Origin of the sequence: Bradyrhizobium oligotrophicum, from assembly GCF_051168495.1 — a bacterium.
GTDB lineage: Bacteria > Pseudomonadota > Alphaproteobacteria > Rhizobiales > Xanthobacteraceae > Bradyrhizobium > Bradyrhizobium oligotrophicum_A.
On sequence record NZ_JBNPVB010000001.1, the window covers coordinates 569,463 to 684,805 of the forward strand.

Below are 115,343 nucleotides of genomic sequence, written 5' to 3' on the forward strand. Positions count from 1 at the left end.
ATGCCGAAGATCATCAGGCCCATGCGGACCATCTTGATCAGCAGCACCTGGATCGACGGCGTCAGGTCGGTCGAGCGCGTGATCCGGCTCTCGACGAAATTGCTGGCGATGTTGGTCAGCCAGAGCACGCCGAGCAGCAGCACGCCGAGCTTGATGACCAGAAGCGGCGTCAGCCTGAGTCCGCCGAGCACGACCGAGACGGAGTCGAGCGCATCGACGACGTTGTCGAGCTGGCCGATGATGCTGAGCGCCGCGACCAGCCAGGCCGAGATCGAGACGATCTTGACGATGAAGGTGTTGCGGATCACCGAGGTGATCAGGCGGATGACGAGCCAGGCCAGCGCGAGCTTGAGCGCGACCGCGAGCAGATAGCTGCGGCTGGGCCAGGTCCACAGCACCATGCCGGTGCGAGCGATCCGCATCAGGATCACGAACACGACAGTGGTGACGCTCTCCAGCAGCACCCGCAACAATTGCCGCAGCGGACCGGGCCAGCCCATCGCCAGCGAGGTCGTGTCGATGCGCGCGCGCACGGTCGCGCTGGCCGCGAAGGCGATGCCGGCGCCGCTCAGCACCAGTCCGAGCTGAAGATAGAACCAGGGCGAGGTGACCTCGGCGCCGATCGAGCGGGCCACGGTCTGCAGGAATTCCAAAATGTCTTTTAAGTCGAGGTCCATCAGCACGGTCTCGGAGGGGAATGGAAGCGCGGGGGAGCCAGGCGCGTAGGATTTAGCTCGTTTTCGTCATGGGCGATTGCTACGAAATATACCTCGAACGCGGGCAATGATGGAAAAATGGGCATATCGACGCGATATGAGCAAATCCGGTTGGCGTGCAAGTGTGGCGACGATAAGGATGTAAAACCCGGATCCATCGACGTTTTTTCATGACATCCCTCGACGCTGTCAGCATTGCCATCCTCCTTGGTGCGGTCCTGGTCATGGCTGGGATCCTGTCCAGCCTGCTGGCGCTGCGTTTCGGTGCGCCGTTGCTGCTGGTGTTCCTTTTGATCGGCATGCTGGCCGGCGATTCCGGCCCCGGTCATATCGAATTCCAGGACGTCCGCACCACCTATCTCGTCGGTTCGGTCGCGCTCGCTTTGATCCTGTTCGACGGCGGGCTGCGGACGCGCTTCCAGAGCATCCGCACCGTGCTGGCGCCCTCGATGCTGCTCGCCACCGCGGGCGTGCTGTTGACCGCATTCATCACCGCGCCGGTCGCGAAATATGCCCTCGACCTCGGCTGGACCGAGGCCATGCTGGTGGGCGCGGTCATCGCCTCGACCGACGCGGCGGCGGTGTTCCTGCTGGTGCATGCCCAGGGCCTGCGGCTGCGTCCGCGCGTCGGCGCCACGCTGGAAGCTGAGTCCGGCAGCAACGATCCGTTCGCTGTGTTCCTGACCTTGATGCTGGTCGAGTTGATCTCGGTCGGCCACGGCACCATCGGCCATTTCGTGTTCGAACTGGTCCGCGAGGCGGTTCTCGGCGCGCTGTTCGGCGTCGTCGGTGGCCGCTTGGTGGTGGTCGGCCTCAACCGGGTGGCGCTGCCGCAGGGCCTGCACGCACCGTTCGTGACCACGGCGGCGCTGGTCATTTTCGGCATGGCCCAGATCGCCCATGGCTCCGGGTTTCTCGCCGTCTATCTCGCCGGCATCATCATCGGCAACCGGCCGACGCGGGCCCACAACTCGGTGGTCGCCTTCCTCGACGCCGCGACCTGGCTGGCCCAGATCGTGATGTTCGTGCTGCTCGGGCTGCTGGTGTCGCCGCAGCGGCTGCTCGACAGCCTGCTGCCGGCGATCGCGGTCGCGCTCATGCTGATGCTGGTCGCACGTCCGGCCGCGGTGTTTCTCTGTCTCTATCCGTTCCGCTTCAACTGGCGTGAAAAGGCGTTCATCGCCTGGACCGGCCTGCGCGGCGCCGTCGCGATCTTCCTCGCCTCGATCCCGTTGCTGGTCGGCCTCTCCAAGGCCTATCTCTATTTCGACGTCGCCTTCGTCGTTGTGTTCATCTCGCTGCTGGCGCAGGGCTGGACGCTCGGGATCGCGGCGCGCACGCTGCATGTGGCGCTGCCGCGCACCGATCGCGGCCCGCGCCGCATCGAGCTCGACCTGCCAGGACAGCTCGAGCAGCAACTGGTCGGCTATGCGATCCGCTCCAAGAGCCTCTATTTCCGCCGCGGGCTGATTCCGTCCTGGTCGAAGCCGACGCTGGTGATCCGCAACCAGCAGATCCTGTCGCCGGCCGAGGCGGAACCGGTCGCGCCGGGCGACTATCTCTATCTGCTGGCGCCCCCGGAAAAGGCCGAGTCGCTCGACCGCTTCTTCGTCGACATGCCGCCGTCGGCGGCGCCCGACCCGCATCTGCTCGGCGATTTCATGGTGTCAGCGGAGCACACGCTCGACGAAGTCGCCGGCGTCTACGGCGTCAAGCTCGGCGAAGGCGAGGACAAGCTGACGCTCGCCGATTATTTCGACATCCATCTCGACAACGCGCCCAAGGAAGGCGCGACCGTCGCGCTCGACACCATCGTGCTGGTCGCCCGCTCGATCTCCGGCGGCCGCGTCAACGTCGTCGGCCTGCGCCTGCCCGAGGACGAGGAGGACGAGCCGGTGCTGACGCGCAAGCAGCAGATGAAGCGAAGGTTCGCGGATGTCTGGTCGTCGGTGGTGGGGGCTTGAGACGGCCGGTCACTCGGCGCGCAGGATCGCAATCGAGATCGAAGCATCCGGCGTGCCGCTGATCTGCAGCACGAAGGGCCGCGCGCCGAGCTCGTATTTCACGGTCTTGCGGATGCCGTCGCAATCGGTGGCGCCGCTGAAGGCGATCGGCTTGAGGATCCTGCCGTCCTGCAGGACGTCGATCCAGGCCGCTTCCGACAGGCTCACGGTGTAGACGCCGGCCTCGGGCGCTGAGGCGATGCGCGTGACCCCGGCGAAAGTGCCGTCCTTCGGCGCGCGTTCCGGCGCGGTGGGCAGCCTGGCGTCGACGAGCGGGCGGAGCGCGAGCACCAGTCCCGACGCGGGAAGCGACGCGATCTCGGCGCCCGAATCGAGCCTCTGGCGGTCGGCCGCCGTCAGCGCGGCGCGCTCGCGCGCGATGTCCCATTTGAACTTGTCGCAGCCGCTCGGTTCGGCGGCGAGCACAACCGGGCTGGCGGCGAGCGTGAGCAGGAGGGCAGCGGCGGACGGACGGATCAGGATCATGACGGACTCGCACCAATTGGGTTGCGTTGGGCCGCGCAACGGGAACACCGCGCGCGACATCGATTCGTTGTCTGGAAGGTGGGACCGTCATCCCGCTCGACCGCTCGCGCTTACGGCGCAGGCAATGCATCCTAGCGGATTTTCGCGCCGCAGCGAATCGCGATCGCGTCGCGAGCGCCGGCGCCTGCACGTCAGTTCTTGGCGTCCGGCGCATGCAGCACGGCGCGGCAGCTCGGCGGCAGCTGTGCCATGGTGATCGGCTGCGGCGGCTTGGGCGGCTCTTTCGGCGGCGGCGGATGCAGCACCGCGTCCGAGAACCAATAGGCGAGGTCGTCGCAGCCGTCGCCACCCTCCTGGTCGGTCTGGCCATGGCAGTCCGGATTGCCGGGCGGGCACAGCATGCGGATGTGGAAGTGGTAGTCGTGGCCCCACCAGGGGCGCACCTTGGTCAGCCAGCTGCGGTTGCCGCGGGCGTCGCGGCACAGCGCCTTCTTGATCGCGGCGTTGACGAAGATCCGCTGCACCGACGGCTCCAGTGCGGCGGCGCGGATCACCGCGACGTGGCCCTTGGTAAAGACGCGCGGATCGACGTCGAGGCGATCGGGCCGCACCATCATCACCGCCGACATCTCCTCGCGCTCGTTGCGGGACAGCCGGTGCTCGGGCATCGGTGTCAGCCAGATGTCGGCGTCGAGTCCGATCTGATGGCTGGCATGGCCGCTCAGCGCCGGGCCGCCGCGCGGCTGGCCGATGTCGCCGACGAGAATGCCGGGCCAGCCGGCATCCTTGTGCGCGCGGACGGCCAGGCGCTTGAGCAGTGCGATCAAATTGGGATGGCCAAAATTGCGGTTGCGCGACAGCCGCATCACCTGCCAGTCCTCGCCATTGATCGGCATCCGTTCGGCGCCGGCGATGCAGCCGCGATTGTAGGTTCCGATCACCTTGGTCGGCTGTGCCGAGGGCGGGACCCGGCGCGCGAACAGCTCCTTCGCCGGCGTATCGGGATCGTCCGGGTGGGCGAGCGGCGGCAAGGCCTTCGGCTCGACGCTGCCCTTGTCCTGGGCGTGGACCGGGGCCGCGGCAATGATGGCCGAACTCATGACTGCGATCAGAATCAGGCGGGCACGCATGGCGGCAGTGTAGCGGCTGTCGACCGGCATGGAAGGCCGCGGCTGAATCAGCCGAGGCCCGCCGTACCAAGAGGCGCCCGCTTAAGCCTCTGGTAACCCTGCAGCGGAATTGGTGGAACCGTCCGAACATGGCTCAATTGCCTGACTTTGTTCGGTAGATGCACCGGGCCGCAGCGGCCGTTGCACGGTATGCGCGTCCTTTCTGTTCCTCCGCCGCCGGCGCTACCTATCGCTGGTTGTGCCGAAACGCTTGATTAATCATTTGCAGAATCCGTTGCTCGCGCGATGCGAGAACGGATCATTTTTCTCGCGCAACCATTGGCTGTCTTCTGCTGCATCGAGATACCATTTTTTCAGACACTTGCCCGAACACTGCCCGTCGAGAAGGAGAAATGAGGCACCTGATGCGGCCCGTTCGGCCAAACAAGCCAAAAAAGCTCGATCCCGTGCTCCGCGCCCGTGGTGCGATGCGTCCGGTGAAGCCAAGCCCGAAACTGGGACAGCACAACCCGAGCAAGCTCGCCGCGCCGGACGAGATCGCGGGCCCACGGGCCGAGGCGGAAGCCGCCATCGCGGAAGCGAAGAAGGCCCATGATCGCCTCGTCCAGGCGATCGACCTCCTTCCCGAGGGCATCGTGTTTCTTGATGCCGACGGCCGCTACATCCTCTGGAACAAGACATACGCCGAGATCTACAATCGGACCTCCGACCTGTTCCAGCCCGGCGCCCGGCTGCAGGACACGATCCGCATCGGCGTCGCGCGCGGCGATTATCCGGACGCGGCGGGGCGCGAGGACGAATGGATCGCCGAGCGGCTCGAGAAGCTGTTTCATCCGAGCGGACGCCACGAGCAGAAGCTGTCCGACGGCCGCACCATCCTGATCGAAGAACGCCTCACCGACGATGGCGGCGTCATCGGCCTGCGCATCGACATCACCGACCTGAAGCAGCGCGAGGAATCGTTTCGGCTGCTGTTCGACGGCAATCCCGTTCCGATGATCGTGTGCGCCAGAGACGATGGACGCGTGCTCGGCGTCAATGAGGCGGCAGCCAAGCATTACGGTTATAACCGTGCCGCCTTCGAGCAGCTCGGCATCCGCAACCTGCAGGCCTATGAGAGCGAAGCGCCCTGGGGCGACGAGCAGTCCGGCGACGAGCAGGCGGCGCGCACCTGGAAGCATGTCCGGGCCGACGGCACCCTGATCGATCTGGCGATCTATTCGCGTCACCTCGTCCACAACGACCAGCCCGCCGTGCTGCTGGCGCTGATGGACATCACCGAGCGCAAGCGCGCCGAGGCGCGGCTGGCCTTCCTGGCTCAGCACGACGCGCTGACCGGGCTGCCGAGCCGCAGCCTGCTGCGCCAGCAGACAGACGACAAGCTCACCAAGATGCGGCGCGGCTCGGAGAAGATCGCCGTGCTGGTGCTCGGTCTCGACCATTTCAAGTCGATCAACGACACGCTGGGCCATGGCGTCGGCGACCAGCTGCTACGCGGCGTCGGCAAGCGGCTGCGCTCGATCCTGCGCCAGGAGGATATCGTGGCGCGGCTGAACTCGGACGAGTTCGCGATCGTTCAGGGCGGGCTGGCGCGGCCCGAGGAAGCGGCGCAGCTCTGTCGCCGTCTGCTGCAGGCAATCGCCGATCCCTATCTGATCGACGGCAGCACGGTGACGATCGGCGCGACGATCGGCATTGCCCTGGCGCCGACCGACGGCGACGATGCCGAGAAGCTGCTCAAGAACGCAGACATGGCACTGGCGCGAGCCAAGAAGGAGACGCGCGGCACCTTCAGCTATTTCGAGTCCGGGATGGATGCGCGGGCGCAGAGCCGGCGCAGACTGGAAATCGAGCTGCGCGAGGCCATCCAGCGCGACGTGCTGCGCCCGCACTACCAGCCACTGATCGACCTGGCGACCGGGCGCATCACCGGTTTCGAGGCGCTGGTGCGCTGGCCGCATCCGGAGCGCGGCATGATCCCGCCATCCGAGTTCATTCCGATCGCCGAGGACACCGGGCTGATCTCGGCGCTCGGCCGCACGATGCTGCGCCAAGCCTGCAGCGACGCTGCGAAATGGCCCGACGAGGTTTCCGTTGCCGTCAACATGTCGCCGCTGCAGTTCCGGGCCGGCAACGTGCTGTCGCTGGTGATGGATGCGCTGAAGCAGTCGGGGCTGCCACCGAGCCGGCTCGAGCTCGAGATCACCGAGACCCTGGTGCTGGAGAAGAGCGGGCAGGTGCTGGCAACCCTCCATGCATTGCGCGCGCTCGGCGTGCGCATCTCGATGGATGATTTCGGCACCGGCTATTCCAGCCTGAGCTATCTGCGCAGCTTTCCGTTCGACAAGATCAAGGTCGATCAGTCGTTCATCCGCGATCTCGCCGCCAATCGCGAGGCCCAGGCGATCGTCCGCTCGATCGTCAGTCTGGGCAAGGGCCTCGGCGTCACCATCACGGCGGAGGGCGTCGAGACCGAGGCGGAGCTACGCTGCCTGCGCGCCGAAGGCTGCCACGAGGGGCAGGGCTACCTGTTCAGCCGTCCGCGGCCCAATGTCGAGATCGTCGGCCTGCTGCAGGCGCAGCGCGACGCCGCCGGGCTGCCGTCATCCGGCAAGGCGCTGGTCGCCTGAGCGACGGCTGATGCCTACCGCGGCCGCGCCGCGAAGCGCGCGCGATAGGCTGCGGGCGAGGTGCCGACACTGCGCCGGAACGCGACGCGGAAGGTTTCGAGCGACCGGTAGCCGCACTGGACCGAGATGTCCGCGAGCGACAGCGTCCCATTCTCCAGCAGCTCCCGCGCCCGCGCCATGCGCTCCTGCTGCAGCCATGATGCGGGGCTCGATCCCGTCGCCTCGTCGAAGCGCCGCAGGAAGGTCCGTTCGCTCATTCCGGCGCGCTTGGCCATGGTGCCGATCGCGATCGGCTGCGCCAGCCGCGCCCGCGCCCAGTCCATGACCTCGCCGATCGTTCGCCCTGGCCGGACCTGGAGCGGTGCGACGACATATTGCGCCTGTCCGCCGTCGCGATGCGGCGGCATCACCAGCCGCCGCGCGACCGCGTTCGCAACCTTGCTGCCGAAGTCGCGGCGGACGAGATGCAGGCAGGCATCGATGCCCGCGGCGCTGCCGGCCGAGGTGATGACGTTGCCCTCGTCGACATAGAGCGTGTCCTCCTCGACCCGAATGCCGGGATAGAGCCGCTTCAGGTCCGGCATGTGCCGCCAATGCGTGGTGGCACGCTTGCCGTCGAGCAGGCCGGCCGCGGCGAGCACGAACACGCCGGAGCAGATCGACAGGCAGCGCGCCCCGCGCGCCGCCGCCTGCGCGATGGCGCGCAGCAGCCGCTCCGGCGGACGCTCGTTGCGATCGCGCCATCCCGGCACGATGATCGTGCTGGCGTCGCGCAGATGCGCCAGCGGCGCGTCGGCCTCGACGACGATGCCGCCGATCGCGCGCGACCGCCGGCCCTCGGCCGAGACGACCGTGAACCCGTACCAGGAAAAATCGAACTCCGGCCGCGGCAGTCCGAACACTTCGACGGCGATGCCGAATTCGAACGTGCACAGCCCGTCATAGGTGATGACGGCGACCAGTCCCGGATCCGGGCGATGCGTGTTGGCTGTGGCGCGTGGCATTTGGCGGAAACTTACCGGACTTTGTCCGATCCGTCACTTGGGCCGCGGGCCGTCCCGCGCAAGATTGAGCCCGCTTACGCAACGTCGCAGGGAGAAACCATGACCACCCATGTCACCGAAGTGCCCGCAGCACCCTCAGCGCGGGCTCTCCAGCATTTCGAGGAGATGCTCGCCTTCGAGACCGATTGCTGGGACGTTCACGAGGGCCTCGGCGCAGCCGACCCTGAGTTCATCCTGGTCGATGTCCGCGGCCCGGCCGCGTTCGCGAGGGGTCACATTGCCGGCGCGATCAACATTCCGCACCGGATGATGACGGCCGAGCGCATGGCCGAATGTCCGGCCGGCAAGGTGTTCGTGGTCTATTGCGCGGGTCCGCATTGCAACGGCGCCAACCGGGCGGCGATCCGGCTGGCGCGGCTCGCCCTGCCGGTCAAGATGATGATCGGCGGCATCACCGGTTGGCTCGATGAGGGCTTTGCACTCGAGCCGGGCCCGGCGTGAGCCGGCGCAATCGTCAGCCTCGGCAGGGGGCTTGCGCGCCACGGCGCGGCGGAGGCGCCGGGATCGAGGCCTCGCTGCCTGCGCGCCGAAGGTTGTCACGAAGGCCGAGCCATCCATTCGGCGGCGGGTGGCCCGATGTCGATACCGGCGCGCTTCGAAGTGCTTGGCGTCGTGCGGCCACGATCCGCGTACGCGCGTTTCAGCTGACGAGCTATCTCGTCCCAACCCGGTGCTTGCTGCGGTGATAGGTCAGGGCCAGCGCGATGCAGTGCCGCAGCGCCTCTTCTGGCGGGGCGGTGGATTCGTCGAGCAGGATGCAACGATTGCCGCCATAGGTCAGCTCCGGATAGAGCTCGCGAAAGGTGGCGATGAGATCGGTCTGGCAATGCACATAAAGCGCGTAACGGCCAGGCTCCGACTTGACGCGATCGATCCGGATCGTACTGCCGCTGCCGGTTTCCGCGGTCAAATAGCTCGGCTGGCCCCATTTGAGGGTCTCTTCCAGGGCACCGACGCCTGTCGTCGTGCTCGCGGTGTCCAGGATCAGTCGCCGTAGCGCCTCCAGTCGCGCGCGCAGCCGCGTTGGATAGGTCGCGAAGATGGCGGCGACGGTAGCCGGTGCGGCCGGCTGCGCGCCAAGCCGACGTCGCCTGGCGCGAGAAGCCGTCGCCGGCATCGATGCCCCCGAATTTCGGATGGCGGCAGGCTACCACGGGCGCGTGACGGTGGCCACGAGCCCGATAACCAAGGCGAGCGGATTGCTGCAGGTTTCGCGTCCGCCCCCTTGCGCTATGCCGCCTTGCGCAGGCCTGCCAGAAACGTGTCGACGCTCTTGAACAGATCGTTCGCATGCTTGCCGAGATCGCGGGTGGCGGCCATGACGTGGTCTGTGAGCTGGCGCGACTGCTCGGCGGCATCGCTGGCGCCGGCGACGTTCTGCGAGACTTCATTAGTGCCGGAGGCGGCCTGCTGGACGCTGCGCGCGATCTCGCGCGTCGCCGAACCCTGCTGCTCGACCGCGGCGGCAATGGTCGCGGCAATGCCGCTGATCTCCTGAATCGTGCCGCTGATGCCGCCGATCGCGGTCACGCAGTCGGACGTGGCGGCCTGGATCGAGGTGACCTGGCCGGCGATCTCTTCCGTCGCCTTCGCGGTCTGGCCGGCCAGCTCCTTGACCTCGGCGGCCACGACGGCGAAGCCGCGGCCGGCCTCGCCGGCGCGCGCCGCCTCGATCGTGGCGTTGAGGGCGAGCAGATTGGTCTGGCTCGCGATCGCGTCGATCAGGCGCAGCACGTCGCCGATCTTCTCGGCGGCGGCGGCGAGGCTGCCGACCATCTCGGTGGTCTGGCGCGCCTTGACCACCGCGGAGTCGGCCACCTTGCTCGAATGCGCGACCTGGCGGCCGATCTCGGTCACCGAGGATGCGAGCTCCTCGGACGCCGCAGCGACGGTCGACACGCCGTTCGAGGCTTCCTCGGAGGCCGCCGCCGCAGCGGCGGCGCGCTGCGAGGTGCCGTTGACGCTCGCCGTGATCTCGCGGACCACGCGCTCCATGTCTTCAGTGGCGTTGGCCACCGAGGCGACGACGCCCTTGACGTCGGCCTCGAAGCGGTCGGCCATCTGCCGCTGCAGCGCCTGCTTGTCGCGCTCGGCCTGCTGCTGCGTCGCTTCCTGCGCGTCGCGCAGGCTGCCCGTCTCGATCATGTTGCGGCGGAAGACGTCGACCGCCTGTGCCATCGTGCCGAGTTCGTCCTTGCGCTCGCCGCCGGGAATCGCAACCTCGGTGTCGCCGATCGACAGCCGGTGCATGACGGCGGTGATCGCGACCAGCGGGCGGGAGATGCCGCGGGCCACGAACAGCGCGACGATGACCGCGAGCAGCAGGATCACGAGCGTGCCGATGATCAGCTGCTGCTGCGCGCCGGAGGCGGCCGCCTCATAGGCCGTGGTATCCTTGATCAGCTCGAGGACCGCGATCGGATCGCCGGCAAAGTTCTTGATCTGGCCGACGAAGACGGCCGCAGGCCGCCCGCCCAAGGTGGCGTTGCGCTGCAGCTGGGTGCCCTTGAACACGGCGAGCACCTCGTCGGACGTGCTGATGGTCTCGTCGCCAAACGTCGAGGACAGCCGTTTCGGCTGGCCGTTGTCGATCCAGTAGACGGCGAGATCGATGCCATAGCGCTGCTTGGCGCGGTCGACGAATTCCTTGCCGAAGGCGGCGCCGACGTCGACGGTCGCGATCACCTTGCCGTCGCGCATGATCGGCGTCATGCCGAAGATGCCGAGCGACAGCCGGCTCTGCTCGACGCCTGAGATCTGGCGGCCGGTCTGGTTGGCCTGCACCACCGTCAGCCGCCGCTTGGAGGTGTCGTCGCCGAACACTTTCGGCTCGTGCACGCGATAGAAATTGGTGGCGGGCGGAGCCCACACGTTCACCAGGGGAATGCCCTGCGCCTTCAGCGAGGTCATGGCGCCGCCCAGCAGGGCGCCCAGCGCATCGCGGTCCCCCTTGAGATAGGCGTCCGCGATCGGTGGTAGCGCGGCCAGCGTCGAGCTCACCGCCAGCGCGGCGCGGCCCTCGTAGTCGATGCCGGCCGCCACGCTGTCGAATAGCAGCCTGAGCTGCTGCTCGAGCGCAAGACGGGTCAGGGAGCGCTGTTCGAGGACGGAGAAGGTGCCGAGCACGGCACAGGCAATGGCGACGGTGAGGGAAAGCGCAATGATCAGGCGGGCGGATATCGACCGTAAATGAGACATGGGACATTCCTTGCTGCCACGCCAAGGTCCCAAAATTTGATTAATGAACGGATACCGTAATTCTACGGGAGGCGGATTTTGCTGAGGGCGGCGCTCGCTGAAAGCGAGCTCCTCGGCGGCTGAATGCAATCGAGCTGGAAGCTTTCCAGCGGCGTTGATCTTGGTGGCCGAAAGCCTCGAAGCTCAGCCTGCGCGAATTTCAGTCCATTTCTTGAAAAGCTCGCCCGAGCCAAAATCATTCCATGAGTTCATCGTGGCAGAAAATTTATGGACGTCCAAAGCTGCCCTTGCCCACACGGCGTCAAATGCGATCCTCGTATCGGCAATGTCCACGGCTTTGAATGATACTTCCAAGTGCGGCAGCGGCTGAATCTCGTGAGAATCGACCGCCGTCACGAATGACTGGGATATCGCAAGGTTGCCGTAAACGTTGAACGGGCGCTCCAGGGCTGGCTGTTCCTTCGGGGTGATGTGCGTCGAGTTCACGAGTCTGAACTCGTAGATCGCATTTTCGTTGTATGAGGCGCGCTTGTACGCTTCGCTTGGCGGAAGCTCGCGTTCCATTTTGTTGAGAGCTGCGATTCGTTCAAGAATCCTCTTCACCACCCCTTCAAGCTCACGCGAGATTGCTGCCTTGCGATCGGCCGCTCCGGGTAGGCTGTCATCATGGTCACACAGGATCAGAATTTTGACTTTGCTCTGGCTCGATCGAAACGCACCGCGCCGAACGAACAGATTGGAATAGTAGTTCGAGAACTGATAAGCCTGAAAGCGAAGAAGTGCATTCGATCCGATGGTAAAGTCACGCAGCGGTTCTCCATTCTCGAACGTGTTGTTGATAAGGTGATCCCAAACCTTTCCAAATTCGTCTATTTCGAGAACCTTCTCCCGGTCGAGTTGATTAAGTCTCCGCTTGTGCAGGTCCTTTGCGCAGTCGATCAGCTGCTCTTTGATGACATTCTGCCGGTCCGACAGAGTATGAGTCTCGCTGGGTAAATCGGCTCTGCCATACAACGCGGATCTAACGGAATCGGTTATGAGCTGTCTCAGCCCGATCTGATCGTCCGCCTTCATGATGATCTCATAGAGCAGGCCCGTCAGACATACGGTAAAGAAGCTCAAGAACGTCGGTCTTATCAGACGCTCGGTGAGATCAAGAACATACTGCTGCAAGACCTGATCCGGCTGGGAGATCCGACTGGTGCCATGGGTCAAAAGTACGAAAATGATGACAACGACGAAACTGCTCGTAGCACCGATCAGCCATATGGCCCGTCGCCACGCGGTATTCTTCATGGCGCAACCTAAAGGTAAAAATAAAATATGCTCTATCTTCGATCAAAAAGGAGAGCTTGTAAAGCGCTGCCCGGCGATATGAGTATTTCTAACTGATGTTTGTTAGTCGCCCGGTCTCCTTACTCGGGTAAGGAGATCTTGATTTTGAGTTGTCGGGCCCTGACATCCACGTGTCACAGACCAATGCGTCAGCGCAATGAAGTCGCCTCGTCGCTAGCGTGCTCAGCTATCGACCTTCAGCGCGGCGATGAAGGCTTCCTGCGGGATGTCGACCTTGCCGAACTGCCGCATCTTCTTCTTGCCTTCCTTCTGCTTCTCCAGAAGCTTCCGCTTGCGGGTGATGTCGCCGCCATAGCATTTCGCGGTGACGTCCTTGCGCAGCGCCCGCACGGTCTCGCGCGCGATCACCTTGCCGCCGATCGCCGCCTGGATCGGGATCTGGAACATGTGCGGCGGGATCAGGTCCTTCATCTTCTCGACCATCGCGCGGCCGCGGCCTTCGGCGCGGGTCCGGTGCACCAGCATCGACAGCGCATCGACCGGCTCGTTGTTGACCAGGATCTGCATCTTGACGAGGTCGGCCGGCTTGTAGTCGGTCAGGTGATAGTCGAACGAGGCGTAGCCCTTGGAGACCGACTTCAGCCGGTCGTAGAAGTCGAACACCACCTCGTTGAGCGGCAGATCGTATTTGACCATCGCGCGGGCGCCCACATAGGTGAGCTCCTTCTGATTGCCGCGGCGGTCCTGGCAGAGCTTGAGCACGCTGCCGAGATATTCGTCCGGCGTCAGGATCGTCGCCTCGATCCAGGGCTCCTGGATCTCGGCGATCTTGACCACGTCGGGCATATCGACGGGATTGTGGATCTCGATCTCCTCGCCGTCGGTCAGCTTCATCTTGTAGATGACGGACGGCGCGGTCGCGATCAGGTTGAGATCGAACTCGCGGGACAGCCGCTCCTGGATGATCTCCAGGTGCAGCAGGCCGAGGAAGCCGCAGCGGAAGCCGAAGCCGAGCGCGGCTGACGTTTCCATCTCGAACGAGAAGCTGGCGTCGTTGAGCCTGAGCTTGCCCATCGCCGCGCGCAGCGTCTCGAAATCGTCGGCGTCGACCGGGAACAGGCCGCAGAACACCACAGGGATGGCCGGCTTGAAGCCCGGCAGCATCTCCGACACCGGCTTGCGGTCGTCGGTGATGGTGTCGCCGACGCGGGTGTCGGCGACTTCCTTGATCGCGGCGGTGATGAAGCCGACCTCGCCGGGGCCGAGCTCGTCGACCTGGGTCATCTTCGGGGTGAAGAAGCCGACGCGCTCGACGTCATAGGCCGCGCCGGTGCCCATCATTCGGATGCGGCTGTTTTTCTTCATGACGCCGTCGACGATGCGGACGAGAACGACCACGCCGAGATAGACGTCGTACCAGCTGTCGACCAGCAGCGCCTTCAGGGTCGCGTCGCGGTCGCCCTTCGGCGGCGGCAGGCGGGTGACGATCGCCTCGAGCACGTCGGGAATGCCGAGGCCCGTCTTGGCCGAGATCATCACCGCGTCGGAGGCGTCGATGCCGATGACGTCCTCGATCTGCTGCTTGATCTTCTCCGGCTCGGCGGCCGGCAGGTCGATCTTGTTCAGGACCGGGACGATCTCGTGGTTGTTGTCGAGCGCCTGGTAGACGTTGGCGAGCGTCTGCGCCTCGACGCCCTGGCTGGCGTCGACCACCAGCAGCGAGCCTTCGCAGGCCGCCAGCGACCGCGACACCTCATAGGCGAAGTCGACGTGGCCGGGCGTGTCCATCAGGTTGAAGATGTAATCCTTGCCGTCCTTGGCGCGGTACTGCAGGCGCACGGTCTGCGCCTTGATGGTGATGCCGCGCTCGCGCTCGATATCCATCGAATCGAGCACCTGCTCCTTGCCCGCCATCTCGCGGTCCGACAATCCGCCGGTCATCTGGATCAGCCGGTCGGCGAGCGTGGACTTTCCATGGTCGATATGGGCGACGATGGAGAAGTTGCGGATGTTGGGAATGGGGACGGTCGTCATGGGTCGCGCAGATAGCATCCCGAGCCCCCAACCAGCAACCATATTGCTGAATTTCCAGGGCCTTTCTTCACGCCAAGCTGATTCCCCGGCCGCGCAAAACAGGCTACCGAGGGCAAATGTCGAGCACCTCTCTCCCGCCTCTCGCGGCGCGCATGCGCGGCCGTTCCGGACCGCAGCGGCTGGCCGCCTGGCTGGTGGCACGCGCCACGGCCCCTGCGACATCGGTCTGGGTCGTGATCGCCTTCGCGGTCGTCCACGCCGTGCTATGGACGGCGATCCTGACCAATCTGAAGGCGGCGCAGGACGTCCATATGGACGTCGCCGAGGCCTATGCCTGGGGCAGCCGCTTCCTGTTCGGCTATGGCAAGCATCCGCCGCTGTCGGGCTGGATCGCGGGTCTGTGGTTCAAGGTGTTTCCGGTCAAGGACTGGGCGACCTATGCGCTGGCGATGGCGGTGGCCAGCGCCGGGCTCGTCATCGTCTTGTTCGCGAGCCTCAAGGTGGTCGACCGTCGCCGCGCCTTCTTCGTCGTGGTGATGGTCGCGCTGTACCCGATCTTCAACTTCAAGGGATTCAAATATAACGCCGATCTGCTCCAGCTGCTGACCTTGCCGCTGCTGGTGCTGGCCTATCTCCATGCCTTCGAGAAGCGCAGCGTCGTGTCCGGCCTCTGGCTCGGTCTCGCCGGCGCGGCGGCGCTGCTGACCAAATATTGGGTGCTGACCATGATCGGCGCCATTGGTCTCGCGGCGTTGTTGCACCCGGAACGGCTGCGCTTCCTGGCCTCACCCGCACCATGGGTCGCCATCGTCGCGATGCTGGTGGCGATGATTCCGCACCTGGTCTGGCTGTGGGGCGTCGATTTCGTCACCGTCACCTATGCCGGGGACGTCTATACGCTGTCGGACCGCGGCCGGGCCGCCGCGCTGGTGGCCGGCTATGTCGGCCATAATCTGGCGCTGCTGGCCCTTCCGGTCGTGCTGGCGGCGCTCGTCTTGGCCTGGCCGCCGCGCTTTGCGTTCGACAATTGGCGGCGCGGTCCCAATCCCGGTGTGAACACCAGCCAGGCGCTCAATGTCTGGCTGGTGCAGGCGATCGTTGCCGCAGGGCCTCCGCTCGGCGGCCTTGCTTTCACGATCTACATGAAGACCGATTGGGGCATCTCGCTGTTCTTCCTGGTGCCGCTCGCGCTGGTGGCGATTCCGACGCTTCGGCTGCGGAGCGTCATGCTGCCGCGACTCGCCGCCGTGTGGCTGGTGCTGTCGCTGCTCACGCTGGTGGCCTCGCCCTGGATCGCGCGGCGCGAAATGGCCGCCAATCCGAACGGCGCCACCGGCTATGGCGGGCGGTCGGAGCTGGCGCGCGAGCTGACGCAGGCCTGGCACGCCCGGTTCGGCACGCGCTGGCCGCTGGTGGCCGGTTACTCCGAAATGAACACGCCGATGACCTTCTACAGCCCGGATCACCCGCGGCCGTTCACGGTGCCCTATACCGCCGAAGAAACCTGGAGCTCCGGCCTGAGCACGCTCGACGACCTCAAGCGCGAGGGCTTCATCGGCATCTGCGACACCACCGACAACCGGATCGCCGCCTGCGAGGCCTGGATGGCCAAGGAGGCGCCGAAAGCCGAGCCGCTGGTCATGACCACCCAGCGTTTCTTCCACGGCCAGGCGGGCCCTGCAATCGTTTGGAAAGTGTATGTCCAGGGGCCGGGAACGCAGTAGGCGTCACCCGGACATCAGCCTGTCGAAAACCGGTCCCGGATCGTCGGTCTCGACCAGGTGCCTGCCCTCGATGACCCAGATCCGGGTGGCCACGGCCCGCACGAAGGCGCGGTCATGGCTGACCAGCAGGCATGCCGCACCCTGCTGGATCAGCTCGTCTGCCAGCATCTCCTGTCCCTCGATATCGAGATGGTTGGTGGGCTCGTCCAGCAGATAGAAATTCGGCTCCGACAGGCGCAGCAGCAGCATCGCCAGCCGCGCGCGCTGACCGCCCGACAGCCGTACCGTGGGTGCCGTCTGGGCATCGATCGCGATCCCTGCGCCGGCGAGCTGGGTGCGCGCCTCGCGATCGGTCAGGCGGCTCGCCCGTTTGATCGCATCCCAGGGCGTGGGAAAGTCGTCGAGCTGGCAGAGGGCCTGGTCGGAATGGCCGAGCTTGAGGCTCGCTGCGCCACGGATATCGGGCGCTTGCCCCGCAGATTGCCCCACGAGGACCGCGCGCAGCCTGTCCACCAGCCGCGTCTTGCCCGTGCCGTTGGCCCCGAGCAGGGCCACGCGATCGCCGTTCTCGATCCAGAGTCGTCCGGTGCGGAATAGCTTCCGCCCGTCCGGCGCCGCGATCGTCGCGTCGTCGATCGTCACCAGCGCCTTGGCATGGGTGCCGCTGTTCGTCAGGCGGATGGCCCCCGCCGAGCGCTCCCGATGCGCGGGGCGCGCCTGTTCCTCAAGCCTGTCAGCGCGATCGGACAATTGCCTGGTCTTCACCACCAGCAGATCCGAGCCGGAATTGATGCCGATGTTCTTGAGCTTCGTCGCCTGCTGCCGCAGTCCCCGGACCTTGCGCATGTCGTTGTCGAATTGCCGCTCTCGGGCCATGTCACGCTCTCTCAAGGCCTGTAGCGCACGGGAATAGGGCAGCGAGAAATCCGCGCTGTCCTCCGGGCGCAGGAACAGGGTGCGGTTGGTGACGTCGTCGAGAAACGCCCTGTCATGGCTCGCCGCGACCACGGCGCAATCGCGCGGCAAGGCGGCGAGGAACCTCTCCAGGAGACCGATCCGGCCGATGTCGAGATGGTTGGTCGGCTCGTCGAGCAGCAGCAGGTCGGGCGCGACGATGGCCGCCCTTGCCAGCAGCATCACCCGCTGCCAGCCGCCGGACAGGCCGTGAACGGCGCGGCTGCGCAAGGCGTCATCGACAGCGAGCTCGTCGAGCAGGACATCGACCCGCCAGTGCTCGGTCTCCGCGATCTCAGAGGTGAGGGCGTCGCACACGGCCTCCCGCAAACTCAGCGACAGCAGCCGTTCGGGCGGATCCTGCGGGGCGAAGCCGACGACCAGTCCGCGGGCGCGGGTGATCGTCCCCGTCGTCGAGTCATCCTCGCCTGCCATGATGCGCAGAAGCGAGGATTTGCCGCGCCCGTTGGCGGCAACGAGACCGAGGCGGTCGCCTTTGGCGATCGAGAAACCGAGTCCGGCAAAAACGGAGCTGGTGCGCGTGAGCGCGAGGTCTTTGACAGCGATCAGGGACATTGCAGTCTCATCAGTCAGGAAAGCGCAAATGGCGCCGGAGAGGCTGACGATGAGACGGCGTTGTGTCTCCTGGTCAGCCCCGCGAGATCAAGCGCGGGGCGGAGACAGGTCCACGGGTGCGGTTATGGAAGTAACGGTGCAGCACCGACTTCCCCTCTGCAGGATTGAAGACCAGAGAAGCCTATCAACCCGACCTCACGCGGGCAAGGTCGCAGCCAGTGGCCCAGTGTCGACCGCGACCAGGGCTGGCCGCGGACGCTCTTGCCGGCCGTCGTGGAGCCCGGCTCCATCGCCTACGGGCTACACGCCTTCTTCGTGGAACTTGTCGTTGACGAGGTCGGTGATCGCCTGCAGCGCGGGCTCGGCTTCGGGGCCCTTCGCGGACACCAGGATCTTGGTCCCTGGCGCGGCTGCCAGCATCATCAGGCCCATGATCGAGCGGCCGCCGACGGTCTCGCCGCCGCGGGTGACCCAGACCTCGGCCTGGAACTTCTCGACCATCTGGACGAACTTCGCGGAAGCCCGCGCATGCAGGCCGCGCTTGTTGGTGATCAGGAGCTCCCGCGACAACGCGTCGGCGGGCACGGACGGCCCGGCGATATTGTCCTGCGGCGCGTCCTCGTCGCTCATTTGCCGGCAAGCACTCGGCTGGCGATGGTGACGTATTTGCGTCCCGCCTCCTGCGCCATCGCGATCGCGTCGGGCAGCGAGCGTTCCTCGCGGACCTTGGCGAGCTTGACCAGCATGGGCAGGTTGATGCCCGCGAGCACCTCGACCTTCGGCCGGCTCATGCAGGAGATCGCCAGGTTCGACGGCGTGCCGCCGAACATGTCGGTCAGAATGGCGACGCCGTCGCCGGTGTCCACACGGTTCACGGCTTCGATGATGTCGCTGCGACAGAGATCGGAATCATCGTCGGCGCCAATCGTGACCGCTTCGATTTGTTTTTGAGGACCCATGACGTGTTCGAGCGCCGCTCGGAACTCGTCGGCGAGGCGCCCATGGGTCACCAGTACCAGGCCAATCATCGGATACTCCTCGCGGGCGCCTTGGGTGCACCGCACGAACGCGCCACTTTGACCATCCGGAGCCCCCGCGCAAGAGGGCATGTTCGCGATCCTCCCGGATTAAAGACGGAAAGGGGAGTTGGCGACGGTCTATCGGGCGTCAATAGTGGGGCTGATATGGTTACCAATTCGCTTCACACAATTGGCCGAAAGATTACCGGCTCATGAACTCTTGGTCGTGGTTAGCGCAGCTACAACCAGGAGAAGGGGGTCGTGTCCCCGGCCGACCGGTATTCGCGGCAATTCGATACCGTTTTCATTCCATTGCAGCGAGTGCGGGGGTGGAAGCCGTTCCGCGTCCTCTGCCATCAAATCGACGACGAGGCCGATCCGTGCCTCGGACACGTAGTCGCAGGAGCGGATGCCGAGCCCGCGAATCTCGATCAGGCCGGCCAGGGCGGGGGCGGGGCTGACCCACATTTCTCCGCCACGTGTGGCGAGATGAACACGGTCGTCGCCGACCAGAACGGCCGGCGGGATCTGTCCCGCGCGCCCGGCCAGAATCAAACCGAACGCCAGGCGTGATTTGCCGGAGCCCGAGGGACCGCGAACCAGCACGGCCAGATCTCCCACCTTGACGGCCGACGCATGGACGCTCGCCGATACGGTGGTCACGACGCCGGCAGCCGGACGATGAAACGTGCGCCCGCCGCGGTCGGATTGCCATCGGCATCGACCGGGCCGGGCCGGTTCTCGGCCCAGATCCGCCCGCCATGGGCATCGATGATCTGCTTGGAAATCGACAGCCCGAGGCCCGAATTCTGGCCGAAGCCCTGGTGTGGGCGGTCGGTGTAGAAGCGCTCGAAGATCCGCAGCAGCGCGTCTTCGCGGATGCCCGGGCCGTCATCATCGACCGTGATCTCGATCTCGGAACGCACGCGCCGGCAGGTGATGCGCACCTTGCCGCCGGCGGCCGAGAACGATTGCGCGTTCGACAGCAGGTTGGAAATGACCTGGCCGAGCCGCGAATCATGGCCCGGCACCGAGAAGGTGTCGTTGACGCCGCGGCCCTCGAACCGGACCTCGACGGCGACGTCGGTTCCGAGCTTGGTCTCGTTGGCGACCGAGGTCAGCGTGTTCAGCAGCCGGCGCAGATCGACCAGCGTCATGTCCTGGCGCTGCAGCTCGGCGTCGAGCCGGCTGGCGTCGGAGATATCCGAGATCAGCCGGTCGAGCCGTTTCACGTCGTGCTCGATTACCGCAAGCAGCCGCGCGCGGCTGTTGTCGTTGCGCGCCAGCGGCAGCGTCTCGACCGCCGAGCGCAGCGAGGTCAGCGGGTTCTTGAGCTCGTGGGCGACGTCGGCGGCGAACATCTCGATCGCCTCGATGCGGTTGTAGAGGGCGTCGGTCATGTCGCGCAGCGCGCGCGAGAGATGCCCGATCTCGTCGCGGCGGCGGGTGAAGTCGGGAATCTCGACGCGGGTCTTGATGCGGCGGCGGACGCGCTCGGCACTGTCGGCGAGCCGGCGCACCGGACCTGCGATGGTGCTGGCGAGCAGCAGCGACAGCACGATCATCACGGCGGAGGCGACGCCGCCGACCTTGAGGATGGCGAGCCGCTCGGCGGTGACCATCTGGTCGATGTCGTCGCCCTGGGTCGACAGCATCAGCGCGCCGTGGATGGTGCGCGAGCGCTGCACCGACACCGCGACCGAGACGATGACCTCGCCGCGCGAATTGACCCGGACCATGCTACGCTTCTGGCCCTTCAGCGCGTCGGACACTTCCTCGTAGCCGTTGCCGTTCTCGGGGCCGTATTCGCGGTAGAGCGGCAGATCGCCGCGATTGAGCCAGGTGCGCACCGAGATCAGCGCGCGCTCGACGAAGCCCGGCTTCTCGTTCGACGGCGGCGGCAGGTCGAACTTCAGCACATTCTCAAGATTGCGGCTGTCGAGCAGCAGGCCGCCATTGGGATCGTAGATTCGCGCCCGCGTCTTGGTCGGCGAGATCAGCGTGCGCAGCACCGGCGCGACGCGTTCCGGATTGATCGGGAAATCGAGCGGCGAATATTCGTCCGGCGCGCCGTAGCTCTCGCCGGGCTTGAGGTCGAGCAGGCGCTCCGGATCGATGGTGATGGTGTTGGTCTGCACCGTCGCCGAGGCGGCGATGGCGCCGGCGATGATCTCGGCCTGGACCAGCAGGCTCTGCGCCCGCGCATCGATCAGGCCGGCGCGAAATTGCGAAAGATAGAGGATGCTCGCAACCAGAGCGAGCAGGCCGGCGATGTTCAGCGAGACGATGCGGCGGGTGAGGCTCGAGAACGACAGCGCGAACAGGAACTGCCCGGCGCGGCGCAGCCAGCCCAGCGGCCGCTGCCAGCCGGAGACCTGCGGGGTCTCGTCCGCCACCTCGGAGGCGATCGACGCCGTGGGGGTCTCGGCGCTCAATCCCGGGTCAGGATGGGTGCGATCGAGCAATGTGAGTGCTCCGCTTCCGAACTTCGCAGGGCATGTGCGGCGGGCCCCTGTGAGAACTTCAAATTCGCCGCACCCGAATTCGCCGCAACAATCGCCCCGTTCCGGCATCTGCGCTCGAACACACGCGCAGGCGTCGCAGTCTACCCAATCCCCGACGCGACGTCAGTGCGCAATTTCGCATGACGTCGCCAGAGTAACGCTTCAGGTTTCCTTGAAGCGGTAGCCGACGCCGTAGAGCGTCTCGATCATCTCGAATTCCTCGTCGACCATCTTGAACTTCTTGCGCAGCCGCTTGATGTGGCTGTCGATGGTGCGGTCGTCGACATAGACCTGGTCGTCATAGGCCGCGTCCATCAGCGCGTTGCGGCTCTTGACCACGCCCGGACGCTGCGCCAGAGCCTGCAGGATCAGGAATTCTGTCACGGTCAGCGTGACCGGCTCGTTCTTCCAGGTGCAGGTGTGGCGCTCCGGATCCATGCGCAGCAGGCCGCGATCGAGCGCCTTGGCGTCGTTCTCCTTCGGCAGCGCCGTCGGATCCTTGGGCTGCGAACGGCGCAGCACGGCCTTGACGCGCTCGACCAGCAGCCGCTGCGAGAATGGTTTGCGGATGAAGTCGTCCGCGCCCATCTTGAGGCCGAACAGCTCGTCGATCTCCTCGTCCTTGGACGTCAGGAAGATCACGGGCAGGTCGGACTTCTGCCGCAGCCGCCGCAACGTCTCCATGCCGTCCATGCGCGGCATCTTGATGTCGAGGATGGCGAGGTCAGGCTGGCTGGTCCGGAAACCGTCGAGCGCCGATGCACCATCGGTATAGGTCATGATGCGATAGCCTTCAGCCTCGAGCGCGATCGAGACGGATGTCAGAATGTTACGGTCGTCATCGACCAAGGCGATTGTGGGCATGAGCCTGCTTTCAGAGTCTGGTTAGCCGAGACTGCGAGAATTCAGATAAGGGCCGCATATTTGGGCTTCGAACATGGTCAACGAGCAATGCAAGCTGGGCTGAAGTGTGACCGAGTTCCACAAATACCATGGCAAAGTCTTGTGCCCCGCCCAAGTTTGTGGCCCGTTTAGCCGAAAAAAGGCCTTCATTGCAACAGGATGGACGAAGGAAAGACGATGCCTGCGAGCTTTAACCCTAACCGCGTCGCGCATTCTCTGCTGCGAAGAAGCCGGCAGGGCGCACTTGCAACGTTGATGAACGGTACAGGTGATCCCTACTGCTCTCTGGTCAACGTTGCGTCCGCGCCCGATGGTGCTCCGATCATGCTGATCTCACGACTCGCCGTGCATACGAAGAACGCGCTCGCGGATCCACGCGTGTCGCTGATGCTCGATGAGCGCGCGCCCGGAGATCCGTTGGAAGGTGCGCGGATCATGCTGTCGGGACAGGCCGAGCAGGCAACTGATGAGAATCGCGACACGCTGCGCCGTCGGTATCTCAATGCGCATCCGTCGGCGAGCGACTACGCGGATTTCGCCGACTTCTCGTTCTTCCTCATTCGTCCGTCGGGCACGCATCTCGTCGCGGGATTCGGCCGCATCGTCGATCTCGCCCCGGAGCAGTTTCTGACCGACGTGTCGGATGCGGCCGAACTGCTCGCAGCCGAGCAGGGCGCCGTCGATCACATGAATGAAGATCATCGCGACGCGCTCGGGCTCTATGCGACCCGGCTGCTCGGCGCCGAGCCGGCAGAGTGGCGCTGCAGCGGCTGCGATCCGGACGGGCTCGATCTGATGGCCGACCGCAGAACGTTGCGGCTCGATTTTCCCGAGCGGGTCACCACGCCCGGCCGCCTGCGCAAGATGCTGGTCCGGCTCGCCGACGAGGCAAGGGCGAAGGATGATTAGTTCGCTCGATCGATGATCTCCCGATCTTGCGCGCACCATGATGAAAGTGCGCTCTCTTCCCGTTCGTCACGCGGGCGGGACGAGCTTCGCTCGTCGAGCGATGGCGGACGAGGTGAGCCCTGCGCTGCTGGGTCGTACAACGAATCTGAACCTAGAGGGCCGCTAGCGTTTGCGATTCGCTCCGTGGCCCGGCAGAGATTCTGACCACCCCGCCTGCAAGCGCGTGGCAATCGCGATCGGGGGGGCACCCGGGTGACGACCGCGCCGCTCCAGGCTGTCCTCGAGGTCGCGTCCAGCGCGCTCCACCCGGATCACATATTTCGCAAAGCGGGATCTCGCGGTCGGCAACGTCAGGGCGATCACCGTCGCGGCCGAATCGAGGAACGCCGCAACCCGGGTGACGGTGGATACGTTTCGCGGACTCGCGGACGGCTCGGCGATCGGTCGCAGCGGTGCGCCGCGGCAGACATGCTGGCATGTTCGACGATCGACCTTCACCTGACAGCGCGTATCCTTCGCTTGGGGCCACATTCACGCCGACCCGTGAAGTGTAAAGCGCTGATATATCTATTGCGATGCAGCATGCATAATGGGCGCATGCAATTGCCATCGGAATGTGCACTGCGCGGCAAGGATGAGCTACGCGCATCAGCGTCGGCCAATAACCAATTCGGCCGGATCGTCTTGGCAAGACCTGCGTTGATCAGTATTAGGTCCATCGACCGCGCTTCGGAGAGGCGATGTAAACGGTAACGGTCACCGCGCGACGCGCCACGAAATTCGCGCGCAATTGATGCGGGTTCTCAGGAGGGACTTTCGTGCAAGAGACGGGTATTCGCAACGGTGCCTTCGGTGCCGACAAGTTCGGCTTAACGAATCTCAAGCAGCTGCATTGGAATCTCGGCGCTCCCCAGCTCTATCAATATTCGTTGGCGGCGGGCGAGGCGGTGCTGTCTGCCGACGGGGCGCTGTGCGCGGATACTGGCGAGTTCACCGGTCGCAGCCCGAAGGACAAGTTCACGGTCCGCGACGCCTCCACCGAGAAGATGTGGTGGGCCGGCAACCAGGCGATCACGCCTGAGCAGTTCGAGGCGCTGTATCAGGACTTCATCACGCACGCCGAAGGCAAGACCCTGTTTGCGCAGGATCTTTATGGCGGCGCCGATCCGACTTTCCGGATCAAGACGCGCGTCTTCACCGAGCTGGCCTGGCATTCGCTGTTCATCCGGACGCTGCTGATCCGCCCGCAAACCATCGAGCTCGACACCTTCGTGCCGGAGCTGACCATCATCGACATGCCGAGCTTCCGCGCCGACCCGAAACGCCACGGCGTGCGCTCGCAGAACGTCGTCGCCATCGATTTTGCCCGCAAGATCGTCCTGATCGGCGGGTCTTACTATGCCGGCGAGATGAAGAAGAGCGTGTTCACGACGCTCAACTACTATCTGCCCGGGCGCGGCGTGATGCCGATGCACTGCTCGGCCAATGTCGGCCCGAAGGGCGATACCGCGATCTTCTTCGGCCTGTCCGGCACCGGCAAGACCACGCTGTCGGCTGATCCAAACCGCACCTTGATCGGTGACGACGAGCACGGCTGGGGTCCGTCCGGCGTGTTCAATTTCGAGGGCGGCTGCTACGCCAAGTGCATCAAGCTGTCGCAGGACGCCGAGCCGCAGATCTTCGCGGCGTCGAGCCGGTTCGGCGCGGTGCTCGAGAACGTCGTCCTCGACGAGGACAGCCGCGTTCCCGATTTCGACGACGGCTCCAAGACCGAGAACACCCGCTCGGCCTATCCGCTCGACTACATCCCGAACGCCTCGCGCACCGGCCGTGCGCCGCATCCGAAGAACGTCGTGATGCTCGCCGCCGACGCCTTCGGCGTGCTGCCGCCGATCGCAAAGCTGACGCCGGCGCAGGCGATGTATCACTTCCTGTCCGGCTATACCGCGAAGGTCGCGGGCACCGAGCGCGGCCTCGGCAACGAGCCGCAGCCGGAATTCTCGACCTGCTTCGGCTCGCCGTTCCTGCCGCTCGACCCCTCGGTCTACGGCAACATGCTGCGGCAGCTGATCGCCGACCACAATGTCGATTGCTGGCTGGTCAACACCGGCTGGACCGGCGGCAAGTACGGTACCGGCTCGCGCATGCCGATCAAGGTGACGCGCGCGCTGTTGACCGCGGCGCTCGACGGCTCGCTTCGCAATGTCGAATTCCGCACCGACAAATATTTCGGCTTCGCGGTGCCGACAGCGCTGCCGGGCGTGCCGAGCGAGATCCTCGATCCGGTCAACACCTGGAAGGACAAGGCCGAGTTCGACAAGACCGCGCGTGCGCTGGTCGGCATGTTCCAGAAGAACTTTGCCAAGTTCGAAGCCCAGGTCGATGCCGACGTCCGCGCCGCCGCGCCGGACCTGAAGCTGGCCGCCGAGTAAGGGTTGTTAACGCCTAAGGGTCATTCGCTGTGCGGCTGTCCCTCTCGGCTACGCGTCAAGCGCCTGGCCGCGGTCGCGCAACATCCACCGCTGTCGTCCCGGCGAACGCCGGGACCCATAACCACAGGACGGCGTGGTGAGGCATGCAGGTAGCTCCAGCCTTCGCCAAATTCGATACGGTGGCTATGGGTCCCGGCTCAGGCCGGGACGACACCGACGTTGTTGAAGCGCCCTGGGCCTTCACGCCTTGAAATAAGCGATCTGCGTCGTCGTCGCGAGCAGCCGGCCGGAGGGCGACCACAGCTCGCCATGCTGGTCCTGGTAGCTGCGGTTGAAAACCTTGGCGTCCGCCGTTGCCAGCACATGCGTGATGTCCTCGGCCGCGAGCTCCCCGCGGCTGACGTGGAAATAGGTCGTCAGCGACACCGTGCCGAACGGGATCAGCTCGCCACGGACGTGGAACGCACGGCCGAAAAAGGCGTCGGACATCGACAGCAGCGACAGGCAATCGAGCTTGCGCGGCTTGCGGTCGGAGATCCAGAGCCGTGAATAGGCGCTGCGCGGTTGGTCCGACGCGCTACCGAGCTCGGGACGCCCTTCCACGAAGCGGAAATCGTACTGTTTGGTCCAGGACATTCCGGCATCGGGATAGCGTTTGACCTGATCGAACGGCGGCGCGTCGGGCTTGACGGCCGGCTGGTGCGACCATGAAGGCCGCCGCTCGGCGAAGACGGCGGTGGCGAGCGTCGCGGCCTCCGCGTTGCCCTGGCTCAGCTCCACGCACCAATGCTGGGAGGAGCGATTCGCCTTCACCAGCCGCACGTCGAGATCGAACGGTCCCTCCGCGACCGGCGCGCAGTAGTTCACGGTCACCGCCAGCGGATCGCCTTGAATCTGCGGATGCTCGATCAGCGCCCGCAGCACGGTCGCCGCGGTGGCGCCGCCGAACGGGCCGACAAAGGCCCAGTAGTCCGGGCTGGTCCGGCCCTGCCAGCGGCTGTCGCCAGCGGTGACGCGGGTGGCCACGTCGAACAAATGGGTTGGCGGCGGCTCGCTCATGCATTCCTCCCGGCGACCATCGTATGATGGTGGTCAGGAGAAAAGCAATTCAAGGCGGTCGCAATGACGTCACGGGTCATTGATGACCGCGAAAAGACAGGCGTCGTTCATGCCCGCTGGGCATGCACCGGCGCTGCAGCGACCGGGCCGGTCGGCACATTCCAGATATCGTCGGCATATTCGCGGATGGTGCGGTCCGAGGAGAACCACGCCATGCGCGCGACGTTGAGGATCGAGGCGCGGGTCCAGGCCGGCTCGGACTGCCAGCGGGCATCGACGCCGCGCTGGGCCGCGTAGTAGGAATCGAAATCGGCCGAGACCATGTAGTGGTCGAGATGGCGCAGCGCATGCGCGATCGGCTCGAATCGCCCGGGCTCGCCGGGAGAGAACGCGCCGGTCGCGATCGCATCGATGGCGCGCGCCAGCCGCGGCGAGCGGTGGATGATATCGGTGGCGTCGAGGCCCTGCTTGCGGCGGAGCATGACGTCGCCGGCCTCCATGCCGAAGATGGCGATGTTGTCGGCGCCGACATTGTCGCGGATCTCGATGTTGGCGCCGTCGAGCGTGCCGATGGTGATGGCGCCGTTGAGCGCCAGCTTCATGTTGCCGGTGCCGGACGCCTCCATGCCGGCGGTCGAGATCTGCTCGGACAGGTCGGCGGCGGGAATGATCGTCTCCGCCAGGCTGACATTGTAGTCGGCCATGAACACGACCTTGAGCCGTCCGTCGATGGCGGGATCGTTGTTGACGACCTCGGCGACGTCGTTGATCAGCTTGATGATCAGCTTGGCGTAGCGGTAGCTCGCGGCCGCCTTGCCGGCGAAGATCTTCACCCGCGGTACCCAGTTGGCCTGCGGGTCGTCCTTGATGTCCTGGTACAGCGCTACAGCCTCGATGATGTTGAGCAGCTGCCGCTTGTATTCATGGATGCGCTTGATCTGCACGTCGAACAGCGCGCTAGGGTCGAGGCGGATGTTCATGCGCTCGCCGATCAGGCGTGCGAGCTGCACCTTGTTGTGATGCTTCGCGGCGCGGAACTTCTGGTGGAAGGCACCGTCGGCGACGTAGCTCTCGAGGCTGGAGAGCAGGGTCGGATCGTCGACGATGGCGTCGCCGCAAGCCTCGCGCAGCAGGCTGGTCAGCTTCGGATTGGCCAAGGTCAGCCAGCGGCGGAAGGTGATGCCGTTGGTCTTGTTGGTGATGCGGCCGGGATAGAGATGGTTGAGATCGTGGAACACGGTCTCCTTCATCAGATCCGAATGCATCGCCGAGACGCCGTTGATGCGGTGCGAGCCGACGAAGGCGAGCTGGCCCATGCGCACGCGGCGGCCGCTCTTCTCGTCGATCAGGGACACCGAGGCGCGATAGTCGATGTCGCCCGGCGCGCGCTGCTCGGCGAGCGCGAGATGCTGCGCATTGATGCGGTAGATGATCTCGAGATGCCGCGGCAGCAGCCGCTCGAACAGTTCGACCGGCCAGGTCTCCAGCGCTTCCGGCAGCAGCGTGTGGTTGGTGTAGGACAATGTTGCGACGGTGATCTTCCAGGCTTCGTCCCAGCGAAAATTGTGCAGGTCGATCAGGATGCGCATCAGCTCGGCGACCGCGAGCGAGGGATGGGTGTCGTTGAGCTGCACGGCGGCCTTCTGCGACAGGCTGCGCAGCTGGCCGTCGGAGCCGAGATGGCGCTTGACGAGATCCTGCAGCGAGGCCGAGACGAAGAAGTACTCCTGGCGCAGCCGCAGCTCGCGTCCGGCCGGGCTCTCGTCATTGGGATAGAGGAATTTGCAGATCGCCTCGGCACGCGCTTCCTCGGCCGAAGCGCCGAGATAGTCGCCGGAGTTGAACACGTCGAGCTTGAGTGGATCGGGCGAGCGCGCCGACCACAGCCGCAGCGCGTTGACGTGCTGGCCGCGCCAGCCGACGATCGGCGTGTCATAGGCCACCGCCTGCACGGTCTCGCCGGGATGCCAGACGGCGCGGGCGCGGCCCTTGTCGTCGACATGCTCGACGCCGCCGCCGAAATGGACGTGATAGACCACTTCGGGGCGCTGGAATTCCCACGGGTTGCCGAACGACAGCCAGACGTCCGGATATTCGTGCTGCCAGCCGTCGACGATCACCTGCCGGAACAGGCCGAAATCATAGCGGATGCCGTAGCCGATCGCCGGGATCTGCACGGTCGACATGCTCTCCATGAAGCAGGCCGCGAGCCGCCCGAGGCCGCCATTGCCGAGCGCGGCGTCCGGTTCGCATTTGCGCAAATCCATCAGGCCGACGCCGAGATCGCCGAGGGCGGTCTCGAACACCTTCATCAGGCCCATGTTGTTGAGCGCGTCGGTGAACAGCCGGCCGATCAGGAATTCGAGGCTGAGGTAATAGACGCGCTTGCGCCCGGCGTCGTAGCTCTCCTTGTCCGCCGTCAGCCAGCGATGCACGATGCGGTCGCGCAAGGTCAGCGCGGCGGCGTGGTACCAGTCCTGCTGCGTCGCCTGGCTCGCTTCCTTGCCGATCGCAAGCCTGAGCTTGGCCAGGACGTCGCTCTTGATCTCCGCCACCGCCAATTCGTCGACGGGCTGGCCGGTGCTTACGAAGCTGCGCTGGGACGGCTGATCTGTCACCTTGGAAAACCTGTGATGCTACGAGGAACCGGTAAAAAGCATACGATGGTTGGACGCGGATCGAAACCCGGGGAAGGACCGATCCGCGCAGGTGATGTAAAATTATGCAAGGTTCGGGCCGGGTTCCGACAACGTGGAGCCGCATGGTGCACATGCTTGTGGCCGAACTGCAGTCGTTCACCCCAGCGAATTTCGCGATCGAGTCTGACCGGCCGAATGGCAACAGGGGCGGCTCCACATCCGCTGAAGGGGGATGGACAATCGGCGCGGAACAAATTAAGAACAATTTAGCAGGCGATCGTTATCTCTGTTGCGATTCGATCCGCTCACACCGGCATCAGTGCATCCCGCGAGGACACCATGTCCACCATCGCCTTCGATCCCTTGGCCCTGACGCGTATTGCCGATTTCGCGCGTACCCTCACGCGGCTGCACAAGATGGCGCGGCGGCGGGCCGTCGACGATGACCAGATCGACCGCGAGTTCAACGCGGTCTGCATGTCGGTCTGGGGCTACACCACCGACGACATCTCGGACGATCTGTTCTCGGCCACCGACCATACTTTCCTCGATGGCCTGGACGAGGCGCGAGCGCGCATCTTCGCCGCCGAGCAGGGTTACGATCTGGTCGACGACGAGGGCATGCTAAGCGACTGGTGGGGCTTCTGCTGGATGATCCTGGCCGAAAAGCGCGGCCTGCTGACGCCCGACAACCGCGCCGCCGCGCGCGCGGCGATCGAGGACAAATATCTGACCGCGCCCAACGTCATCGGCGTCATCGTCGGGCGCTGACCCATCATCGACGCGGGAAGCGGAGCGATTCGGCGTGTCTCAGGGCTCCGGGGCCGGCGCGCTTCGCCGAGCCCTTCACGTGACCGCGCGGCTCGCAGCGGCGCGCGGCGAACTCAATCGACGTCCGCGCGCTTGCCGCGGCTCGTGACCGGTTTCGGTGCGATCGTCATCGGCGGCGCGACGCCGGCATTGATCTCGTGCGGCGGCAGGGCGGCCTGCGCATCGGCTGCCAGCATCTCGGCGCGGACCGGCGCCACCTTCATCTCGCTCAGCCGTGCCCGCGTATCGGAGTTCAGCCCGGGATAGGACGCGACCGGCTTGAAGTCGGCCGGCTGGCCGCCGCTGCCGCGCACACCGGAATAGGCGACGAGCCCGTCGCTGGTGGCGACCACGTCGCCGGACCGCAGCGAGGTGTCGAGCGACAGGTCGACCGGCGCGAGGCCAGCCGGATCGCGGCCGTTGCAGGTGCAGTCGGCGCGCAGCGCCTGGCGGTAGGCGAACGCGTTCTCGCTATCGGCATAGCGCTCGCCGTTGGCCGCGGTGGCGTAGTCGATGTTGGCGCCGAAATAGATCCTGGTCGGGCTGGCCGGGCAGAACGCCTGGCACATCTGCGCCGGCGAGGCGAGGCCGCGCGTCAGCGGGAAATAGTGGCCGTCGCAGGTGCGCACGCAGAACGCCGCGCCCGATCCGCTGGCGGCCGCGCGCGGCTGCGGCGCGGCCTGCGGATTGGTGCCGAACGGATCGGCGAAGAAGCCGCCCTGCGGTGCTGCTCGCTGCGAGGCCGGCTTGGCAAAGCCGCCGAACAGGAAGTCGAAAAGGCCCTGCGCCGATGCCATGTGCGGCGTCAGCGCGATCGATGCGGCCATGCCGATCATGGTCGCGACGGCGACGCGGCGGGGCACCCGCCGAAACGACAACACGTGACGCAACGCTCACTCCATCGCCATCGCCAAGATATTCACCGCAAACGCCCGGCCCGGACGCGACCGATCCGCGCGATCATGCGCGAACGAGCCGGCCATGCCCACGGCACGGCGGCATCAGCTTTGCGGTAACCTTAACGAGCGTTGGTAAATGAGCGGTATGCACGGACCGAGAAATGCGCGCGACGGGCGCCTTCAGAGAAATTCGCGCGCCTTGTAGAGGGCGCGGAACGGCAGGCCGGCGGCGGCGAAGGTCTCCGCAGCGCCTTCCTCGCGATCGACCATCGTGAACACCAGCGCCACCTCGGCGCCGGCCTCGCGCAGCGTCTCCACCGCCTTCATCGCCGAGCCGCCGGTGGTGGTGACGTCCTCGACCACGACGATGCGCTTGCCGGCCAGGGTCTCGTCCCGGGTCAGGCCCTCGATCGCCAGCCTGGCGCCATGCTCCTTCGGCTTCTTGCGCACGAAGAAGGCCGCGATCGGATGACCCTTGATCCAGGAGATCTGCGCGATCGCGCCGGCCAACGGCACAGCGCCCATCTCCAGCCCACCGATATAGTCGAAACCCTCGTCCTTCAGCGCCTCATAGGTGAGCTCGGCGAGCAGGGTGGCGCCCTCCGGGTCCATCATGGTCGGCTTCAGGTTGAAGTAGAAATCGCTTTTTCGGCCGGAAGCCAGCGTGACGTCGCCACGGCCGAACGAACGCCTGCGGATGATCTCGAGAAGGCGGGCGCGGGAGGCGGATTTGGACACGGCGGTTTCCCCCGGGGGTCGATACTTGGGTGGCTCTTTGGAGTGGCGCAATCTATCGGGGCCGGCCGGCGGAGACCAGCGGCCAGGATGTCCCATCAACAACGGTACGCTTGGAGCCGGGCGCGGTTTCGAGCTAAGGGGAAGCGAGAGGCCAGGCAAGGAATTTTGAAGGGAAGCGCCGCCATGACGATCGAGCTGCACACCTGGAACACGCCCAATGGCCGCAAAATCTCGGTCGCGCTGGAGGAGATGGGGCTGCCCTATCGCGTGATCCCGGTCGACATCACCAAGGGCGCGCAGATGGCGCCCGAGTTCCTGGCGATCAGCCCAAACAACAAGATTCCGGCGATCGTCGATCCCGATGGTCCCGAGGGCAAGCCAGTCAGCGTGTTCGAATCCGGCGCCATCCTGCTCTATCTGGCTGAGAAGACCGAGCAATTCCTGCCGGCCTCGCTGGCCGGACGGATTCCGGTCTATGAATGGCTGATGTGGCAGATGGGCGGCTTCGGCCCGATGCCGGGCCAGGTCCACCATTTCATCGCGCTCGCCAACGAGCAGGACCGCGCCTACGGTCTGAAGCGCTACATGGCCGAGACGGTGCGGCTGTATGGCGTGCTGGACCGCCGGCTGGCGTCGCACGACTTCGTCGCCGGCGCGCTCTCGATCGCCGACTTCGCCATTCTCGGCTGGGCCTGGCGCCATCCCCGCCACAAGGTTGACCTCGCCGACTTCCCCCACGTCAAGCGCTGGTACGACACGCTGATGGCCCGCCCCGCCGTGAAACGCGGGATGGAGGCGAAGCTGGATTGAGGCGCGAAGCCCGGCGCAGCGTTCGGTGCCAGACCCTCTCCATGAACACGCCTCTTGGCGCGTTCATGGTCGGTGTGCAGGACCGCCTTGGGTGCCAGAACCTCATGGTGAGGAGCGCCGCGCTTGCGGCGCGTCTCGAACCATGAGGCCACGATGGGGCCTCGCCCTTCGAGACGCCCGCCTGGGGCGGGCTCCTCAGGGTGAGGGTCGAGAGAAGTGCAACGAGCTGGCGGCAGCGAGCCGGAGCGGCTCAGCCCCGCCGCGCCTCCAGCGCCATGCGCAGCGCGAGACCGGCGAGCACCGTGCCCATCAGGTAGCGCTGCAGCAGCGCCCAGGTCGGCCGTGTCGCCAGGAACAGCGCGATCGATCCCGCCGCCATCGCGATCATCGCGTTGACGCTGACGCTGATCGCGATCTGGATCGCGCCCAGCACGACGGACTGCGTCAGGACGCTGCCATCAGCGGGGTCGATGAACTGCGGCAGCAGCGCCAGATAAAGCATCGCGATCTTCGGATTCAGCAAATTGGTGACGAGCCCCATCAGGAACAGCTTGCGCGGGCCGTCGACCGCAAGCGACCTGACCTGGAACGGTGAGCGGCCACCCGGCCTCACCGCCTGCCACGCGAGATACAGCAGGTAGGCCGCGCCCGCGAGGCGCAGCGCGTCATAGGCGAAGGGCACGGCGAACAGCAGCGCCGTGATGCCGAACGCCGCCGCCAGCATGTAGGCCAGGAAGCCGACGGCGACGCCGCCGAGCGAGACCAGGCCGGCGGCGCGGCCCTGCGTGATCGAGCGCGAGATCAAATAGATCATGTTCGGCCCGGGCGTCAGCACCATGCCGAGCGAGACCAGCGCGAAGGCGAGCAGGGACGAGGTGTGCGGCATGACCGGTGCAATGACGAGGGTCTCAGCGATCTGCTTAGCGCAGACCAATGCTCAGCGTCATCCGCTCGATTGTACCGAGAGCAATCAGCCCGCCGCCGGCGGCGCGACGTTCAGGGCCGGCGTCGGTCGGCCGACGCGGCTGAAGACACCCGCCACGCTGAGGAACAACAGCAGCAGCAGCATGGTCGCCACGAACGGCACGGACTGACCGATCATGGCGAGCAGGCAGGCGGACAGCGCGATCACCACGCCGATTTCCAGCGCCACGATCGGCTCGCCGGCTTCGATCCGCGCCTTCCAATGGATTGCGATTCCGGCGGCCACCATCGGCATGTCGTAGATCATCGCATAGGGCGTGGCGATGATGCTGCCGATTGCGACCAGCGCGATCGCCTGAGTCGTCGGACCGCGCCGCCAGGCGCGCCAGGTCAGCACCGCCACGGAGCCGGACAACAGCAGCTGGAGCGCATGGCCGATCGCGGGCGGTGCGCCGATAGCATGAACGCCGGCCATCACCGTCGGCATCATGTGGTCGAGGCTGGCCTGGTTGGCCTGCAGCAGTGCCTGATAACTCGGAAAGCCTTCGATCCAGCGCAGCCAGATCGACCAGTCCAGCACGGCGCTGGTGGTCACGGCGACGAGCAGCGTCGTGGTGGTCGCAGCCAGGATGGCGCGCCAATTGTGGGAGGCCAGCAGAACGACCGGCATCAGCAGCACGAATTGCGGCTTGTAGGTCAACAGGCCGAGCAGGACTCCGGCTGCCGCCGGGTGGCTTGCCAGAAGGCGCAGCCCGCCGAGCATGAGCGCGGCCGAGAGAAAGCCGTTCTGGCCGGCAATCGCATTGATCAGCGTCGTGGGGGAGGCAAGCAGCGCGAGGCCCGACAGCGAGCGCCATTCGCGTCCCAGGGCAGCCACGACGTGGAGCCCGAAGGTCGTCGCGATCCAGCACGCATAGGCCGCCGGCGGTGCCATCAGCCCCAAGGGGATGAGCGCCAGCAGGAACGTCGGCGGATAGGGATAGGGGAAGCCGCCGCCGTCGAGCGCGGGATCGAGCGCCTGCTGATAGGCGGCCAGGGCATAGGGATCGTAGATGGCGGAGCCCGCGGTTGCCGCGAACCTGCCGAACGACCACAGGCCGAAGAAGTCGCCGAACGCCGGTAGCGGCGACGACAGCCACCAGTCGGCGAGATACAGGCCGTCATAGAGCGACAGCGCGATCAGCAGCATCACCAACGCGCGGCGATCGCGCGTCCGGCCGGAGGCTGCAGAGGATGCTGCCGTCATGAGATCGTTCGCCGCAACGTGTTCGGCGCCAAGGGCGCGATGGATGGATGATCGATGATCGGGCACGTCGCGCATTGCTCGCGCGGCGTGCCGTCGGGAATCTTGCCCCCGCACCGCTCCACGTCGTGTTACCGGCTCACCCGCCGGGGCAGCCCGATCCGATCATGCCTAACGAGCGGTAAAGTTCGGACGCTGTGACGCCCGTCCTCACGCTGTCTGTCATCTGAGAAGATGTCATCCCATCGGCATTGCGAGTACAGCGAAGCAATCCAGACTGCCTCTGCGGAAAGATTCTGGATTGCTTCGCTCGCAATGACGGAGGAAGAGCCGCGCGCCGCTTAGTGCGCCTCGTCCCAATTGCTGGCGGCGCGGGCGTCGACGTGCAGCGGGACCGACAGCAGGACGGCGGGGAACGGCGCGTCCTGCATCACGTGCTGCACCACCGGCAAGGTCGCGGCGACCTCGTCGTCGGGCACTTCGAAGATCAGTTCGTCATGCACCTGCAGCAGCATCTGCGCCGAGAGCTTCTTCTCGGTCAGCGCGTCCTCGACCCGCGTCATGGCGCGGCGGATGATGTCGGCGGCGGTGCCCTGCAGCCGCGCGTTGATCGCGGCGCGCTCGTTGAAGGCGCGGACCGAGGCGTTCGACGCCTTGATCTCCGGATAGTGGCACTTGCGGCCGAACAGCGTGACGACATAGCCGTTCTTGCGGCAGAACTCGCGGGTCTCGTCCATATAGGCCCGGATGCCGGGAAAGCGCTCGAAATAGCGCTTGATATACGCTCCGGCCTCCTCGCGGGCGATGCCGAGCTGGTTGGCGAGGCCGAATGCGGAGATGCCGTAGATGATGCCGAAATTGATCGCCTTCGCCCGGCGGCGGATCTCGCTCGGCATGTCCTTGATCGGCACGCCGAACATCTCGGAGGCCGTCATGGCGTGAATGTCGAGCCCGTCCTGGAACGCCTGCTTCAGCACCGGAATGTCGGCGATCTCGGCCAGCAGCCGCAGCTCGATCTGCGAGTAGTCCGCCGACACCAGCTTGTGGCCGGGGGTGGCGATGAAGGCGCGGCGGATCTTGCGGCCGTCCTCGGTGCGCACCGGAATGTTCTGCAGGTTCGGCTCGTTCGACGACAGCCGGCCCGTCGTGGTCGCCGCCAGCGCGTAGGTGGTGTGCACGCGATGGGTCTGCGGATGGACGTAGGTCGGCAGCGCATCGGTGTAGGTCGATTTCAGCTTCGAGACCTGGCGCCATTCCAGGATCTTCTTGGCGAAATCGTTGCCCTGCTCGGCGAGGTCGTCGAGAACAGAGGCGGAGGTCGACCACGCGCCGGTCTTGGTCTTGGTGCCGCCGGAAAGGCCCATCTTGCCGAACAGGATGTCGCCGATCTGCTTCGGGCTGCCGACATTGATCGGCTCGCCGGCCAGCTCCTGCAGTTCGGCCTCGACCCGCGCTGCGGTCTGAGCGAAGTCGCCGGAGAGACGCGACAGCACTTGGCGGTCGATCGAGATGCCCCTGCGCTCCATGCGCGCGAGCACGGAGACCAGCGGCCGCTCCAGCGTCTCGTAGACCGCCGTCATGCGCTCGGCCACCAGGCGCGGCTTCAGCACGCGCCACAGGCGATGAATGACGTCGGCGGCCTCGGCCGCATGCGCTGTCGCGCGGTCGATCGCGACCTGCGCGAAGGTCAGCTTGTTGCGGCCGCTGCCGATCAACTCGCCTTCGCCGATCATGGCGTGGCCGAGCACGTGCTCGGCCAGCGAATCGAGCTTCTGCGAGCCGCGCCCGGCATCCAGTGCGTAGCTCATCAGCTGGACGTCGTCGGTGTTGGCCAGGGTGATGCCGGCCTGCGCCAGCATCACGGCCGTGAACTTGATGTTGAAGCCGATCTTGAGAATCCCTGCGGATTCGAGGATCGGTTTCAGCGCTCCGAGCGCGTCGCTGTCCCCGATCTGGCCGGGCGCGAGGCCGGCGTCGAACAGGCCGCCGCCATCGCCGGCCTGTCGATGCGCCAGCGGGATGTAGCAGGAATCGTTGGGCGCCAGCGCCAGCGCGATGCCGCAAAGGCTCGCCTGCATCGGATCGATCGAGCTGGCCTTGATGTCGATGGTGACGCGGCCGAAATCATGGACGCGGGCGAGCCAGGCGTTCAACTCGGGCAGGCTGCCCAGCGTCTGATACTTGTCGCGATCGATGCGCGCGCTCTTCGCAGCCTCGGCCCGTGCCTCGGCGAGGCTGAGCGGTGTGCCCTTGCTCATCGCCGATTTGTCGGTCCTGGCATCGCCGCCTCGTCGCCCTCCCCCGCTTGCGGGAGTGGGCAGGGTGGGGGCGCCTGCCGCGGGCGAGCCCCCACCCGGATCGCTGCGCGATCCGACCTCCCCCGCAGGCGGGGGAGGCGCACCGGCGCCACTCTTCAAGCTCTCATCAGCCGACACGTCGGCCGGATCGATCTGCGAATAGTCCGCCACGCGGCGCGTCAGCGTGGTGAATTCCATCGCCTTGAGGAAGGCGATCAGCTTGCGCGGATCCGGCTCGTGCACCGCGAGGTCGTCGAGCGGAACCTCGAGGTCGACCTTGTCGTCGAGCAGCACCAACTGGCGCGAGATCCGCGCCTTCTCGGCGTTTTCGATCAGCGCCTCGCGCCGCTTCGGCTGCTTGATCTCGGCCGCGCGGCTCAGCAGGCTTTCGAGGTCGCCATAGTCGGTGATCAATTGCGCCGCGGTCTTGATGCCGATGCCGGGCACGCCCGGCACGTTGTCCGTGGAATCGCCGGCCAGCGCCTGGACCTCGACCACCTTCTCCGGTGGCACGCCGAACTTCTCGATCACCTCGGCGATGCCGATGCGACGGTCCTTCATCGTGTCGTACATCGTGACGCAGTCGTTGACGAGCTGCATCAAATCCTTGTCGGAGGACACGATCGTGGTGGTGGCGCCGCGCTCGCAGGCGAGCCTTGCATAGGTCGCGATCAGGTCGTCGGCCTCGAAGCCGCCCTGTTCCAGGCAGGGCAGGTCGAAGGCATGCACGGCCTGCCGGATCAGCGCGAATTGCGGGATCAGGTCGTCCGGCGCGGGCGGCCGGTGCGCCTTGTAGTCGCCGTAGATCTTGTTGCGGAACGTGACCTCGGACTTGTCGAACACGATCGCCAGATGCGTCGGCCGGTCGGTCTCGGGCATGTCGCGCAACAGCTTCCACAGCATGTTGCAGAATCCGAGCACGGCGTTGACCTGCAAGCCATCGGACTTGCGGTTCAGCGGCGGCAGCGCGTGATAGGCGCGGAAGATGTAGGACGAGCCATCGACCAGGAACACATGATCGCCCTTGGCCGCGCTCTTGACCGCTCCTTTGGCGGCGGCGGGCACAGGGGCGGCGGGCGTGACGGCGGCTTTCTGGGGAGCTTTGGGCATGGCCGCAATGTAGGGAATTTGGGCCGGATTGACACCCTCGGAACGGCAGAATCGGGAGCGTTCCCCACGCAAATCGGCGGCCGTCGTTCGTTGAGCCGGTGCCACAATTCTTGCTGTCGTCCCGGGCAAGCCCCGACGGCGCGAAGCGGCGGCGGGGCGCCGACCCGGGATCCATACTCCGCAGCGGTGATGAGGCGGCAGGCTGGAGCCACAGCGTGCCTTAAGCGGAAGACGGTGGTTATGGGTCCCGGGTCTTCGCCCGGGACGACACCGTGGGTGTGGCTACTCCGCCGGCTGCAACACGGCCTTCGGCTTCGGCGGGGCGATCCAGAATGCGATCGGGCGTTCGAACAGGAAGCGGGCGCCGACGCGGAGCGCGAGGCGCCAGATGACGAGCGCGCCGAGCACGCCGGCGATCGTGACCAGCAGGGAGATCGTGCCGATGTCCGCGATTACGCCGGTCTTGAGCAGCACCGTGCGGGTCGCCGCCATCGGCAGGAAGAAGGCGAGATAGATCACGATCGAATGTTCGCCGCAGAAGCGCAGCGCATTGAGAAGCTGCGCGCGCGCCAGCAGGGTGCCGGCGATGATGATCGCGACTGCACCGGCATAGCCCAGCAGGAGCGAGATCACCGGCCATTCGCTGAGGCCGAGAGTCACGAGCCCTTGGTTCATGACGGCCCAGGCAAGCAGGCCCACGATGGCGAGCATGGGCTGTGCCCGCGCGCGATCCGACAGCGCGAAGATCGAGGTTGCGAACAGATAGCCCGAGTAGATGTAGACGAAGCGGGCGCAGAACTCGTCGATCACGGTCCAGCCGGTGACGATGTGCGACCATTCGAGGCCCGCGGCGATGCCCCAGATCACGGGGGCCGGCGCCTTGCGTGTCAGCTTGATGACGACGAAGAAGATCGGCAGCAGGTAGATGAACCAGAGCGTGCCGAACGGCTCGATGAAGGATTCGAGATAGAGATAGCCCGCGTGCGGCCAGCCGCCGGCCGCGGCAAAGCCCGGCGCCTTGAAGCCGAACTGGATCGTCACCCACAGCACGTAGAAATAGGCGAAATGCACGACCTTGCGGTCGAGATAGGTGCGCCAGTCGCGGTCGATCACGAGCGGCAGGAACAGGCCCGAGATCAGGAAGAAGTCCGGCATCCGGAACGGCTTGGCGAAGGCGACGACGGCATGCATGAAGCCGGTCTCGCCGGCCGCCTGTTCGACTCCGAGCACCGAGTGCATCATCACCACCATGATGATGCAGATACCTTTGGCGTAGTCGACCCAGTCGATCCGCGCCTCGGCTCCGACGGCCCGCGGCGTGCCATTTGCGGTCATGCTGTCCCCCTTTGGCGCGAAGCTGCCGCATTGTCGTGCACAGCCCTTAATACTCCTTGTTTGTCATTCAAACGTCATGCCGTTTTCTAAATTCCCCTTGACCCGCAAATGCTTTAAGAGGCGGGAGCATTAACCATGAAGGATGGGTTTTCATGCGCATTGCGATGATCGGCACGGGCTATGTGGGCCTCGTGTCCGGTGCCTGCTTCGCCGATTTCGGCCACCAGGTGACCTGCGTGGACAAGGACCACAGCAAGATCGCCGCGCTGCATCGTGGAGAAATCCCGATTTTCGAGCCCGGGCTGGATGCGCTGGTCGCGGCCAATGTGAAGGCCAGGCGGCTCGATTTCACCACCGATCTGAAGCAGCCGGTGGCCGAAGCGGACGCCGTCTTCATCGCGGTCGGCACGCCGTCACGGCGCGGCGACGGCCATGCCGACCTGACTTACGTCTATGCCGCCGCGCGCGAGATCGCGGCGTCGCTGACGGGCTTCACTGTTGTCGTGACCAAGTCGACGGTGCCGGTCGGCACCGGTGACGAGGTCGAGCGCATCATCCGCGAGACCAACCCGCAGGTCGATGTCGTGGTCGCCTCCAATCCGGAATTCCTCCGCGAAGGTGCGGCGATCCGCGACTTCAAATGGCCGGACCGGATCGTCGTCGGCACTTCGGACGAGCGTGGCCGAAAGCTGCTCGGCGACGTCTATCGCCCGCTGTCGTTGAACCAGGCGCCGATGATGTACACCGAGCGCCGCACCGCCGAACTGATCAAATACGCCGCGAACGCGTTTCTCGCGACCAAGATCACCTTCATCAACGAAGTGGCCGATCTCGCCGAGAAGGTCGGCGCCGACGTGCAGGAGGTGGCGCGCGGCATCGGCCTGGACAATCGCATCGGCTCGAAGTTCCTGCATGCCGGTCCGGGCTTCGGCGGCTCGTGCTTTCCCAAGGACACGCGCGCGCTGATCAAGATCGCGCAGGACTACGACACGCAGCTGCGCATCGTCGAATCGGTGCTGGCCGTCAACGACAACCGCAAGCGCGCGATGGCGCGCAAGGTGGCGCACGCCGTCGGCGGCAGCCTGCGGGGCAAGACGGTGGCGGTGCTCGGCCTGACCTTCAAGCCGGAGACCGACGACATGCGCGAGGCGCCGTCGATTCCGCTGGTGACCGGGCTGCTCGACATGGGGGCCAAGGTGCGCGCGCATGATCCGGTCGGCATCGAGCAGGCCAAGAAGGAGCTGCCTGAGATCGCCTATTTCGATGATCCGTATGAGTGCGCGACCGGGGCCGACGCCATCGTGCTGGTGACGGAATGGGTGCAGTACCGCGCCATGGATCTTGACCGGCTCAAGGAAGTGATGGCCCATCCGGTCGTGGTCGACCTGCGCAATGTCTACCGGCCCGAGGAGATGGCCGCGCACGGCTTCGTCTATGAGAGCGTGGGCCGGCCGGGCGTGAAGGGAAGCTGACACCTTGTTGTCATCCCCCGCGCAGGCGGGGTATCCAGGGCGCCCGAACTTCGTGATCCGCGAGATCTGCGTCTATTGGGTCACCCGCTTTCGCGGTTGACGACGGGTTAGGATATTGCCCCTTCGCTTCGATACGCCGCTCCCCATCGATGCCGTGCTGGACGAACTGTCCGGCACGCTCGAACGCAGCAACACCGCCGTGCTGGTGGCCCCGCCCGGCGCCGGCAAGACGACGCGGGTGCCTTTGGCGCTGCGCGATGCGTCCTGGGTCGGGACTAGGAAGATCATCGTGCTTGAGCCGCGGCGCATCGCCGCCCGCGCCAGCGCCGAACGGATGGCGAAGTCGCTCGGCGAGCGCGCCGGCGACACCGTCGGCTATCGCGTCCGCTTCGGCTCGAAGATCTCGCGCGCGACCCGCATCGAGGTCGTCACCGAAGGCATCTTCACGCGGCAGATCCTCGATGACCCCGAGTTGACCGGCGTCGCCGCCGTGCTGTTCGACGAATTCCACGAGCGCTCGCTCGATGCCGATCTCGGCCTGGCGTTGGCGCGCGATGCACAGCAGGGGCTGCGCGAGGATCTGCGCATCCTCGTGATGTCGGCGACGCTCGACGGCGCCAGGGTCGCAAAGCTGCTCGGCGATGCGCCGGTGGTCGAGAGCGAAGGCCGGGCCTATCCGGTCGAGACGCGCTATGTTGGCCGCAAGCCGGATGCGCCGGTCGAGCGCCAGATGGCCGAGACGATCGCGAGCGCGCTGCGCACCGATGCAGGATCCGTTCTGGCGTTCCTGCCGGGCGCGGCCGAAATCAGGCGCACCCAGACCATGCTGGCCGAACGCGTCCATGACGCGGCCATCGAGATCGTGCCGCTGTTCGGCGCGCTCGATGCCGCGGTCCAGGACCGCGCCATCTCGCCGGCGCCGAAGGGCAGCCGCAAGGTGGTGCTGGCGACCTCGATCGCCGAGACCTCGCTGACCATTGAAGGTGTGCGGATCGTGGTCGATTCCGGCCTCGCCCGCGTGCCGCGCTACGAGCCGGACATCGGGCTGACCCGGCTGGAGACGGTGCGGGCCTCGCGCGCCGCCGTCGATCAGCGCCGTGGCCGCGCCGGCCGCACCGAGCCCGGCGTCTGCTACCGGCTGTGGGACGAGCCGCAGACGGCGTCGCTCGCGGCCTATACGCAGCCCGAAATCCTCAGCGCCGACCTGTCCTCGCTGGTGCTCGACCTCGCGCAATGGGGCGTCAGCGATCCCGCAGGCCTGAGCTTCCTCGACCCGCCGCCGCTGCCGGCCTGGAAGGAGGCGCGTGATCTCCTGCACGAACTCGGCGCGCTCGACTCCGACGGCCGCCTGACCGACGAGGGCCGGCGGCTGCGGGCGCTGGCGCTGCCGCCGCGCCTCGCGCGGATGATCGTCGATGCCGCTGACCATGGCGCGGCCGCGCAGGCTGCCGACATTGCGGCCATCCTGACCGAGCGCGGCCTCGGCGGCGACAGCGTCGATCTCGAGGTGCGACTCGATCAGTTCCGGCGCGATCGCTCGCAACGGGCGCAGAGTGCGCGTGACATGGCGCGGCGCTGGGCGCAGCAGGTCGGCGCCTCGTCCTCGCCGCAAGGGGGAGCGGAACTGACCACCGGCCTGATGCTGGCGTTCGCCTTCCCCGATAGGGTGGCGCGCAACCGCGGCAATGGCAGTTTCGTGCTCGCCAATGGCCGCGGCGCTGCGGTCGAGCAGACCTCGTCGCTGGCACGCGTGCCCTATATCGCGGTCGGCGAACTGACCGGGACGGCCGCGAGCGGCCGCATCCTGCTGGCGGCGCCGCTCGCGATCGACGACATCGAGCGCCATTTCGCCGCTCATATCGAAGCCAGGGACGAGGTCAGCTTCGATCCCAACGCGATGGCGCTGCGGGCGCGCCGCCGGCGCAAGCTGCACGCGATCACCATGGCCGATGCGCCGGTCGCGCTGACGCCGACGGAGGAGACGGCGCGCATCTTCGCCGATGGCATCTGTGCCGCCGGGCTTGACCGGTTGCCCTGGTCGAAGGCCGCCAAGCAGTGGCGCGACCGGGTCACGTTCCTGCGCAAGGCGGAAGGTGACGGCTGGCCGGACCTGTCGGATGCGGGCCTAGCCGAGCGGCGCGAGGATTGGCTGGTGCCGCTGCTGGCCGACAAGACCTCGCTCAAGGAGGTCTCGCCCGGCGACGTCTCGGACGCCGTGATGGCGCTGCTGCCCTGGGACCTGCGCGCCCGGCTCGATCGCGAAGCTCCCACCCATTTCGAGGCACCTACTGGCACCATGCTCGCGATCGACTACGAGGCGGAGCAGGGCCCGACCATCGCGGTGCGGCTGCAGGAGCTGTTCGGGCTCAACGTCCATCCCTCGATCGCGCGGGGCGCGGTGCCGCTGGTGCTGGAACTGCTGTCGCCGGCGCAGCGGCCGGTGCAGGTGACGCGCGATCTTCCCGGCTTCTGGCGCGGCTCCTACGCCGCCGTCCGCACCGACCTGCGTGGCCGCTACCCGCGCCATCCTTGGCCGGAGGACCCTGCCCATGCGGCGCCGACCCGGCGGGCGAAGCCGCGCGGGACCTGACCGACGCGAATTATACCGCTTGAATCGCCATCGTTAACGCTTCGCTCATCGTTTTCGCCAAAATGGCGGCGGCAGCCGCACCGCTTCAGTCGCCCGTCAGCGGCTTTCATGCTCAAGTCGGTTGCGGGGTAAAGTCGGGCGTTGCGTCATGCGTAATATAATGATCTTCGCGGCCGTTCTCGTCGGCCTCGGCACCTTCATGGCGCAACTGGCCGATCGCCTGACGCCGGCGCCGGCGTCTGCCACGACGTCCGTTCGCAGTGCGACCGTGGATAGCGCGGCCGCCGGCCAGCGCAGCCTCAGCATTCCGACCGACCGCCGCGGTCATTTTCGGGCCGACGGCCGCATCGACGGCCAGCGCATCGGCTTCATGATCGATACCGGCGCCTCGATGGTCGCGCTGAACGAAACCTCCGCCGCCCGCTTCGGCCTGCGCCCGGCGCGTGGCGATTACACCGCGACCGTGACGACGGCGAACGGGACCGTGAAGGCGGCGCGGGCCAAGCTCGCGATGGTCGAGCTCGGCGAGCTCACGGTGCGCGACGTCGATGCGCTGGTGCTGCCCGACTCGGCGCTGTCGGAGAACCTGCTCGGCCTGTCGTTCCTGTCCAAGCTGAAGCGGTTCGCCTACGCCAACGGCCAGATGGTGCTGGAGCAGTAGGCCGCGGCCGCAGCTGCATCTTGGTCCGTGTCCCGACGGCCCCCCTATACCGGCAAGTGCGGTGGTCCAGAGGACGGGGCGGTCCTGCCTGATTGTTGCCTGCATTGATCTGCTTTCTGCCATGGTCGCCAGACGTCGTGCGACCGCACGACCGCATTCTTCCATTGATGTGATATTCCCGAGGCCCTCCTGATGTTTCCCAAGCCGAAGCCGGTCCTGGTCCCCAACACCTACGCCTTCGAATCCGAGCCGATGGTGAAGCCGACGGGCTTTCGCGAATACGACGCGCGCTGGCTGTTCAACCAGGAAATCAACCTGATGGGGGTGCAGGCGCTCGGCATGGGGCTGGGCGCGCTGATCGCCGAGCGCGGCGTGAAGCAGGAGATCGTGACGGGCCACGATTTCCGCGGCTACTCCGCCTCCATCAAATACGCGCTGATCTCGGGCCTGATGGCCGCCGGCTGCAAGGTGCACGACATCGGCCTCGCCGTGACGCCCATGGCCTATTTCGCGCAGTTCGATCTCGACGTGCCCTGCGTCGCCATGGTCACCGCCTCGCACAACGACAATGGCTGGACCGGCGTCAAGATGGGCGCCAACCGGCCGTTGACCTTCGGCCCCGAAGAGATGACCCGGCTGAAGGAGATCGTGCTCAACGCCGAGTTCAAGAACGCCGGCGGCGGCTCCTATCAGTTCCACGAGAATTTTCCGGCGCGCTACATCGCCGATCTCACCAGCCGTCCCAAGCTGAAGCGCAGGCTGAAGGTCGTCGCCGCCTGCGGCAATGGCACGGCCGGCGCGTTCGCGCCTGACGTGCTGGAGGCGATCGGCTGCGAGGTGATTCCGCTCGATACCGAGCTCGATCACACCTTCCCGAAATACAATCCCAATCCCGAAGACATGGAGATGCTGCACGCTATCCGCGATGCCGTGCTCGCGCACAAGGCCGATGTCGGCCTCGGCTTCGATGGCGACGGCGACCGCTGCGGCGTGGTCGACAACACCGGCGAGGAGATCTTCGCCGACAAGGTCGGCGTGATGCTGGCGCGCGACATGTCGGCCATCCACAAGGATGCGCAGTTCGTCGTCGACGTGAAATCGACCGGCCTGTTCATGACCGATCCGGTGCTGCAGGCGCAAGGCGCGCGGACCGTCTATTGGAAGACCGGTCATTCCTACATGAAGCGCCGTACCAACGAGCTCGGCGCGCTCGCCGGCTTCGAGAAATCGGGCCACTTCTTCTTCAACAAGCCGTTCGGCCGCGGCTACGACGATGGGCTGGTGTCGGCGATCGCGATCTGCGAGATGCTCGATCGCGCGCCTGAGAAGTCGATGGCCGACCTGAAGAACGCGCTGCCGAAGACCTGGTCGTCGCCGACGATGTCGCCGCATTGTGCCGACGAGGTCAAATACGGCGTCGCCGATGCCGTGGTGAAGCACTTTCAGGCCCTGCAGCAGCAGGGCGGCAAGGTGGCGGGCCAGCCGATCCGCGATCTCGTCACGGTGAATGGCGTGCGCGTCACGGTCGAGGACGGCAGCTGGGGTCTGGTGCGGGCGTCATCGAACAAGCCCGAGCTCGTGGTCGTGGTCGAAAGCCCGGTGTCGGAACGGCGCATGCACGACATGTTCGAGGCGGTCAATGCGGTGCTGCGCACCCATCCCGAGGTCGGCGCCTACAACCAGACGATCTGAGGCGAGCTCAGACCGGCGGCACCGGCAGCGCCGTCACCGACTTGATCTTCTCCATCGCGAAGCGCGAGGTGACGTTCTTGAGCGGAACCGCGCTGATCAGCTTCTTGTAGAACACGTCATAGCTCTGCATGTCCGCGACGACCACGCGCAGCATGTAGTCGACGTCGCCGGCCATCCGGTAGAACTCCATCACCTCGGGCATCGAGCTGACCGCCTCGGCGAATTTCCGCAGCCAGGCCTCGGAATGGTCGGCGCTCTCCACCGAGACGAACACGGAGATGCCGAGCCCGATCTTGTTCTGGTCGACCAGCGCGACCCGGCGCAGGATCACGCCGTCGGCCTCCAGTCGCTGGATGCGCTTCCAGCATGGCGTCGACGACAGGCCGACCCGGTCGCCGATCTCGGCGACGGACAAGGATGCGTCCTCCTGCAGGACCATCAGGATCTTGCGGTCGATGGCGTCGAGCCGGCGGTTGCCCTCGGGGGCCTGGGCAGAGACATCGGTCATGGAGAAATTTGTTCCATATAAAGGTCCGTAAACCCTCATACAGAGAAAATCGTTCCAAGGCAAGAATGGGACGTTCAGGGCCGTTCAGCCCTGATGACGACAGCGCGTGCTCCAGAAGAGGTTTCAAATTACCTCTGCTCAGGCTCCTTCAACCAGCGACCGACCAGATGATGGGCAATGGCAAATGGATGCGGCCCCGCCAGACCGTCCGGGTGCTGCCGCAACAGCATCTGCCGGGCCTCGTCGCGGCTGAACCAGCGCGCGTCCTCCAGCTCGGTGCGGTCGATGACGATGTCCTCGTTCAGTGCCCGCGCGCTGCAGCCGATCATCAGCGACGACGGATACGGCCAGGGCTGGGTCATGTAATAGGCGACGTCGGTGCAACGGATGCCGGACTCCTCGAACACTTCGCGACGGACCGCGTCCTCGATCGTCTCGGCCGCTTCGACGAAGCCGGCGAGGCATGAATACATCCCGGCCGGAAACTGCTTCTGGCGGCCGAGCAGGCACTTGTCGCCGGAGGCGACGAGCGAGATCACCACCGGGTCGGTGCGTGGGAAATGCTCGGTCTTGCAGCTCGGGCATTCGCGCTTCCAGCCGCCCTCGCGCATCGCGGTCTTGGTGCCGCAATTGGCGCAGAAGCCGTGGCGCTGATGCCAGGACACCATGGACTTCGCCATGGCGATCGTCGCCAGCTGGTCCACCGGGATCGCCCCCTGCATCGCCATGCCGCGCAGCTCGGTGACCGCGACGTCCTCGCGGCCGGCGAGCTTTTCGACGGCGCCCGGCGCGATGCCCATGCCGAACACGGCCTCGCCATTGAGCAGGCCGAGAAAGATCGTTCCCGGGTTGGCGCCGAAGCCGAGCGCCTCGTCGATCGACAGCAGCGCCCGCAGCTGGTCGCCGTCGCGCTTCAGCACCAGCGAATCGCGATGCACCAGATAGGCCCGCGTCGACGGCTTGGTTTCGAAGGCGATCAGTTTGTCGTCATGGAAGCGCAAATGCGCCGCGCGGTCAATCGTGTGTCCGACGAACGCCGGCTGCCCCAGCGGAAACAAGTCGAATGGCGACATCTCTTACCCCAACCAGATCTTGCGCCTGATGGCGCTGATGAAATGCGCAACCTCCTGCGGATCGTGCGGCACAGGCGGGGCGACGCCCCACACCGGACGCGGCCAGGCCACGTCGCCGGTTCGGCGGGCAATGATGTGAACATGCAGTTGCGGCACCATGTTGCCGAGGGCGGCGACGTTGAGCTTGTCGCATTCGGTGACGTCCTTGAGGGCGCGCGACACCCGCGTGATCTCGGTCATCAATTGTGCCTGGGCGACCTCGTCGAGATCGATGATCTCGACCGCGCCCTCGCGCCGCGGCACCAGCAGCAGCCAGGGATAGTTGGCGTCCTTGATGACCAGCACCCGCGACAGCGGCAGGTCGCCGATGTCGATCGTGTCCTTCGCAAGTTGCGGGTGCAGCGACCAGGCGGATTCGGGCATGCGGCGTATTCCGGGCAGGTGTCGTGCGGGGGGAGCGTGACGGCACCTAAAGCCTTTCCAGGCTGCGGCACAAGCCCGCGGGCTGGCGGGCCCGGCCGGCGAAGCTCGCGCTTGCTTTCCGGACCGTTTGGCCCCAAATAGGCAGCGGGAGATTGGCGGTGGACGAGCCACTCGCCAACCGGGTCAGGTCCGGAAGGAAGCAGCCCTAACGAGGTCCGGATCGGGTCGCTCGTCAGTCTCCTACCTGTTTTCTCGAGCGAATCGCGCACAGATGGCGGGGACCCCGCGCAGGCGGGCGCTCGACCGCACTCCGGTTGATTTCGTCGAGGCTGATTGCGTCGACGATCGCGATCGATGCCGGCCTGGAATGTTTCACTTGCGGATCGCTCGATGACTGACGCTGGCGCCCCACCTGTTCCGCCCGACAGCGCCGATGCTCCTGCCAAGCCTTACCGGGTGCTTGCGCGCAAATACCGTCCCTCCAGCTTTGCGGATCTGATCGGCCAGGAGGCCGTGGTGCGCACCGTCTCGAACGCATTCGAGACCGGCCGTATTCCGCAGGCCTGGATTCTCACCGGCGTCCGCGGCGTTGGCAAGACCACGACCGCCCGCATCCTCGCGCGCGCCCTGAACTACGAGCTGCCCGACGGCTCGGTGAAGGGGCCGACCATCCACATGCCGGTGCTCGGCACCCATTGCCAGGCGATCATGGAAAGCCGGCACATGGACATCCTCGAGATGGACGCCGCGTCTCACACCGGCGTCGACGATGTCCGCCAGATCAATGACAGCGTCCGCTATGCGCCGGCCAGCGCGCGCTACAAGGTCTACATCATCGACGAAGTCCACATGCTGTCGACGGCGGCATTCAATGCCTTCCTCAAGACGCTGGAGGAGCCGCCGGAGCACGCGAAGTTCGTGTTCGCGACCACCGAGATCCGGAAAGTTCCGGTGACGGTGCTGTCGCGCTGCCAGCGCTTCGACCTGCGTCGGGTCGAGGCCGACGTGCTGATGAAGCATCTCGCCGGGATCGCGACCAAGGAAGGCGTGACGATCGAACCCGAGGCGCTCGGCATCATCGCGCGTGCCGCCGAAGGCTCGGTGCGTGATTCGCTGTCGCTGCTCGACCAGGCGATTGCGCATAGCGCCGGCGAGGTGCGCGCCGACCAGGTCCGGCAGATGCTGGGCCTGGCCGATCGCACCCGCGTCATCGACCTGTTCCATCATCTCGCCAGCGGCGACATCGCGGCGGCCTTCAAGGAATTCCGCGAGCAGTACGACGTCGGCGCCGATCCCGTGGTGGTGCTGTCGGACCTTGCCGAATTCGTGAACTTCGTCACCCGGGTGAAGGTCGTGCCGGCCACTGCCGACAACGTCGCCTTCAGCGAGACCGAGCGGCTGCGCGCGCGCGATTTCGCGACCAAGCTGTCGATGCGCGTGCTGTCGCGGATGTGGCAGATGCTGCTCAAGGGCATCGCCGAGACGCAAGGCGCGACCCGGCCGGCCGCTGCCGCCGAGATGGTGCTGGTGCGCATCGCCTACGCGGCCGATCTGCCGACGCCGGATGAAGCCATCCGCATGATCGAGCAGAATGGCGGCGGCTCGCCGATCGTCACGAGCGGCGCGGCGTCGCGTCCGGCGCCTGCTCCCAGCATGAGTGCGGGGGCAGCGCCGGCGATGGCGTCGGCGCCCATGCAGGCGCCGCGCGCGCAAGGGCCGACGCTCGCCGCAATGGGGGGCGGGATGCGTCCGCAGGCGATGTCGTCGCAGCCCTCTCCGGCAGCACAGGAGCAGCCCGCGTTGCGGCTGGGGAGCTTCCAGGAGCTCGTCGCGCTCGCCGGCAAGAATCGCGACCTGATCACCAAGAGCGCGCTCGAAATGGACGTCAGGCTCGTCCGCTTCGAGGAGGGGCGGTTGGAGATCGCGCTGGAACGGACGGCGCAGCGCTCGCTTGTCTCGGACCTCGGCCGCAAGCTCGAGGACTGGACGGGCCGGCGCTGGACTGTGATCGTTTCCAACGAGGCGGGACAGCCGACCTTGCGCGAGCTGAACCTGCGCGCCAAGAGCGAGCGCGAGGCGGCGGCGGAGGCCGATCCGCGCGTGCAGGAAATCCTGGCGCGGTTCCCCGGCACCAAGGTCGTCGAAGTCCGCAGGCTCGCCCCCGAGCCGCCCGAATCGGACGCCAGTGCTGTCGAGCCGCCTGACGAGTCCGATAGCGATGATGATTTCTAGGCAGATGATGAGGTGTTCCGATGGCTGACTTTCTCGGCATGATGAAGCAGGCGGCCCAACTGCAATCGAAGATGCAGGAGATGCAGGCAGAGCTCGGTAACATCGAGGTCGAAGGCATCTCGGGCGGCGGCCTCGTGGCCGTTCGCATGAGCGCCAAGATGGACGTGAAGGGCATCAAGATCGATCCGTCGCTGCTGAAGCCCGAGGAGGCCGAGATTCTGGAGGACCTCCTGGTGACCGCGCATGGCGATGCGCGCCGCAAGGCAGAAGCCGCGATGCAGGAGAAGATGCAGGCGATCACCGGCAAGCTCGGCCTGCCGCCGGGCTTCGGGTTCGGCTAGTCGACCTGATGACATTCGTGAACTGATGGCCGTCGCCGGTCCCGAGATCGAACGCCTGATCCAGCTGCTTGCGCGCCTGCCCGGCCTCGGGCCGCGCTCGGCGCGGCGTGCCGCCCTGCACCTGATCAAGAAACGCGAGGCGCTGATGGTGCCGCTCGCCTCGGCGCTGCAGGTCGCGATCGAGCGCATCCAGGTCTGCAAGACCTGCGGCAACATCGACACGCAGAGCCCCTGCACGGTGTGCACCGACCCGCGGCGCGATCCCGCGATGATCGTCGTCGTCGCCGACGTCGCCGACCTCTGGGCGCTGGAGCGCGCCAAGGCCAGCAACGGGCGCTATCACGTGCTGGGCGGCACTCTCTCGCCGCTCGACGGGGTCGGTCCTCAGGACCTCACCATCGATGCGCTGGTGCAACGTGCGCATGCCCCCGAGGTGCAGGAGATCATCCTGGCGCTCAATGCGACGGTCGATGGCCAGACCACCGCGCATTACATCACCGACCTCCTGCAAGAGGCGAACGTCAAGGTTACGCGGCTGGCACATGGCGTGCCGGTCGGCGGCGAGCTCGACTATCTCGACGAAGGCACGCTCTCGGCCGCGATGCGGCAGCGGACCTTGTTCTAAGCACAGACGAAAGTGGAATGATGACGAAACGCGGATTCGGCAAACGGCTGGCTTTGGGCGCGATTCTGATAGCGCTCACGGCCCCCTCCGTGCTGGCGCAGCAGGGCGAGGCGGCGCAGAAGGCGGGCAGGCCGCTCAATGCCGGTGACGTGCTGTCGGGTGAACTGAACGCGCTGATGCTCAAGGGCGCCAAGCCGGGTCAGCCTTCGGCTGCCTATCAGATCACGAGCGAGCCGCGCCGCCTGCCGCCGCCGAGCGGCCTCTGCAATCTGGAGACCGGCCCGGAGACGTTCCAGCTCGTCACCGCGAGCCCCGCGCAGGCCTCGCAGCTCAAGGGCCTGCTCGGCAAGCAGGTCGCGGTCAAGGTCGACGAGATCGCCTGCGCCCAGGATGCGGGGCAAATCAGCGAGGCGGTGGTGACCAAGTGGAGCTTGGTGAAGCGGTGATCGTCGGCTACCCTTGCATATGATAGCACCGCGATTTCCAGCGGGGTGGGGGCACCAGTGAGAGCTGCCATCGCTTTTGTCATTGCCACGGTCCTGATGACAGCTGCCGCAGCGTCCGAGGACCTTGGTCGGGACGATCTCGGTTATCCCGACGTCGCGGCTGCGATGGCGGGCCTGCGCGCTAAACCGGGCGTCAGGAGCTCGAGCCAATCCGGCTGGATCGTTTTCGAGGACAGCGCCGCGCAGTCCGTCTGGTCCTTTCCGCCGTCGAATCATGCGGCCTATCCCACCGCGATTCGCCGCCGGATCGTGCAGCAAGGCAACGACATCTTCGTCAAGATGGACGTGCGCTGCGAGGCTGCCAAGCCAGCCTGTGACGCCGTCGTAGCAGAGTTCGCGCGTCTCAATGGCCAGGTGCGCCAGAACCTCGCGCGTTAGCTCAGACCCGCGTCTGAAGGCCATCGAAATGTCCGCGCCGCTGCAGCCAGGCGAGCAGCACGAGGCTCGGGATCGCGACCAGCACGCAGATCACGAAGAACAGCGGCCAGCCGGTCGCCTTCGCAACGTAGCCCGCGCCCGATGACAGATAGGTACGCCCGACCGCGGCGAGCGCGGTGAGCAGCGCATATTGGGTCGCGGTGTGCAGTGGATTCTGGCACAGCGCCGAGAGATAGGCGACGAAGATCACGGTACCGATCGCGCTGGTGAAGTTTTCCGCCGAGATCGCCAGCGCCAGCGCCCATTGATTGACACCGACCACCGCCAGCCAGGAGAACGACAGGTTGGCGAGCGCCTGCACCACGCCGCCGATCCAGAGGCTCGTCGCCAGCGAGTAGCGGCGCGCGAGGAAACCACCGGCAAAGCCGCCGGCGAGCGTCGCGGCGAGGCCGACGCCCTTCACGATCGCGGCGTAGTCGACCTTGCTGAAGCCGAGATCGATCACGAACGGCGCGGTCATCGTCCCGGAGAAGGCGTCGGTGAACTTGAACAGCACGACGAAAGCGAGCGCCGCGAGCGCGTCGCGCCGGCCGAGAAACTCCAAGAAGGCGCCGGCGGCCGCCTGCATCACGCGGGTGAGGGCGGTGTCGGCCCCCATCGCGGCTTCCGCCCGCTGCGATTGCGCCGGCTCGGTCGCGGCGAGAGCCGTGATCGTGCCGATCAAGACCAGACCGGCCATCACGACATAGCCCCACATCCAGGACGACGGCCGCGACAGTCCGCTGGTTTCGAACGCACTGACCACCACCAGCGCGCCGGCGGTCGAGACCAGCATGCCGATGCGGTAGGCGGCGACATAGGCGGCCATGCCCGCGGCCTGCTCGCTCTCCGGCAGGCTCTCGACGCGGAACGCATCGACCACGATGTCCTGCGTCGACGACATCGCCGCCACCAGCAGCGCGGCCAGCGCCACCATGAACGGCGCGCGGGCCGGGTCGGTGAGCGCCAGCAGCAGAATGGCGCCGATCAGCAGCAGCTGTGCGAACACCAGCCAGCCGCGCCGCCGTCCGAACGCGCGCGTCAGCAGCGGCACATGCAGCGCATCGACCAGCGGCGCCCACAGGAATTTCAGCGTGTAAGGAGTCCCGACGAGGGCGAACAGCCCGATCGTGCCGAGGTCGACGCCGAGCTCGCGCATCCAGATCTGCAAGGTGGAGCCGGACAAGGCCAGCGGCAGACCGGAGGAGAAGCCGAGGAACAGCACCACGAGCACGCGCGGCTGCAGGTAGACGGCCACGCTCTCGCGCCAGGTGGGGGCGGGCTTGGCGTCGAGCTTCGGAGCGGCGATGTCGGAGGCGGCGTCAGGTGCGGTCATGGCGGGGTGGTAGCAGATTTGCCGGGCCTTCGCGACGCCACCATCACTCCCCCGCCTGCACGCGCCCCGTCAGCGGAAAAAGGTCCGGCGTCGTGCCGGCAGCCGGCGCGATGCGCGGCGACTCCATCGGCGCATCCTGTTTGCTGAAATCGAGTTCCTCGATCCGCGCGGCACGCTTCTCGATCTTGTCGGCGGAGATCAGGATCTGGCGGATGTCCTCGCCGACGTCGCCAAAATGCTTCTGCAGCTTGAGCACGCGCTCGCGCAGGCGGCCGAGATCGTCGCCGAGATGGATCACCTCGTTGCGGATCTGGTCGGCGGCGTCGCGGATGCGCGCGTCCTTCATGATCTGCTGCATGACCTGGATCGCGAGCATCAGCAGCGATGGCGACACCAGCACGATTCGGGCGCGATAGGCCTTCTGGATCACGTCGTCGAAGCCGTCATGGATCTCGGCATAGACCGATTCCGACGGCACGAACATCAGCGCGGTGTCCTGGGTCTCGCCCACGACCAGATATTTCTCGGCGATGTCGTTGACGTGGCGCAGCACGTCCGTGCGCAGCCGCTGCGCGGCGGAGCGCTTCTCCTCTTCGGTCGCCGCGTCGTGCAGCGCGGTCACCGCCTCCAACGGAAATTTCGCGTCGATGCACAGTGGTCGCGTATCCGGCAGGAACACGACGCAGTCGGGCCGCTTGCCGCCGGCGAGCGTGTACTGAAAGGCGTAGCTGCCCTTCGGCAGCCCGTCCTGCACGATCGCCTCCATGCGCGCCTGGCCGAACGCGCCGCGCGACTGCTTGTTGGCGAGCACATCGCGCAGGGTCGTCACCTGCGTCGTCAGCTCGCTGAGGTCGCGATGGGCATTGTCGATGATGCCGAGCCGCTCGTGCAGCACGCGCAAGGAATCCATAGTGTGGCGCGTGCTCTGCTCCATCGACTGGCCGACGCGATGGGTGACGGCATCGAGCCGCTCGTTGACGCTGCGGGCAAGGTCCACCTGGCGGCCGGCGAGAAGCTGCGCCATCGCGTCGACGCGGCCGGAGGCCTCGCTCTGGACCCGAATCATCTCGCCGAACCGGTGTTCGAGATCGTCTGCGCGCATTGCCTGCTGGGCCGCGAGTTCAACACTGCGCCGCCCGGAGCGGGCCACCGCAAGGCCGATCATCACGAGCAGCAGCAGCACCAGCGCGCCGAAGCCGATCAGCGCATCGCTGGCACGGACCGGGAGGTCGCCGATCATGATGACGACAGGATTGAGGGACTGGCTGGCGGTCATCGCCCCCGTCTATCCGATTCGCTGGATCTCGCGAACGAAGAGAGAACGTTTATGGTTAAGGCCTGGTTAAGAAGCATGGTTAACGAACCGTTGAAATTCATGGTTAGCGACGTCTTAACCGGGCGCCCTTACATTGACCGCGCCTGTTCCGCGGCTTAAATCGCGCGCCATGTCCTTAAGAGAAATCATCATCCTGCCGGACCGGCAGCTCCGGCTGGTGTCCAAGCCTGTCGAGAAGGTCACGCCGGAGATCCGGCAGCTGGTCGACGACATGTTCCAGACCATGTACGACGCGCCCGGCATCGGGCTCGCCGCGATCCAGGTCGCGCAGCCGCTGCGCGTCATCACCATGGATCTGGCCAAGCCGGATGCGGGCGGCGAGACCAAGCGCGAGCCGCGGGTCTTCATCAATCCCGAGATCCTCGCACGATCCGACGAGCTGTCGGTCTACGAGGAAGGCTGCCTGTCGATCCCCGAATATTACGAGGAGGTCGAGCGGCCGGCGCGCGTCCGCGTGCGCTTCACCGACATCGACGGCGTGGTCCGCGAGGAGGATGCCGAGGGCCTCTACGCCACCTGCATCCAGCACGAGATCGACCATCTCAACGGCGTGCTGTTCATCGACTATCTGTCGAAGCTGAAACGCGACCGCGTGATGAAGAAGTTCACCAAGGCCGCCAAGCGCGCGGGCGAGTAACGATCAACTCTCTCCTCCGTCATGCCCGGGCCTCGACCCGGGCATCCACGCCCCGCTGCTCGTGCCGGCGTTGCGACGTGGATGGCCGGGACAAGCCCGGCCATGACGGACGGGATGACGCTTTGAGGGCTATACGCCAAGATGCCGCTTCGCCTGATCTTCATGGGCACGCCCGACTTCGCTGTGCCGACCTTGCTCGCGCTCGCCGGCCACGGCCACGAGATCGCTGCGGTGTATACGCGCGCGCCGAAGCCCGGCGGCCGGCGTGGCTTGGCGCTGGTGCCGACGCCGATCGAGACCGAGGCGCGGCGGCTCGGCATTCCCGTGTTCACGCCGAGGACGCTGAAGACCGAGGAGGCGCTGGCCGAGTTCCGGTCACATCAGGCCGACGCCGCCGTCGTGGTTGCCTACGGGATGATTCTGCCGCAGGCGATTCTCGATGCGCCCCGGCTCGGCTGCTACAATCTCCATGCTTCGCTGTTGCCGCGCTGGCGCGGTGCGGCGCCGATCAACCGCGCCATCATGGCCGGCGATGCCGAGAGCGGCGTGATGGTGATGAAGATGGACGTCGGCCTCGACACCGGCGACGTTGCGATGGCCGAGCGCCTCGCCATCACCGACGCGATGACGGCGTCCGACCTGCATGACCGGCTGGCGCCGATCGGCGCCGGCCTCATGGTGCGCGCGATGGCAGCCCTTGAGCACGGCGGCCTGACCTTGACGAAGCAGGCCGAGGACGGCGTCACCTATGCGGCCAAGATCGAGAAGGCGGAGGCGCGGATCGACTGGACCAGGCCGGCTCACGCGGTGCTGCGCCACGTTCACGGCCTGTCGCCATTCCCGGGGGCGTGGAGCGAGGTGACCTTGGACGGCGAGGCGGTGCGGCTGAAGATCCTGCGCTGTGAGCAGGTGGCCGGCGCGGGCGAGCCTGGCGCCGTGTTGGATGAGCAGCTCACCATCGCCTGCGGCGACGACGCCATCCGGATCATCGAGCTGCAGCGCGCCGGCAAGGCGCCGATGAAGGCGGCTGATTTCCTGCGCGGGACGCCGTTGAAGCGCGGCGCTCGCTTTTCGTAACCCTGTCATCCCCCGTGAAAGCGGGGTATCCCATACGCTGAGACGATCATTGTTGAACGGTGACGTTGGCGATTACCGGATCGCCCGCCTGCGCGGGCGATGACACCCTCGAGTCAGATGCCCCGCTACAAGCTCACCATCGAATATGACGGCGCGCCGTTCTGCGGCTGGCAGCTGCAGGAGACCTTGCCGTCGGTGCAGGGTGCGCTGGAGGCGGCGGTGCAGGCGACCTGTGGCGTACCGACCCGCGTGCATGGCTCCGGGCGCACCGATGCCGGCGTCCACGCTACCGGGCAGGTGGCGCATTGCGACATTGAAAAGGACTTCCGCCCCGACAAATTGCGAGATGCGCTCAACGCGCATCTGCGACCCAACCCGGTCGCGGTGCTCGACGCCGAGATCGTGCCCGCCAGCTTCGAGGCGCGGTTCTCCGCCCGCAAGCGGCATTATCGCTATCGCATCGTCAACCGCCGCTCCAACCTCGCGCTCGAGGTCGGCCGCGTCTGGCGCGTGCCGCAGCGGCTGGATTCCGAGGCGATGCATGCGGCGGCCCAGCGCCTGATCGGCAAGCACGATTTCACCACCTTCCGCGACACCGACTGTCAGGCGAAATCGCCGCAGAAGACGCTCGATCAGCTCGATGTCGTCAGAGATGGCGACGCGGTGACGATCCTCACCTCGGCGCGTTCCTACCTGCACAGCCAGGTCCGCTCGATGGTCGGCTCGCTGGTGTGGGTCGGGCAGGGCCGCTGGAGTGCCGATGACCTGGCTGCGGCCCTCGCTGCGCGCAACCGTGCCGCCTGCGGCGTCGTCGCGCCGCCCGATGGGCTCTATCTGGTCAGAATAGACTACTGATCGGCGGACGGCATCGATCGCCCGCAACTCATCCGTGAGGTGCTGCAACTTACTCTCGCACCATCTAAATGCACCTCGCTTAACTTATAATTGAATGGTGGGCGGTATTTTTTGGCTTCCGTGGTCCGCACCTCAGTGAAGTCATCATGCGCATTCGCCAAGTCTTCCTGCTTTCGCTCATGCTCGGGGCCGCGATCGGCCTCATCGCGACTGTGCTGTTCGCCTGGCAGCAATTGGCTTCGCTTCAGACGGCGCGTGCGGTGTCCGCCGACACGCAACTGCTCGGCGCAATGGTGCGCCTCCCGGAAAAGTTGAACCTGGAGCGCGCCTGGATCAATCCGCGACTGGCGTCGGCCAATGTCGCCACCCCGGATGAGCTTGCAGCGCTGCAGACCTACACGCGCGGCTCGGATGAGGCGTTGGCGAAGGCCCGCAGCCTGGCGCAGCTGCGCGATGACCTCGCAGCACTCGATACGATCGAGCAGCGGCTGCGTTCGCTGCGGTCTGTGGCGCTCGACGCCGTCGTGCAGCCGAAGCAGATGCGGCCTGAAACCGTGGTCCGCGACTACGTACCGCAGATGTTCACGATTCAGGAATCCGCCGGCGCCCACATCGAGGTGATCCGCCGCCGTCTGACCGCGGCCAATCCTGCGGTGGGTCAGGCCGCCCGCCTCGCCGTGCTGGGCTGGGACCTGCGCGATTGGGCCGGCCGGGCCACGACGACGCTGGTGCGCTACATCGCGACCCGTCAGCCGATGACGGGCGAACCGGCCGAGACGCTCGCGACGTTCAAGGGACGGCTCGACCGGATCTGGTCGGCGGCGAAGGGCGCGGCCGCCGAGATCGACCAGAAGCCGATCTATGCGGCCCTCGCCGATGTCGAGAACGGCTATTGGGCGCGCGGCGGTGAACTCTATACGTCGCAGGTGGTGCCGAACCGCGGCAAGGTTCTCGATCTCGATCCCGATCAGTTCCTGCGCACGATCTTTCCGACCCTCGATACGATCCAGCCGCTGCGCGACGCGGCGGTCACCGAGGCGTTGCGCCAGAGCGAGGTTGCGATCACCGAGTCGAAGCTCCGCTTCGTGCTGGCGATGGTGCTGCTGGTCGTCAACGCGGTCGCGGCCGCGCTTGGCACGTGGTACTTCAACGCTCGTGTAATCAGGCCTCTCTCCAACCTGACCGTCCTCATTCGTCGCATCGCCGACGGTGCGCGCGACGTGGATGTCGCCTATCGCGACCGCACCGACGAGATCGGAACGCTCGCCAACGCGATCGGCGTGCTGAAGGACAAGTCGGCCGACGCGGACCGGCTGGCGCTCGAGGGCGCCGAGACCGAGGCGCGGCGTGAAGCGCGCCGGCAGAAGATCGAGGCTTTGACCGGCCGTTTCGGCGAACTCATCGACACCTTGTGCGGCCGGCTCAGCGATGCCGCGAGCGGACTCAAGCACTCCGCCGAGGCGCTCGACGGCTCGGCCAATGCCACCGCGGCGCGGGCGACGGCCGTGGCCCAGGCGGCTGCAAATGCGACCTCCGGCGTCAACACCGTCGCGGCAGCCTCCGAGGAACTCGACACGTCGATGAAGGAGATCACCCGGCAGATCGCGGAAGCCGCCTCGGAATCCTCCAACGCCACCGCGCAGGCGCTCGACACCACCGACAAGGTCCGCACGCTCGCCGGAAGCGCAACCCGCATCGGCGACGTCGTCCAGCTCATCCGCGCGATCGCCTCGCAGACCAACCTGCTCGCGCTCAACGCGACGATCGAATCGGCGCGTGCCGGCGAGGCCGGCAAGGGCTTCGCGGTGGTCGCCGCCGAGGTGAAGAACCTGGCGTCGCAGACCAGCAAGGCCACCGAGGAAATCGAAAGCCAGATCGCCGCGATCCAGAGCGAGACCGGCAGCACTGTGGCTGCGATCGAAAAGATTGCCGCCGTCGTCAACAGCATCAGCGGGGTCACCAGCTCGGTGGCGGCCGCGGTCAGCCAGCAGAGCGCCACGACACGGGAGATGGCGCGCAGCGTGCAGCAGACCGCCACCGGCACCCGCGACGTCTCCTCGTCGATCTCGCTGGTCAGCGCGGCCGCCGACGACACCCGCGGCTCGGCGCGCTCGCTGCTCGATTCGGCCGCGAGCCTCGCCGGCCAGGCCACCGACCTGCGCCGCGAGGTGGACAGCTTCCTGGCTGAGGTGAAGGCCGCCTGATCCGGAGCGAGGGATTGGCCTCGCTGGGCTGCCTGCGCTCGGGCGAGTGATGTCCTGCCGCATGCCGGCAGGCAGAGCCGCCGCGATGCTACTCCGACTTCCAAAGGCGGATGGTGGCGATCGAGGCCTGCGTATATCCGGCAGGCTTCGTGTCGCCGCCAAAGGCGGCCTGGCTCGTCAGCGTATTCGTGGTCAGGAGCCCGCCGACATAGGGCGCGGGCAATCCGCTTAGAACGAGCTGACAGCGGACGGAAAACAGGCCGGCTTCCGGAAAATCGGTCCTGATCGCGACGCATTCGCCGGATCCGCGGAACGACAGCGAGCCCAAGCTGATCTCGGCGTAGAAATTCTGGGACGCGCGTTCATCCGTCGGCCCGAAGCACCCGCGCAGTTCGCCGACGCGAGCGGCCCGGGTCTGGACAACACGGCCATCCTCGGGCTGCAGCACGACGCTCCAGAACGAGAACAGGCGCTCGGCGTCGGTTGCGAACGGCGCGAACCCCGTTTTGGCGGAGGAGCACCAGCCGTCGATGCCGGCATGCGGCTCCCTGATGCTGCGCAGAACGTAGATGTCTTCCCGCGCGCCTTGCGGCTGGGCTGCAGCGGGTCCGGACATCGCCACGCCCAACAGCGCACGGAGGACGACGCAGACGACGGCCGGCATTGCAATGGGTCGGCCATGAGAACGACGCGTGTCTTCTGCTGTTGGTTTCACGGCGCTATATTCACATGCCTCGATCGTTGAACGTCAGCGTCATCGTTGGCAGCCAGCCGATCCCATGCGCATGCAGGCTATGGATATAGAGGCGGTCGGCGGTCTCGGTCGCTCCCGTGGCTTCGGGATAGGCGGCGCTCGGATCCTGCAGATCGGCGGTGATGCGGCCGTCCTCGTCGATGGCGAAGACATGTCCATAGGATTCACCGAGCGGCAGGAGCGAGCGCGGCAGTCTCAGCAGCATTTTTCTCAGGAACGGTTTCTCGGCGAGCGAATCGGCCGCCGGATTGCGTGGCTTGAACAGCCCGACCCAGATGCGGCCGTCGCGGCCGCGCATCAGGTTGTCGGGATAGCCCGGCAGATTGTCGAGCAGCACCCTCGCCTGCGGCGAGCCGGTCTGGACGTCGAGATTGTCTGCCCGAGCATCGATCTTCCAGAGGCGATAACGGCCGGTCTCGTTCACGAACAGCGAGCGCGCGTCGGACGACAAGGCGATGCCGTTGGCGAACGACAGACCGTGGACCACGATGCGCGTCCGCGCCGTCGCCGGATCATAGGCGAGCACGCGGCCGGTCGCCGACTGCTCCATGATGTCGAGCACGCTTGCTTGATAGGTGCCGCCCCACCGCGCGGGCGAGAAGCGGGTGGACGCATCGGTGAAATAGATCGTGCCGTCGGCCGCCACGACGACGGCGTCGGCGTAGCCGATCGGATTGGTGGGGCTGACGCGATCGGTCAGAACGGTCACGCGCCGATCGGGAGCAATCGCCAGCAGCCCCTTGACGGCGTCCGCGGCGATCATCCGTCCCTGCGCGTCGAAGTCGAAACCGAGCACGCGCCCGCCGGTGTTGACGAAAACCTCGCGCTTGGTGCCGTCCGGCTCCATCCGGATCAGGTTGCCGCTCGTCACCGCGGCATAGAGCTTGCCGTCCGGTCCGATGGCGATGTGCTCCGGGCCGACCTCGTCGCCGAGGTCGATCATGCGAAGGCCTGACAGGCGCGTGTTCGGCGCGAAGGCGCCCGTGAGGCCGGGGGCGGTCGGGGCCGGCCACGACACCGGCGCTGCAGGAACCGGCCAGAGACAGAGATAGGCAACGGTGCCAGCGAGCACGAATGCCGCGATCCCTAGGATGGTGCGGAGGTTCGGCAGGCGTACGCGCATGCATGTCGCTCGTTGTTCGACGGCGCCTCGACGACGACTGATCGCTGGCACGGGCGCGGTGCGAACCAGGCTACCAGCCTCCAGCGGTCCGGATCTTTCAGATTCTTGCTGTTCTCACATCCTGCGGCCGCGCCCGCTATGACGCCAGGATGCGCCGGTATTCACCCGGCGTCACCCCGACATTGCGTTGAAACATGGTCGTGAGATGCGCCTGACTGCAGAAGCCGCAGCCGGCCGCGACCTGCGCGAGGTTGGTCGCGCCACGATCGAGCATGTGCCGTGCACGGTGAACGCGGCGCGCAAGCACATAGGCGTGCGGGCTCACGCCGACCGTTTCCTTGAAGCGCCGGGCGAAGTGATAGATGCTCATCGCCGCGACGCCGGCCAGCGATGCCAGATCGAGGTCACGATCGATGTTCGCCTCGATGTAGTCGATCACTCGTGCGACGCCCCGGGCCGGGATCTTCCCGTGCGATGTTCGGACATGGCGGCGAGCATGGCTCGAGAAGCGCCGGACGAGAATCTCGGAGAGCAGCAGCGCCCAACTGTCCAGAATGAGCCGTGTCGGCTCGATGCGGGAAAGGCCGTCCTGAATCCGACGTGCCGCCGCGCAGAGCCTGTCGTCCGTGACCGACGAGGGCGTTTGGAGGTGCGCGTGTGCAAGCTCTCGATCGAACAGGCTCTCGCAGACGGCGCCGGCGAGACTGAACGGCACGTAGAGATGCACGAAGCTCACCGGATTTTCGAACCGCCAATGCGCGCCTTCAAAAGGCTGCATCGCAATCGCGCCGACGTCGGTCGGCGCAGCCTCCCGGTTGCGCCAGACGCGTCCGCCGCCCGTGTTCAGCGCGATGCTGATGAAGGAGGGATCGCCGATCTGAGGCGTTTCTTCGATCGTGCAGTCCCAGAACGTGGCCTTGAGCGTGGTCGTCGCGTCCAGTCCGATCGTCCGTGTCGGTGCGATGACATCGCTTTCGAGGTAGCGCGGCGTGGTGTCGCTCGCCACCGCCTCGCAGAATGCGAGGCCCTGCATGTTGCCTGTCTGCAGATCGAAAGCATCCGAGCTCGCATGTTTCGGCATGGGGCGGCCACACTCTGACGTCCAGATCCGAGATGGATGTCAGATCCGACATGCACCCCGCCAAACCGGCCAAGAGCGGATGTCTCGCCGTCGCGGCTCCCCAACTCTCCTCAAAGGCGGGCTTGCAACGACAGACTTGACCTCTTGGCAGCGCTTGAACCTGCCGCTGAGTTTAGGCCCCGTCCGCAGCGATTCAAGTTGCGCGGTTGTCGCATGAGCAGTTTCGTCGACCTGTTGCGGGCCTTCATGCCGCGCCTTCCGGGCACCGGCACAATGTCAGGTGGTTTCGGGCTTGCGAGCGCCGGGACCCAGGACGAAGAACCAATGCGACAGCAGGCCGACGCCCCAGCCCAGCAGCGCCCACAGAACCCAATATGGCGCGCCGGTCAGAAGATTGATCATTGCGAGCAGGACGATGCTCGGGATGAAGACGATCGTATGAATGCGGAAGCCCAGCTTCTTCTGCGCGGCGGTCGCCTGTCTCATGATGATGATCTCCCAAACTCGATGAGTTTGCGATGGGATTGACGACGCCTCGAACATGCGGCGGCCTTGGCCGATAGTGTCGAAAGGCCGCGCGGACCGAAAGCCGGGCGAGGAAAAAAGCAAGATTCTGAAAAGACGGCGGATGCGACGACGCGCTGCCCGCGCTCCGCCGCCTGCGGTTGCGCGCCATGAGGCGCGACATGGCAACGCGATGAGTTAACCGCCCGATTTGGCCGCGCCGGATGGCGCTGCTGCTGGAGATGAGAATGGCGCCGAGCGTCGCTCGGTCTAGGCGAAGTATCTGTCGAGAATGCCGCGATAGATCTTAGTCAGGGTCGCAATGTCCGCGACCGAGGCGCGCTCGTCGATCTGGTGCATGGTCTGGCCGACCAGGCCGAATTCGATCACCGGGCAATAGCTCGAAATGAAGCGTGCATCCGAGGTGCCGCCGGTGGTGGAGAGTTCGGGCTTGCGCCCTGTGACGCTCTCGATCGCGGCGACCGCGAGGTCGGTGAACGCGCCCGGCTTGGTCAGGAAGACGTTGGAGTTCGACGGCAGCCAGTCAATGCGGGCGCGGATGCGGTTGCCGCAGGCCTTCGCCAGCCTCTCCTCGACCAGCGCGCGCAGCGACTCCTGGGTGTGGCAGTCATTGTAGCGGATGTTGAACTTCGCGCGCGCCAGGCCTGGGATCACATTGCCGGCGGTGTTGCCGACATCGACCGTGGTGAATTCGAGATTGGACGGCTGGAACTGCGCGCTGCCGTGATCGAGCGGCTCGTCCGACAACGCGACGATCAGGCGCGAGATGTCCGGCACCGGGTTGGAGGCGCGGTGCGGGTAGGCGACGTGGCCCTGCTTGCCCTCGACCACCAGCGTGCCGGACTGGGAGCCGCGGCGGCCGATCTTGATGCAGTCGCCCATGACCTCCTGATTGGACGGCTCGCCGAGCACGCAATGGTCGAAGCGCTCGCCGCGTTCGGTCGCCCATTTCAACAGCTTGACCGTGCCGTTGATCGAGACGTCCTCCTCGTCGCCGGTGATCAGGAAAGAGATCGAGCCCATGCCGTCCGTGCGGGGCTTGCCGTCGTTGCCACGCAGATACTCGATCACGGCCGCAACGCTGCAGGCGATGCCGCCCTTCATGTCGACCGCGCCGCGGCCATGGATGTAGCCGTCCTTCACCTCGCCGGAGAACGCGCCGACGCTCCAGGCCGTTTCATCGCCGGGCGGCACCACGTCGGTGTGGCCGGCGAAGGTGATGTGCGGCCCCTCGGTGCCGATGCGGGCGTAGAGGTTGTCGATATCGGCGGCGCCTGCTTCCGAGAAGGTCACGCGATGGGTCTCGAAGCCCGCCTGTTTCAGCAGGGCTTCGAGCACGCCGAGCGCTCCGGCGTCGGCGGGGGTCACGGAAGGACAGCGGATCAGGTCGCGGGTGATGGCTAGGGCATCGGTCATGCCTTTCGCTTAACACGCTATTTTGCCGGCGGGCTAGTGCAGCCGATTGCCGCTTCCCCAAGCGGCGGGCTTGCGACGTGCGGGGTGAACTCCAGCTCCTTGTGCTGGTCCCAGGCGGCCGGCGACGTCGTCGGCCGGCCGGAGCATTCGCTCGGTCGGAGCTCCGGCAACGGGTCGGGCCCGAAGCGATTGTCCGAGGGACTGCCGGCCAGACAGTACAATTCGACGAACCCCCACAGCGAGAGCAGGGTCGCGGCGCCGCCGACGATCATTGGCAGGGTCGTGCCGGGCATGCGGTCCGCGTACTGGTCGACCAATCCGGGAACGGCGAAGAATGCCACCATCCACCAGCCACTCTTGTCGCGGTCGTGCAGCCGCTTGACGATTCCGGCGGCAAACACCCAGGCGAACAAGCAGGTCAGGATGCCGTGGACGGCCGCTGGCACGATATCGGCACGCGTCAGGCTGCGATAGGTGTCGGGGTCGAGGACCGCGAAGATGTCGGTCAGATCGAAGCCGACGGCCGCCGGGCCGCCCAGCAGCTTGCGAATACCCCCGAACAGCATGCCGGCAAAGGCCATCCAGCACAGGATCACCAGCAGCGACAGCCAGAGCTTGGCGCGGTTGATGCGGCCGTGGAAGCGGAACAGAAACCAGGTCCAGTCCATGGACGTCCTCCGGACCGGTGGCTTGGCCGGTCCGGAGATTCGTTGCCGCGGCAGCCGCCGCGGTTCAATCAGTCGCGCAGCAGCTCGTTGATCGAGGTCTTGGAGCGGGTCCGCTCGTCGACGCGCTTGACGATGACCGCACAGGCGGTCGAAGGGCCGATCTGGCCGTTCTTCATCGGCTTGCCCGGCAGCGCGCCCGGCACGACCACGGAATACTCCGGCACCTCGCCGATGAAGGTCTCGCCGGTCTCGCGATCGACGATCTTGGTCGAGGCGCTCAGGAACACGCCCATCGCCAGCACCGCGCCCTTGCGCACGACCACACCCTCGGCAACCTCCGACCGGGCGCCGATGAAGCAATCATCCTCGATGATCACGGGGCCCGCCTGAAGCGGCTCCAGCACGCCGCCGATGCCGACGCCGCCGGAGATGTGCACGCGCTTGCCGATCTGGGCGCAGGAGCCGACCGTCGACCAGGTGTCGACCATGGTCGCCTCGTCGACAAAGGCGCCGAGATTGACGAAGGACGGCATCAGCACGACGTTCCGGGCGATGAAGGCCGAGCGGCGCACGATCGCGCCGGGCACGGCGCGGAAGCCAGCCTCGCGAAAGCGGTTCTCGCCCCAGCCCTCGAACTTCGACGGCACCTTGTCCCACCATGACGCCTGGCCGGGACCGCCGGGGATCACGCTCATGTCGTTGAGGCGGAACGACAACAGCACGGCCTTCTTCAGCCACTGGTTGACGCTCCACTTGCCATCCGTGCCACGCTCGGCGACCCGCGCCTCGCCCTTGTCGAGCAGCTCCAGCGCGTTCTCGACAGCGTCGCGAACCTCGCCCTTGGTCGTGGTCGAGATGCCGTCGCGGGCATCGAAGGCGCTGTTGATGGTGGATTCCAGGGCGGACAGGGACATCGGTCGATCCTCGCTTGGTCCCGGGGCATGGTCTCCCCGGGCAGTCTTTGACGGAGATTTCTGGCAGGGCGGCTTTTTCGGAATTTGAGCCGGGAGAGTCAAGGCACCCACAATGGGACGACAGTGGGTTCTAGGCGGCCACCAGCTTCTGCAGGAACCCCGTCAGGTCATCCGTGACATGATCGACATGCGGGTCGTCGCGGCCGGCCAGCTCCCAGTCCTCGCGGACCACCTCCTTGGTGCCGTCGGGCACCACCAGCACCGTGGTCATGCCGAGGTCGTGCGGCACGACGAGGTTGCGGGCGAGGTCCTCGAACATCGCCGACCGGGTCGGATCGACGGCGTGCAGCGCGAGGAATTTGTCATAGGTCTCGCGCGCCGGCTTCGGCGTCAGCTCGGCGGCGATGATGTCGAACACGCCGTGGAAATGACCGGCGATGCCGAGCCGCGCCAGCACCGCGTCGACATGGTCGACCGAGCCGTTGGTCAGGATCAGCTTGCGCCCGGGGAGCCTCTCGATCGCGGCGCCCATCGCCGGGTTCGGCTCCAGCGGCGAATGGTCGATCTTGTGCACGTAGGCGAGGAAGTCGTCGGCATGCACGCCATGCTCGGTCATCATGCCGCGCATGGTGGTGCCGTAGCGCCGGTAGTAGTCCTTCTGGATCAGGCGGGCCTGCGCCGCGTCGACCTTGAGCCAGTTCGAGACGAACTCACCGATGCGCGCATCGACCTGCTGCCACAGATTGACGTGGTGCGGATACAGCGTGTTGTCGAGATCGAACACCCAGGTGTCGACGTGGGCGAAGCTGCGGGGGGATTTTGTCATCTCTGCCTCGGTCGGTCTCGCCCGGACAGGGCGGCAAATTCGGCTGTCGTCCCGGCGAACGCCGGGACCCATACCGCGTGATACGTCTTGGGGCAGGATGGTTGATGTCGGTGCCCAACACCACGGCCGGTGGTTATGGATCCCCGCGTTCGCGGGTATGACGGCTGAGGGCGTTGCCGCATCCGGGCCATCACTGATGTAACCATCACGGCAGCGCAAACCGCAGCGTCTTGCCGCCGCGGGTGATGTCGACGGCGGTGAAGCCGGTCGCAGTGAAGCCGCGGCTCGGGCAGTCGCCCTGTTCTGACGTTTCGAACTTGTTCTCGCGGGTGCAGAGCTGCACCAGGCCGCCCCAGTTCAGCGGCTTGTCCCTGAGCTTGATGGTGCGGTTGTCGGCATCGACGGCCTCGGCGAAGCTGTAGACCTTCTTCGGCTGTCCCGTGATGTCGGGATGCAGGCATTTGCCGGCGTCGATGCGGTACCAGCCGCGGCTGACCACGGTGCGGCCGTCGTCGGTCGCCACCGCCGCCATCACCTTGTGCGGGGTGTCGTTGCACCAGGTCAGCCCGGTCGGCGACGGCGTCTGCACGGCGTCCACCATGGTCGCGAAAAAGCTCGGCTGCGGCACGACGTCGGAGGACAGCCCGCGGCTCTTCAGGAACGCGGCGAGCGCGGCCTGCGTCTTCGGTCCGTCGACGCCGTCGATCGGCGAAACGTCATAGCCGGCGATGCCGAGCAGCCGCTGGATGCCGGCGAGCCGCGCCTGCTCGTCGTCATATTCGGCGCTCTCGGCGAGATAGGCGATCAGGGTGCCGTCATCAGCCTTGGTCGGCGTCACCTGGGTGAATGCCGCCGGCGTCTGCCCGGTGCGGCATTGCCGGGCCGCGGCGATGACGAAATTGTCGGCCGCCACGCACAGCTGATCGTTGCCGTTGCCGGCGATCGGCGAGGCGCCGTAGAGGCTCAGCGCACGCGCATGCAGCAGGATGCGGTCTGCCGTCATCGTCCCCTGCAACACCACGCGGCAGCTTGCCGGATCGAGCCGGAACCAGCCGCGTGTCGCGCTCGCCGCCTTCTCGTCGATGCCGATCGCGGCCTCCACCACATAGCTCATGCGGTTGCAGAGCTTGAGGTCGGCGCGGGCGGGGGTGGTGAAGCTGAGAAGAGGAAGGAGGATGGTGGCGAGGGCGAGGTACCAGCGAGCCGAGAGGCGCATCGGAGGCCCGTTCATCCCCACCTCGTCATGTCCGGGCTTGACCCGGGCATCCACGCTTCTCTCTCCGACTTCACGGTACGACGTGGATGGCCGGGCCTTCGCCGCGCCGAAGCGGGTTCGGCCGCGCAGGCGGGACGAGCCTGGCCATGACGGAGAGAGATGGTGGAAGCTGCTCACTTGTGGATCAGCGTGCCCGTGCCCTGGTTGGTGAACAGCTCGAGCAGCACCGCGTGCTCTACCTTGCCGTCCAGGATCACGACGCCCTGCACGCCCTGTTCGAGCGCGTAGATGCAGGTTTCGACCTTCGGGATCATGCCGCCGGAAATGGTGCCGTCGGCGATCAGCTTGCGCGCGTCCTTCACCGACAATTCCGGGATCAGCTTCTTCGACTTGTCGAGCACGCCGGGCACGTCGGTGAGCAGCAAGAGGCGCTTGGCCTTGAGCGCACCGGCGACCGCGCCGGCGAACGTGTCGGCATTGACGTTGAACGTCTGGCCCTCCTTCGACGTCGCGAGCGGCGCCAGCACCGGGATCAGCTCGTAGCCGATCAGCTGGTTGAGCAAGGTGAGGTCGACCTTGTCGGGCTCGCCGACGAAGCCGAGATCGACCACTTTCTCGATGTGGCTGTCCGGATCGACCATCGTGCGCGACGCCTTGACCGCGCGCACCATGTTGCCGTCCTTGCCGCACAGGCCGACGGCCTTGCCGCCGGCCTCGTTGATGTAGCCGACCAGCTGCTTGTTGATGGAGCCGGCCAGCACCATCTCGACGATCTCGATCGTCGCCGCATCGGTGATGCGGAGACCTGCGGCGAATTCGGAGACGATGCCGAGGCGCTTGAGCATGGTCGCGATCTGCGGCCCGCCGCCATGCACCACCACCGGGTTGATCGCGGTCTGTTCGAGCAGCACGATGTCGCGCGCGAACGCCTTTGCGGTGTCCTCGTCGCCCATGGCGTGGCCGCCATATTTGATGACGATGGTTTCGTCGTCATACTCCTGCATGTGCGGGAGCGCTTCGGACAGGATGCGGGCTTGATCGAGCGGGCTGATGGTGGTCGCGTCGGCCATGTCTGGGAGATCTCGGCTATCGGGGCGTCGCGCGCGGTTCTATCCGATTGCCGCCCGCGGCGCAAAGCGCCGGATCACGCCCGCCGTGGCCACAGCGCGCAAATTGCGAGCGCAATCCAGCTGGCGATCTGCAGGCTGCCGCCGATCGGCGCCGCGAATGGAAACAGCCGGTCGCCGGCGAACTGTCGCATCAGGAGGTCGCCGGCGAACAGGGCCGGGCCGAGCACGAAGCCGATTGCGGCGACCAGGCCGATGCGCCGATGAACGATCCCGCGCTCGGCGAGCGCGATCGTGCCGAGCAGGGCGCAGGCGTGAAACAGCAGCATGGTGGAGGCGGTGGCGAGCCGCGACGCGTCGGCGTCATGCGCGGCCTTGGCCGCCAGCGCGACGCCTGCGGCACCCATCAGGCCTGCCAGCGCCACCAGGATTCGCCACAGTCTCGTCATGCGCCGCGCTCCTCCAGAAGCCGGACCATCGCGGCGCGCAGCTCCGGCATGCCGGTGCCGGCGCGTGACGAGGTCGCCAGCACCTGCGGGAACGCCGCCGGATGCTTGGCCAGCGCGGCCTCGGTCTCGGCGATGCGGGTTGCGAGTTCGGCCGGCCGGATCTGGTCCGCCTTGGTCAGGACGAGCTGATAGCTGACGGCGGATCTGTCGAGGGTCTTGAAGATCTCCTGATCGACCTCCTTCAGCCCATGGCGGGCATCGATCAGAACATAGACGCGGGCGAGTGAGGCGCGTCCGAGCAGGAACTGGTGGATCAGCTCGGTCCAGGAGGCGACCTTGGTCTTGGCGGCGGCAGCATAGCCATAGCCGGGCATGTCGACCAGTCGCAGCGGCGTGGTCTCCGGCCCCTCGAAGAAGATCAGCTCCTGGGTGCGGCCCGGCGTGTGCGAGGTGCGCGCCAGCGCGTTCTGGCCCGTGAGCGCGTTGATCAGGCTGGACTTGCCGACATTGGAGCGGCCGGCAAAGGCGATCTCGATCTGGCCGGACATCGGCGGCAGGCTCGCGATCGACGGCGAGGCATGAGTGAAGCGCCACGACTGCGCGAACAGCTTGCGGCCCTTTTCGATCAGGCGCTCGTCGGTGTCGTGGCTGGTGGTGGTCATGGCAAGCCCTCGCTTTTCGTCATGCCCGGGCTCGACCCGCCTGCGGGGCCGAAGCCCCTCCGGCGCGGCGAAGGCCCGGGCATCCACGCCCATTGCGCGGGATATCAAAACGTGGATGGCCGGGACAAGCCCGGCCATCACGGTAGTAGGTGGTTCGTTGGTAGAGCGGCTCACGCCGCCTTTCTCGTCGTCACGCCGCTTTTTTCTTAAACGTGCCGCGGATGTTGTCGAACAGCTCCACCTTCACGCCATTGCGGCGCATGATGTAGCCCTGCTGCAGCACCGAGAGCGTGTTGTTCCAGGCCCAGTAGATCACGAGACCGGCCGGGAAGCCGGCGAGCATGAAGGTGAAGATCAGCGGCATCCAGTTGAAGATCATCGCCTGGGTCGGATCCGGCGGCGTCGGGTTCAGCTTCATCTGGAACCACATCGTGATGCCCATGATGATCGGCCAGATGCCGAGCGCGAGGTAGTGGCCGAACAGCGGCAGCTGCGTCGGGTCGACGGGGATCAGGCCGAACAGGTTGAACAGGTTCGTCGGATCCGGCGCCGATAGGTCCTTGATCCAGCCGTAGAACGGCGCGTGCCGCATCTCGATGGTGACGAACAGCACCTTGTAGAGCGAGAAGAACACCGGGATCTGCAGCACGACCGGAAGACAGCCGGCGACCGGGTTGATCTTCTCCTTCTTGTAGATCTCCATCATCTCCTGCTGCTGCTTCATCCGGTCGTCCGGATAGCGCTCCTTGAGCGCGGCGAGCTGCGGCTGGATCGCCTTCATCTTGGCCATCGAGGCGTAGGACTTGTTGGCGAGCGGGAAGAACAAGAGCTTCACCAGCACCGTCACCAGCAGGATCGAGACGCCGAAATTGCCGAAGAAGCGGAAGAAGAAGTCGAGCGCCAGGAACATCGGCTTGGTCAGGAAGTAGAACCAGCCCCAGTCGATCAGGAGATCGAAATGGTTCAGCCCGAGCTTCTGGTTGTAGCCGCCGAGCCCGCCGAGCGGGAAGTTGATGCCGACGACGCCGGCCTCCTTGGCGCCGGCGAACAGACGGGTGGAAACGGTGTTGGTGGCGCCGGGCGCAACGGTCTGGGCATCCTGCAGATAGTCGGTCTGGTAGCGGCGGACGTTGTCGACGAGGTTGGACTGGTAGCGTGCCTTCAGGTGGGCATCGCTGGCCGGCAGCAGCGCGGCGGCCCAGTATTTGTCGGTGATGCCCATCCAGGCGTCGGTGACGCTGAACTCGGCGTTCTTGTCGTCGTCGATCTTCTTGTAGGTGTATTCCTGCAGGCCCTTCTCGCCGAGATAGCCGATCAGGCCTTCGTGCAGGATGTAGTAGCCGGACACGTGCGGCGTGCCGTGGCGGGAAATCAGGCCGTAGGGATAGAGCGTCGCCGGCGTCGAGCCGGTGTTGGTGACCTCGTCCTTGATCGAGAACAGATAGTGGTCGTCGATCGAGATGGTGCGGCGGAAGGTGAGGCCCTGGCCGTTATCGTAGGTGAGCTTGACCGGCGTCGCGGATGTCAGGGCGTTGGAGCCGTCCTGCTGCCACACCGTGCTCGGGTCGGGCGCCTGGACCTTGGCGCCGGGCGAGCTGACCCAGCCGAACTCGGCATAATAGGGGGTGGCGGTGTTGGACGGCGAGAACAGCACGATCGCGGGCGAGGCCGGGTCGACCGTGTCGCGGTACTGGACCAGCGCGAGATCATCGATGCGCGCGCCCTTGAGCGCGATACTGCCGGTCAGGCGAGGCGTATCGATCTTGACGCGCGGCGAGGCCGCGATAGCGGCGTCGCGCGGCAGCACGGTGCCGGCGGCCGGCGTCACGCCGCCCGGCACGTTCGGGTTGCCGGTCGCGGCTGCGCCCGGCTGCGGCGTAGCGGCCGGCGCTGCGTCGGTCTGCGCAGCGGGCGCCTGCTTCTTGGCGAGCTCTGCCTGCATCGGAGCCCGCTGCCGCTCCTTCTCCATCTGCGGTCCGTTGTAGAAGACCTGCCACAGGATCAGCACGAGGCCGGACAGAATGACGGCGAGAATGGTGTTGCGATTGTCGGTCATCGTTTTCTTATCGTCTCGTCATTCAATCCGGTTGGCGGGATGCGCGTCCGGTGCGGGAGCGTTTCGTCTGTCCGCATCTGGTGACTTGCGCGGCTGCGGCTTGGCCTGCGGCCGGTCGAGGCGGCGGAGCGTCGCCTTGAGGTCGGCGAGCATGGTCGAGAAGTCGCGTGACAGGGCCTCCCGGCGACCGATCAGCACGTAGTCACTGTGCGGCCGCATCGACAGGGGATCGAGCCGCTTTACAAGCTCGCGCAACCGCCGACGGATGCGATTACGCTCCGTGGCGGTTCCATTCTTCTTGGTGACGGTAAAGCCGACCCGGATCGCACCTTGGTCCGGCCGTTCCCGGCGCTGGACCACGAAGGCAGGGCTGTTCGCCCGTTCGCCATCGGCAACAGCGAGGAAGTCCGCCCGCTGCCGCAGCCGATCCATGGTGGAAATCTCCGGGACAGACGCCCTGGCTTCAGGCGCTGAGGCGCTTGCGGCCCCGGGCGCGACGCGCGGCAAGAACCTTGCGGCCGCCGGTCGTTGCGAGACGGGCGCGGAAGCCGTGACGGCGCTTGCGCACCAGTTTGCTGGGTTGATAAGTCCGCTTCACGGTCGTTCTCCGCTCACGGGCAATTTGCCAGTTGACAATTTGCCGGCTTGAAATGTCGAGGATGTCCGGTGATGCTTCCTGGCCCAAAATGGACCGCTGACGGCCCTGAAATCGAGCCGTCCCCGGGCGAGCCGGGTCATCGCGGACGGTTGGCGCGGCTTATAAGGGAGCGTCCTGCCTTCGTCAATCGCGGCAAGGTCTGTGGCGGAAGGTCGCTTCCGCGGGCGCAGGGATCCGCGGCCATGCGGAGCGCCCGGTCGGGAACAGCGGGTCGCGTACGAGATGCCCGCGAGAATATCGGCCGCGCCAAGGGGTTATCATGAGTGAGTGTGCGGCTTCGGGTCCATGGTGAATAATGGAAGCCGGAAACATGAGCGATCCGTAATTTGACCGGACTCCGGTGCAGTCCCATCTTGCGGTCCCGTAAGGGTGGGGGTGTCTCTTACAAGGGCGACAGGTGACAGAGAACGACAACCAGCCGATTCTGGAGCGTCTGCGGCCGAAACGGTCGCGCAGGCTCGGCTTGTCCGGAAAGCTGCTCCTGTTAACCATTCCACTGGTGATGATCGCGGCTGTTCTGGTCTATGTGCCGGCGATCGCCAATTTCTGGAGCAACCGGCTGAACGACCGCTTGGCCGCGGCCAATACCGCTGCGCTCGTGCTCGACGCCGCACCTTCCGGCATGGTGCCGGATTCGCTGGCGCGGCAGATCCTGACGTCGATCAACGCGCGCGGTGTCGCGATCAAGATGGGTCAGCAGCGCCGCCTGCTCGCCAGCGCCGATCTGCCGGCGTCGATCGACCATGATTTCGACATGCGCGACATGACCGTGTGGTCGTCGATCGTCAATTCGCTGAAGATGATGACCGAGACCGGCGATCACACCATGCGCGTGATCGGGCCGTCGCCTGGTCGGGCCCAGTTCATCGAGGTCGTGACCGACGAAAAGCCGCTGCGCAGGGCGATGTACCGCTTCTCGCGCAATCTGCTCGGCGTGTCGCTGCTGCTGGCGGTGCTCACCGCGGCCCTGGTCTATCTTGCTCTGCATTTCCTGTTCGTGCGGCCGATGCGGCGCCTCACCGCGAGCCTGGTCGGATTCCACGAGAACCCCGAGAGCGCGGCGCGAATCATCGTGCCGAGCCACCGCTCCGACGAGATCGGCGTCGCCGAGCGCGAACTCGCCGACATGCAGCGCGATCTCGTGTCGATGCTGCATCAGAAGAGCAGGCTCGCGGCGCTCGGCCTCGCGGTGTCCAAGATCAATCACGATCTGCGCAACCTGCTGGCGTCGTCGCAGCTGTTGTCGGACCAGCTCGCCAGCGTGCCCGATCCCCGGGTGCAGCGCTTTGCGCCCAAGCTGATGCGCTCGCTGGAGCGCGCCATCGCGTTCTGCCAGTCGACCCTGTCCTACGGCAAGGTGCAGGAGCCGGCACCGGACCGCCGCCCGGTGGTGGTCGAGCCCGTGATCGCCGAGGTGCGGGAGACCGCCGGCCTGGCGCCGGACGCCTCGATCACATGGATCAGCGCGATCGAGCGCGGGCTGACGATCGATGCCGATCCGGATCAGTTGTTCCGCGTGCTGCTCAATCTGGTGCGCAATGCGGCGCAGGCACTCGAGAGCCTCGCGGGCGACGCCGGTGTGCGCCAGATCCGCATCATCGGCCGCCGCGAAGGGTCCGTCGCCATCCTGGAAGTGTCGGATACCGGCCCCGGCGTGCCGGCCAAGGTGCGAGAGCACCTGTTCGAGGCGTTCCGTGGCGCCGGCCGCCCCGGCGGCTCGGGCCTCGGCCTCGCCATCGCCGCCGAACTGGTCCGGGCCCATGATGGCGACATCCAGCTCGTCGAAGGCACCTTGGGCGCGACCTTCCGGATCACGATTCCCGATCGGCCCGTCGAGCTGCAGACGTTCTGGAACGAACGGGCCAGCGCCTGAACCGCCGAACTCGGCCCGATAACCGCTAATCCCGAGATGGCTGAAAACGCCCGCCGGTCGGGTCCGGCCAATCCGGTTGGCGCCGGCCTCCGCATCGCTGGTTTGGCCCCCCCGCGGTGCGTGCGGAAAAATGGTCGCAAAATCTCCCGCTCCAGCCTTGCCAACCGGCCTCCGAGCCGTTAGTCAGAGGCCCTTCGCGAGGCCTGCCGGCGTTTCCGCCGCCCGGCCTTCCGGGAGCCGGCCCTCGCGGCCTGGATCCTGCCAAACGCGAAAACGCGCCCGTAGCTCAGCTGGATAGAGCATCAGACTACGAATCTGAGGGTCGGACGTTCGAATCGTTCCGGGCGCGCCATTCAAATCAAGCACTGAGCCGGAATAACCGTCTGAGTTTCGAAAACTAGAACGGTTTTTCAAACGGTCGAGTCGTATCGGTGCCGCACCTTCGTGGGGTGCCAAGACACTCGAGTACGGCTCTCCCGAGGCCCCGCCGTTCGCCCGCGCTACGGCCTGCTCGGCGCTCCGCAAGGACATCGCGCCGAGACGTCCATTTTGAATTTCTGCGCAAGCTCGCTCCTCGTGATCAACGGGGAGCCAAGCCTTGTCGTCTCCGATGGTCACAAGAACATCAAGACCGCCGCCGCAGGGGGGACGAGGCGTCCGTCGGGTCGGCGTAGAAGGCGGTCTGAACTTCGCAAAGAGTTCGCGGGGGTCGTCGGGATGGCTTTGACGCTCGCCATGGGGCAGGAGGCGCTTCGCGCCCGAGTCGAATGCGACTTGCAGTGACTCGGCAAGGTTACCGACCGGAACGATGTTCCCGCCCAGACTCATGCTCCCCCAAGACGACCAACTGCTGTTGGATAGATTTCCCCAACGTTCCGGAGCACAGCCACGAGCGATGACAGCGTGGTGGGGCCGTATTGTGAAGTTCGAACACCTGAACATGGTCGTCGTGGTCGCCGCTCTCGACCGATGCGCTAACTAACCCGGCCGGCACGCGGCGGCGGCATTCAAGTGCGTACTCCAGACATCGCCGGACCGCCTCCTTCGTACCGTTCATTCCGATATAGCAGCTTGAGCAGCCCCGAGACGGTATGCTTGACGGCAATCGTGTCGCGCTGGTTCAGGTCTCGGCCGAGCTTGAAATATCTGCTGATCGCATTCGCGAAACTACGCTTCCGCATCTCGCGCTAGGCTTCAGGTAGCCAAGAACGGAAAGACGGTCTCCGGCACTTGGGGGAGCCGGAGACCGAAGTGGGTCTTGGAAAGATGATGAATGTCTACGAACGTAGCGAGCCGGGACACGCGCGTGAACCCCGAGATTCGCGACGATATTTCAGGATACAACGCATCATCGAATCGGGAATTTCTCCATATCGGAGCAGGAAGATTCTGATGCTCCAACTACCAGAGGGAAATAGTTGGCTGCCGGATGACACCATCCGTACACTGTTTGTTGACGCCTGCTTTCGTCAGTCTCTACGATGCGCGAAGGATCCGACAGAGATCCACGGAGGAACGACATGGAAGTCAGACAATATCTGCGTCGCGCACGCTCTGCTCTGCGTGCGACCTGCACGGTTTGCGTGGCGCTTGCCATTCCGGCAGGCGGAGCGGCGGCGCAGGAATGGACGCCGGATCGCATCAAGGCGACGATGTCAGCCGTCGACAGCGCGATGATCAAGGCCAATGCCGCGACGTCGAAGGATTGGCCGGCCATCGGCCTCGACTATGGCGAGACGCGCTTCAGCAAGCTCGACAAGATCAACGCCGACAACATCAAGGATCTAGGGCTCGCCTGGAGCTACAATCTCGAATCTGAACGCGGGGTGGAGGCAACGCCCGTCGTCGTCGACGGCATCATGTATCAGACGGCCTCGTGGAGCGTCGTGCATGCGATCGATGCCCGCACCGGCAAGAAGATCTGGACCTTCGATCCCGGCGTGAAACGTGAGCTCGGCTACAAGGGCTGCTGCGACGTCGTCAATCGCGGTGTCGCCGTCTACAAGGGCAAGGTGTTCGTCGGCGCCTATGATGGCCGGCTGATCGCGCTGGATGCCGCGACCGGCCAGAAGGTCTGGGAAAAGGACACGCTGATCGACCACGAGCATTCCTACACCATCACCGGCGCGCCGCGCGCGTTCAACGGCAAGGTGGTGATCGGCCAGGGTGGCGCGGAGTATGGTGCGCGCGGCTACATCACCGCCTATGACACCGAGACCGGCGACCAGCTGTGGCGATGGTTTACGATTCCGGGCGATCCGTCGAAGCCGTTCGAGGACGACTCGATGGCCGCAGCCGCCAAGTCCTGGGACCCGTCGACGAAGTACTGGATCAACGGCGGCGGCGGCACGCCGTGGGACACGATCACCTATGATCCCGACCTGAACATGGTTTATCTCGGCACCGGCAACGGTGCGCCTTGGAATCGCAAGGTCCGCAGCCCGTCGGGTGGCGACAATCTCTACCTGGCCTCGATCGTGGCGCTGAACGCAGATACCGGCAAATACATCTGGCACTATCAGGAGACGCCCGGTGATCATTGGGACTACACCTCGACTCAGCCGATGATCCTGGCCGACATCGCCATCGACGGCGCCCCGCGCAAGGTGATCCTGCACGCGCCGAAGAACGGCTTCTTCTTCGTGATCGATCGCACCAACGGCAAGTTCATCTCGGCCAAGAATTTCGTCGATGTGAACTGGGCCACGGGCTACGACGCCGACGGCCGTCCGATCGAGGTGCCCGCCGCGCGCGGCGACGATCCCTACGACTCCATTCCCGGCCCTTATGGGGCGCACAACTGGCACCCGATGTCGTTCAATCCGCAGACCGGCCTCGTGTATCTTCCGGCGCAGAACATCCCGGTAAACCTCACGCCGGAGAAGACCTTCGTCAACAATGCGCCGACCCCCGGCAAGTTCGGCGGAGTCACGGCGTGGAATCTCGGCTTCGCGCTGAATGCGACGCCGCCGAAGGCGCCGGCGTTCGGACGCCTGCTCGCCTGGGACCCCGTGCAGCAGAGAGAGGTCTGGCGCATCGAGCACGCGTCGCCCTGGAATGGCGGCACGCTGACCACGGCCGGCAATCTCGTCTTCCAGGGCACCGCGGACGGCCGCTTCGTGGCCTATGACGCCCGTAACGGCAAGATGCTGTGGGAGACGCCGACCGGCACCGGCGTGGTCGCAGCACCTGCCACCTACATGATTGATGGCGTGCAATATGTCTCGATTGCGGTCGGCTGGGGTGGCGTCTACGGCCTCGCCGCGCGCGCCACCGAGCTGCGCACGCCGGGTGCGGTCTATACCTTTGCCATCGGCGCCAAGGCGAAGCTGCCGGAGTTCGTGAAGTATCAGACCGAGGGCCTGCTGCAGGGCGTGAAATACGACCCGAAGGACGTGCCCGAGGGAACTGCGCTCTACGTCGCCGCCTGCGCCACATGCCATGGCGTGCCCGGCGTCGATCGCGGCGGCAACATCCGCAATCTCGGCTACGTGCCGGCCGAGGAGATCACCAAGCTGAAGGATATCGTCTTCAACGGACCGTTCCGCGACCGCGGCATGCCTGATTTCACCGGCAAGCTCAAGGAAGAGGACGTGGTCAAGATCCAGGCCTTCATCCAGGCGACGGCCGACGCCATCCGACCGAAGAAGCCGTAGCATTCGCCAGACGGTGATCGGGGCCGATCATGCCCCGGTCACCGCGCGACGCGTGTCGATCCATGCTTGTCCCAGAAATCGTTTTCAGCGCTTCAGCCGGCGAAGTCGTACTGCTTGCTCAGATGGGCGCCGACCTGCACCTGCATCGGGACGCATTCGGATAACCAGGCCGGGTGCCGTGCCCGGATCAGGCTTGGCGAGGAGTTCTCATTGGAAATCCCTCCAGCGGTGTAGGAGATGGTGTCGAGTATTTGTAGAGCGTCGGGTTGTGGACAAACTGTATCATGCTGAGACGCCCAAAGCGTCGATTGCCTGAACGGTTCATCCGTAAAGTGGCGAGACGGCACCCAGCCCAGACGAGATCATCTCTCTCGGAATGCCTTGGCAAACTGGTCCTCGATCGGCTTGAAGAGATACGAGAGGGCGGTGCGGTCGCTGGTGCGGATGTGTACTTCCGCCGGCATGCCCGGTACGAGCCTCTTGCCTTCGAGACGAGCAAGCTCGATGTCGGGAATTTCGATGCGTACCGAGAAGAAGGAGTCGCCCGAGCGCTCGTCCTTGGTGAGATCGGCAGCGACAGAATGTACCAGCCCTTCGAGCTCGGGTGTTCGACGCTGATTGAAGGCGGCAAAGCGTACGAAAGCCCGCTGGCTTTGCAGCACTTGATCGATGTCATGAGGTGCGACCTTGACGTCGACGACGAGCTTGTCGCCTTCCGGGACGATGAGCATGACCGGCTCGCCCGCATTGATCACGCCGCCGACCGTGTGCACGTTGAGCTGATGCACGATACCGGATTGAGGTGCCCGGATGTCGACCCGCTTCAATTGATCTTCGGCGGCAATCCGGCGCTCGACGAGGCCGGCCTGCTTCGACTGATTCTCGGTGAGCTCCTGAAGCAGCTGGGCCCTGAACTCCTGATCGATGCGCAGGATCTGCAGCTCGATCTCGGTGACTTTTCCCTTGGTCTGCGCGGCCGACGCCTTCAGCTGCTCATGCTCTCCCTCGAGCCGCGCCGTGTCGCGCCGCAGGGCAAGCATCTTGGCGCTCGTCACCAGCTTCTGGGCCTCGAGCCCGGACAGGCTTTCGAGCTCCTTGCCGATGAGGGCAATCTCCTTTCCCTTGGCGGTGATCTGACCTGAGATGCCCCGGAACTCCTCCTTGAGCTGAGTCACGCGCTCCCTGAGCTGAGATTTCTGACCCTCTCGCGAATCTCGTCGGGTCGCAAACAGGCTTTGCTCGGCAGCAAACAGCTCCGCGATCGCAGGCTCGCCCCTGCGCGGCTCCAGCTTCGAGGGGAGGGGCACCTCGGTGAGGCTGTCTCGCTCAGCCGTGAGCCGCGCCTCGCGCACCATGAGCTCGTTGAGCTGCTTGGTGACCGTTTCCAGGTTCGCATGCGTCAGCGTTTCGTCCAGGCGCAGGAGGAGGTCTCCCTCCCGGACCTTCGCGCCGTCCCTGACCTTGATCTCGCCAACGATGCCACCGGTTGGATGCTGGACCTTCTTGACGCTGCTGTCGACCACGACGAGACCCGACGCAATGACGGCGCCCGCAATTTGCGTGCCTGCGGCCCAGCCTCCCATTCCGACCAGCAGGAGAAACATGGCGGCGAAGCCCGAGAGCATGTAGCCATGCACCCCGGCCTTGGTGCGTTTCGTCACCTCCGCGCGCCCCGTCATGGCATGGCTCCGGCGTGAGCCTCGGTCACGACCTTGAGGCCCGACGTGGAGGAGGCCGCTGTGCGCTGTGCCCCGTGACCTGCAGGCTGAAGCATCCGCCGTAAGATCTCATCTTTGGCGCCAAACGCCTGGACGCGTCCGTCTACCAGGGCAAGCACCTTGTCGATGCCTGCCAGCGCCGAAGGGCGATGGGCGATCACGATGACGATGCCGCCGCGTTGACGCACGGAAAGGATGGCGTCGGTCAATGCGACATCGCCGCTGTGATCGAGGTTGGCGTTGGGCTCGTCGAGCACGACCAGGAACGGGTCTCCGTAGAGCGCGCGTGCGAGTGCGATTCGCTGGCGCTGACCGGCGGACAGAGCACTGCCACCTTCGCCGACCTCGGTCTCATAGCCCGCAGGAAGATGCACGATGAGCTCATGGACGCCGGCGACCCGCGCCGCTGCGATGATCCTCTCGCTCGTTGCGGCCTCGTCGAAACGGCAGATATTCTCTGCGACCGTGCCGTCGAACAGCTCGATGGACTGGGGCAGATAGCCGATGTGGCGTCCGAGCTCCGCGGATGTCCATTGCTCGAGCGTCGCACCGTCGAGGCGCACGCCGCCCTTGATGCCGCTGCCATTCGCTTTGAGCGGTTGCCAGACCCCGACGAGGGCCCGCGCCAGGCTCGACTTTCCCGATGCACTGGGTCCGATGATTCCGAGGGCCTCGCCGGCGCCGAGCGCAAAGCCGACGTTGAGGAGAACGGGTCGGCCTGCGCCGGGCGGGGTGACAGAGAGATTTTCAACCGCGAGTGACGAGTTGGGCGCCGGCAGCTCGACGCCCGCGGTCGGTTCGCGCGGAAGCGCCCTGAAGAGATCCGATAGGCGCCGGTAGCTCTGTCGTGCGGAAACGAAGCCGCGCCAGTGCACGATCGATGTCTCGATCGGGGCAAGCGCGCGCGACATGATGATGGACGCCGCGATGATGGAGCCGGCGGAGAGCGAGCCGATGATGACGAGATAGGCGCCGAGCCCGAGCATTCCCGATTGCAGCAGAAGCCGGAACACTTTCGAGATGGCCGAGATTCCGCCAACGACGTCCGACGCCTCCAACTGGTCATCGATATGGATGGCGTTCACCTCGCTCCAGCGGCGGGCGAGACGTGGTCCAAGGCCCATCGCCTGGATGACCTCGGCATTGCGACGTGCTGCTTCGCCGAAAGCAAGCCGACGCGAGGCCGAGAGCGCAGCTGCCTTCAAGGGTCCTTTGCTCCTGATATCCGTCACGAATGTCAGCGCGACGAGGACGAGGCCGCCTGCAACGCTGAAGAAACCGAGCAGGGGATGAAGCACGAAAATGACCGTGAGATAGACCGGAAGCCAGGGAAGATCGAACAGGGCGGTCGGCCCGAGTCCCGACAGATAGGAGCGGATCTGATCGAGGTCACGGACCGGCTGCAAGCCGTCGCTGCCGTGACGCAATCTCAGTGGCAGCAGCTGGACGGCGGCAAAGACCCGGTCTCTCAGCTCATCGTCGATCCTGACGCCGACCCGGCTCATCACTCGCACGCGGACGAAATCCAGAAAGCCGTTAGCCAAGTAGAGCCCCACCATGAGGAGCGATAACCCCACCAGGGTCGGCACGCTCTTTGAGGGCAGGACGCGGTCGTAGACCTGCAGCATATAAAGCGAGCCGGTCAGCGCGAGCAGATTGATCGCACCAGAGAATACCGCGACACCAGCAAAGATGAGACTGCAGCGGGCAAGCGCTCTCTGCATTGGCCCCCCGAAGAGGCCTGCCGCACCACCGTCACGCATCGATGAGCTTCCGAGTAGGCTCCGGCGCCTCGGTGTCGTTCGGGGTCTTCCTCCGGATCTCGAGATGGCCGACGGAGATCTTGCCATCGGCCCCGCGCACCCGCATCTTGGGCCGGCGATCCCTGAGGGCGGCCTCGGGTAGCCTCTGGACGAGGCCGGCGAGGACCTTCACGTCCCCGGTTGCGTGCATGATCCACGGGATGTCGCCCGAGCGCCACTCGTCCGGCTTCAGGCGCAACGGGTTTTCCGGGGCGGAAAGGCGTTCGTCGACCTCCGTGGAGACGAGCGCCCACAGCACCACGCCGACGGGGACGGACGCGCCGGTCTCCTTCAGCCGGGCCTCCGCGAGCGCGTATTGCCCTCGTGCGACAGCGGGGACCACCAGCCACTCGAGATCAGCCAGCGACTGGTGCTTGTCGCTGGGCGAGCGCATCAGAAGCGTCACGATGTCGCCGAACGTAGCCGCCATCTGCTTCGAAGCGATCATGCGCTTCCTGAGTTCCTCAGGACCCAACGCGCCATTGGCGCCTGCTGTGGCACCGGTCGCATCACCTGCAGCTGCTGTGCCCGCGGCGGGCGCGACGCGGACCGAGTCGCCAGCGGCCTGTGAAGCGGTCGTCTCGCCCGCGGCGACCTTCTTTCCGAACAGCATGGTCATCTCTCCCCCTTATGAGTTGCGTTTGTCTTTGCGATCGGTGCGATCCCGGGAATGCTGGGGGGCCTCGTTACAGCAGGTCCCTGCCTTGCGCTCGGCTACACGATGAGGAAGTCCTCGTTGGTCATGGCGAGCCCTTTGGAGAGAATCGCGATCTCGATCGCGCCGCCGGCCTTGTTGCCATTGGCGTCGTAGATCAGCACGCCGGTGTCCGCGTTGTAGATAATGTGGTCATCGCTATCGAGCGCTCTCGATCCGGCTCGGAATTCGGAGGCCGACAGCGCTTGGCCCTCGTGGCCGCGCAGCGCCGCGAAGATCTCGTGATCGAGCCAGATCGTATCGTCGGCGACCGAGAAGTCCGTGATCGTGTCGCGGTTCTCTGCGCCGTGATGATGCCACTCATCTCTGCCGGGACCCCATGTGGTCCACCGGCAGCCGGACGACAGCGGCGAGCTGAACACGAACGCATCCGTGCCCTCGCCACCGGTCAGGGTGTCGTTGCCTCGGCCCCCGTCGATCACGTCGTTGCCTGCGCCGCCGTCAATGACGTTGGCGCAGCGATCGCCCTCGAGATGGTCGTCAAAGGCGGAGCCCCCGAGGTTCTCGAACCCCCGAAGCGTATCGATGCCCGTCGACGCGCCCGTATCCTGCGCATCCCACACGGCAAGACTCACGGAGACTGCCGATGTGGCATGCTCGTAGGAGGCGGTATCGATACCAGTGTCGCCGTGCATCTCGTCGTCGCCGCCGCCGCCCTCGATGACATCGTTGCCGCCGCGGCCATCGAGCCGATTGTCGCCGGCGTTGCCGGTGATGACATTGGCTTCGGAGTTGCCGCTGCCGCCCCTTGCGCCATCGAGGAGCACGAGGTTCTCGACGTCATGTCCGAGCGCGTAGCTGCTCGCCGAGCTCTTGACCGTGTCCGTGCCCTCATGCCAGCGCTCGATCACCTTGTCGTTCGCGCTGTCGACGAGATAAATGTCGTCGCCACGATGGCCGATAAAAGTGTCGCGTCCGCCAGCGCCATCGAACAGATCATTGCCGTCGGTGCCCACCAGCGTGTCGTTGCCCGCGGTGCCTCGGATGACAGGCGTCTCGGCGACGTCGGTGATGGCAAGATGATAGGATACGCTGCCCTCGGGGCCTCCCGGGATCGACGGATCGTCCACCACGACCGAGACGTCCAGGCTGTGCATCTGCTCGTAGTCGAGTTGCATGCCGGCCTTGAGATAAAGCCCGGTGACGCCCGCAACGGTGAGGATCTCGAACGCACTGGCGCTGCAGCCGACGAGCGAGAGAGAGTTCTGCCGGAAGCTGCTCGCTGTATCCGCGTCGCTCACGATGATGTCGGCGACCTTCAGCGGAGCTTCGATGGGCGTATTTTCCGCGATCGAGGACAGCATGGGAGCGAGCGACACCGAGGCTGTCTCGTTGACGTCAGTGACATCAATCGAGAAGGTCTTCTCGGTGCTGAGACCGCCGGTGTCGGTTACCTTGACGGTGATCTCCTGCGACCCGTTCGTCTCGAAATCGAGCGCGGCACCATCGGCGACGACGAGCCTGCCGTCGACGATCGCGAAGCGTCCGCCCGCGTCGGCGGTCAGCTCGTAGCTCAGCATGTCGTTCGTGTCGGGATCGGTCGCCGACAGGATGCCCACGACCGTGCCGGCCGCCGCATCCTCGGCAACCGAGCTGCCTCTGAGCGCGATATCGATCGGCGTCTCGTTCACATCCGTGACCGCGAGGGAGAAGGCGATGCTTGCGTCCGGCGTTGTGCCGACGGCCGTATCGTCGACGGTGATGACAAGATCGAACTGCGTCTTGCCGCTCTCGAAGTCGAGCGCCATCCCCGCTTTGAGATAGAGCTCATTGCCGTCGATCTCGAAGGACCCGCTGTCGCTGCCAGCAAGGCCGAGCGCGTTGCTTCCCTTGCCGTCGTCGGCGACGACGATTTCGGCGACCTTGATCCGTTCGCTCGTCGCGCTGTTCTCGGCGATGGAGGTCAATACGTTCGCGAGCGACAGTCCGGTCGGGGCCTGATTGGCGGATGGGAGCCCAACGTCCTCGTCAGTCAGCGAGCCGTCAGCGAACTGGAACAGTTCGACACCGGTGACGGTATCGACGGTGCCGTCCAGCCGGTTCGTCAGACTGACCACGCCGTCATTGACATGGATGAGATAGTCCGCGATTTCGCCGGTGAAAACGGCCGTATCCATGCCCGTTCCGCCGTGGAGGGTGTCGTTGCCACCGGCACCGCCTGCGAGCGTGTCGTCGCCCGCGTCGCCTGTGAGCTCGTCATCGCCCATGCCGCCGGTGAAAACGACCGCCTCGCTCGTCTGAGCGATCGCCTTTACGGCCCCGGCCGCGCCCTCGCCGGTGACGCCCGACGCGTCGAGGATGCGCAGCCTGCCGATGTCCGTGCCGTCGACCGTTAAATCCCAGCCGGTGTTGCCGGAGATCTTCAACGTCGTCGTTGCATCGAGATCGAGGATCTGCGCAAAGGCGTCCGTCGGTGCGGACGACAGCGGTGGGATCTCGATGTTCGGATCAAAAGGAGCATCATGATACGTCGTATCGCGCGAGTCCGTCGTGATGTTGACCGTCTCTGCGTCCACGACGTGGATCTTGCCCTGGTCCTCGCCATCCGTTGCAAGCCCGATGAAATGCAAGGTGATCGCATCATTGGCGGCATCCCCCATGAGATCGAGATGGAGAGTGCCGAACTCGTTTCCATAGGTCGTGAAGATGTAGCCGCCCACGCCGTCGACGGACTGAACCGGATCGGAAACCGAGCGAACGGTCACGTCCGAGTGGTCGACAACGCCGATGACCGAATTGTCAACGTCGGCGTTGGTGCTGCCGGTAAAGCGCAGCTTGGCGAGATTGTCGAAGTGGGCGAGGTCGACGACCTGGTTCGTGAGCGATGTCGCGTCGAGCTGAAGGATCTCGAAATTCTGGATGTGCCCGCTGATGTCGCCGATCGCGGCGGCAACGGCGAAGGTCATGCGCAGCGTATCGCCGGCCACCTCGGTCTGAATGGGAGGGGAGCCGGGAGGAGTGAACTCCGAGACGCCGCCGTCGAGCGTTCCGCCGTCCTGGAACGCGCCGCTTCCCAGAATGCGTGCCTCATCGTCCCCGGCGCCGAGATTGATCATGCCGCGCAGTCCACGCCCGGCATTCGTGCCGGCGTCCTCTCCCTGCGTGCCATCATTGGACATGTTGACGTCGCCGAGATTGCCGAAGCGGATCAGTTCGCTGCCCATGCCGCCGGAGAAGGAGTAGTCGGCGTCGCCGCCCGCTGTCGCCAAGCGGCTGTCGTCCAGGGGCGTCTCGATGGTGAGAACGCCGGATTGACCGAGCTGTGAAAGATGTTCGACGGGGCTGAAGCCGGTGAAGGGCGCCGCAATCGTCTTGACGTTCGGAATGAACCATTTGATGGCACCGCCGGTGACGTTCAGGAACGTGAACGATGTGGCCGACGCGAATGAGAGATTGAAATCATTGACGGCCGCGCCGTTCCAGTTGTCGGCCAGCAGGCCAGAGCCGACCGAGTCCGATACGAGACGGACACTTGTCGCGGTGTCATCGATGATCTTGGCGTCCGCTGCCATGTTCAGGCCGAACGTCATCAGGGTCAATTCGCGGGTGCCCGCGGCGGCGTGAACCGTCACGGTTTCGGTCATCTGCTGGCTGAGCTTATCGCCATCAGGCGTGTACGCGCCGAGCCAGGTCAGCTCCAGCAGCGTCAGCGCATCGCTGGAGATGTCGACCGCGCCGTAGGTGTGCTCGATACCCACCGTCTGCAGGAGGTCATGCGTGCCGTGCTCGGCTCCCAGATCCGCAATGGTGACGTCGTCGGCCCAGTCGATGACGGAGCCGATCTCGTAGCCGTCATATTGACGCACGATCGGATCGTAGGACTGCTCGAAATACCCGTTCTGGATGACGTCGACGAGCGGGCGCGACAGCATCCGGGTATGGTCGGCGAACTCGATCAGCTCGATATCGTCGAACCGCACGCCGGTCCGCTCGGCCACGCCGTTGACGATCCTTTCGAAGTAGACGGTCTGGTCGTGAAAGGCAGGGGTGAGCGTATCGAGCATGTAGATTCGATAGTCCGCTTCCTTGCCTGCGAGCACCAACGTGTCGATGCCGGCCCCGCCGGAGACATAGTCGACGTCGCCGCTGCCGGGCAGCAGGCGGTCGTCGCCATCTCCGCCGATCAGGTCGTCGCTGCCGGACCCGCCGACGAGAAGATCGTTCCCGTCGTCGCCAACCAGCAGGTCGTCACCACTCAGGCCATAGAGCTTGTCGTTACCAGATCCGCCATTGAGGTAGTCGCCGTGGGCGCCGAGATATTTCCAGGTCTCGTCGTTGATCTGATCGTCGCTGCCGATCAGCAGATCGTTGCCGCCGCCGCCGACGATCGAATCCCCCAGTAGCGGGTATGCTCCTCCACCGATCAGCGTGTCGTTGCCGTCGCCGCCGATGATCGTGTCGAGACCCGTGCCACCGTCGACAAAATTGTCGCCTGGCCCAGTGTAGATGATGTCGTCGCCGCCGAGCCCGTAGATCTCGTTGTCGCCGGCGTCGCCCCGCAGGGTCTCGCTCGCCGCGGTCCCCATGACCGTGCCCGCACCCTGACGGTCCGCCGCGGATGTCATGACAGTGGGCGCTACGTCGACGATCCGATCGTCGGCCGCGATGATCGCCTGAGGCGAAGATGAGACGACGGTAAAGTCGGCGGCGGACAAGTCCGAAGGCGCATCGGACAGCCTCGCAAACTGCACGGCGGCGGCACTGCCGTTGCCGTCGGCATCGAAGAAGAGCGCCCCTGTGCTCGCATCATAGAGAATGCGATCGAGAGCGGTCAGGGATCCCTGGCCGATGACGTAGAACACGTCGATGCCGAGCGTTCCGAGATCGAGGCCGGCGAAGATCGAGGCATCGAGCCAGATCGTGTCCTCGCGATGTGTAAAGTCGACAATGATGTCGAGGTTAGTTGCCGCATCGAGAGCACGGTCGAACAGGAACTGATCGGCTCCTTCGTCTCCCTCGAGGACGTCGCTGCCGGCGCCTCCGGAGAGAGTATCGCTGCCCGCGCCGCCGATCAGCGTATCGTTGCCGCGCATGCCGTGCAGCTTGTTGTCGAGCTGATTGCCTGAGATCACATCGTTGCCGTCACCGGTGACCGCGTTCTCGATCTCGGTGCCGGCGGCGATCGTCAAGAAGGCATGGCCGTCGACGGTCGACGTTTCGCCTGCGGAAAGCGAGATGACCAGGTTTCCGGACATGGCTGCCATATCAAGCCAGTCCGCATTGCCTCCTTCGTCGCTCAGGGTCTGGCGGGAGCTCTGGTCGGCCAACGTGGCCAGCACCTCGTTGGTGTAGTGGTAGACGTCGTTCGCGAGGTCGTTGCCGGCGGCAGCGTCGTCGCGCCCATGCAGCGTAACCGTGGCGGCGTTAAGGTGCCCGGCATCGTTGCCGAACCAGGCGTCGGTGATGCGGAGAGTCCAGATACCATTGGCATCCTCCCCACGGAATGCGTTGGCGCCCAGGCTGAGGTGCACGCCGCCGGTTGCATCGTCGAAGATGAAGTCCCGGTTGAAGTCGGCGAGCTCGACGACCGTGCCGTCAGGCGAGATCAGCGAGATGCTGAGGTCAGCGAGATATTTCGAACCGATGCCCTGGATGCCGCCGAAAATGTCGATGACGACCGAGGCGGTCGACGCGCTGTGGGCAATGTCGATGTCGATGTTGACGAATTCGACGTCGAAATCCTTGCCCGAGAAATCGAACTGGATGTCCGTGCTGGTGAGGTCATTGATCACTACCCCGGCGGAGAACGTCGACGACAGCGAAGTCTCGTTGGTGCTGACCTGGGGCGCCTCGAACAAGCTCCACACCTCGGCCATGCGCACCGCGTTGTAGGCATCGACCGCGCCGAAACCATAGTCTTCCGAGAAGTGCAGGCCGCCGCCGTTCCAATTGTCGGCGCCGTTATAGAACCAGCTGTTGTCTTCCGACGCCGTGGGTTGGCCGCCGATGCCGCTTCCAATCTCCCGTGCAGAATAGGCCAGGATGTTCTGTACGTCGCGCCAGCCGAGATCTGCATTGGCGTCCAGCATCAGGGCGACGATGCCGGAGACGATCGGCGTCGCCCCTGACGTGCCGCCGAACTGGTTCGTATAGTTGGACGGGACGATCAAATCGCCGCTCATGTTGTAGCCGAGTTCGCCCAGCAGATCGGTCGTGACGAGGCCCGGATCGATATGCACGTCGGCCGGATCGAGGAAGCCGCGGCGATCGCCGCTCGAAGGCGCAGAGACCAGCAGGTTGGCGCCGAAGTTCGAATACCAGGCGGCATCGCCGGTCGCGTCATACGCTCCGACCACGATGGTTGCGCGCGACGTGTCCGCGGCATCGCCGTTGGCATTGAGATCGTCATTGCCCGCGGCCTTGGTGATGATCGTGCCGAGGCCGCCGCGGCCGGACTCGACCGCTGCCATGAAGCCCGACACGATCTGCGCGTTCGATGCATTGGCCCGCTGGTAGAAAATCGGCTGAGCGCCCCAGCTGTTGGAGATGATATCGAACGTCCCCGCTTGGCTGAGGGCCTCCAGAAAGCCCGAGAAGTTGCTGTTGATGTCGGCGACGCCGCTGAAGATCGGGATTCCGGTGATGCTGCTGCCATAGGCCACGCCGACCGTGCCGACACCGTCGCGCGCCGCCGCGATCAGCCCCGCCACGGCGGTGCCATGCGCGCCGCCATTGCTGGTGGTGACGGGGAGGCTTGCATCGAGACGCTCGCCACCCACCAGGACTTCCAAGCCGGCGTCATAGTTCGGCGCCAGATCAGGATGCTGCGTCTGGATGCCATCGTCGTAGATTCCGACGTGAACTCCAGCTCCTGTGAACTCCTCCCAGATCTTCTGAACGTCGCCGAGGAAACCGAAATGCCATTGATCGTCGAACAAGTCATCTGTGGGGGGCGCCACCGCTGAGGCAGGGGTCGTGGTCGGGGTTGGCATAGATGCGGTTGACTCGGCAGCCGCGGGACCGCCGTCTTGGGGGCGCAGGTGATCACTGCCAGGCCGATTCTGGACCTCACTCGCGCTCGGTCTGCCGTCGCCGTCGTCAGCCCTTGCCGCCGCGCGGGTAACGACCGCCTGCACTTTTTGCCAACCCCAAGCCTGATTCGAATCGGGCGTTGAAGTCAGACTTGCGGCGATGGCCGGAGTCGCGGCTGCCGCGCTCGCGAATGCGTCGGGGCCGAATGGCGCAGCCCCGGCATTGTCCAGGTCACCATTCGGTCCGGTCGCGCCGGGAAAGCCGGTGGCAACGATGTTCACGTCGCCCAGACCCATGGTGTGCCACTGATCGCCAGACAGACTCCCGACGGACGCTAGATCCGATGCGGAGCTAGAATCCGTCGGGTCGGACGACGGCGGCATGGCAGACGTCGGACTGGGTGCCGTATGGATGTCGGGCGAGAGCTTGTCCCGAAGAGAGGCTGCTGGCGTAGCTCGCGAGTCGCTCCACGCGACGGATTTCGTTGTCCGCAGATTGACCACGGCGTCCTCCTCTTCTTGTTGTTTCTTCAAGGTCGTTAATCGCTCCGAGTTCTCGCCCGCGGCACTCGCGTTCGAGGGGCTCGCTGATAGCCGGCCTGTTTCCATGTGGTTTTGAAGCGTCGACGACGATAGCGATCGACCGGTCGATGCTCGCCGGCTGCCGTGACGTTAGTGAAATGCACAACACTTGCGATTGGACCGCTTGTGTCGATCGGGAGCGCCTCGGCTCAGCAAGGTGAGCCTTGCCGCGCCGGAAAGTCGAGCAATTGGACGCTTCGCTGCAATCAGTCATGAAGCGTGTAGTTCATCGATCTATATGGCGAAAGTTCGGGTTTCGTGTCTCGTCTTTGCAGCGGTTGGCGCACCCGAACTGGAATACGTGTCGGCGGAGGACCGGCGAGCTACGTCGTAGCGTCCAGGTTGAGTCGTAATTCCGCACGTTGGCACAGACGTTTGTCGTCACTCCGAACCACTCTTCGGAAAGACGAAGGGCGCAACTGTTCGCTTCTAGATATAGCAATGGAATATTTTGCACCGACGCTGCGTTGGATAAGCTATTTGGCAAATCAGCAGATGTGCCGCGGGAGATGTGTCGCGTGTTGATCGGGAAAAAGTCTCCATTTGTAGATCAGACAGTTCCCGTGTCGCGTCGACGTGATGATGGCCGATTCGATTTTGTGTTTCGGTTTGCCGCCGGTCCGCTCGATCAGCGAGGGCGAAGAAGAAGGAATCGATTCAAAGAATTGACGATGCCAGATTCGCATTGGCTGCGGACGCTGGGTGAAGGAGCGCCGCCGCCTGTTGCTTCCCGCTGGCTCACTGGCCGCGCGAACTGATGCCACCCTTCGGTTTTGCTCTTTCGCGAAGGATCGTCTCGGCTCTTGCGTCGAGCGTAGACGGGGCGTAAGGGCCGGCGGTCTGAATGGTCGTGACGCTCGTCTGAGGTCCGCCGGCATGGCGGATACCGTGGGCGCGCCGACGATGATGGCCTGCTCGCTCCAACGGAAATGCTGGAGGGCTCTTGCTGCGATACGTGTCCGCTATCCGTCTGCCACGACGGTCCAGCCGCGGCACACCCAGTGAGCTTAGATCTCGCTCGCGGACAAGCTGTCGTCACTTCGCGGTCAGGGCCGCGACCGGTTGCCAGGCGAAATCGCCGGCGTTGGTGAGCATGCGCCTGCTGCGTTCCAGCATCACGCTTGCGGGCCCGTCATGCGGGCGCTCCAGCAGCACCTGCGCGAAGCCGGCGGCGGCCCCGGCGAAGTCCTTGACCCTGTAACAGGCCAACGCGCGTTCGTAGTCGTCGATCCAGGACGGACGTCGCCCGATCGCAGCGCCGGTCACGCGCGCGATCAACTCATACGCTGCCAGTCCCTGCTCGCGGCCATAGACGCCGATGCGGTCCACCTCGCGGGCGATGATCGAGGGGCCGGCGCTCTGCGCGGTGGCTTCTCCCATCAGCACCGTGGTGCCATAGGCCTTGTTGGCGCCCTCCAGCCGGCTCGCGACGTTCACGGCATCGCCGATCACGGTGTAGTTCAGCCGGAGTTCGGAGCCGATATTGCCGACCAGCATGCGGCCGGTGTTGATGCCGATCCGGATCCGCAGCTTCTGTCCGAGATCGTCGACGAGATCGGCCTCGTCGATGGCGCGCTGGCAGGCGAGCGCGGCGAGGCAGCAACGCAAGGCGTGGTCGGCCTGCGGCTGTGGCGCGCCCCAGAACGCCATCACGGCGTCGCCGATGAACTTGTCGATCGTTCCGCCATGCGCGACGACCACCTCCGAGACCAGATCGAGATAGCGCGACAGCAGCCCGACGACGCCGTCGCCCATCCGCTCCGACAGGCCGGTGAAGCCCGCGATGTCGATGAACATCACGGTCAGCTCCTGCAGCGTCCCGCCCGGTTTCGCCTCGACGCCCTGACGCAGCAGTCCGCGGACCAGATCGGTTGGAATGAATTTGCGGAACGCCGAGAGGCCCGACGCCATTTCGGCGATGGCCCCCGACAGGCTGCCGATCTCGCGCAGCCGCGACGGATGACGGCGCACCGCTTCCAGCGCGAACGCCTCGACGTGGCGCAATTCGCCGACGACGCGCGCGAGCGGGACCGCGATCATGGAGCGCACCAGGATCGCCGAGGCGAGCGCGGCCAGCGCAGCGCCTGCCACCAACATGATGATCAACCGGCGCAGGGTGGCCTGCACCGGGCCGAGAAACTCGGCTTCCGGGATCACCGTCACCAGCCGCCAGCCGGGGAATGGCAGCGGTGTCACCGTGGTTTCGTAGGCATCGGCGGCATCGGAGAGGCGGCTGCGCCAGGCGTCATCCATTTTCTGGGCGATGGCGGTTGCGACCGCCCGTCGCGCGAATGTCAGCAACACCGGCGGCTCACCCTGCGCCGGATTGATCTCGTCGGCCTTCGCGTCGGGCGACGCCACCAGCGCGCCGCTGCCGTCGAAGATGAAGGCGGCCCCGGTGCGGCCGACCTCCAATTGGGCGAGGAAGCGCGACAGCCGCGTATACTCGATGATGATCGCCAGCACGCCCTGCCGTTCCTGGTACACGTCGATCGGTCCGGCGAAGGCAATCGCCGCGCGCTCACCGGTCGGATGCTCGGCCACCCTGGACCAGTCCGGCCCGTCGGCGGCGATCGCAGTCTTGAACCAGGGCTGCTCCGTGACGCGGAAATCGGTCGGCACGAATCGTCGGCTGGCGAATTCGATGTCGCCGGGGACGACGTCGTATTCGTCGATGCGGCGCTCGCCGGCATGATCGGTCAGCGAGATTTCCATCATCTCCAGCCGGCGATCCCCGAGCTTGTGAGCGGCGAAGAACGCGCCATCGGGCCAGCCGAACGCCGCCCAGGAGATCGTCGGATGCGACTGCAGTTGCGACAGAAAGACGAATTCGCGCTTGTCGGCTTCGCGGGTCTCGAGCACGTTTTGGAGAAACAGGGTGCGGATCGCGGTGTGCGCGGCGCGCGCCTGATCGACGATGGATGCAACCTCCTTGCGGACGGCGGCAACGATCTGGTCGTTGATGGTCGACGCCAGCTGACGGCTGGTCGCGTCGGCCGTCCGCCACCACACAAGGCTGGACGATACCGCCGTCAGCAGGATGGCAGCCAGGACCATCGCGGAGACCACCACGCGAATGCTGACGGTAACGCGATGAGATGCGGGTCTCGCATGTGGATGTCGCGCGTCTGGAGTCACCGCCTGCTTCCCATGCCCGCCTGTGATGCTTGATCGCCTTACGCCTGGGCTGCTCCGCTCGTTACGTTAGGTCTTTGCAGGCTGTGGGCGGAGAAAGCCAATGCCCAGGCGCTAACGCGGCCATAGGCACAAGGCATTGGCGCCCGGCCGTCGGCTCCAGGCTAATTCGTCCCGGCGCTGCACGAAGTGGGCGCATGTCGATGTCTCACGGATCTGTGATCAGGACCGCTGCTAACGGCGATCCCAATCGATCCGAAGGAGACAGTGCCAATTCGCCGGTGCGGGCGAAGCAAACGATGAGGAGAACTCCATGTCGACCAAGACCACCATCACCTCGCTGGCGCTCGCGGGCGCCGTCTCCACGGCGCTGGCCACGCTGGCCGCTGCCGGCCCTCTGACCAAGGCCGAGGTCGATGCCGCCGTCGCCGCGAAGAAGGAGAAATGCTTCGGCGTCGCCTTGAAGGGCCAGAACGACTGCGCCGCCGGCCCGGGCACGACCTGCCAGGGCACGTCCACGACCGACTACCAGGGCAACGCCTGGAAGTTCGTGGCCGGTGGCACCTGCGCCAATATCGAGCTGCCCAACGGCAAGCGCGGATCGCTGAAGCCGATCTGAGCTGGCGACGAGCAGGGGCAGGGAAGAACAGCATGACACATGCGGTCGCGTTGCGGGCGTCCAATCCCATGCCCCTGTGCTTCCCTCCGCCGCTCGGGGGTGTGGCAGGGACCTGCTTCAAGCATGAGCATCTCCCCGCCATTCTCGGAGAGCCGCCGCAGCGCGGCTTCTTCGAGGTCCATGCCGAGAACTACATGGGCGCCGGCGGCCCGCCGCATCGTGCGCTGGAGCGCCTGCGCCGCGACCATGCGCTGTCGCTGCACGGTGTCTGCATGTCGATCGGCGGCCTGTCCCCGATCGACCGTGACCATCTCGCCCGGTTTCGCGGGCTCGTCGCGCGGTACCAGCCGACGCTCGTCTCCGAACATCTGGCATGGTCGACGCATGCGACCAGCTTCTTCAACGACCTGCTGCCGCTCCCCTATACGGCGGCAACGCTGGCGCGGGTCTGCGACCATGTCGACGAGGTCCAGGAGGCGATCCGGCGACCGATCCTGCTGGAAAATCCCGCCACCTACGTCACCTTCGCTGACTCCACGATCAGCGAAACCGATTTCCTTCGCACCGTCACGCAGCGTACCGGCTGCGGGCTGCTGCTCGACGTCAATAACGTCTTCGTGTCCGCGACCAATCACGGCTTCGCGGCACTGGACTATTTGAATGATTTTCCGCTCGCGATGGTCGGCGAGATCCACCTCGCCGGCCATGCCGAGCAACGCGACGACGATGGCGATGTCCTGCTGATCGACAGCCATGACGGACCGGTCGCAGACGCAGTCTGGAAGCTGTTTGAAATCGTCATCGACCGTTGCGGGCCGCTGCCGACCTTGATCGAGTGGGACAGCAACATCCCGGAATGGTCCGTCCTGAAGGCCGAGGCGACCGCGGCTCAGCGCATTCTCGATCGAGCGGCCGAGAGCACACGCCATGCAGCCTGACACCTCGTTCGACTATGCAGCGGCGTTTGCCGCGGGCCTGCTCACGCCCAGCGCGGCAGCTCCAGCCGGCGTCACCGGACCGGGCAGCAGGCCGGCGGGCCGCCGCTACGACGTGTACCGCAACAATGTCACGGTGAGCCTCGTCAATGCGCTGGCCGCGATCTATCCGGCGGTGCAGCGGATCACAGGCGAGGCATTATTTCGCGAGATGGCGCGCTGTCATCTGCGACAGACCCCGCCGTCATCACCGCTGCTGTTCGCGTATGGCCGCGACTTCCCGAGCTTCATCGAGACATATCCGCATGCCGCGGAGCTGCCGTGGCTCGCCGACGTGGCGCGGATCGAGCGCGCATGGCTGGATGCTTACCATGCCGCCGACGCCGCGCCACTGGCTCCAGCGGCGCTGTCGATGATCCCGCCGGACCGGCTCGCCGACGCCATTTTCATTCCGCATCCCTCGACCCGGCTCGTCCGCTCAAACTTCGCCGCGGTGACGATCTTTGCCGCCAATCGGACCACTGAGCCGACAGCACGCATCGATGCCTCGACCGCCGAGGACGCTCTCGTGGTCCGTCCGGATTTCGACGTCGAGGTCCGGCGGCTGCCGCCCGGCGGGGCGGTCTTCGTCGCCAGCCTGATCGACGGCCTGCCGCTCGGCGAGGCTGCCGCGCGTGCGCTGGACGCCGATCGGCAGTTCGACCTCGCCATCAACATCGCCGGTCTGATCGAGGCCGGCGCTTTTACCTCAGTCACGTCGGGACATGCGCGATGATCACAGAGCAGCGTATCGCAGCCAGTTCGAATCTTCCCTCCGTCGGTGCGCTCGCCGACAGAGCGACGCAGCTCGTGCAAATGGTTGCCCCACCTTCGGTGGCGCAACTGGCTCTACGGGTCGCGCTGGCCGTGCCGTTCTGGCGATCGGGCATCCTGAAATGGGACGGCTTCCTGAAGCTGAGCGAGACCGCCGTGACCTTGTTCACCGACGAGTTCATGCTGCATCTGCCCGGCGGTCCCTATCATTTCCCGGCTCCGAACGTGATGGCCTTCATGTCCGGCTGCGGCGAGATCATGTTTCCGGTGCTGCTGGTGCTCGGTCTGGGAACGCGGTTCGCTGCACTCGGCCTGCTGTTCATGACCGCAATCGTCGAGCTCACTGTGCCCGATGGCTGGCCGCTCCACATCACCTGGGCGGCAATGGCGCTTGCGCTGATGGCGCATGGCGGTGGACGGATCTCGCTCGATCACTTGATGTGTGCTTGGCGAAGCCGGAGCTGATCGACGTACGTCCAAGAATTCATGTGCGCATCGAAGCCGCGTCCGACCGGACACGGCTCGTCTCCCTGTTCGTGTAGCTCGCGGCGGCGTCTTCACTCCGCCGCGATCGGCAACTCGGCCATGTGCTCGTGCAGGACCACGCCCGAGAGCGCGTCGAACTCGCCGATCCACGGCTTCCGCTGCAGAACGGATTGGGTATGGGCGTAGCCCGCGTCCCAGCGCTGCATGATGCCGGAGCGACTGAAGTCGATGTCCTTGGTATGGGTTTCGTGGTCGAGCTGCGGCGCGAGAAGGCGCACGACGTGCATCGTCGTCGAACAGCCGTAGCTGGCAAGCTCCCGGACGGCCGGGTCGTTGCGCTCGTGCTCCGGCAGGCGCGCCGCGAGCTGGTTGATGACATGGCGGAGTCGGTGCGCCTGTTGCTGGCGCGCAATCTGGCTCACGATGCGGCTGGAGTATTGCACGTCCTTATGGCGGTTCAGCACCTCGGCCATCGTCGTCGGCTCGGCTCCCACCGGATTCCAGAGATGGACGGCGAAGATCAGCGAGTTCCTGCGCGGATTGTCGTCGAACACGGCTTCAGTCGGCGTGTTCGAAAGAATGCCGCCGTCCCAGTACAGTTCGCCGTCGATGCGGATGGCGGGAAACGCCGGGGGCAGGGCGCCGGAGGCCATGACATGCTTCACCGTCAGCTCGCCGTCGCGGCTGTCGAAATAGCGCATCTGGCTGGTCCGCACATGCGCCGCACCGATGGTCAGGCGGGGCGCGCAGCTGTTCAGCAGATCGAAGTCGACCAGATCGATCAGTGTCTTCTCCAGCGGGGTCGTCGAATAGAAGCCCGCATTGTCGGCCCCGAGCGGGTAGGAATAACCGGCATGGGCGAGCGGGTTGGGACGAAAGAAGCCGGGAATGCCGCTGGTGATCGTCGACCAATAGGTGAGACGTTCGTTGAAACCTGGAAACGCGGTGCGCAGGTTCCAGACGGAATTCTGCTCCATCCGCTTCCAGAACTCGCGCAGCCTCGTCAGCCGCTGTTCGGGCGCATTGCCGGCGATCAGGCTGGCATTGATGGCGCCGATCGAGGTGCCGATGATCCAGTCCGGCTCGATGCCTGCCTCATGGAGCGCCTGGTAGACGCCGGCCTGGTAGGAGCCGAGCGCGCCGCCGCCCTGCAGCACCAGCACGATCTGTCTTGGCTGGTTGTTGATGGCTTTCGCAGCGTCCGTGACTTTCATGTGCAGCTCCTCGCCATGCTTCCATTAGGTCCTGAGGCTCATCTCGAGGTGTCAATGCGCGGTCCAGCCGCCGTCGACCGGCAGCGCTATTCCGGTGATCGAGGCCGCGGCGGCGCTCGACAGAAACACGGCCAGGGCGCCAATTTCATCGACCGTCGCAAAGCGCTTGTTCGGCTGCTGGCCCAGCAGCACGTCGCGGATCACCTGGTCGCGCGGGATGCCGTGGGCCTTGGCTTGTCCGTCGATCTGCGCCTCGACCAGCGGCGTGTAGACGTAGCCGGGGCAGATCGCATTGCAGGTGATGCCGGCTTCCGCCGCTTCCAGCGCAGTCACCTTGGTCAGGCCGACAATGCCGTGCTTCGCCGCGACATAGGCGGACTTGAACGGCGAGGCGACCAGCCCATGAGCGGAGGCGACGTTGATGATCCGGCCGAAGCCGTTCTGGCGCATTGCCGGCAGCGCCAGGCGCGTGGTGTGAAAGGCCGACGACAGGTTGATCGCAAGGATCTGGTCCCATTTCTGCGGCGGAAATTGTTCGAGCGGCGCGACATGCTGGATGCCGGCATTGTTGACGAGGATGTCGAGCCGGCCGGATCGAGCGATGGTCGTTTCGATCATCTCGGCGATGGAGTCTGGGCTCGTCATGTCGGCCGGGGCGTAGTTCGCCCTGACGCCGCATGCAGTCGCGATCTGCTCCCGCGTCATTTCGATGTCTTTTGCATCGCCGAAGCCGTTCAGCACGATGTCGGCGCCGGCCTCGGCGAGAGCGCGTGCGATGCCGAGCCCGATGCCGCTGGTCGACCCGGTGACCACCGCCACCTTGCCTGCGAGGGGGCTGGTGGTAACCGGAGACGGCATCTGCGCAGTAACGTTCATGGCTGATCCCTCGTAAAATGTCGTGGCGAGCCGACGCCTTGGGGTGTCCGATGTCGCTCACAGTCTGAGCGGCCGGCGGGTGAGATGGAAATACTGCATGGCTTCCGAAACGATAGGCCGGCGCTATTGCAGCCCGGATGTCCTTCAATCCGGTTTTTGCTATTCAGTCACGAGACACAGGAGCAGGGAGGCGATCGATGGAGATGCACCAGGTCCGCTATTTCCTCGCCGTCGCGCGGCTGCTCAACTTCACGAGGGCCGCGGAGGAATGCAATGTCACGCAGCCGTCGCTGACGCGCGCGATCAAACAGCTCGAGGCAGAACTGGGCGGTGATCTGTTTCGGCGTGAACGGCCGTCCGCCCAGCTGACTGAACTGGGTCAGCGTATGCACCCGCTCCTGCAACAGTGCTACGACGCCGCGCTCGGAGCCCGCTCGCTGGCGTCCTCGTTCAAGAGTGGTGAGGTCGGCGCCTTGCGGATCGCGCTCACGCATTCGATCGACCTTGCGTTGCTGATCCCGCATCTCGAACAGATCAAGCGGCAATTCAACCGGCTGGAATTTCGCTTTCTGCGCGGCGATAGCCGCGAGGTCGCGGACTATCTGAAGAAGGGCGAAGCCGAGCTCGGAATTGCCGCCGAGATCGACGAGAGCTGGGATCGGCTCGATGTCTGGCCGCTGTTCACCGAGCATTTCGAACTCGTCGTGCGCACGGACCATCATCTCGCCGGCCGAAACCCGGTCGACATCGACGACCTGCGGACCGAGCAGCTCTTGAGCCGGACCTATTGCGAGCATCGCAACCGGATTTCCGATAGCCTGCGCGAGCACGGCCTCGACATCGACCGCGGCCACGACATCTGCTCGGAGCGAGACCTGATCGAGCTGGTGCAGGCCGATATCGGGGTCGCAATGATCCCGCACAGCTCGCAAGTGCCGGACACGCTAAGGCGCACCATGATTGATGGTCTCGATGCACGGAGAACGGTCAACCTCTACGGCGTTGCCGGCCGCCAGCGCACGGCCGTGGCCTCGGCCGTGATGCGGATGCTTCGGGGCGCAGACTGGCGCGCGATCGCGGGCTGAGAAGATCGCTCAGCTGACTTGCCTGAGCGCGTCGACGAGGTCCTCGACGTCCATGCGCCGGCGGAAGTCCGGATCGACGAAGCGCGACGTCACCAGGCCGTCGCGGCCGACCACGAACACAGCCGGGATCGGGAGCATCCAGCCATCATTGCCGTGGAATCTGGCGAGGTTCTGGTGGGACAGCAACTGCTGGATCTCGTGGCCGAGCCAGATCGCGAGGTTCAGCGACAGAGCATAGCCGTTGTCGAGATCGGTCAGCACCGGAAAGCTCGCGCCGCAATCGGCCTTGAACTGGCCGGTATACTCCTGGGTTTCCGGCATGATGGCCACCAACTGGGCGCCCATGTCTGCGATGCGCGGCTGGGCCTGGATCACGGCGCGGACATTGAGCCGGCAGTAGGGACACCAATGCCCGCGAAAGAACATCACCGCCACCGGGCCCTGCGCCAGCAGCGACGAGAGCGCGACGAGACGCCCACGCTCATCGGGCAGGATGAAATGCGGCATTGCTTCGCCTGGGCGCGGCGCATTGACGCCACCTCCATTCTCCCCGAGCCGCTCGACCAGCCGGTCCACAGCCATGGCATAGGCCGGGAAGATCTCCCGGCCTGCGTCGGCATAGGCGCGCAGCTGTTCGTTCAGTGGGCCGTCCATCTCGCGGCAGCGCTGAAACGCGAGCTTGAGCCGTTCGGCATCGGCGGAGGAGAGAGCGGTCATGGTCGGCTCCGACAAGGGCTGCAGAATAGGGCGGCTGCGCCGTTCCTGAAAGGGCGCCGACGCGCAAGGTGCGGCGAACCACGCTAGCGATCGACTTCGGCGGTCGGAAATGCCGATGTCCAATCAGTTCGATAGCCGCTGCCAATCGCGAAGCGCTCCGTGCGACGCGTTCGTCCCGATACGGATAGCTCCACGCTATCGTCCCGGAAGACACTCGGCATTTCAGAAAGGCTCGGCCCGCGATGACAATGCCGTCACTGCTCTCGATCCACTCCCAGAGGATATTCCTAATGGACCACCGTTTCCGCCTTTCCCGCAGATTGTCGCTCGGCCTCGCTGTTTTCGGCGCGGCCGTCCTGATCGCGCAGCCCACGTTGGCCGGCGAATGTCCGGCCGACAAGATGAAGCCGAATGCGCGTTCCATGGTCGACTACAAGCCGGTCGGCGTGACCGACGTGACGCTGGGGTCGATCGATCTCGAGAAGCAGCCGGCCAACATCAAAGACCGCGAGTTGCGCTTCCGCAAGCTGACCATCGAACCCGGCGGCATCGTGCCCTGGCACAGCCATGACGACCGGCCGGCCCTGATTTTCGTGCAGCAGGGCGAGATCGTCGAATACGCCTCCAATTGCGTCGACCCGATCGTGCACAAGGCCGGCGACATCCGCCCCGAAGTCCATGGCACCTCGCACTGGTGGAAGAACCTCGGCAAGGAGACCGTCATCCTCTATGTGGGCGACGTCCGCCGCGATCCGCACGATCACAACATGTGACGACCGGGATGCAACGGGCTCCTCTCGTCCAACGATCTCGTTGCCCGATGTGACGTCCCCGCCACCGCCCCCGCGCTGGGCGTCACATCTTCCCGCGTCTCGGCAGGAGCGTCTCTCATGATGACGGACATGTCCGCGGCACCGATGACGCCAGCTGCAATGGCGACGGTCAGCCATGGTCCGAGCGCCATACGCCGCTCGCTGGTCATCGGGCTGACCGCGTTCCTCACCGTCGTCGATCTGTTTGCGACCCAGGCGATCCTGCCGGCGCTGACCCGCCATTATGGCGTGACGCCTGCCGCGATGGGCTTTGCCGTCAACGCCTGCACGATCGGCATGGCCATCGCGAGTCTCGTCGTCGGCATCTTCAGCCCGCGGATCAATCGCCGCGTCGGCATCCTGCTCAGTCTCGTTCTGCTTGCCGTGCCGACCAGCCTGCTGGCGGTGGCTCCCGGTCTGATGACCTTCACGGCACTCCGGGTCCTGCAGGGTCTGTGCATGGCCTCGGCGTTCGCGTTGACGCTGGCTCATCTCGGCGAGCAATGCAGCGCGGCCGATGCGGGCAGCGCCTTTGCGGCCTATATCACCGGCAACGTCGCGAGCAATCTCGTCGGGCGCCTGATCGCTGCAGCGGTCGTCGATGGTCTCGGGCTGGCCTGGAACTTCCTGCTGTTCGCCGCGCTCAACCTGGCCGGTGCCGTGCTGGTGTACGTCACGATCCGCGGCGCTGCGCCGAACATCGCGGGCGGACCCGGCGACAGTCCATCGAAGGCCCTGGCGGCACACTGGCGCAAGCCGCGTCTGCGCGCGTCCTTCGGCATCGGCTTCTGCATCCTGTTTGCGTTCATCGGCACCTTCACCTTCGTCAATTTCGTCCTGGTGCAGCCGCCGCTCTCGCTCGGAATGATGACGCTCGGTGTGGTCTACTTTGTGTTCGCGCCCTCTGTGGTCACGACGCTGCTGGCGGGGCCAGTCGCAATCCGGCTCGGCACCCGCGCAACGCTGTGGGCGGCTCTGGCATTGGCCGCGTCCGGCCTGCCGCTGTTGCTCACGGCGCACCTTGCTCTCGTGCTGGGCGGCATGGTGCTGGTGGCGGTAGGAACCTTCTTCGCGCAGGCTGCCGTCACCGGCTTCGTTGGGCGAGCGGCGAGCGAGAATCGAGGTGTCGCCAGCGGCAGCTATCTCGCCTGCTATTTCTTCGGTGGGCTCGCTGGCAGCGCGCTGCTCGGCCAACTGTTCGACCGGCACGGCTGGACTGCCTGCGTCGCAGGAATAGCGCTGGCGCTCGGCATGGCGGCCGCGCTTGTGTCGTGGCTGAAAGAGTGACCGGACTTGCTGTCCAAAGCCGTGCTTCGACGAGAACCCCCGCTTCACATCCTCCTGTTGTTCAGGCAGGAGCGGGGGTCCGGAAGTTCGGATCGCAGGAATTTGAGCCAGCTGGCGGGGATGATCTCAGCCGGCGAAGCTCGCCTTGATTTCGGCTGCGACCGTGGCGGCGTTCTCGTCGAGGACGAAGTGGCCGGCATCGAGCCAGACGAGGCGGGCGTCGGGCAGGTCGGCGAGGTAGGCCTCGGCACCGGCGGGGATGAAGAACGGATCGTTCCTGCCCCATATGATCAACGTCTTCGGGCGATGGGTGCGGAAGGCCTGGTGCCAGCTGTCGTAGAGCGCGACATTGGTCTTGTAGTCCTCGAGCAGGTTCAGATGTGCCGCATCATGGCCGGGGCGGTCGAGCAGCGCCTGATCGTGCGTCCAATTGTCGGGACTGATGGCTTCGACATTGCGCGCGCTGACCTGATATTGGTACTTCGTCGTGTCGGCGGAAAGGAGCCCGCGCGCGGCGGCCTCGCTGGCTGCGTCGCGCTTCTCCCACAGCGGCAGGAAGATCTGCGCCGGCATCTCGCCGACGCCTGCCATATAGGCATTGGTGTTCTGGATCACGAAGCCGGTGACGGCCTTCGGATTATGCGTGAACAGCCGGAAGCCGACAGGGCCGCCATAGTCGTGCATGTAGAGAATGGTGGAGCTCAGTCCGAGCTTCTCGATCAGCCCTGCCACATGCGTGGTCAGCGTCTCGAAGCTGTAGTCGAACTCGGCAACCGATGGCGCATCCGACTGGCCGAAGCCGATGTAATCGGGCGCGATCACGTGGAACCGATCCGCCAGCAGCGGGATCAGGTCGCGGAACATGAAGCTGCTGGTGGGAAAGCCGTGCAGCAGGATAATGGTCGGATGTGTCGGATCGCCGGCTTCGCGATAAAACACCTGGCGATCATTGATGGTGGCGAACTTGTAGAGAGTCACGGGGAAGCTCCGATGAAGGGGGGAAAGGCGCCAGGCGCGCGAGGACAGCCGGTACTGTCCTCGCACCCTTGGGGTCAGGCGGCCTTGCTGGCTTCGACGACCGGGAAGTCAATCTCTGTCTTGAACACTTCGTTGAAGAAGTTGGTCCAGCTGTTCAGAGCGACGTGCTGCACGATTTCGATGACCTGGGCGTCGGTGTAGCCGGCGAGCTTCACGGCGGCGAAATCGGCGTCGGTGATATGGCCGCGATTGAGCGCGACCAGGGCTGCGAAGCGAACGGCGGCGTCGGCCTTCGGATCGTTCGACGCGCCGTTGCGGTTGGCGGTGATCTCCGCGTCGTCCAGCCCGGCGAGGTTGCGGCCGAGATAGGTGTGGGCCGACAGGCAGTAGCTGCAGCCGTTGATTTCTGCCACCGCTAGGGCGATCCGCTCACGCGTCGCGGCGGGCAACGAACCCTTGCCGAGCGCGCCGGACAAAGCGAGATAGCCTGCCAGCGCCTGCGGGCTGAGCGCGATGGCGCGGAACATGTTCGGCGTGCTGCCGAGCTGCTTCGCGACTCCTTCAAGCAGCGCACGCGAGGCTTCGGGCGCGTCGGCGATGGTGGCGGGGGTGGGGATACGGGTCATCGGATCGTCCTTTCGCGACAGCCGCATTGGCTGATGACCCTCATCTACGATCTTCCATTTTCCGGCAGTAGGCGCTATTTTCGAGAGCCGATATTTCATTTTTTGGAAGAATGATGGATCGCTTCGAAGCAATGCGGACGCTGGTGGCGGCGGTGGATGGCGGCAGCCTGTCGGCAGCATCGCGCGCGCTCGCCGTGCCCCTGCCGACGGTCAGCCGCTGGATTTCCGATCTGGAAGCGCATCTCGGCTCGCGGCTGCTGGTGCGGACCAGCCGCAAGCTGGTCCTGACCGAGGCCGGCGAAGCCTTCGCGGCTGTGGCGCGGCGTCTGCTCGACGATCTGGCCGAAGCGGAGCGCGCGGCGAGCGGCGAATATCGCGAACCGCGCGGCGAACTGCTGGTGACGGCGCCGATCATGTTCGGCAAGCTTCATGTCGCGCCGCTCGTCCATGCGTTCCTTGCGGCCTATCCGCCGGTCAGCGTGCGGCTGATCCTGTCGGACCACGTCATCGATCTCGTCGACGCGCATGTCGATGTCGCGGTCCGCATCGGCCGCATGCCCGACAGCCAACTGATCAGCCGCCAGGTCGGGCACGTGCGCTGGATCCTCAGCGCCAGTCCGGACTACCTTGCCCGCCGCGGCGAACCCGCCGACCTCGAGGCTCTGCGCGATCATGATTGCATCGCCTTCGAGGGCTTGCAGACCTACCGGAGCTGGACGTTTGGCAGTGGCGCTGGCGAACGCACGGTGCCTATCAAGCCGCGGTTTTCGGTCAACACGGCCGACGCGGTGGTGGAGGCGGCGGCGGCCGGCCTCGGTGTCGCGCGCCTGATGTCATATCAGGTTGCGCGTGCGATCGCTGATGGCCGGCTGGTGACCATCCTGCACCAACGGGATGATCGTCCAACCCCGGTCAATCTCGTGCACCAGCCGCAGCCGGTCCAACCACTCAAGCGCCGGGCCTTTCTGGATTTCGTTGCGCCAAGGCTGAGCCTTGCCTTGGCGAAGATCGAAGAATCCCTTGGGAAGGCGTGAATCGTGCGAGGCGTCGGTCGTTGGGGCGCCACGGCGGTGCAGGTGGTGCTCTCCGATCATTGATCGTTGAAAGCGACGAGGTTGGCCAAGCTTGCCACGAGTTCGTCTCTGACGAAGGGCTTCATCAGCCGCGGCAGGTCTGCCTCAATGCCGGTTCCATCCGCATACCCAGAGATGATGAGGATTGGGGTTCGGGGCCGGAACGCTTGGGCCTGACGAGCCAGATGGACGCCCGTCATTCCGGGCATCAGATGATCCGTGACGATCAGATCCAACGTCGATTCTGAGCGGATGATCCTCATTGCTTGTTCTGCCGATGTCGCCTCGACCACGTCGAAGCCCAAATCAGCGAGCATATCGGCCGTGCTCAGCCGGACGAGATCCTCGTCATCCACCAGCAACACTGTACCCTGCGCCTTTCTATCGATTGCGCGAGTGGAGGACAGCGTCTCCGGCATATCGTCGCTCATCGGTAGCCAAAGCTCCACATTCGTGCCCGCCCCCGGGACACTGCTGATCGTCAATGCTCCTCCCAACTGGGACACGAGCCCATGCACCATCGACAAGCCAAGGCCGGTGCCTTTACCGACGCCCTTGGTCGAGAAGAATGGCTCGACGGCGCGCTTCAGCGTGTCCGGGTCCATTCCCAGGCCACTGTCGACAACCGATAGCCGGACATAGCGTCCGGGCTGCAGGATACTCTCTTCGGTCGGGCTGGCCATCGAAACGGAGGCTGTGATGCGAAGTGTCCCTCCGCTTGGCATGGCGTCTCGGGCATTCACGGAGAGATTGAGGAGCGCCATTTCAACTTGGTGGGAATCGACCCTTGCAGGTGGCAGATCACCTGGTGCATCGATCACGACATCGATCTGCGGCCCCGTGGTGCTCCTGATGAGATCCGCCATTCCGTGCACCAACTGCGCCACGTCAACCGAAACAAGCTGAAGCGGCTGACGGCGAGCAAAGGCGAGCAATCTCTGGACGAGTGTTCTGGCCCTTTCGGCTGATTGGATTGCGCCCCCGATCAATCGCTGCTCCCGCTCGCCGCCAACGTGCCGGCGCTGGAGCATATCGAGCGTGCCGACGATTGGCGTGAGCAGATTATTGAAGTCGTGCGCGACGCCGCCTGTAAGCTGCCCCATTGCTTCCATTTTTTGACTCTGCCGAAGCGCCTCTTCGGCTTCGGCCAGTCTTCGTTGTTCGTGCGTACGCTCGGAAATGTCCCGACCAATCAGAAACGCGCCGATCTGCGCGCCCTGTTCGTCTGCCAGCGGCTCGAATTTCATCTCGTAGAAGCGACGTACAATCGCAACGTCGCCGAATTCCCCCACCGTCGTGAATGCTTCCCCGGACAGGGCTCGATCCCACCCCGCCTTGGCCGCTTCCTTTTGCTCGGGCCTGTCGGCCAGGAATTCCAAGAGCGACTGTCCGAGTGACGGAAGCTTCCCGTAGATCCGAACATATTCCTCGGCGCACGACTTGTTGATGGCCAGCCAGCGATACTCATGATCGATCACCTGGATCTGCGCGTCAGTGGTCTCGACGATCCTCGCAAGCAAATTGCGCTCGGCGGTGCGCTCTGCGACGTGGCTTTCAAGCTTCTCATTCAAGTCTTGCAGGGCAAGTTCAGCGCGGCGTCGGTCGGATATGTCGCTGAACAAGCTCGCAACTCTCCGCTGCTCCGGCGCTCCGACGCGGAAAGCATGAACGTCCCACCACCGACCCAATGATGACGACCCGAACTCTGTCCGCGCTTGTTCGCCCGTCGTGGCGACTCGACCGTAGAACTCGAACCAAAACTGCTCGTGGTCAGGGATCAGATCTCGCATCCGACACCCCAACACGTCGCGCAGCCCGGATTGGCGCTCGAAAGCGGGATTGACTTCGAGAAATCGATAGTCGGCGAGTTTGCCGTTGTCGTCGGGCATCATCTCGATGATACAGAAGCCGACCTGAATGGCCTCGAACAACGTACGGTACCGCTCCTCGTTGACGCGGAGGTGTTCGATGGCGCGCACCTGCTCCGTCACGTCGTAACCGCCCACGAATATGCCGGTCACTTCGCCAGTGTCGTTCCGAACGGGCTCATAGAGGAAATCGATAAATCGTTCGCCATCGTCGCGAGCGAGGCTGATGGGCATCGCGCGGGCGACGAAGCGTTCGCCGCTTGCATTGACGTGGTCGAGCAAATCATAGAAGCCCTGTTCGGCGAGCTCAGGCAGGACTTCGCGCACCGTGCGGCCGAGGAAGTCGCGGTCACCCGCGATCGTGCGATAGGCGTCGTTGACATACTCGTAGCGATGTTCGGAACCAGTCAGGACGCAGACGAAGCCGGGCATCTGTCGCAGCAGGAGGTGTTGTCGGCGTCGCTCCTCGGCGAGCCGCTGAGCGGCCAATACCTGCTCCGTTGTCTCGGTGCACATGACCAGCACACCCCCAACGCCTTCGACCGCGTCCTGGTCATCGATCGGACTATAGCTATAGGTCCAGTAGACGTCCCTCAGCTCACCGTCTCGGGTGATCGGCACGAGTTGGTTCTCATGCCAGGTCGCCCCGCGGCCGGACATGACTTGTTCGATCTGCGGGCCGATGATCGGCCAGATTTCGTCCCAGACCTCTCGCGCAGGGCGGCCGATTGATCCTGGGTGTCGCTCGAAGCCGATGGAAGGGCGATAGGCGTCATTGTAGAAGCAATAGCCTGCCGGACCCCAGAATATGTAGGCGGGATGTCCCGTATTGAGCAGAAGTCGAACCGCCGTCTTGAGTGACTGGGGCCAAGCTTCGGGCCGTCCAAGCGGATGCGTCGACCAATCATAGGCGCGAATGTAAGCGCCCATTTCGCCACCGCCGCTGAGGAACTGTGGCTGTATCATCGGACGGCGCGCCACTCACTGAGACGTTGAAGGGTAAAGGATTAACCATTGACCATAGTACATTGACGGAGAGTTCGTTCAAACGGAATTCGAAAAACGCTTGCGAACGGCGGTTGTTCCATTTCGGCTGAGATGGGGTTGCCGGCACAGGGCCTCGCATCTAACACTTGCCATGTCTTGTCGCGTGGCCAAAGGGTCGCCGACGCCATCCATGCAAAGCAGGCATCCGCGCGCGCTCGCCGCAAGGTTTGCCGGCGGCGTGTCGCGCGGAGCACGGTGTCCAGGAGGCGGGCCCGCCCGAGCAATTTCATTCAAGCCGGCGCAATATTGCGCAATATTGATCGATCCGACGCTCCTATCAAGTCTTGCGGGCGGACCAATCCCCCCGACGATCGAACGGCTGTTGGACGGTCGAGCGTCGGCGACGGCAAGCAATATCGGAGTTGAAGGAGCGGAAGTGGCAGCCGCTCGTTCGTGAAATGGACGTCCAAGTCTTTCGCGGTGCATCGGCGCACCTCGGCGCGCAAGACGCTTGAAGGACGCCCGCGCCGCGCGATGGTCGGCATGCGATGCGCCTGCCACAAAGTCTTTCTCGAGCGCTCGGCTCGATGAGGACGACGAGCTCCACCCACTGAATCGTTCGATGACAGAGTCGTTCATGGATCATATTGCAAGCGTCGAAGAGCGACGGTCCTCCGATCATGATGATCAGGCGGTTCGCAAACATTCCACCCAAGTCCCGGTTCTGATCGTCGTGCTGGTCGCGGCGGCGGTCACCGGCCTGTCGGTGTTCTACCTCTCGAGGCCACAGCCGCTATTGGTCCAGGGTGAGGTCGATGCGACGCGGCTCGATATCGCTGCCCGTGTCGACGGCAGGGTGAAGGACGTGCCGGTCGCGCGCGGCCAGAACGTCGCGTCCGGAGCCGTGCTCGTGAGCATCGAAAATCCGGAGACGATCGCGAAGCGAGACCAGATGGTGGCGGCAAAGGCCGTCGCCGAGGCCCAGCTCGCCAATGTCCTCGTAGGGACTCGGGCAGAAACCATTGCGGTCCGGAAAGCCGAGTTGGCGCGCGTGCAGGCCGGCCGGGTTCTCGCCCAAAAGACGTTCGATCGAATCCATACGTTGACCGATCAGGGCAATTCGCCGCAGGCGCGCCTGGATCAAGCGACCGACTCGCTTCACGAGAGCGAGCGAGCCGTGGACCAGGCCCAGTCGGCCTACGAGCAGGCCGTCAACGGCCATACCAAGGAAGAACGCGATATCGCCAGAGCCAACGTGGAAAAGGCCGATGCCGACATCCGGGCCGTGCAGTCGGCCATCGACCAACTCGTCGTCCAGGCGCCGATTGCGTCTCAGGTCTATCAGCGTAACGTCGAGCCGGGCGAGTATGTCGCGCCGGGTGTCCCTCTGATGTCTCTGATCGACCTCGCCGATGTCTGGATCCACTTCGATCTTCGCGAAGATCTCATCAAGACGCTGAAGATCGGCGACCGGCTCGATGTGCGGATTCCTGCACTCGGTGACCGTCGCATCGCGGTCGTCGTCAAGCTGATCGCGACGAAAGGCGAATATGTGAGCTGGCGCGCCACGCGGGCGACGGGCGATTTCGATCTGCGGACGTTCTCGATCCGCGCCTACCCGGTCGAGCCGATACCCGAGCTGAGGCCGGGCATGAGCGCCTATCTCGACTGGGGGGCGCGCCAATGACGGAGGCATCTGCGTCTGGATTCCTGTGTGTCGCACGGCGAGAGTGCCGATGGTTGCTTCATGATCGGGTCGCTCTGATCCTGATCTTCGCCGTCCCTCTCTTTGCGTTCCTGGTTCTCACGATCGTGTTCAGCCACTCCGTCATTCGCGGGCTTGGCGTGACGGTCGTCGACGAAGACAGGTCGGATGCCTCGCATGCGGTGGCCGAATACATCGCAGCATCTCCGAGTCTACGGATCGTCGACCGGTCTGCGACGTTGTCGGATGCGGTGGCTGATTTGCGCTCCGGCAAGTCGATCTCCGCGGTCTACATTCCTCCGAATTTCGAACGAGACCTGCAGGCTCAGCGGCGGCCGCAGGTCGTCGGGTTCTATAACCAGCAGTTCCTGACGGCGGCGGGAATCGCCTCTTCCGGCCTCAGCGATGCCTTGTCTGCCGCCGCAGCTGCGGCTGCTCCCGCCAGCCGGGCGGCCCCTGCGCCAGCTTCCATCGGCACGCTCGTGAGTGAGACGATCACGCTCGTCAATCCGCAGAAGAACTACGCCCAGTTTCTGCTGCGGACCCTGCTGCCGATGGTGCTGCACGCGATCATCACCCTCGCAGGCGGGTATTCGGTCGGATCCGAATTTCGCAGGCGAAACGCGCGGGAATGGATCGCGTGTGCCGGCGGCAACCCGATCGTTGCCCTGGCCGGGAAGCTCGCTCCGCTGGTCGGCATATTCGCCTCGATCATGTGGGTGGAGCCGTTGCTTCTGGAAGGTGTGCTCGAGATCCCGTTCAAGGGCGATCTGCCGATGATGATCGCTTCGAGCCTGCTGCTGATCGTTTCCTATCTCTCGCTCGGCGCGCTGCTGCAGTTGGTAGCGCGTGATTTGGCGACGGGGCTGGGATTGGCCGGACTATTCGTGTCGCCCGCCTTCGGCTACGCGGGCGTCGGCTTCCCGATCAGCGGCATGAACGCCTTCGCGCAGTGCTGGAGTGCGGCGTTGCCGCTGCGCTGGTACATGTCGATATTGCTGGAGCAGGCGGCGCGGGGGCTTCCGGTCTCGGAATCGGCGTTTCCGTTTGCGGTGCTCGCGGGCCTGACGGCGCTATATGGCACGCTCGCATGGCTGCGCATCAGGAGCCTGATCCGCAGCCATTGGTTTGAGACGGACGGCGCACCGAAACAGCCGGAGGTCGACGCGAGCTCGCCCGGGGTCGGCGGTGCATTCCTGGCCGAGTGGCGGCGCGTGCTGGGCAATCGGAGCGCATTCACCATCTTCGTTCTCGCTCCGCTCATCTACGGCATCTACTATCCGCAGCCCTATCTCAACCAGATCCTGCGAAAGCTCCCGATCGCGGTCGTCGACAACGATATGAGCGACATCAGCCGTCAGATCGTGGAGACGCTGGATGCGAGTGGTGCATTGAGGGTTGCCTCTCGGCCGCAAACGCTCGCCGAGGCGCGTGCGGACATCGACCGCGGGCGGGCCTTCGCGGCCGTCGAAGTGCCGCCCGGCACCGAGCGCGATCTGCTCAAGGGCATCAATGTTCACATTCCCGTCTACGCCGATGCGACCTACCTGTTCATCTTCAGGTCGACCGCAGGTGGGGTCGCCGCCGCAATCGGCAGTTTGACGTCCGAGCTGATATCCCGCGGCGGCCGCGCGGATGGCAGCCTCGTCAAGGCGAAGCTGGCGGCGATAAGCCCCGCGGACGTCCTGCTGCAGCCGGTGTTCAATCCGGTGGGCGGCTACGCCAGCTATATCGTTCCGGCGGCGTTCACGCTCATCCTCCAGCAAACGCTGTTGATCGGGGTGGCGATGCTGACACGCGCGGCGCTGAACGGGGGCGGCGGCGGCATCGTCGCCGGGGTGGCCGGCCGCGGCGTCGCACATCTGACGATCTATCTGCCGGCGCTTGCGCTCTATCTGATCGTCCTTCCGCACGTGTACGGCTTTTCGACTCTTGGTGATGTTCCGCAATTATTCGCGCTCGCATCGCTGTTTCTGCTTGCGACGAGCTTCCTGGGGCAGGCCATTGGGACGGCGTTCACCAGACCGGAAAACGCGACTCTGCTGCTGTTGGCGACGAGCTTGCCGCAGTTCTTCACGACCGGCTTTGCGTGGCCGCGCGAAGCGATCCCGGATGTTGCGCTTGTCTTTGGGCGTATCTTTCCGGTCGATTTCGCGATCGACGGTCTGGTCCGCATCAATCAGCTGGGCGCGAGCCTGTGGGAGGTCACGTCAAGCTGGCTCGGGCTGTGGTGTCTGACGGTGGTCTATTTTGGTCTTGCTGTGATCTCCGCGTTCGTGGCCAAGAAGAGGCTGGCAAATGCCCAAGCTTAAGCGTGCCTTGCTGGCCGCCATCGTCGCTGCGCTTCTTGCCGGCATCGTCATCTACGACATGAGGTTGGACGAGTCGGCGCCGCCGATCGTAGGCGTCGTGCGCGCAACCGAACTCAGCATCGAACCGGAGCTGGGCGGACGGCTCGCCTCGATGAGCGTCCGAAAGGGGGCACGCGTCCGTGCGGGGGATGTCGTGGCGACACTGTCGGCCATGGAATTGACGGCCCAGCTCGACCAGGCGCGCGCCGCCCTGGCGTTGGCGGCGGCGAACCGTGACCACGTCCATGCCGGGGTTCGCCGCGAGCAGATCGATTCGCTGAAGAGCGAAATTGCCAAGGCTGGTGCTCGCCTCGACTATGTCCAAGCCCAGTTGACGCGGACGAGCACGCTGGCTCGTCAAAATTTCGAGTCACAGCAGGCTCTCGACCAGGTCCAGAACGACTCCGACATCGCGGCCGCGGATGTCGCTCGAGCACGGGCCAATTACGAGGCGGCCGTGGCCGGGCCGACGCCGGAGGAACGTGCGATTGCGGATTCGCAGGTGCGAGCCGCATCCGCCGCGCTTGTGGTGCTCGAGCGCAGGCTGGACAAGATGGTCTTGCGTGCGCCGGCGGATGGCGTGGTGAGCGTCGTCGCCGCGGAAGTGGGGGAAAACATCCGTGCGGGTCAGGCCGTCCTGACGATCGAAGCAACCGGCAAGGAGTGGCTGTCTTTCAACCTGCGCGAAGACGACCTCGATGGCCTGACGGTTGGCAAGGACGTCAATGTGGGCAGGACCGGAGGGACGCTCACGGGGCGTGTGACGGAACTGCGGCGACTCGGAGCGTTCGCGACATGGCAGGCGCGAAGGGTGGTCGGCGATCATGATCGAAGCACCTTGCGGCTGCGTGTCGATCCTTCGAACGACATGGCGGAGCTGGAGCCCGGCATGACCGTCTGGATCGGGCGATAGGGTGGGTCACCGGATGCGTGACCGTCCATCCGTCGTTTCGCTCGGTTCGTTTCTGATCTGGTTTGGCGTTTTTTTTGTCCAGCGTTGGAATGCACGCCTGAATGCAGCTCCATCGCTGAAACCCAATGCGACCGCGATGTCGTCGTTCGTGAGGGCGGTACCGCGGAGATATTCCAATGCCAAACGGCTCCTCAGTTCATCGCGTAGCCCTCTGAAGGAGAGACCTTGCCGTTCGAGCGCCCGTCGAAGCGACCGTTCATTCGAGCCGAGGCGGCGCGCAATCGAACTGAATGCGGGAGGATCGGCAATGTCGCGCAACAGGATCTCACGGATCTGCCCGGCGGCGCCGGCGCGCAACGCGAGATCGGCAAGGAGCTTGTTGCAGACGTCGACCACATGTGAATAGGTCGTCCTGTTGCCGAAAGTCGCCCTCTCGTCGAGCCATTTGGTCTGGAAAACGATCTCGTTCGCCTGGCGCGAGTAGCGAACTTCGCAACCCACCTCGCTCGAGCTGATGCCGAAGCCGGTTGCATATTTCAGATGAATTTCCTGCGGCACGAATGCGGGACCCATGAGGTCCCGCATCAGGGAGATATGAACGCCGATCTGCTTCTCGAGCACGAAACGATAGAGGGGCTGGTCGTCCAACGTGTGCGCGTTGGGTTCGATGGTCCAGGTCGCCAGCTCACCGTCTTCCTCGAGACGAACCATCGCCAGGGGCGTGGCCAGCACGTGGTAGCGCAGCGCGAAATCGCAGGCTGTCCGAAAGTCCGGACTGCACAGGATGGCATACCCGTACATCCCGTAAGCCGATACGTGAACCGTCTGGCCAATGCGATAAGCGAGATGTGGGTCGGTCGACAGCCGGATGGCGTTCCGATAGGCCGTCATCAACTGGCTGAGGGAAATCCGCGTATCGGGCGAATGAACGTCCTGGACGTTCAGATCGGTGCCCTTCAACGCGTCTGCCGGCGCGTGGCCTTGATGGACCAGCGCGTCGTAGACCGACGCGAGCTTGGTCGGCATGTAGAGCCGCTCGTGTATTCCAACAGCAGAGGTGTCCGTCGTCCCGATGTCGTCCGAGCCATGTCGGCGCGAAGACGTGCTGGGCTGTCGCAATGATCTCGCCCCTTCAACTGAAATGGATTGCGCCCAACCTGGCGTCGAAATGCGGTGCGGCCGGACGCGATGATGAGGTTGCCGGTGATGCCCCCGCCGACGGCGTTTTTAGGGGTGTGCGTCGCGACAATCAAGGCGAGAGCACATGACAATCAAGATCAGGGCGTCCCGGCGTCAACGTGACGAAGGTCGCGGCCGTCAGGACCGCACCAGCCGCGGGCGTCCATTGCGCACCGTCCGTGGCCTGGTCCGGTTGTTGCGCGTGCGGGCCGGGCTGGTCGCCTGACCGTGGGTGACGCGTCGAGAGGTTTGCAATTCCGCCGAGCATCGATCGACGATGGATGCAACTATTGATTGGTGTTGCCGAAGTCTGGAGCATGATCTCGGGCTAGACCGCAAATCCTCTTGATGGTCGACCTTACGTGGAGCATCGCGAACGGCGGCACGAGTCGACATCGCGATGTCAGGGACGGCTGATCTTGTGAGTCGTGGCTGGCTTGTCCGTTTTGGTCTGTCTTCTGTCCGTTTTGAGCCTTCACAGGCAAAAGTCGCCCGCGATACAAGCTCGGCAATGTCAATGAACGCGCCGAGCCGCGAAGGTCCGCACGAAATGCTCATGAGAGTTCGACACGAAAGGGCTGGGATCTGCAGCACCCACCTGTCGCGAGCGCAGGTTGGTGAGCGTCCGCAACTGGCAACGAGCGAAGGGCGGGGCTGGGACGGAATTTGGTTGGAAGAGTACGGCCCGTTTCACGCTACCGACGCCGAGCCGATGCCGCCTCGTGACCATCATGTCATATTGATTGCACGAGATCATTCGTCGTACATCCTCCAGCAGCGTCTGGGTCAGTGCGTGGAAGGCCCGTTGAGACCCGGCGACATGTCGATGATCCCTGCCGGCCATACGGCGACGTTCCGCGGCCGTTTGCCGTCTCACCTGCGCATCGGGCTGTCGGTCGATCATCTGATCGAGGCGGCAGAAGAGCTCGGAAGGAACGGCGCGTATGCGCGGCCTGAACTGGCAAATGTCTTCCGCGCCCAGGACCAGTTCGTCGAACGCCTTGGCGCGATCTTTTTATCCGAACTGCAGCGGCCGCCTCATTTAACACAGGACCTCCTGATCGGATCTCTCACCATGACGCTGTCGGCACATCTGCTGCGCAGCTATGGCGCATCGTCCGAAGCGTATGGCGGTGTTGCTGGAAGCAACGTCGCCGCCATCCGCAGGGCTCTGGAGTTCATGAGGCAGCCGCCGGACACGAGAATCTCGCTGGCCGATCTTGCCGACGCTTCGGGGATTAGCCGCTTCCACTTGACCCGCCTCTTCAAGAAGCACTTTGGGTTGTCTCCGATCGCCTACCTGGAGCGCACGCGAATCGAGCGTACCAAGGACTTGATCCTTCGTGCCGAGATGTCGCTCGCCGAGGTCGCGCTGACCGCGGGCTTCGCGGATCAAAGCCATTTCACGCGTCGTTTCAAACACTACGTCGGACACACGCCAGGTATGTATGCGCGTGAGCATGCCCGAAAGCGGCCGCCGTCGTAGGCGCCATGGAATCCGCGGGGGCTTGGCCGAGGTCGCGGC

Annotated in this window: 90 protein-coding genes, 1 tRNA gene, 1 other RNA gene and 1 pseudogene (2 of these 93 cut by a window edge); 38 read left to right on the plus strand and 55 right to left on the minus strand. The window is 65.3% G+C overall.

Annotated features, from left to right (window positions below; translation table 11 throughout):
- Nucleotides 1–677, minus strand: the 5' portion of a protein-coding gene (locus tag ACQR1B_RS02465; protein WP_434831405.1) for a mechanosensitive ion channel family protein. The gene continues 640 nt to the left of window position 1, outside the view; the window shows 677 of its 1,317 coding nt (coding positions 1–677); its start codon is at nucleotides 675–677; the stop codon falls past the left edge of the window.
- Between the two features lie 209 nt (nucleotides 678–886).
- Between ACQR1B_RS02465 and ACQR1B_RS02470 the strand changes: the two genes are divergently transcribed.
- Complete coding sequence (locus tag ACQR1B_RS02470) at nucleotides 887–2,680, plus strand: potassium/proton antiporter (protein WP_434831404.1); 1,794 nt, start codon at nucleotides 887–889, stop codon at nucleotides 2,678–2,680.
- A gap of 9 nt (nucleotides 2,681–2,689) precedes the next feature.
- Here ACQR1B_RS02470 and ACQR1B_RS02475 read toward each other — a convergent pair whose 3' ends face one another.
- Together ACQR1B_RS02475 and mepA are read right to left on the minus strand one after the other, a co-directional pair.
- Nucleotides 2,690–3,205, minus strand: a complete 516-nt coding sequence (locus ACQR1B_RS02475; RefSeq protein ID WP_434831403.1) for a hypothetical protein — start codon at nucleotides 3,203–3,205, stop codon at nucleotides 2,690–2,692.
- Nucleotides 3,206–3,396: 191 nt separating this feature from the next.
- Nucleotides 3,397–4,335 carry a penicillin-insensitive murein endopeptidase gene (gene mepA, locus ACQR1B_RS02480; RefSeq protein WP_434831609.1) on the minus strand — a complete coding sequence of 313 codons (939 nt, stop codon included), beginning with the start codon at nucleotides 4,333–4,335 and terminating at the stop codon, nucleotides 3,397–3,399.
- A gap of 404 nt (nucleotides 4,336–4,739) precedes the next feature.
- Between mepA and ACQR1B_RS02485 the strand changes: the two genes are divergently transcribed.
- Nucleotides 4,740–6,965, plus strand: a complete 2,226-nt coding sequence (locus ACQR1B_RS02485) for a putative bifunctional diguanylate cyclase/phosphodiesterase (RefSeq protein WP_434831402.1) — start codon at nucleotides 4,740–4,742, stop codon at nucleotides 6,963–6,965.
- Nucleotides 6,966–6,979: 14 nt separating this feature from the next.
- Here ACQR1B_RS02485 and ftrA read toward each other — a convergent pair whose 3' ends face one another.
- Nucleotides 6,980–7,969, minus strand: a complete 990-nt coding sequence (ftrA, locus tag ACQR1B_RS02490; protein WP_434831401.1) for a transcriptional regulator FtrA — start codon at nucleotides 7,967–7,969, stop codon at nucleotides 6,980–6,982.
- A 99-nt stretch (nucleotides 7,970–8,068) separates the two neighbouring features.
- Here ftrA and ACQR1B_RS02495 point away from each other — a divergent pair, with 99 nt between their 5' ends.
- Nucleotides 8,069–8,470 (plus strand): rhodanese-like domain-containing protein, encoded by a 402-nt coding sequence (locus ACQR1B_RS02495; protein ID WP_434831400.1) that lies wholly within the window; start codon nucleotides 8,069–8,071, stop codon nucleotides 8,468–8,470.
- 211 nt (nucleotides 8,471–8,681) lie between these two features.
- On the opposite strand, the gene ACQR1B_RS02500 is transcribed toward ACQR1B_RS02495, so the two are convergent.
- The 4 genes from ACQR1B_RS02500 to lepA all read right to left on the minus strand — a co-directional run bounded on the left by ACQR1B_RS02500 (nucleotide 8,682) and on the right by lepA (nucleotide 14,557).
- Nucleotides 8,682–9,146 (minus strand): DUF1801 domain-containing protein, encoded by a 465-nt coding sequence (locus tag ACQR1B_RS02500; RefSeq protein WP_434831399.1) that lies wholly within the window; start codon nucleotides 9,144–9,146, stop codon nucleotides 8,682–8,684.
- 113 nt (nucleotides 9,147–9,259) lie between these two features.
- Complete coding sequence (locus tag ACQR1B_RS02505; protein ID WP_434831398.1) at nucleotides 9,260–11,227, minus strand: methyl-accepting chemotaxis protein; 1,968 nt, start codon at nucleotides 11,225–11,227, stop codon at nucleotides 9,260–9,262.
- 183 nt (nucleotides 11,228–11,410) lie between these two features.
- Nucleotides 11,411–12,523 carry a hypothetical protein gene (locus ACQR1B_RS02510; protein WP_434831397.1) on the minus strand — a complete coding sequence of 371 codons (1,113 nt, stop codon included), beginning with the start codon at nucleotides 12,521–12,523 and terminating at the stop codon, nucleotides 11,411–11,413.
- 222 nt (nucleotides 12,524–12,745) lie between these two features.
- A complete protein-coding gene (lepA, locus tag ACQR1B_RS02515) occupies nucleotides 12,746–14,557 on the minus strand; it encodes a translation elongation factor 4 (protein WP_434831396.1) in 1,812 nt (603 codons plus the stop codon).
- A 116-nt stretch (nucleotides 14,558–14,673) separates the two neighbouring features.
- On the opposite strand from lepA, the gene ACQR1B_RS02520 reads away from it, so the two are divergent.
- Nucleotides 14,674–16,281: a glycosyltransferase family 39 protein gene (locus ACQR1B_RS02520; protein ID WP_434831395.1), complete on the plus strand. Its 1,608-nt coding sequence runs from the start codon at nucleotides 14,674–14,676 to the stop codon at nucleotides 16,279–16,281.
- 3 nt (nucleotides 16,282–16,284) lie between these two features.
- On the opposite strand, the gene ACQR1B_RS02525 is transcribed toward ACQR1B_RS02520, so the two are convergent.
- The 6 genes from ACQR1B_RS02525 to ACQR1B_RS02550 form a co-directional block, all read right to left on the minus strand.
- Nucleotides 16,285–17,811 (minus strand): ATP-binding cassette domain-containing protein, encoded by a 1,527-nt coding sequence (locus ACQR1B_RS02525; RefSeq protein WP_434831394.1) that lies wholly within the window; start codon nucleotides 17,809–17,811, stop codon nucleotides 16,285–16,287.
- Nucleotides 17,812–18,111: 300 nt separating this feature from the next.
- A complete protein-coding gene (locus ACQR1B_RS02530; RefSeq protein WP_434831393.1) occupies nucleotides 18,112–18,441 on the minus strand; it encodes an HPr family phosphocarrier protein in 330 nt (109 codons plus the stop codon).
- Entirely contained in the window at nucleotides 18,438–18,839 is a 402-nt protein-coding gene (locus ACQR1B_RS02535; protein WP_006611446.1) for a PTS sugar transporter subunit IIA, read from the minus strand. The genes ACQR1B_RS02530 and ACQR1B_RS02535 overlap by 4 nt, the downstream gene beginning before the upstream one ends.
- A 201-nt stretch (nucleotides 18,840–19,040) precedes the next feature.
- Entirely contained in the window at nucleotides 19,041–19,493 is a 453-nt protein-coding gene (locus ACQR1B_RS02540) for an HPr kinase/phosphorylase (RefSeq protein ID WP_434831392.1), read from the minus strand.
- On the minus strand, nucleotides 19,490–21,295 hold the full coding sequence (locus tag ACQR1B_RS02545) for a stimulus-sensing domain-containing protein (RefSeq protein WP_434831391.1): 1,806 nt from the start codon (nucleotides 21,293–21,295) through the stop codon (nucleotides 19,490–19,492). The genes ACQR1B_RS02540 and ACQR1B_RS02545 overlap by 4 nt, the downstream gene beginning before the upstream one ends.
- Before the next feature lie 201 nt (nucleotides 21,296–21,496).
- Nucleotides 21,497–22,198: a response regulator transcription factor gene (locus tag ACQR1B_RS02550; protein ID WP_006611449.1), complete on the minus strand. Its 702-nt coding sequence runs from the start codon at nucleotides 22,196–22,198 to the stop codon at nucleotides 21,497–21,499.
- Between the two features lie 216 nt (nucleotides 22,199–22,414).
- Here ACQR1B_RS02550 and ACQR1B_RS02555 point away from each other — a divergent pair, with 216 nt between their 5' ends.
- Together ACQR1B_RS02555 and ACQR1B_RS02560 are read left to right on the plus strand one after the other, a co-directional pair.
- A complete protein-coding gene (locus tag ACQR1B_RS02555; protein WP_434831390.1) occupies nucleotides 22,415–23,146 on the plus strand; it encodes a HugZ family protein in 732 nt (243 codons plus the stop codon).
- Nucleotides 23,147–23,964: 818 nt separating this feature from the next.
- A complete protein-coding gene (locus ACQR1B_RS02560) occupies nucleotides 23,965–25,578 on the plus strand; it encodes a phosphoenolpyruvate carboxykinase (RefSeq protein ID WP_434831389.1) in 1,614 nt (537 codons plus the stop codon).
- 240 nt (nucleotides 25,579–25,818) lie between these two features.
- Here the strand turns inward: ACQR1B_RS02560 and ACQR1B_RS02565 are convergent, their stop codons facing one another.
- On the minus strand, nucleotides 25,819–26,637 hold the full coding sequence (locus tag ACQR1B_RS02565) for an acyl-CoA thioesterase (RefSeq protein ID WP_434831388.1): 819 nt from the start codon (nucleotides 26,635–26,637) through the stop codon (nucleotides 25,819–25,821).
- A 107-nt stretch (nucleotides 26,638–26,744) separates the two neighbouring features.
- Entirely contained in the window at nucleotides 26,745–29,255 is a 2,511-nt protein-coding gene (locus ACQR1B_RS02570; RefSeq protein ID WP_434831387.1) for a glycogen/starch/alpha-glucan phosphorylase, read from the minus strand.
- A gap of 360 nt (nucleotides 29,256–29,615) precedes the next feature.
- On the opposite strand from ACQR1B_RS02570, the gene ACQR1B_RS02575 reads away from it, so the two are divergent.
- Nucleotides 29,616–30,047, plus strand: a complete 432-nt coding sequence (locus tag ACQR1B_RS02575) for a hypothetical protein (protein ID WP_434831386.1) — start codon at nucleotides 29,616–29,618, stop codon at nucleotides 30,045–30,047.
- Between the two features lie 113 nt (nucleotides 30,048–30,160).
- On the opposite strand, the gene ACQR1B_RS02580 is transcribed toward ACQR1B_RS02575, so the two are convergent.
- Both ACQR1B_RS02580 and pyrE read right to left on the minus strand, forming a co-directional pair.
- Nucleotides 30,161–30,976 carry a DUF2865 domain-containing protein gene (locus tag ACQR1B_RS02580; protein ID WP_434831385.1) on the minus strand — a complete coding sequence of 272 codons (816 nt, stop codon included), beginning with the start codon at nucleotides 30,974–30,976 and terminating at the stop codon, nucleotides 30,161–30,163.
- A gap of 189 nt (nucleotides 30,977–31,165) precedes the next feature.
- Nucleotides 31,166–31,723 (minus strand): orotate phosphoribosyltransferase, encoded by a 558-nt coding sequence (gene pyrE, locus ACQR1B_RS02585; protein ID WP_434831384.1) that lies wholly within the window; start codon nucleotides 31,721–31,723, stop codon nucleotides 31,166–31,168.
- A 183-nt stretch (nucleotides 31,724–31,906) separates the two neighbouring features.
- Between pyrE and ACQR1B_RS02590 the strand changes: the two genes are divergently transcribed.
- The gene (locus ACQR1B_RS02590; protein ID WP_434831383.1) at nucleotides 31,907–32,533 is read left to right on the plus strand and encodes a glutathione S-transferase family protein; all 627 of its coding nucleotides are present in this window, start codon (nucleotides 31,907–31,909) and stop codon (nucleotides 32,531–32,533) included.
- 250 nt (nucleotides 32,534–32,783) lie between these two features.
- On the opposite strand, the gene ACQR1B_RS02595 is transcribed toward ACQR1B_RS02590, so the two are convergent.
- The 4 genes from ACQR1B_RS02595 to ACQR1B_RS02610 form a co-directional block, all read right to left on the minus strand.
- Nucleotides 32,784–33,419, minus strand: a complete 636-nt coding sequence (locus ACQR1B_RS02595; RefSeq protein ID WP_434831608.1) for a LysE family translocator — start codon at nucleotides 33,417–33,419, stop codon at nucleotides 32,784–32,786.
- Between the two features lie 84 nt (nucleotides 33,420–33,503).
- Nucleotides 33,504–34,703, minus strand: coding sequence for a glycosyltransferase family 87 protein (locus ACQR1B_RS02600; protein ID WP_434831382.1), 1,200 nt, complete (start codon nucleotides 34,701–34,703; stop codon nucleotides 33,504–33,506).
- A 338-nt stretch (nucleotides 34,704–35,041) separates the two neighbouring features.
- Nucleotides 35,042–38,107, minus strand: a complete 3,066-nt coding sequence (polA, locus tag ACQR1B_RS02605; protein ID WP_434831381.1) for a DNA polymerase I — start codon at nucleotides 38,105–38,107, stop codon at nucleotides 35,042–35,044.
- Nucleotides 38,108–38,389: 282 nt separating this feature from the next.
- Complete coding sequence (locus ACQR1B_RS02610; protein WP_434831380.1) at nucleotides 38,390–39,442, minus strand: acyltransferase family protein; 1,053 nt, start codon at nucleotides 39,440–39,442, stop codon at nucleotides 38,390–38,392.
- Nucleotides 39,443–39,594: 152 nt separating this feature from the next.
- Between ACQR1B_RS02610 and ACQR1B_RS02615 the strand changes: the two genes are divergently transcribed.
- The 4 genes from ACQR1B_RS02615 (at nucleotide 39,595) to ACQR1B_RS02630 (ending at nucleotide 45,857) form a co-directional block, all read left to right on the plus strand.
- Complete coding sequence (locus ACQR1B_RS02615) at nucleotides 39,595–40,914, plus strand: UDP-glucose dehydrogenase family protein (RefSeq protein WP_434831379.1); 1,320 nt, start codon at nucleotides 39,595–39,597, stop codon at nucleotides 40,912–40,914.
- A 115-nt stretch (nucleotides 40,915–41,029) separates the two neighbouring features.
- On the plus strand, nucleotides 41,030–43,504 hold the full coding sequence (gene hrpB / locus ACQR1B_RS02620; protein WP_434831378.1) for an ATP-dependent helicase HrpB: 2,475 nt from the start codon (nucleotides 41,030–41,032) through the stop codon (nucleotides 43,502–43,504).
- 160 nt (nucleotides 43,505–43,664) lie between these two features.
- The gene (locus tag ACQR1B_RS02625) at nucleotides 43,665–44,165 is read left to right on the plus strand and encodes a TIGR02281 family clan AA aspartic protease (RefSeq protein ID WP_434831607.1); all 501 of its coding nucleotides are present in this window, start codon (nucleotides 43,665–43,667) and stop codon (nucleotides 44,163–44,165) included.
- Nucleotides 44,166–44,357: 192 nt separating this feature from the next.
- Nucleotides 44,358–45,857 carry a phosphomannomutase/phosphoglucomutase gene (locus tag ACQR1B_RS02630; protein WP_434831377.1) on the plus strand — a complete coding sequence of 500 codons (1,500 nt, stop codon included), beginning with the start codon at nucleotides 44,358–44,360 and terminating at the stop codon, nucleotides 45,855–45,857.
- 7 nt (nucleotides 45,858–45,864) lie between these two features.
- Here the strand turns inward: ACQR1B_RS02630 and ACQR1B_RS02635 are convergent, their stop codons facing one another.
- From ACQR1B_RS02635 to ACQR1B_RS02645, 3 genes are all read right to left on the minus strand, one after another.
- The gene (locus ACQR1B_RS02635) at nucleotides 45,865–46,365 is read right to left on the minus strand and encodes an Lrp/AsnC family transcriptional regulator (RefSeq protein ID WP_434831376.1); all 501 of its coding nucleotides are present in this window, start codon (nucleotides 46,363–46,365) and stop codon (nucleotides 45,865–45,867) included.
- Between the two features lie 128 nt (nucleotides 46,366–46,493).
- Nucleotides 46,494–47,438 (minus strand): NAD(+) diphosphatase, encoded by a 945-nt coding sequence (nudC, locus tag ACQR1B_RS02640; RefSeq protein ID WP_434831375.1) that lies wholly within the window; start codon nucleotides 47,436–47,438, stop codon nucleotides 46,494–46,496.
- A 3-nt stretch (nucleotides 47,439–47,441) separates the two neighbouring features.
- Nucleotides 47,442–47,861: an HIT family protein gene (locus ACQR1B_RS02645; protein WP_434831374.1), complete on the minus strand. Its 420-nt coding sequence runs from the start codon at nucleotides 47,859–47,861 to the stop codon at nucleotides 47,442–47,444.
- A 147-nt stretch (nucleotides 47,862–48,008) separates the two neighbouring features.
- Here ACQR1B_RS02645 and ffs point away from each other — a divergent pair.
- The 6 genes from ffs (at nucleotide 48,009) to ACQR1B_RS02675 (ending at nucleotide 51,943) form a co-directional block, all read left to right on the plus strand.
- Nucleotides 48,009–48,105, plus strand: an RNA gene (ffs, locus tag ACQR1B_RS02650) — signal recognition particle sRNA small type.
- 146 nt (nucleotides 48,106–48,251) lie between these two features.
- Entirely contained in the window at nucleotides 48,252–50,093 is a 1,842-nt protein-coding gene (locus ACQR1B_RS02655) for a DNA polymerase III subunit gamma/tau (RefSeq protein ID WP_434831373.1), read from the plus strand.
- Nucleotides 50,094–50,113: 20 nt separating this feature from the next.
- Entirely contained in the window at nucleotides 50,114–50,434 is a 321-nt protein-coding gene (locus ACQR1B_RS02660; RefSeq protein ID WP_434831372.1) for a YbaB/EbfC family nucleoid-associated protein, read from the plus strand.
- 25 nt (nucleotides 50,435–50,459) lie between these two features.
- Nucleotides 50,460–51,059: a recombination mediator RecR gene (recR, locus tag ACQR1B_RS02665; RefSeq protein WP_172111652.1), complete on the plus strand. Its 600-nt coding sequence runs from the start codon at nucleotides 50,460–50,462 to the stop codon at nucleotides 51,057–51,059.
- A gap of 20 nt (nucleotides 51,060–51,079) precedes the next feature.
- Nucleotides 51,080–51,505, plus strand: coding sequence for a hypothetical protein (locus ACQR1B_RS02670; protein ID WP_434831606.1), 426 nt, complete (start codon nucleotides 51,080–51,082; stop codon nucleotides 51,503–51,505).
- 96 nt (nucleotides 51,506–51,601) lie between these two features.
- Nucleotides 51,602–51,943, plus strand: coding sequence for a hypothetical protein (locus ACQR1B_RS02675; RefSeq protein WP_434831371.1), 342 nt, complete (start codon nucleotides 51,602–51,604; stop codon nucleotides 51,941–51,943).
- A gap of 1 nt (nucleotide 51,944) precedes the next feature.
- On the opposite strand, the gene ACQR1B_RS02680 is transcribed toward ACQR1B_RS02675, so the two are convergent.
- Entirely contained in the window at nucleotides 51,945–53,318 is a 1,374-nt protein-coding gene (locus ACQR1B_RS02680; RefSeq protein ID WP_434831370.1) for an AmpG family muropeptide MFS transporter, read from the minus strand.
- A gap of 43 nt (nucleotides 53,319–53,361) precedes the next feature.
- The gene (locus ACQR1B_RS02685; RefSeq protein ID WP_434831369.1) at nucleotides 53,362–54,594 is read right to left on the minus strand and encodes a DNA recombination protein RmuC; all 1,233 of its coding nucleotides are present in this window, start codon (nucleotides 54,592–54,594) and stop codon (nucleotides 53,362–53,364) included.
- 169 nt (nucleotides 54,595–54,763) lie between these two features.
- On the opposite strand from ACQR1B_RS02685, the gene def reads away from it, so the two are divergent.
- The 4 genes from def (at nucleotide 54,764) to ACQR1B_RS02705 (ending at nucleotide 59,427) form a co-directional block, all read left to right on the plus strand.
- Nucleotides 54,764–55,291 carry a peptide deformylase gene (gene def / locus ACQR1B_RS02690; RefSeq protein WP_434831368.1) on the plus strand — a complete coding sequence of 176 codons (528 nt, stop codon included), beginning with the start codon at nucleotides 54,764–54,766 and terminating at the stop codon, nucleotides 55,289–55,291.
- Nucleotides 55,292–55,432: 141 nt separating this feature from the next.
- Nucleotides 55,433–56,368, plus strand: a complete 936-nt coding sequence (gene fmt, locus ACQR1B_RS02695) for a methionyl-tRNA formyltransferase (protein WP_434831367.1) — start codon at nucleotides 55,433–55,435, stop codon at nucleotides 56,366–56,368.
- Between the two features lie 117 nt (nucleotides 56,369–56,485).
- Entirely contained in the window at nucleotides 56,486–57,223 is a 738-nt protein-coding gene (truA, locus tag ACQR1B_RS02700) for a tRNA pseudouridine(38-40) synthase TruA (protein WP_434831366.1), read from the plus strand.
- A gap of 146 nt (nucleotides 57,224–57,369) precedes the next feature.
- Nucleotides 57,370–59,427 (plus strand): methyl-accepting chemotaxis protein, encoded by a 2,058-nt coding sequence (locus ACQR1B_RS02705; RefSeq protein ID WP_434831365.1) that lies wholly within the window; start codon nucleotides 57,370–57,372, stop codon nucleotides 59,425–59,427.
- Between the two features lie 88 nt (nucleotides 59,428–59,515).
- On the opposite strand, the gene ACQR1B_RS02710 is transcribed toward ACQR1B_RS02705, so the two are convergent.
- The 15 genes and pseudogenes from ACQR1B_RS02710 to rpmH form a co-directional block, all read right to left on the minus strand.
- A complete protein-coding gene (locus ACQR1B_RS02710) occupies nucleotides 59,516–60,091 on the minus strand; it encodes a hypothetical protein (RefSeq protein WP_434831364.1) in 576 nt (191 codons plus the stop codon).
- Between the two features lie 61 nt (nucleotides 60,092–60,152).
- A complete protein-coding gene (locus ACQR1B_RS02715; RefSeq protein ID WP_434831363.1) occupies nucleotides 60,153–61,304 on the minus strand; it encodes an SMP-30/gluconolactonase/LRE family protein in 1,152 nt (383 codons plus the stop codon).
- A gap of 136 nt (nucleotides 61,305–61,440) precedes the next feature.
- A complete protein-coding gene (locus tag ACQR1B_RS02720) occupies nucleotides 61,441–62,385 on the minus strand; it encodes a helix-turn-helix domain-containing protein (protein WP_434831362.1) in 945 nt (314 codons plus the stop codon).
- A 276-nt stretch (nucleotides 62,386–62,661) separates the two neighbouring features.
- Nucleotides 62,662–62,871, minus strand: a complete 210-nt coding sequence (locus tag ACQR1B_RS02725; RefSeq protein WP_434831361.1) for a 2TM domain-containing protein — start codon at nucleotides 62,869–62,871, stop codon at nucleotides 62,662–62,664.
- A gap of 288 nt (nucleotides 62,872–63,159) precedes the next feature.
- Nucleotides 63,160–64,326 carry a succinyl-diaminopimelate desuccinylase gene (gene dapE, locus ACQR1B_RS02730; protein WP_434831360.1) on the minus strand — a complete coding sequence of 389 codons (1,167 nt, stop codon included), beginning with the start codon at nucleotides 64,324–64,326 and terminating at the stop codon, nucleotides 63,160–63,162.
- Between the two features lie 17 nt (nucleotides 64,327–64,343).
- Nucleotides 64,344–64,994 (minus strand): DUF805 domain-containing protein, encoded by a 651-nt coding sequence (locus ACQR1B_RS02735; RefSeq protein ID WP_434831359.1) that lies wholly within the window; start codon nucleotides 64,992–64,994, stop codon nucleotides 64,344–64,346.
- Nucleotides 64,995–65,062: 68 nt separating this feature from the next.
- Complete coding sequence (dapD, locus tag ACQR1B_RS02740) at nucleotides 65,063–65,908, minus strand: 2,3,4,5-tetrahydropyridine-2,6-dicarboxylate N-succinyltransferase (RefSeq protein WP_434831358.1); 846 nt, start codon at nucleotides 65,906–65,908, stop codon at nucleotides 65,063–65,065.
- A gap of 130 nt (nucleotides 65,909–66,038) precedes the next feature.
- Complete coding sequence (locus ACQR1B_RS02745) at nucleotides 66,039–66,734, minus strand: pyrimidine 5'-nucleotidase (RefSeq protein WP_434831357.1); 696 nt, start codon at nucleotides 66,732–66,734, stop codon at nucleotides 66,039–66,041.
- A gap of 205 nt (nucleotides 66,735–66,939) precedes the next feature.
- Nucleotides 66,940–68,004: a DUF1036 domain-containing protein gene (locus ACQR1B_RS02750; RefSeq protein WP_434831356.1), complete on the minus strand. Its 1,065-nt coding sequence runs from the start codon at nucleotides 68,002–68,004 to the stop codon at nucleotides 66,940–66,942.
- 119 nt (nucleotides 68,005–68,123) lie between these two features.
- On the minus strand, nucleotides 68,124–69,020 hold the full coding sequence (gene argB / locus ACQR1B_RS02755) for an acetylglutamate kinase (RefSeq protein WP_434831355.1): 897 nt from the start codon (nucleotides 69,018–69,020) through the stop codon (nucleotides 68,124–68,126).
- A gap of 74 nt (nucleotides 69,021–69,094) precedes the next feature.
- The gene (locus ACQR1B_RS02760; RefSeq protein WP_434831354.1) at nucleotides 69,095–69,466 is read right to left on the minus strand and encodes a DUF423 domain-containing protein; all 372 of its coding nucleotides are present in this window, start codon (nucleotides 69,464–69,466) and stop codon (nucleotides 69,095–69,097) included.
- A complete protein-coding gene (gene yihA / locus ACQR1B_RS02765) occupies nucleotides 69,463–70,128 on the minus strand; it encodes a ribosome biogenesis GTP-binding protein YihA/YsxC (RefSeq protein WP_434831353.1) in 666 nt (221 codons plus the stop codon). The genes ACQR1B_RS02760 and yihA overlap by 4 nt, the downstream gene beginning before the upstream one ends.
- Before the next feature lie 190 nt (nucleotides 70,129–70,318).
- Complete coding sequence (yidC, locus tag ACQR1B_RS02770) at nucleotides 70,319–72,184, minus strand: membrane protein insertase YidC (RefSeq protein WP_434831352.1); 1,866 nt, start codon at nucleotides 72,182–72,184, stop codon at nucleotides 70,319–70,321.
- Between the two features lie 22 nt (nucleotides 72,185–72,206).
- A pseudogene (rnpA, locus tag ACQR1B_RS02775) lies at nucleotides 72,207–72,616 on the minus strand (ribonuclease P protein component).
- A 31-nt stretch (nucleotides 72,617–72,647) separates the two neighbouring features.
- The gene (rpmH, locus tag ACQR1B_RS02780; RefSeq protein WP_006609582.1) at nucleotides 72,648–72,782 is read right to left on the minus strand and encodes a 50S ribosomal protein L34; all 135 of its coding nucleotides are present in this window, start codon (nucleotides 72,780–72,782) and stop codon (nucleotides 72,648–72,650) included.
- A gap of 457 nt (nucleotides 72,783–73,239) precedes the next feature.
- On the opposite strand from rpmH, the gene ACQR1B_RS02785 reads away from it, so the two are divergent.
- Both ACQR1B_RS02785 and ACQR1B_RS02790 read left to right on the plus strand, forming a co-directional pair.
- Complete coding sequence (locus ACQR1B_RS02785; protein WP_434831351.1) at nucleotides 73,240–74,715, plus strand: ATP-binding protein; 1,476 nt, start codon at nucleotides 73,240–73,242, stop codon at nucleotides 74,713–74,715.
- 275 nt (nucleotides 74,716–74,990) lie between these two features.
- A tRNA-Arg gene (locus ACQR1B_RS02790) sits at nucleotides 74,991–75,067 on the plus strand.
- 655 nt (nucleotides 75,068–75,722) lie between these two features.
- On the opposite strand, the gene ACQR1B_RS02795 is transcribed toward ACQR1B_RS02790, so the two are convergent.
- Complete coding sequence (locus ACQR1B_RS02795; RefSeq protein WP_434831350.1) at nucleotides 75,723–75,896, minus strand: BREX system Lon protease-like protein BrxL; 174 nt, start codon at nucleotides 75,894–75,896, stop codon at nucleotides 75,723–75,725.
- Between the two features lie 339 nt (nucleotides 75,897–76,235).
- Between ACQR1B_RS02795 and ACQR1B_RS02800 the strand changes: the two genes are divergently transcribed.
- The gene (locus ACQR1B_RS02800) at nucleotides 76,236–78,371 is read left to right on the plus strand and encodes a PQQ-dependent dehydrogenase, methanol/ethanol family (RefSeq protein WP_434831349.1); all 2,136 of its coding nucleotides are present in this window, start codon (nucleotides 76,236–76,238) and stop codon (nucleotides 78,369–78,371) included.
- 362 nt (nucleotides 78,372–78,733) lie between these two features.
- Here the strand turns inward: ACQR1B_RS02800 and ACQR1B_RS02805 are convergent, their stop codons facing one another.
- The 5 genes from ACQR1B_RS02805 to ACQR1B_RS02825 form a co-directional block, all read right to left on the minus strand.
- A complete protein-coding gene (locus tag ACQR1B_RS02805; protein WP_434831348.1) occupies nucleotides 78,734–80,050 on the minus strand; it encodes an HlyD family type I secretion periplasmic adaptor subunit in 1,317 nt (438 codons plus the stop codon).
- On the minus strand, nucleotides 80,047–81,813 hold the full coding sequence (locus ACQR1B_RS02810) for a type I secretion system permease/ATPase (RefSeq protein WP_434831347.1): 1,767 nt from the start codon (nucleotides 81,811–81,813) through the stop codon (nucleotides 80,047–80,049). Before ACQR1B_RS02810 ends, ACQR1B_RS02805 begins: the two co-directional genes overlap by 4 nt.
- Nucleotides 81,814–81,844: 31 nt before the next feature.
- Nucleotides 81,845–82,510 carry a toxin-activating lysine-acyltransferase gene (locus ACQR1B_RS02815; RefSeq protein ID WP_434831346.1) on the minus strand — a complete coding sequence of 222 codons (666 nt, stop codon included), beginning with the start codon at nucleotides 82,508–82,510 and terminating at the stop codon, nucleotides 81,845–81,847.
- Between the two features lie 95 nt (nucleotides 82,511–82,605).
- Nucleotides 82,606–89,484, minus strand: a complete 6,879-nt coding sequence (locus tag ACQR1B_RS02820; RefSeq protein WP_434831345.1) for a S8 family serine peptidase — start codon at nucleotides 89,482–89,484, stop codon at nucleotides 82,606–82,608.
- A gap of 1,710 nt (nucleotides 89,485–91,194) precedes the next feature.
- Nucleotides 91,195–93,216 (minus strand): adenylate/guanylate cyclase domain-containing protein, encoded by a 2,022-nt coding sequence (locus ACQR1B_RS02825; protein WP_434831344.1) that lies wholly within the window; start codon nucleotides 93,214–93,216, stop codon nucleotides 91,195–91,197.
- A gap of 391 nt (nucleotides 93,217–93,607) precedes the next feature.
- Between ACQR1B_RS02825 and ACQR1B_RS02830 the strand changes: the two genes are divergently transcribed.
- Genes ACQR1B_RS02830 through ACQR1B_RS02845 form a run of 4 tightly spaced genes read left to right on the plus strand, consistent with a single transcriptional unit; the run spans nucleotide 93,608 to nucleotide 96,126 of the window.
- Nucleotides 93,608–93,913, plus strand: a complete 306-nt coding sequence (locus ACQR1B_RS02830; RefSeq protein ID WP_434831343.1) for a BufA1 family periplasmic bufferin-type metallophore — start codon at nucleotides 93,608–93,610, stop codon at nucleotides 93,911–93,913.
- Between the two features lie 32 nt (nucleotides 93,914–93,945).
- The gene (gene bufB / locus ACQR1B_RS02835) at nucleotides 93,946–94,851 is read left to right on the plus strand and encodes an MNIO family bufferin maturase (protein WP_434831342.1); all 906 of its coding nucleotides are present in this window, start codon (nucleotides 93,946–93,948) and stop codon (nucleotides 94,849–94,851) included.
- Complete coding sequence (locus tag ACQR1B_RS02840) at nucleotides 94,841–95,623, plus strand: HvfC/BufC N-terminal domain-containing protein (protein WP_434831341.1); 783 nt, start codon at nucleotides 94,841–94,843, stop codon at nucleotides 95,621–95,623. The genes bufB and ACQR1B_RS02840 overlap by 11 nt, the downstream gene beginning before the upstream one ends.
- Nucleotides 95,620–96,126 carry a DoxX family protein gene (locus tag ACQR1B_RS02845; RefSeq protein ID WP_434831340.1) on the plus strand — a complete coding sequence of 169 codons (507 nt, stop codon included), beginning with the start codon at nucleotides 95,620–95,622 and terminating at the stop codon, nucleotides 96,124–96,126. Before ACQR1B_RS02840 ends, ACQR1B_RS02845 begins: the two co-directional genes overlap by 4 nt.
- 92 nt (nucleotides 96,127–96,218) lie before the next feature.
- Here ACQR1B_RS02845 and ACQR1B_RS02850 read toward each other — a convergent pair whose 3' ends face one another.
- The gene (locus ACQR1B_RS02850) at nucleotides 96,219–97,361 is read right to left on the minus strand and encodes a patatin-like phospholipase family protein (RefSeq protein ID WP_434831339.1); all 1,143 of its coding nucleotides are present in this window, start codon (nucleotides 97,359–97,361) and stop codon (nucleotides 96,219–96,221) included.
- A 51-nt stretch (nucleotides 97,362–97,412) separates the two neighbouring features.
- Entirely contained in the window at nucleotides 97,413–98,237 is an 825-nt protein-coding gene (locus ACQR1B_RS02855; protein ID WP_434831338.1) for a 3-hydroxybutyrate dehydrogenase, read from the minus strand.
- A gap of 197 nt (nucleotides 98,238–98,434) precedes the next feature.
- On the opposite strand from ACQR1B_RS02855, the gene ACQR1B_RS02860 reads away from it, so the two are divergent.
- Nucleotides 98,435–99,322, plus strand: a complete 888-nt coding sequence (locus ACQR1B_RS02860) for a LysR family transcriptional regulator (RefSeq protein ID WP_434831337.1) — start codon at nucleotides 98,435–98,437, stop codon at nucleotides 99,320–99,322.
- Nucleotides 99,323–99,331: 9 nt separating this feature from the next.
- Here ACQR1B_RS02860 and ACQR1B_RS02865 read toward each other — a convergent pair whose 3' ends face one another.
- Nucleotides 99,332–100,039 (minus strand): peroxiredoxin-like family protein, encoded by a 708-nt coding sequence (locus tag ACQR1B_RS02865; RefSeq protein ID WP_434831336.1) that lies wholly within the window; start codon nucleotides 100,037–100,039, stop codon nucleotides 99,332–99,334.
- 290 nt (nucleotides 100,040–100,329) lie between these two features.
- Here ACQR1B_RS02865 and ACQR1B_RS02870 point away from each other — a divergent pair, with 290 nt between their 5' ends.
- The gene (locus tag ACQR1B_RS02870) at nucleotides 100,330–100,812 is read left to right on the plus strand and encodes a cupin domain-containing protein (RefSeq protein ID WP_434831335.1); all 483 of its coding nucleotides are present in this window, start codon (nucleotides 100,330–100,332) and stop codon (nucleotides 100,810–100,812) included.
- Nucleotides 100,813–100,932: 120 nt separating this feature from the next.
- Nucleotides 100,933–102,138: an MFS transporter gene (locus ACQR1B_RS02875; RefSeq protein WP_434831605.1), complete on the plus strand. Its 1,206-nt coding sequence runs from the start codon at nucleotides 100,933–100,935 to the stop codon at nucleotides 102,136–102,138.
- 126 nt (nucleotides 102,139–102,264) lie between these two features.
- Here the strand turns inward: ACQR1B_RS02875 and ACQR1B_RS02880 are convergent, their stop codons facing one another.
- Nucleotides 102,265–103,116, minus strand: a complete 852-nt coding sequence (locus tag ACQR1B_RS02880) for an alpha/beta fold hydrolase (RefSeq protein WP_434831334.1) — start codon at nucleotides 103,114–103,116, stop codon at nucleotides 102,265–102,267.
- Between the two features lie 74 nt (nucleotides 103,117–103,190).
- Nucleotides 103,191–103,742 (minus strand): carboxymuconolactone decarboxylase family protein, encoded by a 552-nt coding sequence (locus ACQR1B_RS02885; RefSeq protein WP_434831604.1) that lies wholly within the window; start codon nucleotides 103,740–103,742, stop codon nucleotides 103,191–103,193.
- Nucleotides 103,743–103,855: 113 nt separating this feature from the next.
- Here ACQR1B_RS02885 and ACQR1B_RS02890 point away from each other — a divergent pair, with 113 nt between their 5' ends.
- Nucleotides 103,856–104,776 carry a LysR family transcriptional regulator gene (locus ACQR1B_RS02890; protein ID WP_434831333.1) on the plus strand — a complete coding sequence of 307 codons (921 nt, stop codon included), beginning with the start codon at nucleotides 103,856–103,858 and terminating at the stop codon, nucleotides 104,774–104,776.
- A 56-nt stretch (nucleotides 104,777–104,832) separates the two neighbouring features.
- Here the strand turns inward: ACQR1B_RS02890 and ACQR1B_RS02895 are convergent, their stop codons facing one another.
- Nucleotides 104,833–107,649, minus strand: coding sequence for a PAS domain-containing protein (locus ACQR1B_RS02895; RefSeq protein WP_434831332.1), 2,817 nt, complete (start codon nucleotides 107,647–107,649; stop codon nucleotides 104,833–104,835).
- 532 nt (nucleotides 107,650–108,181) lie between these two features.
- On the opposite strand from ACQR1B_RS02895, the gene ACQR1B_RS02900 reads away from it, so the two are divergent.
- The 3 genes from ACQR1B_RS02900 to ACQR1B_RS02910 are packed head-to-tail and all read left to right on the plus strand — an operon-like array spanning nucleotide 108,182 to nucleotide 112,639.
- Nucleotides 108,182–109,357 (plus strand): HlyD family secretion protein, encoded by a 1,176-nt coding sequence (locus ACQR1B_RS02900; RefSeq protein WP_434831331.1) that lies wholly within the window; start codon nucleotides 108,182–108,184, stop codon nucleotides 109,355–109,357.
- Nucleotides 109,358–109,410: 53 nt separating this feature from the next.
- Nucleotides 109,411–111,687, plus strand: coding sequence for an ABC transporter permease (locus ACQR1B_RS02905; RefSeq protein WP_434831330.1), 2,277 nt, complete (start codon nucleotides 109,411–109,413; stop codon nucleotides 111,685–111,687).
- Complete coding sequence (locus ACQR1B_RS02910; protein WP_434831329.1) at nucleotides 111,674–112,639, plus strand: HlyD family secretion protein; 966 nt, start codon at nucleotides 111,674–111,676, stop codon at nucleotides 112,637–112,639. Before ACQR1B_RS02905 ends, ACQR1B_RS02910 begins: the two co-directional genes overlap by 14 nt.
- 6 nt (nucleotides 112,640–112,645) lie before the next feature.
- On the opposite strand, the gene ACQR1B_RS02915 is transcribed toward ACQR1B_RS02910, so the two are convergent.
- Nucleotides 112,646–113,665 (minus strand): AraC family transcriptional regulator, encoded by a 1,020-nt coding sequence (locus tag ACQR1B_RS02915; RefSeq protein ID WP_434831328.1) that lies wholly within the window; start codon nucleotides 113,663–113,665, stop codon nucleotides 112,646–112,648.
- A gap of 670 nt (nucleotides 113,666–114,335) precedes the next feature.
- Here ACQR1B_RS02915 and ACQR1B_RS02920 point away from each other — a divergent pair.
- Together ACQR1B_RS02920 and ACQR1B_RS02925 are read left to right on the plus strand one after the other, a co-directional pair.
- The gene (locus tag ACQR1B_RS02920) at nucleotides 114,336–115,304 is read left to right on the plus strand and encodes a helix-turn-helix domain-containing protein (protein ID WP_434831327.1); all 969 of its coding nucleotides are present in this window, start codon (nucleotides 114,336–114,338) and stop codon (nucleotides 115,302–115,304) included.
- A 22-nt stretch (nucleotides 115,305–115,326) separates the two neighbouring features.
- Nucleotides 115,327–115,343: the beginning of a PepSY domain-containing protein gene (locus tag ACQR1B_RS02925; protein ID WP_434831326.1), read on the plus strand. It continues 781 nt past the right edge of the window; 17 of the gene's 798 nt are visible here — the first part of the coding sequence; the start codon lies at nucleotides 115,327–115,329; the stop codon falls past the right edge of the window.

What these genes read in the sequence shown, in the direction of transcription:
- ACQR1B_RS02470 (WP_434831404.1), top strand. Translation starts at nt 887, where the DNA reads ATGACATCCCTCGACGCTGTCAGCATTGCCATCCTCCTTGGTGCGGTC.
- ACQR1B_RS02475 (WP_434831403.1), bottom strand. Translation starts at nt 3,205, where the DNA reads ATGATCCTGATCCGTCCGTCCGCCGCTGCCCTCCTGCTCACGCTCGCC.
- mepA (WP_434831609.1), bottom strand. Translation starts at nt 4,335, where the DNA reads ATGCGTGCCCGCCTGATTCTGATCGCAGTCATGAGTTCGGCCATCATT.
- ACQR1B_RS02485 (WP_434831402.1), top strand. Translation starts at nt 4,740, where the DNA reads ATGCGGCCCGTTCGGCCAAACAAGCCAAAAAAGCTCGATCCCGTGCTC.
- ftrA (WP_434831401.1), bottom strand. Translation starts at nt 7,969, where the DNA reads ATGCCACGCGCCACAGCCAACACGCATCGCCCGGATCCGGGACTGGTC.
- ACQR1B_RS02495 (WP_434831400.1), top strand. Translation starts at nt 8,069, where the DNA reads ATGACCACCCATGTCACCGAAGTGCCCGCAGCACCCTCAGCGCGGGCT.
- ACQR1B_RS02500 (WP_434831399.1), bottom strand. Translation starts at nt 9,146, where the DNA reads ATGCCGGCGACGGCTTCTCGCGCCAGGCGACGTCGGCTTGGCGCGCAG.
- ACQR1B_RS02505 (WP_434831398.1), bottom strand. Translation starts at nt 11,227, where the DNA reads ATGTCTCATTTACGGTCGATATCCGCCCGCCTGATCATTGCGCTTTCC.
- ACQR1B_RS02510 (WP_434831397.1), bottom strand. Translation starts at nt 12,523, where the DNA reads ATGAAGAATACCGCGTGGCGACGGGCCATATGGCTGATCGGTGCTACG.
- lepA (WP_434831396.1), bottom strand. Translation starts at nt 14,557, where the DNA reads ATGACGACCGTCCCCATTCCCAACATCCGCAACTTCTCCATCGTCGCC.
- ACQR1B_RS02520 (WP_434831395.1), top strand. Translation starts at nt 14,674, where the DNA reads ATGTCGAGCACCTCTCTCCCGCCTCTCGCGGCGCGCATGCGCGGCCGT.
- ACQR1B_RS02525 (WP_434831394.1), bottom strand. Translation starts at nt 17,811, where the DNA reads ATGTCCCTGATCGCTGTCAAAGACCTCGCGCTCACGCGCACCAGCTCC.
- ACQR1B_RS02530 (WP_434831393.1), bottom strand. Translation starts at nt 18,441, where the DNA reads ATGAGCGACGAGGACGCGCCGCAGGACAATATCGCCGGGCCGTCCGTG.
- ACQR1B_RS02535 (WP_006611446.1), bottom strand. Translation starts at nt 18,839, where the DNA reads ATGATTGGCCTGGTACTGGTGACCCATGGGCGCCTCGCCGACGAGTTC.
- ACQR1B_RS02550 (WP_006611449.1), bottom strand. Translation starts at nt 22,198, where the DNA reads ATGCCCACAATCGCCTTGGTCGATGACGACCGTAACATTCTGACATCC.
- ACQR1B_RS02555 (WP_434831390.1), top strand. Translation starts at nt 22,415, where the DNA reads ATGCCTGCGAGCTTTAACCCTAACCGCGTCGCGCATTCTCTGCTGCGA.
- ACQR1B_RS02565 (WP_434831388.1), bottom strand. Translation starts at nt 26,637, where the DNA reads ATGAGCGAGCCGCCGCCAACCCATTTGTTCGACGTGGCCACCCGCGTC.
- ACQR1B_RS02575 (WP_434831386.1), top strand. Translation starts at nt 29,616, where the DNA reads ATGTCCACCATCGCCTTCGATCCCTTGGCCCTGACGCGTATTGCCGAT.
- ACQR1B_RS02590 (WP_434831383.1), top strand. Translation starts at nt 31,907, where the DNA reads ATGACGATCGAGCTGCACACCTGGAACACGCCCAATGGCCGCAAAATC.
- ACQR1B_RS02595 (WP_434831608.1), bottom strand. Translation starts at nt 33,419, where the DNA reads ATGCCGCACACCTCGTCCCTGCTCGCCTTCGCGCTGGTCTCGCTCGGC.
- ACQR1B_RS02600 (WP_434831382.1), bottom strand. Translation starts at nt 34,703, where the DNA reads ATGACGGCAGCATCCTCTGCAGCCTCCGGCCGGACGCGCGATCGCCGC.
- polA (WP_434831381.1), bottom strand. Translation starts at nt 38,107, where the DNA reads ATGCCCAAAGCTCCCCAGAAAGCCGCCGTCACGCCCGCCGCCCCTGTG.
- ACQR1B_RS02610 (WP_434831380.1), bottom strand. Translation starts at nt 39,442, where the DNA reads ATGACCGCAAATGGCACGCCGCGGGCCGTCGGAGCCGAGGCGCGGATC.
- ACQR1B_RS02615 (WP_434831379.1), top strand. Translation starts at nt 39,595, where the DNA reads ATGCGCATTGCGATGATCGGCACGGGCTATGTGGGCCTCGTGTCCGGT.
- ACQR1B_RS02625 (WP_434831607.1), top strand. Translation starts at nt 43,665, where the DNA reads ATGATCTTCGCGGCCGTTCTCGTCGGCCTCGGCACCTTCATGGCGCAA.
- ACQR1B_RS02630 (WP_434831377.1), top strand. Translation starts at nt 44,358, where the DNA reads ATGTTTCCCAAGCCGAAGCCGGTCCTGGTCCCCAACACCTACGCCTTC.
- ACQR1B_RS02635 (WP_434831376.1), bottom strand. Translation starts at nt 46,365, where the DNA reads ATGACCGATGTCTCTGCCCAGGCCCCCGAGGGCAACCGCCGGCTCGAC.
- nudC (WP_434831375.1), bottom strand. Translation starts at nt 47,438, where the DNA reads ATGTCGCCATTCGACTTGTTTCCGCTGGGGCAGCCGGCGTTCGTCGGA.
- ACQR1B_RS02645 (WP_434831374.1), bottom strand. Translation starts at nt 47,861, where the DNA reads ATGCCCGAATCCGCCTGGTCGCTGCACCCGCAACTTGCGAAGGACACG.
- ACQR1B_RS02655 (WP_434831373.1), top strand. Translation starts at nt 48,252, where the DNA reads ATGACTGACGCTGGCGCCCCACCTGTTCCGCCCGACAGCGCCGATGCT.
- ACQR1B_RS02660 (WP_434831372.1), top strand. Translation starts at nt 50,114, where the DNA reads ATGGCTGACTTTCTCGGCATGATGAAGCAGGCGGCCCAACTGCAATCG.
- recR (WP_172111652.1), top strand. Translation starts at nt 50,460, where the DNA reads ATGGCCGTCGCCGGTCCCGAGATCGAACGCCTGATCCAGCTGCTTGCG.
- ACQR1B_RS02670 (WP_434831606.1), top strand. Translation starts at nt 51,080, where the DNA reads ATGACGAAACGCGGATTCGGCAAACGGCTGGCTTTGGGCGCGATTCTG.
- ACQR1B_RS02675 (WP_434831371.1), top strand. Translation starts at nt 51,602, where the DNA reads ATGACAGCTGCCGCAGCGTCCGAGGACCTTGGTCGGGACGATCTCGGT.
- ACQR1B_RS02680 (WP_434831370.1), bottom strand. Translation starts at nt 53,318, where the DNA reads ATGACCGCACCTGACGCCGCCTCCGACATCGCCGCTCCGAAGCTCGAC.
- ACQR1B_RS02685 (WP_434831369.1), bottom strand. Translation starts at nt 54,594, where the DNA reads ATGACCGCCAGCCAGTCCCTCAATCCTGTCGTCATCATGATCGGCGAC.
- def (WP_434831368.1), top strand. Translation starts at nt 54,764, where the DNA reads ATGTCCTTAAGAGAAATCATCATCCTGCCGGACCGGCAGCTCCGGCTG.
- fmt (WP_434831367.1), top strand. Translation starts at nt 55,433, where the DNA reads ATGCCGCTTCGCCTGATCTTCATGGGCACGCCCGACTTCGCTGTGCCG.
- truA (WP_434831366.1), top strand. Translation starts at nt 56,486, where the DNA reads ATGCCCCGCTACAAGCTCACCATCGAATATGACGGCGCGCCGTTCTGC.
- ACQR1B_RS02705 (WP_434831365.1), top strand. Translation starts at nt 57,370, where the DNA reads ATGCGCATTCGCCAAGTCTTCCTGCTTTCGCTCATGCTCGGGGCCGCG.
- ACQR1B_RS02710 (WP_434831364.1), bottom strand. Translation starts at nt 60,091, where the DNA reads ATGCCGGCCGTCGTCTGCGTCGTCCTCCGTGCGCTGTTGGGCGTGGCG.
- ACQR1B_RS02715 (WP_434831363.1), bottom strand. Translation starts at nt 61,304, where the DNA reads ATGCGCGTACGCCTGCCGAACCTCCGCACCATCCTAGGGATCGCGGCA.
- ACQR1B_RS02720 (WP_434831362.1), bottom strand. Translation starts at nt 62,385, where the DNA reads ATGCCGAAACATGCGAGCTCGGATGCTTTCGATCTGCAGACAGGCAAC.
- ACQR1B_RS02725 (WP_434831361.1), bottom strand. Translation starts at nt 62,871, where the DNA reads ATGAGACAGGCGACCGCCGCGCAGAAGAAGCTGGGCTTCCGCATTCAT.
- dapE (WP_434831360.1), bottom strand. Translation starts at nt 64,326, where the DNA reads ATGACCGATGCCCTAGCCATCACCCGCGACCTGATCCGCTGTCCTTCC.
- ACQR1B_RS02735 (WP_434831359.1), bottom strand. Translation starts at nt 64,994, where the DNA reads ATGGACTGGACCTGGTTTCTGTTCCGCTTCCACGGCCGCATCAACCGC.
- dapD (WP_434831358.1), bottom strand. Translation starts at nt 65,908, where the DNA reads ATGTCCCTGTCCGCCCTGGAATCCACCATCAACAGCGCCTTCGATGCC.
- ACQR1B_RS02745 (WP_434831357.1), bottom strand. Translation starts at nt 66,734, where the DNA reads ATGACAAAATCCCCCCGCAGCTTCGCCCACGTCGACACCTGGGTGTTC.
- argB (WP_434831355.1), bottom strand. Translation starts at nt 69,020, where the DNA reads ATGGCCGACGCGACCACCATCAGCCCGCTCGATCAAGCCCGCATCCTG.
- ACQR1B_RS02760 (WP_434831354.1), bottom strand. Translation starts at nt 69,466, where the DNA reads ATGACGAGACTGTGGCGAATCCTGGTGGCGCTGGCAGGCCTGATGGGT.
- yihA (WP_434831353.1), bottom strand. Translation starts at nt 70,128, where the DNA reads ATGACCACCACCAGCCACGACACCGACGAGCGCCTGATCGAAAAGGGC.
- yidC (WP_434831352.1), bottom strand. Translation starts at nt 72,184, where the DNA reads ATGACCGACAATCGCAACACCATTCTCGCCGTCATTCTGTCCGGCCTC.
- ACQR1B_RS02795 (WP_434831350.1), bottom strand. Translation starts at nt 75,896, where the DNA reads ATGCGGAAGCGTAGTTTCGCGAATGCGATCAGCAGATATTTCAAGCTC.
- ACQR1B_RS02800 (WP_434831349.1), top strand. Translation starts at nt 76,236, where the DNA reads ATGGAAGTCAGACAATATCTGCGTCGCGCACGCTCTGCTCTGCGTGCG.
- ACQR1B_RS02805 (WP_434831348.1), bottom strand. Translation starts at nt 80,050, where the DNA reads ATGACGGGGCGCGCGGAGGTGACGAAACGCACCAAGGCCGGGGTGCAT.
- ACQR1B_RS02810 (WP_434831347.1), bottom strand. Translation starts at nt 81,813, where the DNA reads ATGCAGAGAGCGCTTGCCCGCTGCAGTCTCATCTTTGCTGGTGTCGCG.
- ACQR1B_RS02815 (WP_434831346.1), bottom strand. Translation starts at nt 82,510, where the DNA reads ATGACCATGCTGTTCGGAAAGAAGGTCGCCGCGGGCGAGACGACCGCT.
- ACQR1B_RS02825 (WP_434831344.1), bottom strand. Translation starts at nt 93,216, where the DNA reads ATGGTCCTGGCTGCCATCCTGCTGACGGCGGTATCGTCCAGCCTTGTG.
- ACQR1B_RS02830 (WP_434831343.1), top strand. Translation starts at nt 93,608, where the DNA reads ATGTCGACCAAGACCACCATCACCTCGCTGGCGCTCGCGGGCGCCGTC.
- bufB (WP_434831342.1), top strand. Translation starts at nt 93,946, where the DNA reads ATGACACATGCGGTCGCGTTGCGGGCGTCCAATCCCATGCCCCTGTGC.
- ACQR1B_RS02840 (WP_434831341.1), top strand. Translation starts at nt 94,841, where the DNA reads ATGCAGCCTGACACCTCGTTCGACTATGCAGCGGCGTTTGCCGCGGGC.
- ACQR1B_RS02845 (WP_434831340.1), top strand. Translation starts at nt 95,620, where the DNA reads ATGATCACAGAGCAGCGTATCGCAGCCAGTTCGAATCTTCCCTCCGTC.
- ACQR1B_RS02850 (WP_434831339.1), bottom strand. Translation starts at nt 97,361, where the DNA reads ATGAAAGTCACGGACGCTGCGAAAGCCATCAACAACCAGCCAAGACAG.
- ACQR1B_RS02855 (WP_434831338.1), bottom strand. Translation starts at nt 98,237, where the DNA reads ATGAACGTTACTGCGCAGATGCCGTCTCCGGTTACCACCAGCCCCCTC.
- ACQR1B_RS02860 (WP_434831337.1), top strand. Translation starts at nt 98,435, where the DNA reads ATGGAGATGCACCAGGTCCGCTATTTCCTCGCCGTCGCGCGGCTGCTC.
- ACQR1B_RS02865 (WP_434831336.1), bottom strand. Translation starts at nt 100,039, where the DNA reads ATGACCGCTCTCTCCTCCGCCGATGCCGAACGGCTCAAGCTCGCGTTT.
- ACQR1B_RS02870 (WP_434831335.1), top strand. Translation starts at nt 100,330, where the DNA reads ATGGACCACCGTTTCCGCCTTTCCCGCAGATTGTCGCTCGGCCTCGCT.
- ACQR1B_RS02875 (WP_434831605.1), top strand. Translation starts at nt 100,933, where the DNA reads ATGACGGACATGTCCGCGGCACCGATGACGCCAGCTGCAATGGCGACG.
- ACQR1B_RS02885 (WP_434831604.1), bottom strand. Translation starts at nt 103,742, where the DNA reads ATGACCCGTATCCCCACCCCCGCCACCATCGCCGACGCGCCCGAAGCC.
- ACQR1B_RS02890 (WP_434831333.1), top strand. Translation starts at nt 103,856, where the DNA reads ATGGATCGCTTCGAAGCAATGCGGACGCTGGTGGCGGCGGTGGATGGC.
- ACQR1B_RS02895 (WP_434831332.1), bottom strand. Translation starts at nt 107,649, where the DNA reads ATGATACAGCCACAGTTCCTCAGCGGCGGTGGCGAAATGGGCGCTTAC.
- ACQR1B_RS02910 (WP_434831329.1), top strand. Translation starts at nt 111,674, where the DNA reads ATGCCCAAGCTTAAGCGTGCCTTGCTGGCCGCCATCGTCGCTGCGCTT.
- ACQR1B_RS02915 (WP_434831328.1), bottom strand. Translation starts at nt 113,665, where the DNA reads ATGCCGACCAAGCTCGCGTCGGTCTACGACGCGCTGGTCCATCAAGGC.
- ACQR1B_RS02920 (WP_434831327.1), top strand. Translation starts at nt 114,336, where the DNA reads ATGAACGCGCCGAGCCGCGAAGGTCCGCACGAAATGCTCATGAGAGTT.